This is a genomic window from Rhodococcus sp. AZ1, from assembly GCF_054979605.1.
In genome coordinates this window covers 113746-229088 of the sequence record NZ_JBUEQF010000003.1, presented here as the reverse complement: position 1 = coordinate 229088, position 115343 = coordinate 113746, and the positions used below count along the sequence as shown (strand labels likewise).

The following is a 115343-nucleotide window of genomic DNA, read 5'->3' as shown; positions in this document are numbered from 1 at the left end:
ATCGGTCTGTTTGTCGGCCAGGGCAGACACTCTCGGTTCGACCCCTGCGGTTGTCACCTCTCGACAAGTACTGAACAGTTGTGTAGCTTCCTGAACATGTGTTCAGCCGCGCCCGGGGTCCCCGACGACCGTACGGCTTCAGCGCGTATTCGCGACGCCGCCATCGCTCGATACGGACGCGACGGCTTCGGAGCGAGCCTGCGGACGATCGCGTCCGACGCCGGGGTCTCGAGCGCTCTGATCGTCCACCACTTCGGCTCGAAGGCGGCGCTGCGAGCGGCGTGCGACGCCCACGTGCTCTCACTCATCGAGGACAGCAAGCTGCGCTCCCTCGGGGCGGAGGCGGGCCCGTCGCTGTTGGAACAGCTGGCCACGGTCGACGGCTACGCCCCGATGACTCGCTACATCCTGCGCACACTGCGAGAGGGCGGCACACTCGCCCGCTCCCTCGTCGAGCGGATGGTCGAGGACACGATCACCACGATGGAGGTGGGCGTGCAGTCGGGCACCATCCGATCGACCCGGGACGCACGAGCTCGCGCCGCAATCCTGGTTCGACTCTCGCTCGGCGCACTGCTGGTGGAGGCCACGCTCGATCCCACCGCCCTCACCGACGATTCTGTCGGATTCCTGCGCCGATACACCGAGCAGTGGACAGCTCCCCTCCTCGAGGTCTACACCTACGGCCTCTTCACCGACACCCGCTTCCTCGACCAACTACCCGATCACCGAGACGAGAGCTCCGGCCGCAAAGGATCGTCATCATGACCTCAGCCCTGACAGTGCGCGGACTGCGCAAGACGTTCGGATCGGCCACCGTCCTGGACGGACTGAATCTCGTTGTCGAAACCGGCACCGTAGCAGGCTTTCTCGGCCCGAACGGGGCCGGGAAGTCGACGACCATACGGGTGCTGCTGGGCATGCTTCGCGCCGACGACGGCGAGGTGGACGTGCTCGGACACGATCCGTGGACCGATTCGGTGGCACTGCACCGACGCCTGGCGTACGTCCCTGGCGACGTGACGCTGTGGCCCTCGCTGACCGGCGGCGAGACCCTCGATCTGTTGGCCCGACTACGCCCGACCACCGACACGAACAGGCGCGCGGAGCTGGTCGAGTTGTTCGAACTCGACGTGCGCAAGAAGGCCCGCACCTACTCCAAGGGCAACCGCCCGCGGGACGACCGTACTGCTCTCGAGTCACATCCTCGCCGAGGTGGAGAAGCTCTGTGACACCGTCACCATCATTCGGGCCGGGCGCACCGTGCAGAGCGGAACACTGGCCGAGATGCGCCACCTCACCCGCACTCGCATCGACGTCAGCACCACCGAGCCGATCGAGTCCCTCGCGGGCGCGGCGGGCGTACACAACCTCGATCGGACCGGCGAGGCGGATGGGTCCGACGGCCACCACGCCACCTTCGACGTCGATCCTGCGCACCTGGACAACGTGATTCGGCTGCTCGGTGGCCTCGGTGTACGGTCGCTCACCAGCAGCCCACCGTCACTCGAGGATCTGTTCCTGCGCGAGTACTCGGACACGACGCCATGATCGCGGACATCGGAGTTCGAGAGCGAACCGAGGCAGCGCAGCCGGGGCATTCCCTCACCGGCACAACCCCTCTCACGCTGCTCGCCCTTCGCGCCGACCGCATCAGGCTGGCCGTGTGGATCGGCTCGATCACCCTGTACCTCCTCAGTGCGAACTCGGCTGTGAGCCGCGTGTACGCCACCGCGGCCGACCGCCAGACGCGTGCGCAGCTGATCTCCTCCCCCACCGCCGCATTTCTCGCGGGCCCGGGCTACGGGATCGAGAACTACACGCCCGGCGCGATGTTCGCCAACGAGCAGACCCTGTATCTGATGGTCGCGATGATCATCCTGACCATCTCCCTTGTGGTGCGACACACCCGCGCCGACGAGGAGTCCGGCCGCGCCGAACTGGTGCGAAGCTCCCCGGTGGGACGACACGCATCGCTGACCGCCGCCCTGCTCGTCGCTGCTGTCGCGAACGGTGCGTTCGTGATCGCAGGAACCGCCGCCCTGAGCTCATTCGGACTACCGGTCGGCGACAGCGCGATCGTGACGTCGGGGATCGCGCTATCGGCCATGACGTTCGGCAGTGTCGCTGCGGTCACCGCGCAGCTGACCGAACATGCGCGCACTGCAACGGGATCGGCGCTGGGCGTGGTGGTGGCGCTGTACGCACTACGCGCCCTCGGCGACACCGAACGCCGCGGCGGCAGTGCCCTGTCGTGGATCTCGCCTTTGGCGTGGACGCAGCAGAGCAAGCCGTTCGTCGACCCCAGGCTGTGGCCGCTGGCCCTCTACCCGCTGGTTGCGGTGCCGACGATCGCCCTGGCCTTCGTCGTCGAGGGTCGCCGGGACTTCGCTGCCGGAGTTCTGGCGGTACGCCCGGGACCGGCCACCGCACCGCGGTGGTTGTCCTCTCCCCTGGCTCTCGCCTGGCGCCTCGAACGCGCCTCGGTTCTCGGCTGGGGAATCGGAACAGCGGCGGCCGCAGCGGCATTCGGCGGAGTGATCGGGGCGGCCACCGATGCTCTGGGCTCACAGTCCTCGTTGACGGATCTGCTGAAGAACCGCACCGGGACGCTCACCGAGACCCTGGTCTCGACCATCATGCTCGTGATCGCTCTGGCCGTTGCCGGGTTCGCGGTCTCCTCGATCGGACGGGCACGAATCGAAGAGGCCACCGGACGAGCAGAGGTGCTTCTGGTCAGCGGGGTCTCCCGTATGCGGTGGCTGCTGTCGACTGCCGCGGTGACCCTGGCGGCAACGACAGGCATGCTCGTGGCCGCGGGGCTGGCTCTGGGTCTGACATCCACCGGATCGACCGGTCTCGCCGTGACCGATGTGCTCGGCCTGGCAGTGTCCTACCTACCCGCGATGGCGGTTTTCATCGGAATCGGCCTGCTGCTGTACGGGTTTCGATCCGACGCCGCGCGCTGGGCGTTCGTCCCGGTGGTCTACGCCGCCGTGGTGGGCATAGTCGGGGTGCTGCTGCAGGTGCCGCAGTGGGCGCGCGACCTCTCCCCCCTGACACACATACCCGCCCTCGGCCAACTCACCTGGACCCCGCTCGTCGTGTGCACGGTCATCGGCGTCGCCGCGGGCTCTCTCGGCGTGCTGGCCTACCGCCGCCGCGACGCAGGTTGAACCGCGCCTGCCGACCAACGCCTGCCGACCAACAGCAACGGGCCCCGGTCGCCGAAGCAGCCGGGGCCCGTTGTGGCGGATCAGGTTACGTCAGGACGCGGTGACCTCGAGGGTGAACTTCGCGGTCACGTCCGGGTGCAGCGCCACGGTGACGGCGTGCTTGCCGGTGCTCTTGATGTGCGCCTTGGGCAGGTCGATGCTGCGCTTGTCGAGGACCGGTCCCCCGGCCTTCTTCACAGCAGCTGCAACGTCGGCTGCGGTGACCGAGCCGAAGAGCTTGCCCGAATCGCCGGCGGTGCGGACCTGCAGGGACACGGACTCGAGCCCCTCGATGGCCTGCTTGAGCTCGTTGGCGTGCTCGAGACCGCGCACCGCACGAACCTCCTGCGCACGACGGATGCCCTCGACCTGCTTCTGGGCTCCGCGGGTGGCCACGATGGCCAGGCCGCGGGGCAGCAGGAAGTTGCGGCCGTAGCCGTCCTTGACCTCCACGGTGTCGCCGGGCGCACCGAGGTTGTCGACGTCAGCGGTGAGAATGAGCTTCATGGTGATCTCTCCTTCTCTCAGCGACCGGCGGTCGCGTAGGGGAGCAGAGCAACCTCGCGCGAGTTCTTGACGGCGATGGCGATGTCACGCTGGTGCTGGACGCAGTTGCCGGTGACCCGGCGCGCGCGGATCTTGCCGCGATCGCTGACGTACTTGCGCAGCAGCGTCGTGTCCTTGTAGTCGATGGTCGAGTTCTTCTCTTTGCAGAAGGTGCAGACCTTCTTCTTGATGACCTTGTCGCGCAACGGCGGTTTGGGCATGGTGGTTCTCCGTTAGTTTCGATGTTCGTTCGTGTACTGGGGTGACGATCAGAACGGGGGTTCGTCGTCCGCGCCGCGCGATCCGCCGAAGGAGCCCGACGCCTGCGGGGCACTGCCCCACGGGTCGTCCCCACCGACACCGGTCGGCCGCGAGCCGCCGGATCCGCCCGAGGAGCCGTAACCTCCGCCCCCGCCGCCACCGCTGCGGTTGGCCTTGGTGACCTTGGCCGTCGCGTAGCGAAGAGAGGGACCGATCTCATCGACCTCGAGTTCGACCACTGTGCGCTTCTCACCCTCGCGGGTTTCGTAGGAGCGCTGCTTGAGCCGTCCGGTGACCACCACGCGCGATCCGCGTGTGAGGCTCTCGGCCACGTTCTCGGCCGCCTCGCGCCAAATGTTGCAGCGCATGAAGAGGGCCTCGCCGTCCTTCCACTCGTTGGACTGACGATCGAACGTGCGCGGGGTGGATGCGACCGTGAAGTTCGCGACCGCCGCACCGGCCGGGGTGAACCGCAGCTCGGGATCGGCCGTGAGGTTTCCGACGACCGTGATGAGGGTTTCGCCTGCCATGGTTCCTCTTTCCAGCTACTTGCCGCGGCGCAGAACCTTGGTGCGCAGCACCGACTCGTTGAGTCCGAGCTGACGATCGAGCTCGGACACGGTGGCCGGCTCGGCGCTGAGATCGATGACGGCGTAGATGCCCTCGGCGTGCTTCTCGACCTCGTACGCGAGACGACGCTTGCCCCAGATGTCGACCTTGTCGACCTTGCCGCCGTCCTTGCGAACCACGTTGAGGAAAGTATCGAGCGACGGAGCAACGGTGCGCTCGTCCAGGTTGGGGTCGAGGATGACCATCAATTCGTATTGACGCATGAGACCACATCACCTCCTATGGACTGTGAATCGGTCACGGACTGTCCGTGACAGGAGGGTCGTTGCGTCAGCAACCCGCCAAGGATACAGGTGCACCCCGTGACCTGCGAAATCGTCTCGGAGGGCTCGGGGGCGCGGCGGTCGAACACCCGCGGCCCCTAGGGTGGTGCCATGTCCGGGGCACGCGTGCGGGTGGGTCGCACCGAGGCGACGACCACCGCGGTGGTCACGCTCGTGAGCGCTCTGGCGCTGCTCGCGGGCTACCTCAACAAGGCACGCTGTGTGGGCGCTCCCTTCACACCCGACGGGCGCTCGCTGATCTTCGATCGCATCAAGGATGTCGACGTCTGCTACTCCGACATCCAGTACCTGTGGCTCGGTCGCGGGATCGACCAGCACATCTTCCCGTACCTGACCGGCGGGATCTCGAGCAACGGGGTACTGCTGGGCGGCACGGTGGAGTACCCGGTCCTCACCGGACTGCTCATGTGGATCGGTGCGATCGGCGCCGACAACGACGCGCAGTTCCTGATGTGGTCGGCGATCCTGCTCGCGCCGTTCGGCATTGCGACCGCCGCGATGCTCGCACGGATGGCGGGGTGGTGGGCACTGCTGTGGGCGGGTGGCCCGGCGCTGGTGCTCTACGCCTTCCACAACTGGGAACTGCCCGTGGTGGCCACGGCCGTGGGTGCGATCTACGTGATGACCTGCACACCCTGGCAGCTGCGCACCCGATCCGCCTGTGCCGCAGTATTGCTCGCAGTGGGGTTCTGTCTGAAGATCTACCCCGGCGCCTTCGTGTTACCCCTGGCGCTGTACGTGCTCACCGCGACGAAGGGGCGCTACGACTGGCGTGGTGCGCTGTCGGTGATCGGGCTCGCCGCCGGCACCGTGACAGTGATCAACCTGCCGTTCGCGGTGCTCGGCTACAACGGCTGGGCGGCGTCCTTCGTGTTCCAGCAGTCGCGGCAGGCCGATATCACCACCAACTCGATCTGGTACTGGGGTCTGCGGCGCCTGTACGTGGACGAGCAGGCGTCGAAAGGGCTGCAAGCCCTCCAGGAGATCTCGTTCCAGGATGCCGTCGACATCGCCTCCCCCGCGCTGGTGTTGCTGAGTTTCGCCGCCGCCCTGTGGTTCGGGTGGCGGCGGGCCACCACCGAGGGTGCCTACCCCTGGGTGGCCACCAGCGCCGTCATGCTGTGCGGCTTCCTGCTCTTCCACAAGGTGCACTCACCCCAGTACACGTTGTGGCTGGTGCCGTTCTTCGTCCTGCTCCGGGTGCCGTGGGCACTGGTGGCGGGGTACCTGGTGGCCGATCTGTTCATGGGTATCGGAGTGTTCCGATACTTCGCCGCGCTCGGCGCGGGCGCAGACTCGTCCACCGAGCTGGACGCCGTGCTGGTGGGGGTGTGGGGACGCGCGCTGCTCCTGGCGGTGCTGATGATCGTCTTCGCCCGAGCACACCTGCGTGCACCGCACACCGCGGAGCGAGCACCCACGGAGGGAGTACCCGCATGAACTGGTCCGATCCGATCACCATCACCGGTCGCTTCGTCACCCTCGAGCCGCTGACACGCGATCATGCACACGAATTGCACGCCGCCGCAGATGATCCCGTGATATTCCGGTGGACCGGGCCGGCCGTGGCGTCACTGGAGGACGCCGCGGCGTACATCGACGCCGCCCTCGCCGACTCCACTCGCCGACCTTTTCTGCAGCGCGATTCGTCGACCGGCCGCGCCGTGGGCACCACCTCGTACTACCAGGCGGACACCACCAATCGGAGCCTGGCCATCGGGTACACCTGGCTCTCGCGGGCTGCACAGGGCAGGGCGATCAACCCGGAGTCGAAGTTCCTGCTGCTGCAGCGTGCCTTCGACGACCTCGGTGCGGTGCGCGTGGAGTGGCATACCGATGCGCGCAACAGTCAGTCCCGCGCGGCCATAGCCAAACTGGGCGCGAGCTTCGAGGGCATCCTGCGCAAACATCGGCGACTGGCCGACGGAAGTTGGCGTGACTCAGCACTGTTCGCGATGATCGACGAGCAGTGGCCCGCCGCCCGCGCGAACCTGGCAGCGCGCCTGGACGCCTTCTGACCACCTGCCGGTTTCAGCGGTGCCACTGCGGGTCCCGCACACATGTCACTGCGGGTCCCGCACACATGTCACTGCGGGCACAGCTGCATGTAGGGAAGGCCGGGCAGGGCCTTGCTCCACTCCGCGGGGGTGAGGGCACTACCGCGCCGGGCGCAGATCTGCTGGGCCACACGGTCGGGATCGAGCGTCCACACGTACACCGATTTCGAGGCCCCACCGGCCACGAGGTGCCCGTCACCCGCTAAGAACTGCGCGTCGTTGATGCGGGCTCCCGTGGCACTGAGCGTCACGCCCTGGCGCGGCGACCGTGGATCAGCGATGTCCCACAGCGACACACTGTCCACCGAGGTGCCCAGGGCGAGCATCGACCCCGAGCGGGAGAACGCAACAGAGTTCACCGCGGCCGGGCCCGCCACCGTCGACAGCTGTCGGGGCGCCGAGTGGTCGGTGACGTCGAAGATCTGCGCGGTGGCATCGGTCGAACCGATGGCCAGGCGCGAGCCGTCGGGGGAGAACCCGACCGACGACGTACCCGCCGCCAGTCCGGTGATGGTGGTGATGCGCCGGGCTGCAGTCGGTTCCGTGGTGTCCCACAACTCGACCGAGTTCGCCGACGTACCGACGGCGAGCACCTCGGCCACCGGACTGTAGGCGATGACGGACGGCAATCCGGCGACGGTGAACGATCCCAGCCGCACCGGTGCCGGGCCCACGCTGTAGAGCGCCATCTCGGGCGCATCCTGCTGCGAGAGCGCCACCATCGAGTTGTCCCGGGCGATGGCGATCCCACCGATGAGCAGGGGCAACGCCGCCGGGACCTGCGCCAGTACGCGGGGAGAAAGCCGAGATGTGCTGTCCCACAGCACGAAACCCCCACCGGCGGTTCCCGCTGCGAGGACGGTGCCGTCCAGGGAGACCGTGGCCGCCCCGTCGAGCCGATCACCGGGTGGCGCAACCAGGGCGGACGGGCCCATCCGCGGCGCCGCCGGGTCGGTGAGATCCCACACCCGAGCGCCGTCGCCGCGTGATCCGGTGGCGCCGAGAACGTAGGTGCCCGAGGCGTCGGTGGGAACGTTGAACACGGTGTCCGTGGGCCCGTCGAGAACCGGACCTCGCATCGGCCATCGATGCACCGTGCCGTCCTCGTCCGCGGTCACCAATTCGCCTCCATCGGAGGTGAACTCGGCGGTGGACACCAGCGCCGGACCGGGCAGCACCGAGAGCGGGCGCGCCGACGCGGCGTCGAACAGCCGGGTGGAGTTGTCGCTGGACACCCCTGCCAGGACCGCCCCGTCGGGGGAGAACACGACGTCGTTGACGTAGCTGGTGTACCCGGTGGCAGACGGGAGGTCGAGCAGTGTTCCGTCCGGTTGCACGGTCCACCTGGCGATCTCGCGCGCGGCGGTTCCGACGGCCAGTGCACGCGAGTCCGGTGAGAACGCCGCTCCGAAGTAGTTGTAGGTCGAGCCGTCCGAGGCCCGGTCCACCACCGGCACCTCCAGCCGCGCGGTGTCCCACATCCGTAGAGTCCGACCGCGACCGGCACCGAGCAACCACCGCCCGTCCGGGCTCACCGCCACGGCCACCGGTCCGGCGCCGGGTACCTCGAGGCCCGGTAGCGCCGCGAGAGAGACACCCGTGACGGACCATCGTGCGATCCGCCCGTCCGAGGTGCCGCCCACCAGCACCGCGCCGTCGGGGGAGAAGGCCAGGCTGCCCACCGGATCCGGCACCGCTGCACCGACTTTCGGTGCCGCCGGATCGGAGACGTCCACCACCACCACACCACCGGAGCCACCGACGGCCACTCGGCGGCCCGTGGAATCGACCACCAGGGCCGTCACGGACGAGCCGCCCGGCGCGGCGAACTCTGCGCTCGCAGCCACCTCGCCGCCGCGATGGACCTCCACCACACCGGTGGACCGTCCGACCACGATCACCCCGTCTGCCGTCGGGGCCGCCACCGTCCCGCCGGCCGGTCCCAGCATGCGCCAGGGTGTACGTACCCCGGAGGAATCGACGAGCGTGGACACCGCCTCCGGCGTGGCGCCCGCCCGATAGGCGGCCAGGGCCAGTTGGGTGGACAGGGCCGGATCGCGGGGTCGTGCGATCAACGCCGCCGAGACGATCTGACGCGACTGAGCCTGCATGCGCGCAACGTCGGCGGACTCCCGCTCGCCGACTGCCTGCCCGCGGGCGAACACGGCCGTGGCAGCGAGCACGAGCGAGACCACCGTGGCCGCGGCGAGTGCTGCCACCAGGCGGCGACGCGTCCGCACCCGCCGGCGATCGGCATCCTGGCGGGCACGCTCGTGAGCACCACTGGCCTCGACATATCGGCGCTCGACATCGTTGAGATCCAGCGCGCGCTCCCCGACGTCGATGCGCTCGCGCAGGAATGCCAATCGTGTGGCTCCGAGCAGCAGGGATTCGTCCTGGTCCTCCGCTGCCCACGTGGCTGCGGCACGGGTGAGATTGCGGTGCGCGGCGAACCACTCCCGATCATCGTCGATCCAGGCCCGCAGTCGCGGCCATGCCGTCAGCAGGGCCTCGTGCGCCACCCTCGCCGACCCGTCGTCGATGGTCAGCAGACGTGCATCGGCGAACTTGCGCAGTACCCCGAGATCTCCGGAAGCCAACTCCGGCAACGGCATCGGACGCCGGGTCACCGTATCGCCGTCGACGGACACCAACCGCAGCAGAGCTCGGCGCGCCGCGGTGCGCTCGGTGTCGGCGAGCTCGGTGTACACCCGCTCAGCGCTCTGCTGCACGGCACCACCGATGCGACCGGTGTCCAGGTAGTCCCGGGCGGTGAGCGTGCGCTTGTGCGCGCGTTCCCAGGTACCGAGCAGCGCGTGCGAGAGCAACGGCAGCACGCCCTGCTCGGCAACGGTGGACCCGGGCGGGAGCAGGTCCGCCAACAGCACCTCCACCAGATCGTCGGCCACCTCGACACCGGCCTTGCGGGCCGGGGCCACGATGATCTCGCGCATCTGCTCGACACCGAGCGGACCCACCACCACCGGTCCTGCGGTCAGTGGTCCCAGCAGGACGGGCTCGGCGAGCGCGACCCCGTAGAAGTCGGCTCGCATCCCGATCACCGTGGTCGCCGCCGCCGTCGCGGCGAGCTCGGTCAGATACCGCGCCCGGCGTTCCGCGGGGAAATCCGCGCCCCACAACTCCTCCGCCTGATCGACCACCAGCACCGCATCGGCCGCCACGCTCGGAAGTGGATCCGACGGCGTACAGAGCGTCACCGCCGTCGGCGGGTCCTGGGTGGCCATCGTCGCTGCCAGACCCGCGGCCAGAAGCGAGGACTTGCCCGATCCCGACGCCCCGGTGACCACCACGATTCCCGACGTCGCCTGCACGCGCTCGACGAGTTCGGCGACCAACTCGGCGCGGCCGAAGAACCACTCGGCGTCGTCGAACCCGAATGCATCGAGGCCCTTGTAGGGCGTGTGCGCGGGCATGCGGTCGCTCGAGCGCACGCGCATCACCGCGTCCCACCACTGCTGAATCAGCTCAGGATCGTTCACCCCGCACGCGGCGAGGACGGCCCGGAACTGCGGGGCGTTCTGCGGCGTCGGCAGGAAGTCACCCTTGAACCAGGCGCCGAACGTCGAAACGGGCGCTCCGGACATATCGGAAATACTGCGAAGCGACTTCCCCGACGCCTCCCGCACGTGTGCGAGGGCGTGGGCGAACTCCGATCGCGTGGTGATGGACGACGGATCAGACCTATAACCCGGTTTCATCGCACGACCATAACCGCAGATCACGGTATGTGCGCGCCGATCGAGTTCGTCCGACTTTCACTGCGCCGGTGGTGGTGGGGACTGCGCCCCTTCAAGATCGGAAACCATGAGCATCCACGCACTGGAAAGGCCCACCGTCATCGAATCCTTCACACCGCGGCCCGCCCTCAGCGAACGCGAGATCGAAGTGATGCTGGCGTGGTTCGCCGCCGAGTCCAAGGGCACTGCCGCCGCGCGCCTGTTCATCTCGATCGGCACCATCAACACCCACCTCAGCCGCATCCGAGCGAAGTACGCGGCCGTGGGCCGGGCCGCGCCGACCAAGACCGCACTGTTCGTACGAGCCCTGCAGGACGGCTACACCACACTCGATCAGTGGTGAGCGGGTTCGCTACAACTCGGCCGGTTCCTGCTGGTCCTGCCCGGCCAGTCGCCGATTGCGTCGCACGCTGGAGACGAACGCCAATCCGATGAGCACCACGCCCACCAGACCGGTGACGACGTCGTTGATGTGCACGCCGATCGAGACCAGCAGGATCACCGACAGAGCGCCGATCGCCCAGTGCGCTCCGTGCTCGAGGTACACGTACTCCGACAGCGTGCCCTTGCGCACCAGGTAGACCGTCAACGACCGCACGAACATCGCACCGATGAACCCCAGGCCCAGCGCGATGATGATCGGATCGCTCGTGATGGCGAACGCACCGATGACCCCGTCGAAACTGAACGACGCGTCGAGCACCTCGAGGTAGAGGAACAGGAAGAACCCGGCCTTACCGGTGGCCTTCACCAACTCCGACGGCCCGTCCGAGCTGGTGGAGGACGACCCGTCCGAGCTGGACTCGTCGTCCCCGACGTGGAAGAAGTTGCCCAACCCGTCGACCGCGATGTAGGTGACCAGGCCCAACACCCCGGAGACCATCACGGTGCCCACCCTGTCCTCGGGCGCGAGCAACTCGGCGGTGAGCACCAGCAACACCCCGGAGACGACCACCGACAGCATGTCCAACTTGCCGGCCTTCGCCAGGGGACGCTCGATGATCGACAACCACGTGTGCTCACGTTCGGTGAAGATGAAGTTCAGGAACAGCATCAGCAGGAACATGCCGCCGAACGCCGCGATCTGCGGATGCGCGTCGGTGATCAGGGTCTCGTAGCTCGGGCGCCCGTCGGGGAAGAAGGCGGCGCCGTCGGCCGGCGGATTCAGCGCCAGTCGCATCGCCTCGACGGGTCCGAGACCCGACGCGAAATACACGATGAGCAGGGGGAACAGCAGCCGCATCCCGACCACCGCGATCAGGATGCCGACGGTGAGAAAGATCTTCTGCCAGAACTCGCTCATCCGCTGCAGGACGGTGGCGTTGATGACGGCGTTGTCGAACGACAGCGAGATCTCGAGGATGCCGAGGATCACCACAAGGGCCATCGCCTGCGGACCGCCGTAGATCAGGGCGACCAGAATAGCGACGAGGGTGACAGCTACCGACCAACCGAACACACGCACGACCACGGCGGTGGCCTCTCTCTCGGGCATACCCACCGGCTCGGTCCTGCATCGGACGAGCAGTGGCTCGGAACAGTTCAGGGGCGGCCCCGGACGGGACCGCCCCCTACTGTGTCAGAGAACGTCCAGCGAGTCAGAAGAGCTGCCGGACGCCGAAAGGTGTGTCAGACGTTGACCCCGAAGTCGCGGGCGATGCCGGCCAGGCCCGACGCGTATCCCTGACCCACCGCGCGGAACTTCCACTCGGCACCGTTGCGGTACAGCTCGCCGAACACCATGGCTGTCTCGGTGGAGGCGTCCTCACTGAGGTCGTAGCGGGCGAGTTCCGTGCCGTTCGACTTGTCGACCACGCGGATGTAGGCGTTGCGGACCTGACCGAACGACTGGGAACGGGTCTCGGCGTCGTAGATCGAGACGGGGAAGTTGATGGTGTCGATGTTCGGCGGCACAGCCGTGAGATTCACGTTGATGACCTCGTCGTCGCCGTCGCCCTCACCGGTGGTGTTGTCGCCGGTGTGCTCGATGGACCCGTCGGGGGACTTGAGGTTGTTGAAGAAGACGAAGTGCTGGTCGCTGATCACCTTCTTGTCCGCCCCCAACGCGATGGCGCTGGCGTCGAGGTCGAAATCCGTACCGGTGGTGGTGCGGATGTCCCAGCCGAGGCCCACCGATACAGCGGTGAGGTTCGGTGCTGCCTTGGTGAGCGAGACGTTTCCGCCCTTGCTGAGGCTGACGCCCATGAGATGAGGTCCTTTCGATCGGATGTGTCCGCTATCGGTCATACAGCAAACGACCACCACGGCGCGCCGGTTCCCCGCGAACTACCATCGCTGACGTGAGGCAACCCTGGCCGGGCAGGTTTTCCCGCGCGAGCGAGCGGGACGAGGCGGTTCGCGCTGCCCGCGATGCGGCGGTGGCTGCGTTCCTGGACATGGACTCGCGCCAGTCGGCCGCCTCCTCCGGCGTCTCGGCTGTCACTGCCCTGCACCCCGAGCGGAACCTGCGGACGCAGTGGGAGGCGGTGGAGACCGAGTGTTTCACCGCGGCCGGGGCGTATCTCGATGCCACCGATCGCTTCGAGGCGGAGAACTCCGAGGCGGCCCACGTGGCGTTCACGCACGTCTACGACCAACTGGTGCAGGCCAGCCGAGCCGTCGACGAGTTCTACGTGGCTCACCGAGCCGATCTCGACGACGCTCTCGCGGCGGTGGGAGCGGTGCCCCGAATTGCCGAGCAGGCTCGCTCGCAGGCCCGCTCGGCGCTGGCGACCCTCTCCGACGACCCCGTGCATCGCTACCGGTCGGTGATCTCGGCGGCCGACCGTCTGCGCGCGGACCTGCATGATCTGGCCTCGGCGGAGGCAGACCGGAACCCCGTCCGCACACGGGATGTGGCCGCACGGGTGCGCGAGCACACCACGGCCCTGACCACCGCACTGAGCGAGGCGCCCGCCAAGGCCGGTGACGCCGCCCGCGCGCTGGCATCGGTGCGCACCCGCCTGCAGGCCGTCGGTACGCGCGCGGAGAGGATCGGACCGGCGTACTCGGCGCTGCTTCGCGAGTTCGTCGCGGCGAGTTCGGCCGATCTGACCGCGGCGCGAACGGACGTCACCGACCACATGGCGCGCGCCGAGAGCGCCATCGCTGCTGCCACCCGCGACCGCGACACCGATCCCGAGGCGGCACTCGAGGCGATCGCCGCGGCGCGAGAGCATCTCAGCGCCGCCGAGCGACGGATCGCCGACGTCACCGGCCGACTCGAGCGCCTGCGGGGCACACGTGACGATCCCGGAGCCGCGGAGGCCGCCGTGCGGTTCGCGCTGCGTGACGCCCAGCTTCTCGCCGTCACGCGCGGATTGGTGAACGAGTGGGGATCGGTGCTCGATGCCCAGGCCGATCGCATCGCGCGGGCCCATGCAAAGCTCGACACACCTCGACCGGACTACTGGGCCTACCTCCAGGAGATAGATTCGATCACCGAGTTCATCGCGGGCGTCGTCTCGCGGATGCGCGGCCGACACGGCGCCTGACTCCCCGCTCGGGACACACGCCGACCACCCGCCGAGAAAGGCAGCCGTGCACCATTTCCGACAACTGGACGTCCAGACACGTACCCACCTCTTCGCGCGGGAGCCGGCGACGATCGAGGCGGACGGCGACCTGACCGTGCTGGCCATGTCGCTCGGCGCCACGCTGTACATCCCCGCGATGCGGGAAGACCTACCGGGAACCGTTCGGCGCCGCGCCGCCGAGGGCGTGGTGTCGATGGTGATCGACCTCGAGGACGCCGTGGCCGATCAGGACCGGGATGCCGCCCGGGTGCGCGTGGCCGGCGCGCTCGACGCGTTGGCCACCGATCCTCCTGCGGTCTCCCTGTTCGTCCGCGTGCGCACCGACGACGACATCGAGTTCGTGTGCCGCGCCGTCACCTCCGGTCTCGCCGTGCTCGACGGGTTCGTTCTGCCGAAGTTCCGGTCCGTGAACGGTGCATCGCTGCTGACCCACGTGCGGGACCTCGCCGCCGAATACGGGCGACGGCTCCTGGTGATGCCCGTGCTCGAATCGCGGGAGGTGCTCTACCGGGAGTCCCGCGACGCCGAACTGCTGGCGATCGGCCGCATCCTGGCAGGTCACCGTGACCGTGTGCTGGCCGTACGCATCGGCGCCACCGACCTGTGCGGTGCCTTCGGGATCCGCCGCGACCGGGACCTGACCATCTACGACGTCCGGGTGGTCGCCGACACCATCGGCTCGATCGTCAACCACCTCGCCCGCGCCGACGGGTCGGGGTTCATCGTGACCGGGCCCGTGTGGGAGTACTTCGCCGACCATGAGCGCATGTTCCGGCCGATGCTGCGCCAGACGCCGTTCGAGGACCTCGAGGCCGTGACGTTCCGCCAGCAGTTGGTCAGCCGGGACCTCGACGGGCTGCTGCGCGAGGTCGCCCTCGACCGTGCGAACGGTCTGCACGGCAAGACCGTCATCCATCCCTCACACGTTCCGGCCGTGCACGCACTGCAGGTGGTGACCGCCGAGGAGTACGCCGATGCGTGCGCGATCGCCGAGTCGGCCGACTCGAGCGGGGTGATGGCGTCCGGGTACAGCAACAAGATGAACGAGGTGGGTCCGCACCGCGCGTGGGCGCGGCTGACGATGGCTCGCGCCGAGGTGTTCGGGGTCACGCGCGAGGGCGTGTCGTTCGTGGACGTGATGCAAGCTCTGGCCCGCCGATGAGCAACTTCCTCACCGACGACTGGGGTGTCCGGCTCGAGCACGTCTCCTCGCCCGTGGGACGACGCCTCGAGGACCTGGTGCACCCCGGCCTGCGCAAGAACCCCAAGCGTGCGCACCTACTGGTCTCGACCGTGCTGGGCAAGCACATTCCCGTGCCGCCCTCGCGGGTGCTGGACGCCGGCGGGCTGCTGGCAACGCTGTGCGCCGACGTCCTCGACGACTCCGAGGCGGTGGTGGTGCTCGGATTCGCCGAGACGGCAACCGGTCTCGGACACACCGTGGCGTACTCGCTCGGCGCACGTGCCTATCTGCACTCGACGCGCCGGAACGTGCCGGGGGTCGAGGTGTTCGCGCAGTTCCAGGAGGGACACTCGCACGCGACCGATCATCGCCTGCTCCCCGTCGGTACCGACGTGCTGAGGGACGACCTTCCGCTGATCCTGGTGGACGACGAACTGTCCACCGGTGCAACGGCTCTGCGCACGATAGAGGCCCTGCACGCGATCGTCCCTCGCTCGCGGTACGTGCTGGCCTCCCTGGTCGATCTCCGGGAGCAGGCCCACCTCGCCGAGTCCGACACGGTGGCCCGCAGACTCGGCGCGCGCATCGACAGCGTCTGCCTCGCGAGCGGTCGCGTCGTGCTTCCCGCAGACCTTGCCGCCACCGTCGCCGCCCTGCCCGAGCCCGCCCCTCTCCAGTCGGCCGACGCGCCCGGCACGGTGCAGCGCATCGATATCGAGTGGCCCGCAGGGATACCGGACGGTGGGCGCCACCTGATCCTCGGAAGCGAATCCCGCGAGTACGATCTCGCGATCACCGCGGCAGCCGATGTCCTCGCACCTCGTCTGGAACCGCACCGGCCCGTGGTGGTGATCGGACACGAGGAGCTGATGTACCTGCCGCTGCGCATCGCGCGGCTGCTCGAGGCCACCGGGCGCGAGACGGTGTTCCAGACCAGCACCAGGTCGCCGGCTCACGTCATCGATCGCCCCGGCTATCCGCTGCGCCGCGGATTCACCTTCGCCGCAGCCGAAGTCGACGAGCACGGTTCCCGACATCTGTACAACGCGCAGTTCGCCGATCCGCGCCTCGACCCGCGTTACGTCGTGATCGCGGACTCCGCCGCCGACACCGATGCCCTCTTCGGCGGGCTCGTGCGGGCACTGGCCGGCACCGGAGCGGACGTCACCGTGGCCATCGTTCCCGCCACCGATCCCCTCGCGCTCGCCGCCGCCCGGGGTGTGCGGTGACACCCCCCGCCCTTCGCGGACCGCAGTTCGGCTCGTATGCCCCCGACGAGGTCGGCTGGCTGCTGACCGATCTCTCGCACGTTGCGCTCGAAGCCCCGACCGCTCAGCGCGAGAGCGACATTCAATCTGGCAGAGCGGCCTACTACGAGTCGTTGCCGGTGGAGTACCAGCCCGACGCCCGGTACCGGGAGTTGTTCGAGACGGTCCTGGCCGGGTCGGCGCGACGGCTGGCCGTCGCAGCTGCTGTGGTGACCGATCTGCTCCTCGCCGAGCGGCCGATGCCGCTGGTGCTGGTCTCCCTGGCCCGCGCCGGAACGCCGGTGGGAATCCTGATGCGCCGATGGGCTGCGCACCGTCACGAGCTCACGCTGCCGCACTACGCGGTCTCCATCGTCCGGGGCGGAGGCATCGACCCGGTGGCGCTCGAGTACCTGGCCGAGCACCATGATCCGTCGTCGGTGGTGTTCGTCGACGGATGGACGGGTAAGGGGGCCATCGCCCGCGAACTCGCCGCCGCACTGGAGCAGACGGAACTGGGGCGCCGCTTCGACCCGTCCCTGGCGGTGCTCGCCGACCCCGGTTCGTGCGTGTCCACGTTCGGCACACGAGAGGACTTCCTCATCGCCTCCGCATGCCTGAACTCCACTGTGTCCGGGCTGGTTTCGCGAACGGTCTACAGCGATGCACTGATCGGCCCGGGCCAGTTCCACGGCGCCAAGTTCTACTCGGAGCTGGCCGCGGACGACGTCTCGCAGCACCTGCTCGACAGCGTTACCGCCCATTTCGGCACCATCGGGGACGAGGTGACCACGCAGACCGCGCGCATCCGGTCGAGCGATCGCACCCCGACATGGGCGGGTTGGGCCTCGGTCGAGAAGGTTCGACGCGATTACGGGATCTCGAGCATCAACCTGGTGAAACCGGGGGTGGGGGAGACCACCCGGGTGCTGCTGCGGCGGGTCCCCTGGCGGGTGCTGGTTCGGGACGCCGAGCATCCTGATCACGCCCACATTCGATTGCTCGCAGCCGCGCGCGGGGTCCCCGTGGACGTGGTTGCCGATCTCGCGTACTCCTGCATGGGCCTGGTGAGGGAACTGCCGTGATCGTCACAGACCTCGACCGCACGCTCATCTTCTCCGAGGCGGCGGCCCGCACGGCGTCGGGCGAACTGGTGTGCGTCGAGCACCTCGACGGCGCCGAACTGTCGTACATGACACGCCGTGCGGCGCAGCTGCTCGCCCTGCTGACCTCGACCGTCACCGTGGTGCCCACCACCACCCGGACTGTCGAGCAGTACTCGCGGATCGCCCTTCCCGGCGGGCCGTACCGATACGCGATAACCACCAACGGTGGCGCGATACTCGTCGACGGTGTGCCGGATCCACTCTGGCGGGCCCGTGTCGATGCCGAGGTCCGCGCGACGTCGGCTCCGCTGGCGGAAGTACTGGCCGAGATGAATTCCCGTTCGGACCCGTCGTGGGTACTGAAGACGCGCACTGCGGACAACCTGTTCTGCTACCTGGTCGTCGACCCGGCGATGCAGCCGGAAGAATTCTTTCAAGAATGGTCATTATGGTGTGCCGAAAAGGGTTGGGGCGTTTCACAACAAGGGCGCAAGATCTACACGATGCCGATAAATGTGTGCAAGAGCACTGCGGCCGCCGAAGTACGAATGCGCCTCGAGCGCGAAGGGGTCGTTCGACCGACCGACACCCTGCTTGCCGCGGGCGACGGCGCTCTCGATGCGGCCCTGCTCAGAATGGCCGACGAGGCGATCCGACCCGCTCACGGCGAGCTTCACGAGTCGAGGTGGACCACCCCCGGTCTGGTGATCACGTCCACGGCAGGGGCGGCCGCGGGAGAGTCGATCGTGCAATGGATGATCGACCGGACTGCCGGCACCGATCACTTTCCTAGTAATATCGGAACTCGCTCATAACGGTGATGGGGGTCTCGACGGAGCTGATTACCACCGAACCCGCGGTGGCGATCATCCTCAGCAACAATTGGTGAAAGACCCGTGACCGATTCAGAGACTTCCCGCCCCCCGGCGGCGGCCGACACGTCGGCGTCGGACGGGTCGGACGCGCAGGGCAGGGCGGGGACCTGGCTGCTGATCGAAACCCTCGGCCTGGCCGACGGCATCGACCCGACCGTGGTGGCCGACGGCAGCCGCAAACGCAACTTCGCGAGCCCCGGCCGCAGCACCCGATCACGCGTCGTGCAGAACGCGCTCCGTGAACTCGTCTCTGCCGTCGTGGTCGGCGCCGAGCGCGTCGAATCCACCGTCGTCGATCGCGGCACGACCACCACGCTGGTGGGCGAGCCGGTGCTCTCCGCCCGGGGCGACGTGCTCGGCGTGGCCGCATGGATCGGGCCTGCGGGAACCACTCCGACCGAGCGGGACGTGGTGGGCTCGTTCGAATGGAACGCGGTCACGCGCACCACAGAGCACGGTCCCGGCCTCGAATCGAAGATCCTCGGGATCACCGAGACCACCGACCGGCGCACCCTTCCGGAGATCTGGAAGTACTTCACCGAGTTCGACTACCACGACGAGTACACCGCCTTCGTCCACCAGGTCGAGACCGGTGACATCGACAGCGGCCAGGAGTTCGCCGCGGAGATCTCGCTCGTCGGGGAGGACGGCGGCCCGCGACGGGTGCACATGACCGTCCGCTCGCGCATCTCCGGTGACGACCGCCGCGTGGTGGGCCTGGTGCACTGCATCGCCGACGCCGAGCGTCCGCCGTCCGCCTTCGCCCGCGAATTCGCCCGTACCGCGGCGACCCTCGCCGTCGATTCCGGCGACGGCCTCGGCCACCTTCTCCTGCGCACCGGGCTCGTGCTCGAGTGGTTGCGCATTCCGGCGGCACCGTTCGATCGCTGGGCCACCGAGATCCCGCAGTTGCATCCCACCAGCGCCACCGAGTTCGACTCGGCACTGGCCGAACTCGGACGCGGGGCGGTGCCGTCGATCGACCTGGTGATCTACCTGCGGTTCGCGGGCGACGACGACTGGCTGCCCGCGCACGTCACCGTCACCGCCGTCGGACACCCCGGAACGACCGGGCCGATCGTCTCCCAGGGACTGATCCAGGTGCGTGCGTCGTACGGGATCCTGGCGTGGTGATGTCAGGGTCGGTGTAGCACCCACACCTGCGACACCCCGGTCTGGCCGCGCGTGACGATGGCTGCCGACTCTGTGCGCTCGAGGGTGTAGCCGTTGCGGCGGGCGACGCCCGCACTCCGGACATTGGCTGCGTCGCAATGAATTTCGACGCTGCCGATGCCGTCCAGCTCGAGTGCGATCTCCGTCAACGCCCGCACCGCTGCGGTCACGAGGCCACGGCCCTGCGCGGCCTCGTCGATCCAATATCCGATCTCCGTCACCGCGGTCCGCTCCGGTGGACGCCGCAGACCGACCTTGCCGACGACGGTCTCGTCGAGGCAGATCAGGTAGTCGAACTCCTCGCCCGTCTCCCAGCGCACCGCGGCGATGGTGATGCGGTCGAGTTGGACCTGTGGCGACGCCGCCGACTCCACGGCCCACGGCATGAACTCGGCAAGACGGTCGAGATTGGCGGCGACGAGTTCGGCGACGATCGGCGCGTCCGCCCGGTTCTCGCGACGCAACACCACGGGGTCGCCGATCACGGTGTCGGGAGGGGCGCTGACCATGCTGACCATTGTGCCTGCATCGGACACGTACGCTGGGTACCACCAACCTCACCGGCGAGCGAAGGACGTGGACGAGTTGTCGGCAGCCCTGACCAAAGGCCAGAACGGACCCATCGAGGCGCCGGAGGTGCTGGTCGATCTCGAACTGCCCGCCCCCGCGGACATCTCCGCCCTGCTCGTCACGGCGTCCGGGAAGGTGCGGACGGACGCCGACTTCGTCTTCTTCAACCAGCCCTCCGGGCCCGGAGTTCGGCTCGTGCCCAACGCGGCCGGCCCGTCGCGCGTCGCAGTCGCCACCGCGCAGGTGCCCTCGGACATCGAGCAGATTCGCATCGTGATCACCCTCGACGACGCCTCTTCGAACTTCGGGCGCTTCCCGGCGCCCACAGCCCACGTTCTCGATCCCGCGGGTACCCGCCTGTTCTCGTACACGGTCGACGGTCTGAGCAACGAGTCGGTGGTGATCGCGCTCGAGATCTATCGCCGCCAGGGTGCGTGGAAGGTCCGCGCCGTGGGGCAGGGTTACGCAGGCGGTTTCGCAGCGCTCGTGCGTGATCACGGGGTGTCCGTCGACGACACCCCCGCGCCCGTCCCTCCCGCGCCTGTTCCCCCTGCACCCGTCCCCCCTGCACCCGCCGCGCCCCCACCGGCTCCGGCACCCACCCCGCCTGCCTACACCCCGCCCGCGTACACCCCGCCCGCGTACACCCCACCTGCCGCACCCGCGGCTCCGGCCGAGGTCAGCCTCACCAAGGCGCGACGGGTCGATCTGTCCAAGGGTCAGAAGGTCACCCTCCGGAAGGAAGGCGGGGTCGCTCTGAGCCGGATACGCATGGGCCTAGGGTGGGACCCGATCAAGCAGGGCGCATTCGGGCGACGCACCGCCGACGTCGATCTGGACGCATCGGCCATCATGTTCGCCGGGGAGCGGCACGCCGACGTCGTGTACTACGGGCAGCTGAACTCGAAGGACGGGTCGATTCACCACGAGGGCGACAACCTCACCGGTGAGGGCGACGGCGACGACGAGGTGATCAACATCGACCTCACGCGCATCCACCCACAGGTGACATCGGTGATCCTGACGGTGACGTCGTACCGCGGACAGACCTTCGAGCAGGTGGACAACGCCTTCACACGGCTTGTCGACCTGACCACCGGCGCCGAGTTGGCTCGCTTCACCCTGCAGGGAGGTATGCCGTTCACCGGTCTGGTGATGGCCAAGCTCTACCGGTCGGGCAGCGACTGGAAACTCCAGGCTGTCGGTGAGGGCATCAACGCCAAGCACGCCGGCGAGGCGCTACCGCAGCTCGGCCGCTTTCTCGTGTCCTGACCCCACGGGGGCCTGAGTCGGAGGTCGCAGCCACGACGGGCGTGAGCCCCCGCGGTCGGGTGCACCATCGAAGATGCCACCCGACGGGTCGTCGGCCCCATCGGCGCGAACCAGATCTTCTCCGGGAACGTAGATCTGGCGAAGGATCAACGCGCACAACGCGATCACAGCCAGATCACGCACGACGACCGTTGCGGTGAACCACTGCTCGGGCAGGCCCTTGTTGGACACGCCGAGGTAGTACATCATTCGCGGTACCCACACCAGGGCGTCGATCGTCATCCACGCCAGCAGGATTCGTCGATGTGGCAGAGCGAGCACCGCGAGAGGAACCAGCCACAGCGAGTACTGCGGACTCCACACCTTGTTGGTGAGCAGGAATCCGGCCACCACCAGGAAGCACAGCGACGCAAGGCGGGGGCGGCGCGGAGCCGTCAGTGCCACATAGGCCACCGCAACGCACACCAGCGCGAAGAGCACCACCGTCACCGCATTGAGCACCGACGGCTTCTCACCCGCGGCGAGAACCCCGTCGAATCCCGGCCATCCGGTGAAGGAGGTGATGACGTTGTAGATCGAGTCCGGATCGGCGCCGCGAACGGAGTTGAGTCGGAAGAACTCTCGCCAACCTCGCGGGAACAGCAGAGCGATGGGGGCGTTGACCACCACCCAGGTCGCCGCCGCCGTGGCCGTCGCTGTCACCCATTCACGCCAGCGTCCCGTTCGCCACGCCAACACTGCCATCGGTCCCAGGAGGAACAGAGGATAGAGCTTGGCCGCACCGCCGAGCCCCAGCAGAACGCCGGAGAGTACCGGCCGCCGCCGAGCCCACGCGAGCAGGCCGGTCATACCCAATGCCGTTGCCAGAGCGTCGAAATTGGTGAACACGTGCACGATCACCAAGGGGGAGCACGCCGCGATCGCGGTGTCCCACACGCGACGACCGGACAGTCGGTAGGTGGCCCAGATCGTGACCAGCCATGCAAGCGCCAGACCGAAGGCAACGATGTTGAAGTAGAGGACCACCGACAAGGCCTGCGGCAGAATAGGAATGGACCTCCAGAGCGTGGTCGTGGCCGCCGCTGCGTACTGGTACAGCCCCGTCAGGACCGGGTACTCCATGTACCGCTGGTTGGGGCTGTCGGGTGGCAGGGCGTCCTCGAGAGGTTCCTTGTACGGGAACGCCCCCTGATCGAGGTGCTCGGCACCGTACAGCGGAACCGTGTCCGAGTAACACATGGCGACGTACTGGCGGCTACCGCTCCAGTCCAGTCCCAGTTCACCGTTCGGCCCGAACGGTGCCTGCTGGATACACGCGGCCTTGCCGAACCAGCCGAACGACAAGAAGATCACCGCGAACAACAACGTCACGCGCAGCGGCGTGAAGAACCGCTGACGACCGACGAGCGCATGGCGACCCACCGGGCCGCCGATCACGGTCGAGAGCTCCGCGACCATCGGGTCGGTGAGGCTGGGCCGGTCACGCCCGCGCAGCGATCGTGCATCGGACGCGATCACACCGGGCCCGATGACAGACCCGGACGCCACCGACGCCGTCCCGCTCGGCCGGTCGTCGAGTTCCGCCACTGCCCGCTACCCGCCGGGCGGAGGCGCGGGGGCGGGCGCCAGGCCCGGCACCGGGATGGTGATGCCGGGCAGGATCTCCACCTGCGACGGAACGATCACCTGGGCGGGAGGAGGGGCCTGCGTGGGCGGCGGTGCCGACGGCGTCGGGGTTGCCGAGGGGGTGGCAGCCGGGGGAGCGGAGTAGGTGGGGAGCCCGGCCTGCCCGCCGATGGCCGTCGGCTTGGGGAAGCTCTCCTTCGGCGTGCCGTCGAGCGCACCGTCCATCGTCTTCTTCCAGATGTCCGATGGCAGACCCGATCCGTAGATGGGCCCACCGTTCTTGTTCTCGAGCGGCAGACCCTGCTCGGTGCCCACCCACACCGCAGTCGACAGCGACGGGGTGTAGCCGACCATCCAGGCGTCCTTGTTGTCGCCGGTGTCGCCGAGCTGGGCGGTGCCGGTCTTGGCCGCCGACTCACGACCGCCGGACAGGTTGTGCCCGTTGGAGTAGCCCGCGATCGGCTTCATGGCGGAGGTGACGTTGTCGGCCACGGCCGCACTCACGGCCTGCGTGCCCGAGTCAGCAGCACGATCGAGCAGCACGACACCGTCGGCGGTGACCACCTTCTGCACGAAGTGCGCCTCGTGATACACCCCGGACGCGGCCAGTGTCGCGTACGCCGAGGCCATGTCGAGAACTCGGGACTGATACTGGCCCAACACGATCCCATTGTTCGGCGGACTGCCGTCGGGTTCGACGAGTGTCGGGCCGATACCGTCGACCGTCTTCGGGATACCCAACTTGTGCGCCATGTCCGCGATCGCCTGCGGACCACCGTTGAGGTCGAGTTCGAGACGGTAGAAGCTGGTGTTCAGCGATCGCTTGAGCGCTTCGGCGATGGTGCACGTCCCGCAGGACTCGCCCTCGACATTGCTGATTCGGATGCCGTTGACCGTCAGGGTCGAACTGTCGTAGGTCTTCGACAGCGGGATGCCCTGCTCGAGTGCCGCAGCCAATGCGATGACCTTGAACGACGAGCCCGTCTGCAGGCCGGCGTTGGCGAAGTCGAAACCGCGTCCGTCGGCGCCGCCGTAGTAGGCGCGCACCGCGCCGGTCCGCGGATCCACCGATACCGCGGCCGTGCGCAGTTCGGTCGGCTGCCCGTCGAGGGTGCTCTGCGCCGCGTCGACCGCGGCCTGCTGCGCTTTCGGATCGATCGTGGTGGTGATCTGCAGGCCGGCGGTGTTCAGGTCCTGCTCGCTGATCCCCGATGCCTGCAGCTCCCGAAGAACCTGCGTCTTGATCAGCCCGTTGGGACCGGCGTCGGAGCTGTCGCCGGTGTCGACCTGCGCGAGCGGCACCCACTTGGGGTACTGCATCGCCGCGCGCTGGGTCTGATCGAGCTTGCCCATCGACACCATTCCGTCGAGAACGTAGTTCCAACGGCTCTGCGCGCCGACGGGGTTGTTCTCCGGATCCAGACCCGAGGGCTGCTGGATGGTCGCGGCCAGCACCGCACCCTCCTCGGTGGTCAGCTGGTCGACCGGCTTGCCGAAATACGCCTTCGACGCCGCGGCGATCCCGTACGCCCCGCGGCCGAAGTAGATGGTGTTGAGATAGGCGGCGAGAATGTCGTCCTTGCTCCACTGGCGCGCCATCTTCGACGAGATCACCAGTTCACGCATCTTGCGGGTGAGGGTGCGCTCCGACCCGACCAGTGCGTTCTTGACGTACTGCTGCGTGATCGTCGAGCCACCGCCCGCGCTGTCACGTCCCAGGATGTTGTCACGAGCAGCACGAGCGAACCCGGACACCGAGAAGCCCGGGTTGCTGTAGAAGTCGCGGTCCTCGGCCGAGAGCACCGCGTTGCGCACCTGCTCGGGAATCTGGTCGATGGTCACGTCCGTGCGATTGCCCTCGGGCGGGACCACCGTGCCCAACACCGACGTCCCGTCGGCGGCGTAGATCGTGGCAACCTGGTTGGTCTTGATGTCCCCGGGGCGCGGCACATCCACCAGGATGTAAGCGACCATGAAGGCCAGGACCGGCACCACCAGACCGAGCGCGACCAGGGTGTAGATCGTGCGACGGACGATCCGCCACCGGCTTCGCTTCTTCTTCACCGTTCCGGACTCGGACGACCTGGTGGGCTTCGAGGCGTTCGTGCCGTCTCCTCCGATCGGGGGCCGGGGCGGTTCGTCGCCACCACCGCCCTGGTAGGGCCTTTCGGTGCCGCCCGGGTAGGGCTTTTCGGTGCCGCCCGGGTAGGGCTTCTCGGTGCTGTAGGCGAGGGGCGCAGACCCGCGTGGGGGACCCGGGCGCCGCGCCTGCGGGACGTACGCGGTGGACCCGGCGCCGGCGGCCCGGTCGTATGGGCTGCGCGGGGGCTGAGCTGAGCGCGGGGGAATCCCGGTGCGCGGGGGCTGTTGCGGCTGGCGTCGGGGAGCCGGAGCGCCGGACGGCCGCGCACCCGGCGCCGGCGGAGGTCCGGGAATGCGCGGCGGGGGCGTCGATCGCGACGGATCGGGCCGATACGCGGGCCGAAAGGGCTCGTGCGGGCCGGCACCGCGACCGGCATCGCGTCGGGCGCGGGGTCTGCCCTGGTCACCAGGACCGTCGTACGGGGAACTCACTCGGCTCTCTCCACACCATTTCTGCGCCGGCCCGTCACGTCGCTGCGCAGGCTCGCCATCACTGCCTGGCCGTCCGACGTTGGGTGCGCCGCGCTCGTTTGGGCGCGGGCACCGCCCCTGTCACGTACGACTGCACCAGGTGGTTCCACCGGCACGAACGGCACACCTCGACCACGTGCACCGAGAACTCCTCCTGCGTAGAGGCCAGGCGCACCAACTCCTCGGCAGTGCGCGCCGAACCGGACACCGGGCCGAGCTTCTCACCGAACACCCACGACACCAGCGTCAACTGCTCCTTGCGGCAGATCGGGCACGCCGCCGTCGACGGGCGACCATGGAACTTCGCGGCGCGGAGCAGGTAGGAATCGGCATCGCACACCTGCGCGAGAGCAGTTCGTCCCGAATACACCTCGGACAGCAGCGACCTGCGCTGAAGCGCATAGTCCACCACCTGCCGCTGTAACCGCACGAGACCAGAGTACGTGCGCCTGCCCGCCCCTGCCCCGCGGTGCCCTTCTTCCCCCGCCCGGACCCGACTCTGTTCGCCGGTGCGTCTGTACCCAATGTGACATTCGGTCACTCCTGGTGACCAACTGTCACATTGGGTACGCCGGATCTCCGCGATCGCGAGCGGGGTGAGCGATGCCATATATCGCGCCGATACAAGTGGGGGCTATAGTTTGCGATGCATCATCGGGTGCGGACAGCGAGGGGAGGGGACGGAATGCTCGAACTTGCCGTTCTCGGGCTACTTCTCGACTCACCCATGCACGGCTACGAGCTGCGCAAACGGCTGACGGGGCTACTCGGGGCCTTTCGCGCGTTCTCCTACGGTTCGCTCTATCCGACCCTGCGACGCATGCAGGCGGACAACCTGATCGTGGAGAGCACTCCGGACGGAAGTCTCAAGCGCCGGGCACGACGGGTCTATCAGCTCACCCCGACCGGGCGCGCCCGGTTCGCGGAGTTGGTGGCCGACACCGGTCCGCAGAACTACACCGATGACGGGTTCGGCGTACACCTGGCCTTCTTCGGACGCACCCCCGCCGAGGCGCGGATGCGGATTCTCGAAGGCAGAAGGCGTCAGGTCGAGGAGCGCCGCGAAGGGCTCCGAGACGCCGTCGGCCGAGCAAGTGGGTCGTTGGACAGATACACACGCGGTTTGCACCAACTCGGCCTCGAGTCGAGTGAACGCGAGGTGCGGTGGCTCAACGAGTTGATCGCTGCCGAGGCATTGGCGATCAATTCGGAGAGTCGTCCGCCCACACACTCTGTCGAGAACTCGACAGTCACATCAGTCGAGAGCGCTGTGACAAGCCGAGACAGCTCGACAACCAACCGAAGAGAAGGAGAACCCGACCATGAGTGACAACAGCACTGCGGTGCGCGTGGCCATTGTGGGTGTGGGTAACTGCGCGTCATCCCTCGTACAGGGTGTGCAGTACTACAAGGACGCCGACGAGAACGCCACCGTTCCCGGCCTGATGCACGTGAGGTTCGGCCGCTACCACGTTCGCGACGTGCAGTTCGTCGCCGCATTCGACGTGGACGCCAAGAAGGTCGGGTTCGACCTCTCCGAGGCCATCTTCGCGAGCGAGAACAACACGATCAAGATCGCCGACGTCCCCCCGTCGTCGGTCACCGTTCAGCGCGGGCCCACCCTCGACGGCATCGGCAAGTACTACGCCGAGACCATCGAGGTCTCGGACGCCGAGCCGGTCGACGTGGCGCAGGCACTGCGGGACGCGAAGGTCGACGTCCTGGTGTCGTACCTGCCGGTGGGCTCGGAGGAGGCCGACAAGTTCTACGCCCAGGCGTGCATCGACGCCGGAGTGGCCTTCGTCAACGCACTTCCGGTGTTCATCGCTTCCGACCCGGTGTGGGCCGAGAAGTTCCGCGCCGCGGGCGTCCCGATCGTCGGTGACGACATCAAGAGCCAGGTCGGCGCCACCATCACCCACCGTGTGATGGCCAAGCTGTTCGAGGATCGCGGCGTACAGCTCGATCGCACCATGCAGCTCAACGTGGGCGGCAACATGGACTTCAAGAACATGCTCGAGCGCGAGCGCCTCGAGTCGAAGAAGATCTCCAAGACCCAGGCCGTGACCTCGAACCTGAAGAAGGAGTTCGCCGCCAACGACGTGCACATCGGCCCGTCCGACCACGTGGGCTGGCTCGACGACCGCAAGTGGGCGTACGTGCGACTCGAGGGTCGTGCATTCGGTGACGTCCCCCTGAACCTCGAGTACAAGCTCGAGGTGTGGGATTCGCCGAACTCGGCCGGCATCATCATCGACGCCGTGCGCGCGGCCAAGATCGCCAAGGATCGCGGCATCGGCGGACCGGTCATCCCGGCGTCGGCGTACCTGATGAAGAGCCCGCCCGAGCAGCTCGCCGACGACATTGCGCGTACGCAGCTCGAGGAGTTCATCATCGGCGCCGAGTGAGCTGCGGCGACCGATTCACGGCACTGTGCAGTGCCTGATGCAGTCCTGAAGGGGGCACACCCGCTCGTCGGGTGTGCCCCTTCCTGCACCCAAGCCTCTCGCACAGACGTTCGAAGTTCTCTGTCGGTGGTCGGTCGTAGGGTGGCGCCCATGAACTCGGAGAAGATGTTGACCCGTATCGGGGGGCTGCTACGGCAGGCGGAGTCGACGGATAATCCCCACGAGGCAGCGGCGTTCATGGAGGCCGCGCAGCGATTGGCCACCGCATCGGCGATCGACTTGGCGGTCGCCCGATCGCATACCGCGTCGCGCGAGAAACGGGTCACTCCCGTACAGCGGGTGGTGCACATCGGGGAGGCCCGGAAGAAGGGCCTGCGCACCTTCGTCCATCTGTTCCTGGCGATCGCGCGGGCCAACGACGTCCAGTGCGACGTCACGCGTACGTCCACGCAGGTGTTCGCGTACGGCTTCGAGTCCGACCTCGACACGGTCGAGGCCCTGTACTCGAGCCTGATCGTGCAGATGGTGCGAGCGTCGGACCTCTACATCCGATCGGGTGCCTACAAGTCCGGCACAGTGCAACGACTGGTGGTGCGGCGACGCTACGGGATCGATCACCGCATGGTCGAGGAGAAGCCCCTCGCCGCCGTCACCGCTCGGCTCGAGTTCCAGTCGGCCTTCGCCGCGCGAATCGGCGAGCGACTGGCTGCGGCACGAGCGAGCGCCCGGGCCGAGGCGGAGGCAGCTGCACCGGAGGCAGGCACAGCGCTGGTGTTGCGCAACAAGGAAATCGAGATATCGGACTTCTATCGTTCGACGTCGACGGCACGCGGCACGTGGCGCGGGACGGCCACCGCCGGGTTCTCCTCGGACGCCCGCAGCGCCGGGGACGCCGCCGGGCGGCGGGCACGACTGGCATCGGCAACCGAACTCGGAGGGGTCCGTGGTCAGCTGGAGTGACCGCCGGTGACCGCCGCACGGGACGGTCAGCGGTCACGGGTGTACGAGGCAGAGTTGCTGGTGCGCACCATGTTCGATCGAGCCGATCAGCGCGGTCTGCGCACCGTGACCCTGCACGGGTCGCAGGTGACCCTGCCGGTGGAGCGCCGGTTCGCCTCGGTCGAGTCGGTGCAGAGCTACATCGACGCGCTGGCGGCACTGAACTGGGTGCGGGCCAGGTGGCCGCGCGCGGCAGTCCCGGTGACGGTACGCGAACGCCGGGGGAACGCCGCAGCGCACTACGACCGAGCTGCCGCCGCCATCGCCGTCCCCCTCCACGTGCGAGGAGCAGCGTGGGCACTGCGCGAGATGGTGATCCTGCACGAGTACGCCCACCACCTGCAGGCCGAGGAGGGGGCGGCGGCGCACGACGGGGCGTTCGTCGATCGTCACCTCGAGCTGGTGGACGGGGTGATCGGGCCCGAGGCCGCCTTCGTTCTGCGGGCAACGTACGTCGACCATGGGGTCGACATCGCACCGTGACCCGAAGCTCCCGCTCTCCACCCGGCCCCGTTCGCCAACGACACAGCAAGGACGGACAGGGAGATCAGCGCGACGAGTGGGGCGATGACCACCCAGGGTGCACGTTCGACCGACGCCACCCCATCGGCGAGAATCAGACCCCATTCCGGAGCTGGAGGTTGCGGACCGAGCCCAAGAAAGCCCAGTGCAGCCAACGCCAACGCGATCCCGGGTAGCCGCATCGCGGCGTGTCGGGCAATGGTGGGAACGATGGCCGGTAGGACCGTACCGAACATGATCCGCATACGACCGGCACCGAGTGTCGGCATGACGGCGACGTAAGGGCGTAGGCGCACCTCCTCGACCAGAGCCGAGGCATGCGCAGCGAGCGGAGCCCACGAGACCAGCATCACCGCGACGGCAGCACCAGCTGCACTCGGACCGATCACCGCCGCCACCACGATTCCGGTCAGAACGGTCGGCGCCGCGTTACCGATCTCGACCGCGCCGCGGGAAAGGTTCGGAACCAGCCCTACCAACAGCCCGATCGCCAGGCAGGCGAGAGTCACGGCCACTGCTGTTCCGATGGACGACACCGCACCGTGGGCAACCCGTGCCAGGAGATCGCGACCCACGGCGTCGGTGCCGAACGGATGCGCCACCGATGGCGCGGCGAACTTCTCCCGGCCGGTCGTCGACGGGTCCCGCACGATGCCCGACCCGATCACGGCCAGCAGTACCGAGGCCGCGACCGCCGGGGTCACGAAACGGTGGCGGGTCGGACGGAACACCGCCGTGGGTATCGGCATCGACCCGGCTCGCGCAGCGGCGCCGAGCAGGAGCCGACGAGCGATCTCCGCCAGAGATCCGGCAAGTACGCTCACCCCCAACAGGAGCAGGATGCTGATCTGGAGCGCGGGGATGTCCTGCGCCGACGCACTGTTCAACGTCGCTCGACCGAGTCCGGGTATGGCGAACACCTTCTCGACCGCGACGGCGCCGCCGGTGATCCCCACCATGACCAGTGCGATCTGGGAGGTCAGGCTCGCCGACGCCCGCCGCAGCACCGCGGCAACGATGCGGCGCCGAGAGAAACCCGCAGTGCTCCACGTGGTCACCCAGTCCTCCGTGAACGTCACTGCAACCGCGTCGGCGAAGAGCCGACCAAGGAGACCGCCGGCCGGGATGCCCATCGCGAGTGCGGGCAACACCGCGTTCGTAGGACCTCCCCACCCGAAGGCGGGGAAGGACAACCAGACCGCACCGACCACCACGAGCGTGGATGCGAGCAGAAACTCCGGAAGTGTGGTCAGTGCGGCGGCCACCGCACCACCGGTCCGCCGCGGAACCCCCCTGACACCAGCCCTGATGCTGGGCAGCACCAGCGCTGCTGCCACGGCCACCGCCACCAGGAGAGCGAATGCCATCAGCGTCAGGGAGACACCGAGCGCGGCGAGCGCCTCAGGGAGAACGGGCCGGCCGGTGTTCCATGAGGTCCCCGGATCCCCGGTGATCAATCGCGAGAACCAGCGTCCGAACACCGCCACGGGACCGCCATCGAGTCCGAGATCACGCCGTATCGCCTGCAGAGCCTCCGGCGTCGCCTCCTGCTCGGCCGATCGCGCTCGAAGGATGCTCAGGGCGGGGTCACGCTGGGAGATCCACGGCAACATGCCGATCAGCGCCACCACGGCGGCACCAGAGACGACTCGGGACGCCAGGGTGATCGCGTTGTGCGATCTCACCGCGCCGCGGCTGCGGGGTTCACCTGGCGGCCGTCTGCCCGGTCACCAGCAGACGCTCTCGCGGGTCCCGGGCGGCGTCGGTGACGCCGGACTCGCCCTGCAGAACTCGCTCGTGCAGCAGGGGAACCACGACATCTCGGTCGAGGATCATCTTCTCTGCCTGCAGGATCGCAGCACGTCGACCTTCCCCTGCCTCGGCCTGCGACGCCGCCGAGATCTGAGCGTCCACGGCCGGATCGCAGAACTGCGCGATGTTGAACCCCCCGGCGCAGCTGAAGTCCGAGTTCAGGTAGGCCACGGGATCACCGGAGTCGAGAACCGTTGCGCGCGAGAGAATAAACGCGTCGAACTTGCCGGCGAGAGCATCGGCCTCGATGAACTGGTACTCGCGCACCACCTGCTCGACCTGGAAACCCTTGGCCTCTAGCTCCTGTTGGAGCAGCGTCGCAACCTCTGGCAGCTCCGGTCGGTCGGTGAAGGTCGCCAGCGTGATCTTCCTGCCCGCCGGGTTGCCGGCCGGTGCCGGGGTGCGGGCCGGCCGGTTCGACGACCACGGGATGGCAGGACCCAGCAGCCCTTTCGCGACGTCGGCGCGGCCCTCGTAGACCTGATCCACCAGGCGCTGCGGATCGGCGGCCTCGCGCGCGGCGGCGCGCATCGTGGGATCTGTGAACACACCCGTCCGATTGTTGAGGTACAGGGTGTTCGTCCGGGGCATCTGCACCTCGTGCAGCAGCGACGGGTCGACCACCGCCGCCTGCGAGACCGGCACCGCCTCGACGATGTTGGCGTCGCCGTTGCGCAGCGCGGCCGCGCGCGCGGTCCCGTCGGGAACGAAATCCACATCGATTCCGGAGGCGACGGCCTTGGTGCCCCAGTAGTTCTCGTTGCGGTCGAGCTTTGCGGAGGTGGAGCCGTCGACCGACGTGAGGGTGAACGGTCCGGTGCCGTTGCGCACCGGGTCCACCGGCGTGGACGCATATGCGCGCGGTGCGAGAATCGACAGCTGCGGACTGGACAACCGTTGGGGTACCAGTGGATCGGGCTTATCGGTGGCGATCGTCACGGTATTCGGGTCGGTGGCGGTCACCGTGAGTTTCACGCCGTCGAGGATGCGCGGCTTCGGCGAGGCGGCGGAGGCGGCGTCCAGAGCGGTGACCACCGACTGCGCGTCGAACGCACTGCCGTCCTGAAATGTCACCCCTGTGCGGAGGTCGAACGTCCATGTGGTGGGACCGGTGCGAGTCCACGACGTCGCCAAGCTCGGTTGCGCATCACCATCGGCGTTCAACGTCACCAGTGTTTCGGCGGCCGACCAGCGCGAGAGCTTGAACGCATCGTCGCTGAACGGCGACAGTGCCGACCTCGGCGGCAGCAACATCGCTACCTTCACGCGCCCGTCGGAGGCCGTCGACGACGTCGACCCGGACGAGAAACACCCGGTCAGGACCAGGGCGGGGACGGCAGCGACCGCGATGGCGCGCAGCACCTTCCAGCGTGAGGTTGCCGCAGGGTGGACGATCATCGAGCTCCTTCGATAGAGGGCAGGCGGGGGACGGCAGCGAGTAGGGCCCGTGTGTACTCGGACACCGGATCCTGGAGAATGGCTGTGGTGGAACCGGTTTCGACGACACGGCCGTTCTTCATGACGACGAGGCGATCGGCGACCCGGGCGGCCACGGCAAGATCGTGGGTCACCACCACGAGTCCGGCTCCCGTGCGCTGGGTCAGGTCGCTCAGCACGTCGAGGACCTGATCCCGGATGTCGAGATCGAGACCGGTGACCGGTTCGTCGGCCAGCACGATGGACGGCTCGCAGGCGATGACACGGGCGATGGCCACTCGCTGGCTCTCCCCACCGGAGAGCCGACGGGGGCGGGCGTCGAAGTAGCTGTCGTCCAGCCCGACCGCACGAATGGCGTCGGCTGCCCGGGTGCGGTGGTCGGCCTCGATTTCGAGGTAGCGCAGCGGCGCCGACACCAGGTCCATCACTGATCGCCGCGGATCGAGGCACGTGGCCGGGTCCTGAGCGACGTATTGCACGCGCCGCCGGAACCACCGCAGCGAACGCGCCGGCCCCGGAGCGATCTCACGGTCGTCGAGGGTGATCCGTCCGGCCGTCGGGCGATCCAGCGCGAGGAGCAGACGCAGCAGGGTTGTCTTACCCGATCCGGACTCTCCCACTATCGCGGTGCACGCACCCTGCGGGAGGTCGAGATCGACGCCGTTCAGCGCAAAGGTTCGGCCCCGGTCGAAAGTTCGGGTGAGTCCGCGCGCGTACAGTCCTGTCGCTTTCACAGGTGCTCGAGAGCAGCTTCACTGCGGCGGGCACGCGCGACAAGAGACTGCGCGACGGCGGACCGCGGACGCTCGAGGATCTGAGCGGTGGATCCGTTCTCGACCACCCGGCCCTTCTCGAGCACGATCAGGCGTGAACAGAGCGTCGCGGCGACGGGCAGGTCGTGGGTGATGAGCAGCACGGACCGGTCGGTGGCGGCGTCGAGGGCTGCGAGCACCTCGGCCTGGGTGATCACGTCGAGAGCTGTGGTGGGTTCGTCGGCGATGAGCAGGTGCGACGGTGACGCGAGCGCGAGCGCAATACAGACCCTCTGTCGTTGGCCGCCCGAGAGCTCCATGGGGAACGCGCGCATGATGCGCTCGGGGTCGTCGAACCCGACCTTCCGGAGCACCTTGGTCGGATCGCCTGCACGAAGATGCATCTGCTTGCGCACCCGCATCATCGGATTCAGCGCCGTGGCCGAGGATTGGAAGACCATCGCCAGCCGGTCGGGGGCGGATCTGCGCGGAGCAGCAATGGCCGTGACGTCCCGACCGTCCACGGTGATGGAACCCGCAACGATGGAGGCGTCCGACGGAAGGCATCCCACGATGGCCTTGGCGATCATCGACTTCCCGGAGCCGGATGGTCCGATCAGGCCCACTCGTTCACCCGCCTCGATGACCAGTGACACGTCGCGGACAACCGTGGCCCCGCAGGCCCGGATCTGCAGACCGTCCACCCGCACGACAGCAGGTCGGAAGGGCTCGCCCACAGGACTCCAGTCAGTATGAAAACGGTTGTCACTTCCAGCAAATAGTATCGGCGGCGTGGTGCCGCAACAAATCGGGGCGCACGCATGCGTAGGCGCAGAGGCGGTTGCCGACACCGGCCGGCCGGAGTGTGGATCATGGGACACGGGCCGGTTCCGGCCCGCTGGTGCCGTCATCGGACCTCCCGACACGAGGTCCGATGACGCAGCCGACGACAACAGGAGGTCCGGTGTCACACCCACTACGAGTAGGCGTTCAACTCCAACCCCAGCACGCACCCGACTACGGGCTGATCCGCGACGCAGTTCTGCGCGCAGAAGATGCCGGGGTGGACATCGTGTTCAACTGGGATCACTTCTATCCGCTCTACGGAGACCTCGACGGCCCGCACTTCGAGTGCTGGACCATGCTGGGCGCCTGGGCGGAGCAGACGTCGAACGTCGAGATCGGCGCCCTGGTCACCGGCGGCGGGTACCGCAATCCCGACCTGCTCGCCGACATGGCGCGCACGGTCGACCACATCAGTGGCGGCCGGTTGATCCTCGGTATCGGCGCGGGGTGGAACCAGAAGGACTACGACAACTTCGGATACGAGTTCGGCACTCCCGGTTCGCGCCTGGCTCTGCTCAAGGAGTACCTGCCCCGCATCGTCAACCGCCTGAAGGTGGGCAATCCCGCACCGACGCGTGACATCCCGATCCTCATCGGCGGCGGTGGTGAGAAGAAGACCCTGCGCATGGTCGCCGAACACGCGCACATTTGGCACAGCTTCGCCGACCTCGAGCAACTGGGCCACAAGTCCGCGATCCTTGCCGAGCACGGTGAGGCGGTCGGTCGTGACGTCTCGGCCATCGCACGGTCGGTTGCATGGCCGGGGGAGGAAACGGCACAGCAGTTCGTCGACGCCGGGGCCAGCCTGTTCACCGTCGGCGTGAACGGGCCGGACTACGACCTGACCGAAACCAAACAGGCCATAGCCTGGGTGGCCGCGCGGCGCTGACCTCGTTCTGCACGGGATCGGGGCAGGTTGCAAATCTCCTCGAGCGAAACCCGTGCACTTCGCCGGGCTGGGTGGGCGGCTCGGACCACCTTTAGTGTCACTTCCCATGGCTACTGTTCGTCCGTCCCCGAGGCCGTCGGGGCGCACCGTCGCGGCCGTGCTGTTGGCGCTGGTTCTCACCGCGACTCTCGCTGCGTGCGGGTCGTCCGGTGGGGGCGGCGCACCCGCCGCGGCCGGCGATCAGTGCGCGCCGCGCGGTGTGAACTCGGCCTCGGCTGCACCCACCAACCTCGACTCCTCCGGAGTGGCCGCGGCGGAAGCCCGGTACACCACCGCCGACGCACCACCGGTGTCGAGCATCGACGTGACGCGGCTGAACCTGATCACGCCGGGTGTGCTGTCGGTGGGCACCCTCTCCGATGCGCCCCCCAGCATCTGCATCGACTCCACCGGCAAGTTCACCGGCTTCGACAACGAGTTGCTCGGCGCCGTGGCGGCCAAGCTGGGTCTACGAATCCAGTTCTCGGGCACCGAGTTCTCGGGGCTGCTCGCGCAGGTGGCGGGGAAGCGCTTCGACGTCGGCTCGTCGTCGATCACCAGCACCGACGCCAGGCGACAGTTGGTGGGCTTCACCAACGGGTACGACTTCGGGTACTTCGCCCTCGTCGCCAAGACGGATGGACCGATCACCAGATTCGAGGATCTCAAACCCGGCACCCGAATCGGCGTGGTGCAGGGCACCGTGCAGGACGACTACGTGGTGAACACCCTCAAACTCCAGCCGGTGAAGTTCCCCGACTACAACACCGCGTACGCAAACCTGAAGACCGGTCAGATCGACGCCTGGGTGGCGCCGTCGCAACAGGCGAACGGGTTGATCGCACCCGCAGACGGCACCTCGATCGTGCAGAACACGTTCAGCCTCAACAACTTCGTGGGGTGGGCCGTGGCGAAGGACAATCAGCCGCTCATCGACGCCCTCAACGCCGGGCTGGACGCGATCATTGCCGACGGCACATGGGCCCGGCTCTACTCGGACTGGGTGCCACGCGAAGTTCCCGCCGGATTCAAGCCCGGCAGTAGGGCATCGGCGCAACCGCAGTTGCCGGACTTCGCCGCCATCGCGGCCAAGAACTCCGCCACCGCGCCCGCTGCGACGGCCACGGCGCCGAAGTCGACTCTGGCGCAACTGAAGGATACGTTCTTCGACTGGTCGCTCTACACCAAGGCGTTCCCCGATCTGCTGCGGACCGGACTACCGAACACGCTGATCCTGGCGCTGGCGTCGGGTGTGCTGGGCACCGCGCTGGGTATGGTTCTCGCCCTGGCCGGGCTGTCGCGCTCGCGGTGGCTGCGCTGGCCGGCACGGGTGTACACCGACATCTTCCGAGGTCTGCCCGCCGTGGTGATCATCCTCGTCATCGGTCTCGGTGTGGGCCCGGTGGTCAAGGACCTCACCGGCGGCAATCCGTACTGGCTGGGAGTCGGTGCGCTCTCGCTGCTCGCCGCGGCGTACGTCGGCGAGATCTTCCGATCCGGCATCCAGAGCGTGGAGAGCGGACAACTGGAAGCCTCTCGTGCACTGGGCTTCTCGTATCGCAGCTCGATGCGCCTGGTGGTGGTCCCACAGGGTGTGCGACGGGTGCTGCCTGCGCTGATGAACCAGTTCATCTCGCTGATCAAGGACTCGTCATTGATCTACTTCCTGGGCCTGTTGGCAACGCAACGCGAGCTCTTCGCCGTAGGCCGCGACCTCAACGCCCAGACCGGCAACCTCTCGCCCCTGGTAGCGGCCGGCCTGTTCTACCTGGCGCTGACCGTGCCGCTGACCCACCTCGTCAACTACATCGACTCGCGACTGAGAACCGGACGCACACCCGAGATGGTGGAACTGCCCGTCGTCGCCGAAAGAAGCTGACCGCCATGACCATTGCCACAGCCGTCTCCCTCGTCGGCCGCGATCTACACCTGAGTTTCGGCGCGAACCGCGTGCTGCGCGGCGTGGACATCGACGTCGACGCCGGCACCACCACCACGGTGATCGGGCCGTCCGGCTCGGGCAAGTCCACGCTGCTGCGGGTGCTCAACCGGCTGCACGAACCCGAGAGGGGCGACATCCTGCTCGACGGGCGATCGGTGCTGCGCGACGACCCCGACGCACTGCGTCAACGCATCGGCATGGTGTTCCAGCAGTTCAACCTGTTCCCGCACAAGAGTGTGCTCGACAACGTGGCGCTGGGACCGTGGAAGCTCAAGGGGCTGAGCCGGGACGAGGCCAACGAGGTGGCGCGCGCACAGCTCGAGTCGGTGGGCCTGGCGGCGAAAGCGCAGTCGCGGCCCGGCAACCTCTCCGGCGGACAGCAGCAGCGGGTGGCCATCGCGCGGGCGCTGGCAATGAGCCCGCAGGTGATGTTCTTCGACGAGGCCACCAGCGCGCTGGACCCCGAACTGGTCAAGGGCATCCTCGCGCTGATGACCGACCTCGCGACCGGGGGGATGACCATGGTCGTGGTCACCCACGAGATGTCCTTCGCCCGCTCGGTGTCCGACCGCGTGGTGTTCATGGACCACGGGCAGGTGGTCGAATCCGGGGCGCCGACACAGCTGTTCGACGCCCCGGCCACCGAACGCCTGCAACAGTTCTTGTCGCAGGTGCTCTGACGGGTCCCCTGGTTCTCGGCTCGAGTGTTCGATCGCCGTTCACTTTTGGTTTCCTTTACTTGCATACGGTTGTTTCTCGTGAAACAAGTTCCCCTCGCCCACGTGCACGATGGTCGTTCCTCACGTTCGGCTCTCACCTGTCGCTACAAGTGCGGTGACGCCTGCTCCGGCACGATCGCGAACACCTCGACCGGGGAGTACTTCGGCGACATAGTCGCCCGCGCGGTCAGCAGGCGAGGGGTCCTCAAGGGCACGGCCATGACGGTGCTGGCCGTGGGCGTCGGCAGCGCGCTGGCCGGCTGCTCGACATCACCGAGCAGCCCCGCCACCGTGACCACCGGCGGTACCACGGCACCGGCTGCCGGCACCGGATGGCAGTTCACCGCCGTGGCCCCGAACACCGAGGACGCCGTGGTGATCCCCGAGGGCTACAGCCAGGACATCGTGATCCGCTGGGGAGATCCTGTGGTGGACGGCGCCCCGGCCTTCGACTTCGCCAACCAGACCGGCGCGGCGCAGGCCAAGCAGTTCGGATTCAACAACGACTTCGCCGGGCTGCTCCCCATCGACGGCTCCAGCACCGACTTCCTGCTCGTGGTCAACCACGAGTACACCACCGAGTCGTCACTCTTCACCGGCTACGACGCCGAGAACCCCACCCGTACCCATTTCGAGGTGGCACTGAATGCACACGGGATCTCGGTGGTGCAGGTTCGCGCCGACGGTGGGCGGCTCAAACCCGTGATGGGCAAGTACAACCGCCGCATCACCGGCGCATCGGAGTTCCTCGTCACCGGCCCCGCCGCCGGATCCGCGTTGCTGAAGACCACCGCCGACCCGTCGGGAACCAAGGTTCTGGGCACCCTCAACAACTGCTCCGGGGGCATCACACCGTGGGGCACGATGCTCTCCGGCGAGGAGAACATCAACGGCTACTTCGGCAACGCCGACGCCGTCACCGACACCACCACCAAGGCGCGCCTGAGCCGGTACGGCTTCAAGGACGGTGCGAGCGAGCGTAAGTGGGAGCGGTTCGATTCCCGCTTCAACCTCGCCGACGAGCCCAACGAGGCCAATCGCTTCGGCTGGGTGGTCGAGGTGAACCCGTGGGACGCCAGCGCTGCGCCGATCAAGCACACTGCGCTCGGGCGGTTCAAGCACGAGGCCGCCACCATCTACGTCACCGACGCCGGCACCATTGTTGCCTACAGCGGCGACGACGAACAGTTCGACTACATGTACAAGTTCGTCTCGACCCGAAAGATGATGTCGGGCAACGGCAACGCCGCCCTGCGCCACAACCTCACACTCCTGGACGCCGGCACCCTCTACGTGGCCAAGCTCACCGGGGATGCACCCGAGCAGATCGACGGCTCCGGCAAGCTCCCCACCTCGGGAACCTTCGCCGGGCGCGGAGAGTGGATCCCGCTGCTGCGCACCGAGGAGTCCGGGCAGGGCGTCTCCCTGGTCGACGGCATGAGCGCCGAGGAAGTGGCCGTGTTCACCCGCGTCGCCGCGGACAAGGTGGGCGCCACCAAGATGGACCGGCCCGAAGACTTCGAACCCAACCCGGTGACCGGCAAGGTGTACGTGGCCCTGACCAACAACAGCAAGCGCGGCACCGACGGCAAGGCCGCTGCCGACACCGCCAACCCGCGCAACACCAACAAGAACGGACAGATCCTCGAGCTGAACGACGACCACGCCGGCACCACGTTCACGTGGTCGCTGCTGCTGGTCGCCGGCGATCCCGCCGCCGCCGACACCTACTTCGGCGGCTACGACAAGACCAAGGTCAGCCCCATCTCCTGCCCCGACAACCTCGCCTTCGACCCGCAGGGCAACCTGTGGATCTCCACCGACGGCAACGCCCTGAAGTCCAACGACGGACTGTTCAAGGTCACCCTCGACGGGCCCGAGCGCGGCAACACCCAGCAGTTCCTCACCGTTCCCAAGGGCGCCGAGACCTGCGGGCCGATCATCACCGACAAGCGGATCCTGGTGTGCGTCCAGCACCCCGGTGAGGTGGACGACGCGAGTGCCGACTCGCCCAAGTCCAACTGGCCCGACGGCGGAACCTCGCAGCCGCGCCCGTCGGTGGTCGCGGTGTGGAAGGCGTGAACCGCCGGTCTCACCCCAGCCAGTCCAGCACCGACGCCGCCGTCCACGACTGCTGCATGCTGCCCAGCGGCTCCCCGGTGAACGGCTCGTAGTATTCGGCGAAGCTGCCGTCCGCGGCCTGCCTCAGACCCTCCTCGCGCAGCATCGACGACCGCTCGGTCCAGCCGCGGCGAGCGAAGGCCCACGAGAACAGCCACGTCATCACCGGCCACACCGGTCCGCGCCAGTACTCGCGTGAGCGGAAGTCGCGGGCGATGGGGGAGGTGGACGGGGGAAGTTTGTACTTGAAGTCGGGGTGACCGCAGAACCTGGGTCCCTCGAACAGTCGCAGCAGGGAGCGCTCGGTCTCGCGCAGGAGTCCGCCCGAGAGCAGCGGGGCGAACATGGCCAGGGTGCGGGTGGCGATCCACCGCTCGGCCCGCACGTCGAAGTCGCGGGCCACGCCCGAGCGTTCCTCGGTGGTGGCCACGACGCCGCTGCGGAACCGGTCGGCCCACGAGCGTAGCTCCCGCACGTCGGAGTGCGGCTTGGAATGCTCCTCACCGATGTCGGCGAGCACGTCGCACGCCACCGAGAAGACGGCGGACACGAACACGTCCTCCACCGCGAAGCTCATAGTCGAGAACAGCGTCACGTCGTCGTAGCCCACGGACTTCATCTCCTCGAGCAACCACAGATAGCGGTCGTACTCGATGTTGCTGGGGCGCTGCGAGGAGTCGGTGACGATCGCGGTGTCCTCCCGCACGTACGGCGGCACCACCCCCGGAACCACGTTGGCGTACGCCGAATCCCAGCGCGGCGAGTTGTCCATACCGGACTCCCACCCGTGGTAGATCGTGATGCGCCCGCGCTCGCGCTGATCGCGGGCGGTGGCCAGCCAGCGGTGCCAGCGCACCAGGTCGGGCCAGCGGCGATCCAGGAACTCCCCGGCCACACCGCGCGTGGTGCGGCCCCGGCGCAGGGCGTGATCGAGAATCCGCTGCACGGCGATCGCGTGGACGGGCGGTTGGGTGATGCCCGAAGTCTGCACACCCGTCGGCGCCGCGGCGGCCAGATCCTGCACCGCCCACCGCGCCGGGCCCGGGAAGTACCCGTCGACGCCGTTGGCGAAGACGATGTGCGGGATCATCCCGTTCTTCCACTGCGCGGAGAGCAGGGTGTCGAGTTCGACCACCGCGCGCTCGACGCTCAGCGGCGCCAACCCCACCGCCACGAACGCCGCGTCCCAGCTCCACATGTGCGGGTACAGACGGGGCGCGGCGCTGGTCATGGTGCCCAGGTCGTTGCCGCGCAGCAGGTACGCGGCGCGGGCCGAGAGTTGGGTGGGGGTGAAGCCGTAGGCGCTCATCGCCTGCCATTGTGCGACGGGTGCGCCCGTTGCGCTGACCGGTGGGCCCGGATCGGGTGCATTCGACGCCCGTGCAGGGCACTTTCTGCACCGAATTCCGACTACCGTCGTCGGCATGACCGCTCGCCCCACCGCTCTGATCACCGGCGCGAGCCGCGGCCTCGGTGCGGCCGTCGCCCGCGCCCTCGCCCCGACGCACCACCTGCTGCTCGGCGGGCGCTCGGCCGAGTCGCTGGCCGGTGTTCTGACGGAACTTCCCGGCTCGACACCGGTCGTCGCGGAACTCACCGACATCGACTCCCTACGCGCCGCCGTCGCGGGGATCGACTCCCTCGACGTGCTGGTGCACAACGCGGGGGTAGCCGAACTCGGCACGATCGAGAGCAGCACACCGGAGCAGTGGCGCAACACCTTCGAGGTCAACGTGGTGGCCGTCGTGGAACTGACACGACTACTCCTGCCCGCCCTGCGCGCAGCGAACGGTCATGTGGTGCTGATCAATTCGGGGGCCGGACTCGACACCAAACCCGGCTGGGGTGCGTACGCGGCGAGCAAGTTCGCGCTTCGTGCGTTCGGTGACGCGCTGCGCGGTGAGGAGCCGTCCCTGCGGGTGACCTCGGTGCACCCCGGCAGGATCGACACCGACATGCAGCGAGCCGTCGTCGAGCACGAGGGTGGGGTGTACGACGGTTCGCGGTTCCTGGCAGCCGACACCGTGGCCGCCGCCGTCCGCGCGGCCATCGACACCCCGCGCGATGCGCACCCCACGCAGATCGTGCTTCGCCCGAACGGCTCTTGACTTCGAGCGCACTCGAAGTCCTAGCCTCGAGACGTGGACGATGAGCACGAACGACTGACCGTCGCGGGGATGACCGCAGCCACCGGCGTGTCCGGGCACACGCTGCGGTACTACGAACGGGAGGGACTGATCCGGCCGATTTCGCGCACCTCGGGTAACCAGCGCCGCTACTCGTCGGCGGATATCGAGTGGGTCGCCTTCCTGCTCCGCCTTCGCGAGACCGGGATGCCCATTTCCGCTATGCGGAAGTACGCCCACCTGCGCGAACAGGGGCCGAGCACCACCGAACAACGACTGCGCATGCTCGACGAGCACCGAGCGGTGCTGCGCGCGAACATTGCGCGACTGAGGGCGCACGAGGCGGCGCTCACCGAGAAGACCGCAATCTACCGCGACCACCTGGTGTCGCGGGCAACTCCAGTGAACGGATGACGGCATGACCGAGACACCGAACGCCACCACACGAGCGGAGCGGTTCGACCGCGGAATGGCCGTCCTGAACGCCGTGGACGGATCCGCTGGTACCGCGGTTATCGCGGCGCTGGAGGGAATTTCGCCCGAGCTGGGACACCAGGTCGTCTCGTGGGCGTTCGGGGAGATCTACTCGCGCCCCGGCCTCGCACCGCGCGATCGACAGTTGGTGACCCTCGGAATGCTCACCGCACTCGGCGGGTGCGAGGCGCAGCTCGAGGTACACATCAACGCCGCGCTGAACGTCGGGCTCACCCCTGAGCAGATTGTCGAGGCACTCCTGCATTCGGCGGTGTACTGCGGATTCCCGCGCGCCCTCAATGCGACGTTCGTGGCCAGGAATGTCTTCATCGAACGAAATCTGCTCGCTGGATGAGTGGTGGGCTGCGGGGTGGGCTCAGAGGACGACGTTGACCATCCGCCCCGGCACGACGATGACCTTCTTCGCCTCCCCGCCACCGAGCAGCGCGACGATCTTCTCGTCCGCGAGGGCTACCGCCTGCACGTCCTCCCGGGAGGCGTCCGCGGGCACCGTGATGCGGCTGCGTACCTTCCCGTTGACCTGGATCGGGTAGTCGACGGTGTCGTCGACCAACCACGCCGGATCGGCGGACGGGAACGGGCCATGCGCGAGGGACTCGCTGTGCCCCAACCGATTCCACATCTCCTCGGCCAGGTGCGGGGCGAGCGGGGCCAGCATGAGCACCAACGGCTCCACGGCGGCGCGCGGAGCACCGTTCGGGTAGAGCTTGGTGAGCAGGTTCGTCAGCTCGATCAGCTTGGCCCCGGCCGTATTGTCGCGCAGCGCAGTGTAATCGGCGTCCACGCCCTCGATGGTGCGGTTCAGCACGCGCAGTGTCTCGTCGGTGGGCGTGTCGTCGGTGACGCGGACATCGCCGGTTTCCTCGTCCACCACCAGCCGCCACACCCGCTGGAGGAAGCGCTGCGCCCCGATGACGTCCTTGGTGGCCCACGGACGTGAGGTGTCGAGCGGACCCATCGACATCTCGTACATGCGCAGCGTGTCCGCACCGTACTGATCGAAGATCTCGTCGGGAAAGACCGAGTTCTTCAGGCTCTTGCCCATCTTCCCGTACTCGCGGCTCACCTCGGCGTCGCCGTGGAAGTACCGTCCGTCCCGCTCGATCACCTCGTCCGCCGGGACGTACACCCCGCGCGCGTCGGTGAACGCGTACGCCTGGATGTAGCCCTGGTTGTACAGACGGCGATACGGCTCGCGGGAGCTGACGTGACCGAGGTCGAAGAGCACCTTGTGCCAGAAGCGCGCATAGAGCAGATGCAGCACAGCGTGTTCCACGCCTCCCACGTACAGGTCCAGCCCGCCCGGATCGTTCTCGCCGTGGATCTCCGGGCGCGGACCCATCCAGTACTTCTCGTTCTCCGGGTCGCACATCGCCTCGGAGTTGGTCGGGTCGATGTAGCGCAACTGATACCAGGAGCTACCTGCCCACTGCGGCATCACGTTGGTATCGCGCGTGTAGGTCTGCAGGCCGTCGCCGAGATCGAGCTCGACGGTGACCCAGTCGGTTGCCTTGGCCAGTGGGGGAGAGGGTTCGGTGCTCGCGTCGTCCGGGTCGAAGGAGACCGGCACGTAGTCCTCGACCTCCGGAAGTTCCACGGGCAACATCGATTCGGGCAGCGGGTGCGCAGCCCCGTCGGCGGAGTACACCACGGGGAACGGCTCACCCCAGTACCGCTGACGAGCGAACAGCCAGTCCCGCAACTTGTACTGAACGGTGCCCTCACCGTCCCCGGAGGCCTCGAGGCGCGCGATGACGGCGGCCTTCGCCTCCTCCACCGACAGCCCGTCCAGGAACTGCGAGTTCACCAGCTCGCCGGCGCCGACGTACGCGGCCTCGGTGACATCACCGCCCGAGATCACCTCGCGCACAGGCAGCCCGAACGCGGCTGCGAACTCCCAGTCGCGCTGGTCGTGACCGGGAACGGCCATGATCGCGCCGGTTCCGTACCCGGTGAGCACGTAGTCGGCAATGAAGATCGGCACGTGCTCACCGTTGACGGGATTCACCGCATACGCCCCGGTGAAGGCCCCGGTCTTCTCCCGGTTCTCCTGGCGCTCGAGATCGGACTTGGCGGCGATGCTCGCCAGGTAGGCCGTGACGGCATCGCGCGGGGACGCCGCGCCGAGGGTCCAGCGCGGGTCGACGTCGTCGGGCCAGACCGACGCCACGATCTCGTCCAGAGCCGAATGTTCAGGCGCGAGAACGACGTACGTGGCGCCGAACAGGGTGTCGGGGCGGGTGGTGAAGACGTCGATGCCCGCTGCGTTGTCCACCGCGAATCGCACCCGGGCGCCACGCGAACGCCCGATCCAGTTGCGCTGCATGGTCTTGACCTTCTCCGGCCAGTCCAGCACGTCCAGGTCGTCGAGCAGACGGTCGGAGTATGCCGTGATCCGCATCATCCACTGCTGCAGGTTCTTCCGGAACACCGGGAAGTTGCCGCGGTCACTACGCCCGTCGGCGGTGACCTCCTCGTTGGCCAGCACCGTCCCCAACCCGGGGCACCAGTTCACCAGCGAGTTGGTCCGGTAGACGAGGCGGTAGGAATCGAGCACCGCTTCCCGCTCGGTCGCGGACAGCTCCGACCACACGCGTCCCCCATCGAGAGACCTTGCACCGGAGGCGAATTCGGCCTCGAGCTCGGAAATCGGGCGGGCCCGATCGGCCTCGCCGTCGTACCAGGCGCCGTAGATCTGCAGGAAGATCCACTGCGTCCACCGGTAGAAGTCCACGTCGGTGGTGGCCACGCTGCGCCGCATGTCGTGCCCGAGACCCAACCGACCCAACTGCCGACGCATGTTCGCGATGTTGGCCTCGGTGGTGGTGCGCGGGTGCGTGCCCGTCTGCACCGCGTACTGCTCGGCGGGCAGGCCGAATGCGTCGTAGCCCAGCGTGTGCAGGACGTTGCGCCCACGCATGCGGTGGTAGCGAGCGAAGACGTCGGTGGCGATGTAGCCGAGCGGATGACCGACGTGCAGCCCCGTGCCCGACGGGTACGGGAACATGTCCTGAACGAACAGCTTGTCCGGCGCGCACCGATCGGCAAGATCCCCGACCGGATTGGGGGCGTTGAAGGTGCCCTCGGCGGCCCACCGCTGCTGCCACGCCGCCTCGATGGTTCCGGCGAGCTCAGCGGTGTACCGGTGGGCCGGGCCGGATTCGGGAGCGGAAGTCTGATCGGTCACCCGACCAGCCTAAAGCCCGCCCCGCGATGTCCGGCGACCACCTGCGTCGGCGTATTCTCGCGTGCGTGATCGTTGCCGTCGTCCTGTTCGCCGTGGCCGCCCTTCTCGCTGTCATCGCGACCTTCGCCGTGCTGCGACGGCTTCCCCGCAACCGGTTCGTCGGCGTGCGCACACGGATGTCGCTGCAGTCGGACGACGCGTTCGCCCTTGCCAACCAGGTGGCCGCACCCAGCCTGTTCGCATCCGCGCTGGCGTTGGCAGCGGCAGGTGCGGCCGTTCTGGTGATCGACGGATGGCCGGGAGCCGCTCTCGCCGTCGGGCTGGTGGTGTTCGGCTTCGGTATGGCTGTGATGGGCGGATCCCTGGGTGCGCGGGCGGCCGCCACGATGCCCGCCACCGAGGACTGCGGACAGGCCTGCATCTCGTGCACCCTCAAGGACGCCTGCAGCCGAGCATGAACCTGCTCGCACGCGCCCGCGTGCTCCGCATCGACGGTTTCGTCCTCGCCATCGCCGCCGCTGCGCTCACCGCCAGCGCACTGCCCGTCTCCGGTACCGCAGCACGGGTGTTGAACGTGATCACCACGGTCGGCGTCGGGCTGCTGTTCTTCCTCTACGGCACCCGCCTCTCGCCGCGCGAGGCACTGGCCGGGCTCACCCACTGGCGGCTGCACGCCACCGTCCTGGCATTCACCTACCTGCTGTTCCCCCTGATCGGGCTCGCCCTGGTGGTGCTGCGTCCCGGCGTGCTCGGCCCCGATCTGTACACCGGGGTGCTGTACCTGACCCTCGTTCCCTCGACCGTGCAGTCGTCGATCGCCTTCACCTCGCTGGCCCGCGGCAATGTCGCGGGGGCGGTGGTGAGCGCGTCGGTGTCGAACATCCTGGGCGTGTTCCTCACGCCCCTGCTGGTGATCGCCCTGCTCACCACCTCGGGGGACTCGGGGATCGCACCGTCGGCCATCATCGACGTCGCGCTGCAGCTGCTGGCACCGTTCGTGCTCGGGCAGATCCTGCGGCCGTGGGTGGCACCGTGGCTGGGTCGCCACGCGTCGTCGACCAAGCTCGTCGACCGCGGATCGATTCTGCTCATCGTCTACGCGGCGTTCAGCGAGTCGATGAACGAGGGTGTGTGGTCGACGCTGCCGGTGTGGCGGATCCTCGCCGTCGTCGCCGTGTGCGCACTGATCCTCGCCGTGGTGCTGGCGGTGACCTCTCTGGCGGGGCGGTGGCTGCGCTTCGACAGGGGCGATCGCATCGTCGTGCTGTTCTGCGGATCGAAGAAGAGCCTGGCGTCGGGGCTACCGATGGCGACGGTGCTCTTCGCAGGTCAGCCGATCGGGACGATCGTGTTGCCGCTGCTGATCTTCCACCAGATTCAGCTCATCGTGTGCGCTGTCATCGCCGGCCGGTACGAGCGGCAACCGGGCGGCTAGTTGCGCGCCACATCCACCGGGTGGGTGGCCAGCATCGCCAAGGGCAGCGGCTGACGACGCAGCACCTGCGCCCACAGATCGCGATGCGGCGGCCCCATCACGTCCGACGGCCGGCCGTCGAGCACCATCCAATCCTCACGGCGCAGTTCCCCGTCGAGCTGACCGAGCGACCACCCCGAGTAGCCGGCGTAGATGCGGACCCCGTCCACCAGCGGCGCCACCGTGCGCGGATCGGAGTCGAGGTCGATCATCACCACGCTGCCGCGCACCCGCCGGATACCCCGCGGCAGTTCGCCGCCCACACCGCGACGCAGGGTGGCCAGGCACAGCGCGGAGTCCCGCTTGACCGGACCGCCCACATGCAGGCACGCCGGGGCGACCGCGAGGTCCGACCAGCCCGCGAGAACCGAGCGCACCGGGGTGTCGCTGGGACGGTTGAGCACCACGCCGAGACTGCCCGCCTCGTTGTGCTCGATCATGTAGACGACGGTGCGGCGGAAGGTCGGTTCCACCAGATCCACGGACGAGAGCAGCAGGCTCCCCGGTCGGACATCGCGGTCGGTGAACGCTGTGCGGTCGTCCGGCTCCTCGGTGTATCCCACGGCTCCCATCATGGCATCGACGGGGCCCGAGGGGGCGTTCGCGACACCACAACTCGCCACACTCGCGTCCTCTACGCTGGTCGAATGTCCGTTCTCGCCCGGCTCCGACGTTCGCCGCAGCTGTGGCGTCTGGCCGGGGTGCGGGCGTGCGGACTGCTCGGCGACGGCATGTTCCAGTCCGCCCTCGGCGGGGCCATCCTGTTCTCCCCCGAGCGCGCCACCGATCCCGCCACCATCGCGGGCGGATTCGCGGTGCTGCTGCTGCCGTACTCGGTACTGGGTCCGTTCTTCGGTGCCCTCATCGACCGCTGGGATCGCCGCTCGGTGCTGGTGCGCGCGGGCCTGCTGCGCTCGGCGACCATGGTGCTGGTGGCCGTTCTGCTGGTGACGGGAGCGCCGACCCCGGTGGTCCTGGTCGCCGCGCTGGCCTCGATCGGGGTCAGCCGGTTCGTGTTGGCCTCGATGTCGGCGTCACTGCCACACGTGGTGCCGCAGAGCTGGATGATCGCGAGCAACTCGGCGCTGACCACGGTCGGCTCTGCCGTCACCGCCCTGGGCGCGGGGCTGTCGGTGACCCTGATCGCCGCCGCCGGTGCGGGTGATCGAGCGTCGGCGCTGGCGTGCGTCGCCGGCGGCGTCGCATCGCTGGCGGGGGCGTGGTTGGCGTCGCGCTTCACGCGCGGCCGGCTCGGCCCGGACGCCCCCGGTTCCGGCACCCCGATCCGCGAGGTTCTCCGCGGGTTGTCGTCGGGCCTGGCCGCGGTGCGCGCCAACCCACCGGTACGACGGGCACTGGGCGCGCTGGGTACCCACCGCGTGGTGTTCGGACTCGACACGCTGGTGCTGCTGTTGATCCTTCGCCGCAGCGACGGCTCGTCGTCGGTGGTTCCGGGTGGGTTCGCCGGCTTCGGATTCGCGGTGGGCGTCACGGCGGCCGGGATGCTCGTCGCGGCCGTCGTGGTGCCGTGGGCGGCATCCCGCGTGCCGCGTCACGTTCTGGTGGCGGGCGCGCTGATACTCGCGGTGACCGTGCAGCTGACGTTGATCGTCACACTCGACCCCGACCTGATCGTGCTGGGAGCTCTGCTGCTGGGCGTCGTCGGGCAGACGGTGAAGCTGTGTGCGGACGCGTCCATGCAGCTCGATCTCGACGACGCGCACCGCGGGCGCGTGTTCTCCCTGCAGGACACCCTGTTCAACGTGGCCTTCGTCGGTGCCATCGCCGTCGGCGCCGTACTGGTGGATAACGACGGCAACGGCAGCGCCCTGGTGGTGCTGATCGGAGCGGCGGTGTACGCGCTCGGGTTGGTCAGCGTGCTTCTCGGCCGTCCGGCGAAGCCCACCACCGCAGCAGAGCCGCCTCCGCCTCCTCGCGTTCGAGCGGACCACGATCGAGGCGCAACTCCTTGAGGAACTTCCACGCTCGGCCCACCTGCGGACCGGCAGGGATGTCGAGCAGTTCCATGATCGCGTTGCCGTCGAGATCCGGGCGCACACGAGCGAGGTCCTCACGAGCTTCGATGTCGGCGATGCGCCGCTCGAGATCGTCGTAGGAGGCCTGCAGCGCCGCGGCTCGGCGCTTGTTGCGGGTGGTGCAGTCCGCACGAACCAGCTTGTGCAACCGCGGCAGCAGATCTCCGGCGTCGGTGGCGTACCGGCGCACCGCGGAGTCGGTCCACGCGCCCTGACCGTAGCCGTGGAAGCGCAGGTGCAGGAACACCAGGTGACTGATCTCGTCGATAGCCTTCTTCGGAAACTTCAACGCGCGCAGGCGCTTACGGACCATCTTCGCACCCACCACCTCGTGGTGATGGAAGCTGACCCCGCCGCCGGGCTCGTTGCGTTTGGTCGCAGGTTTGCCGATGTCGTGCAGCAGCGCCGCCCAGCGCAGAATCGGATCGGGATCGCCGTCCTCGAGATCCATCGCCTGCTGGAGCACCGTCAACGAGTGCCGGTAGACGTCCTTGTGCTGGTGATGCTCGTCGATTTCGAGGGACATGGCCGGCACCTCGGGAAGGATGTGCGCCGCCAGAGCGGTGTCGCACAGGACATCGATGGCCTCCACCGCGAAGGGGCCGACGATCAGCTTGTCCAACTCCGCCGTCACACGTTCGACCGTGATCCGCTCGATCTCGTGCGCCATGTCGACCACAGCGCGTGTGACCCGCGGCAGGAGCGTGAAGCCGAGTTGGGAGACGAACCGGGCGGCGCGCAGCATCCGCAGGGGATCGTCTCCGAACGAGTCCTCGGGCGCTCCGGGGGTGTCGAGCACACCCTCGAGCAGAGCATCGAGCCCGCCGAGTGGGTCGACGAACTCCGTCGCCCCCGCCGGTCCCACGCGCACGGCCATGGCGTTGACCGTGAAATCGCGACGCACCAGATCCTCGGCCAGGCTCTCCCCGTACCGAACCACAGGATTGCGGGTGACGCGGTCGTACTGGTCCGCGCGGAAGGTCGTGATCTCGATCTGCTTGCCGCGCAGCATCGCGCTGATGGTGCCGAACTCGATTCCGGTGTCCCACTGGTGCTCCACCACACCGCCCAGCAGAGCCTGCACCACCTCGGGGCGGGCGTCGGTGGTGAAGTCGAGGTCGTCGGCCAGGCGTCCGAGCAGCGCATCGCGCACACTGCCCCCGACGAGGTAGAGCTCGTGGCCGGCGTCGGCGAACACCGAACCCAGAGCCGTCACCACGTCGTCGTGGGCGCGCAGTGCGACGGCCGCCGCCGCCAACAGGCGGTCACGACGACCCGGATCGGTCGGAGTCGACGTGGCCTTCACGTCGCCGAACAATACCGGCGCAGGTCCAACGGTGTTCCCCGGCAGGTCGGGAACCCGAGCGGGAAGAACTACTATCGAGAAGGTGTCCGGAGCCGAGAGAGCGAACAGGAGCCGCCGCGCCGCGCGTCGGCGGCCTCGCACCGGCGACCGACCGACGATGCGCACCGTGCGCGAGACCTCGGCGGGAGGCCTCGTCGTCGACGGACTCGGCGGACCGCCCGAGAAGCAGTGCGCCGCCCTGATCGGCCGGACCGATCGTCGCGGTCGCCTGCTGTGGTCGCTTCCCAAGGGCCACATCGAGTCGGGGGAGACCCCGGAGCAGACCGCGATGCGTGAGGTGGCGGAGGAGACGGGCATCAACGGCACGGTGTTGGCCCCGCTGGGCAGTATCGACTACTGGTTCGTCACCGAGGGCCGACGCGTCCACAAGACCGTGCACCACTACCTGCTGCGATTCCTCGGCGGTGAACTCTCCGACGCCGACATCGAGGTCACCGAGGTTGCGTGGGTTCCGCTCTCCGATCTCCCGGCTCGGTTGGCCTACGCCGACGAGCGACGCCTCGCCGAGCGGGCCGGCGAGATGATCGCGAGCATGGACGGCCGGCCGGGGGGCGCCGCCGAACCACCCGCCCCCGAACCTCCGCGCACTCGATGATCCCCACCACCCGCGCCGCGATCATGGCGCTGGTCGCAGTGCTGACGCTGATGACGATGGGCGGTCCCGCCCTCGCGCAGACGCCGAGCGGCCCGGCCGCCACCTCGTCCCAACCGGCCCGCTTCCTGCAGATCGCCATCGACTCGGTGACCCCGTCCACCGTGGTCGCCTCGAGCGTGCCCACCGTCACCGTCACCGGGACCGTGCGCAACATCGGCGACCGCACGGTCAGCGACATAGCGGTTCGACTACAACGTGCCGACGCTCTGGACACGCCGCAGGGCCTGCGCACCGCCCTGACCCTGGACTCCAACAGCTTCGACACCGTCGGCCAGTTCGTCGACATCGCCGTAACCCTGAACAGGGGCGAGTCGACATCGTTCACGCTGTCGCTGCCGGTGCGCGCGAGCACCGGCCCGTCCCTGAACATCACAGCACCCGGCATCTACCCGATGCTGGTCAACGTCAACGGCCAACCCGACTTCGGTCAGCAGGCCCGACTCGACGACGCTCGGTTCCTGCTGCCGGTTCTGGGAGTTCCGCGCGACGCAACCATCACCGACCCCACCGATCCCGCGGGCCAACCCGTCGTCCCCGCGCCGTCGGTGCCCGTCGCGACGACACTGTTCTGGCCGTTGGCCGATCGTCCGTCGCTGGCAGCCGGGGTGCCCGGTTCGGTGGACGGCAAGGTGCGTCTCGTCGATGACGACCTCGCCGGCTCTCTCTCCCGCGGCGGGCGCCTGGACGGGTTGGTCGGCGCCCTCGAGGCGGCCCTGACGCCCACCGCCGATCCGGACGGCCACCTCGCCGCGAGCGTATGTCTGGCCATCGACCCGGACCTTCTGGTGACGGTGGCGAACATGGCCCGCGGCTACCTCGTGCCCGCGGATCCGGCCGACCCCAACGGACCCACACGCGACGGCAGCGGACAGGCGGCGGCTAGCGCGTGGCTCGATCGGGTGCGGGCACTGGCGAAGAGCCTGTGTGTGACCGGCGTGCCCTTCGCACAGACCGACCTCTCGGCCGTCGCGACCATCGCCGATCCCCTGCTGACCGCGAGCGCACTGGATTCCCCGGCCGACGTGGTCGACGCGATCCTCGGTGTGAGCTCACGCCGCGACCTGGTGATGCCGGAGTCCGGCGCGATCGACGACCGCACGGCGGACCTGCTGCGTGGCCGACCGATTCCCACAACCGCCGTCGTCGCGGCGAACGCGGTCACCGACGCCACCGACCGCACGGTGGTCGGTCTGCCCGGGCGTACCGACCCCGCCGCGAACCCCCTGCGCGCGGTGCTGGTGGACCCGTACGTCGCCGCTGCGCTCGCCGCCGTGGGTTCGGACCCGCAAACGCCCTCTTTCACCCCGCGCGAGCAGGTGTACGACCTGGCCGACGACTCCCGCACCGCCCGACTTCAGGACGCCCTCGGCGCTCTGAGCTGGGCCGCGGTCACCGACACGGCCGCAACCAGTCGCGCGCTAGTGATCACGCCCCCGCAGACGTGGACCGCCGACGCCACCGAGGCAACCGCCGTCCTCTCCGCGGTGGCCACCCTGCTGCGTGCCCGCCTGGCCGTCCCACAGCCGGTGGCGGCGCTTCTCGCGCGCGCGCCCGACGCGCTGCCCGCGCCGTCGGTGAACCCGCTCTACCCGGCGGCCGCCGTCGACGACGCCGGCCCCGAGTCGCTCGCCACCGACGCTGCCCGAATGGCTCGCCGTATCGACTCGCTGATGTCGGCGTTGGTGGACGATCCGCAGAGTCAGCTGACCGCGCGACGCTTCACCAACCCCCTGCGCGAGGATCTGCTGCGCGCGATGACCACCGCCGGGCGGCGCGGAGCGGGTCTGGCCGCCGCCAACAGCGCCGCGACGTCGCGCATGGACGACACTCGCAGCGGACTCGACGACATCGTCGCCGCTGTCTCGGTGGTCGCGCCCGGCGGGGTGTTCACCCTGGCATCGGAGCAGAGTCCGCTGATCCTGGTGGCGCGCAACGACCTCCCGATCGGCATCAATGTGCGGCTCGCGGTGAACGCGCCCGCCGCGATGGAGGTCTCCGACATCGGGCCCACCGTGCTCCCCGCCCGCGGATCCCGGTCCCTGCAGGTCCCGGCCACGGTGAAGGACTCGGAGAAAATGGTCGTCACATTCGCCCTCACCACCGCCGATGGCACATCATTGGGGCAGCCGACATCGGTGAACGTGCGCTCGAATGCGTACGGTCGAGTGCTGGCGATCATCACTGCCGCGGCTGCGACACTGCTGTTGCTGCTGGCGGGTCGGCGGTTGTGGCACCGCTTCCGTGGGCAACCCGATCGCGCGGACGAGACATGAGAGTGCGCGGACCAGGCGCACGAGACTGGTAGGGAACGGACATGACGGAGGTACCGCGCGACGGGCGTCTCGGTGGCGCCGCGTCTGCTCCGTGGGAGCGTCGTCCCCGCGCCGAGCCCGCGCGCATCCCGCCCCGCGGTCCGGTGCGTATCCCGCCCGGTGGCCACCCGCCGGTGCGCCCCGCGCACCTCACCCCCAACCCGGGGCCCCCGCGCACACCGCCGTCACCCCTGCCACCGCCGCCCCTGCCACCCGCCCGGACCTCGGGTCCACCCACAGCCCGGCCACCTGTCGACAAGCCGGAGAGTGCGGCCGGGGACACGCAGTCCAACTCGCGCCTGCTCGCAGCCACCGGCTCGATCGCCCTGGCCACGCTGATCTCGCGTATCACCGGCTTCATGAAGCAGGCTCTGCTGCTCATCGTGCTCGGTCCGCTCGTGGCCAGCGCGTACACCGTCGCCGCGATCGTCCCCAACATGATCGCCGAGTTCGTCCTCGGCGCCGTGCTCACCGCCATCGTGGTGCCTGTCCTCGTGCGCGCCGAGGCCGAGGACCCCGACCGCGGTCAGGCCTTCGTCCGGCGCCTCTTCACCGCGGCCATGACCACACTCGTCGTCGCCGCGACGCTCGCCACCGCCGCGGCCCCTCTGCTGGCGTCGCTGTTCATCTCCGAGGACGGCAAGGGCAACGTGGGCCTGACCACCGCGCTGCTGTTCCTGCTGCTGCCGGCGATCCTGTTCTACGGCCTGTCGGCGCTGTTCACCGCCATCCTCAACACCCGGCAGAACTTCAAGCCGGGTGCGTGGGCGCCGGTGGTGAACAACATGGTGGTGCTGGTGGTTCTGCTGATCTACCTGCTGATGCCCGGCGAGATCTCGCTCGACCCGACGCGCATGAGCGACCCGAAACTGCTGGTGCTGGGCCTGGGCGTGACCGCCGGTGTGGTGGCGCAGGTGCTCACCCTGGTACCCGCCCTGCGCCGCAACAAGATCGATCTTCGGCCCCTGTGGGGTCTCGACGCCCGGCTCAAGTCGTTCGGCGCCATGGCCGTCGCGATCGTGCTGTACGTACTCATCAGCCAGGCCGGCATGGTGGTGGCGACGCGCATCTCCTCGCACGCCGACGAAGCCGGTCCCGCCATCTACAACAACGCCTGGCTGCTGTTGCAGCTGCCGTACGGCGTCCTCGGTGTCACCGTTCTCACCGCGATCATGCCGCGTCTGAGCCGCAACGCCGCTGCGGGCGATACCCCCGCCGTCATCGACGACCTGTCCATCGCAACCCGAATGACCATGCTGGCGCTGATCCCGGTGATCGGATTCCTCACCGTGGCCGGACCGGCGGTCGGGCAGGCGCTCTACGGCTACGGGAACTTCGGCGGCGACGCGGGGCGTCTCGGTGAGGCGGTCAGCTACTCCGCGTTCACACTCATCCCGTACTCGCTGGTGCTGATCCACCTGCGGGTTTTCTACGCACGGGAGCAGGCCTGGACCCCCACCTGGATCGTCCTCGGCATCACCACGGTCAAGATCGCCCTGTCCACCCTCGCGCCGGTTCTCGCCACCAGCGACAAGCAGGTGGTGCTGCTGCTGGGTGTGGCCAACGGGCTCGGATACACCACCGGCGCCATCATCGGATGGATCCTGCTGCGTCGATCCCTGGCCAACCTTCGGCTCACCGGTGTCACCCGCACCGTCACCGTCGTCGGCGCCGCGACGGCGGTGGGCGCGGCGGCGCTGTTCGCCGTCGACCATCTGCTGGGATTGCAGAACCTCAGCGACCGGTTCGGGGGCATCGGCTCGATTCTGCGGGTGGCGTTCAGCGGGACGTTCATGATGCTGATCGTCGCCGTGATCCTCTACCGGGCGAGGATCCCCGAAATGGTGGCCATCGCGGCGGGCCTGACCCGCCGGATCCGCCGCCAGCCGCACCCGGAGTTGGACACACCGAGTGTGCGTGAGCACGAACCAGACAGTATGTTCGAGCGAACCGACTTCATTCCCGTCATCAGAATGGGGCCCGTCCCGACGGTGCCACCACAGCCGTCATTCGGCTCTGTTGCACCTCGCGGCGCCGCCCTGACGTACCCTAGGGACCGTCGGGGGCCCCTGACGGGGCACGATCGGCACAGCTGGCCTGCGGACGACGCCGTCACGACGGTCATTCCGACGTACACGGGGCAGCGCGCCAACGACATTGCTGAAGGAGACGAAGTGGCCGACGAGAAGGTGCCCGGTGTGCGCACCCCGGCTGGTGGAGCCACCACCGACATCCGTCGTGGTGTGTTGCCCGCCGCTTCCTCGATCCCGTCACCCGCGACGTCGGCGACCTCCCGAGTAACAGCACCGGCGGCCCCCGAGTCCACAGCACCCGGCACCAACAAGACCGACGACGCCAAGGCCGACGACGCCGAGACCGACGACAGCACGATCGAGAACGGCAAGGCCGAGAGCACACAGTCGGGTACCGGCGAGGCCGACGCCCCGGAGAGCAAGAGCGCGGTCGCCGACGCATCCGAGGCCGCCACCGACGCCGACACGGCCGCGAGCGAGACAACCGAGGCCACCGCTACCTCCACCGCTGACGCCGTTGCGGCCGACAGTGCAGAGTCGGACACCTCCGCGACCGACAGCGCCGAGGCCGACGCAACCGAGACCGACGCAACCAAGACCGACGCCACCGAAACCGAGGACACCACCGAGACCGAGGACACCACGTCGTCGACGGACACTCCCGATGCACCGGTAGCCGACGCGGAGACCGCCGGGGCGCCGGCGAGCACGGCAGACGATGCCCCCGCCGCGACGGCCCCCGGAGTCGACAGCGCGACCCCGGCACCGCCCGTCGGCGCCGCAGGATCTGCGGCACCCACGGCACCGGTGCGCGGCCCGGCACCCGAGCCCGCGCCCATCGTGCGCGGCCCGAAGCTCATCCCCGGGGCCTCGGTCGCGGGTGGTCGCTACCGCCTGCTCGCACCGCACGGTGGAGCCAGGGGGCTGAAGTTCTGGCAGGCCCACGACGTCAAGCTCGACCGCGAGGTGGCGCTGACGTTCGTCGATTCCGAACAGCGCGCGCCCGCCGAGTCTGCCGGTGATTCCGACGGTCCCCAGGCCGTGCTCTCACGAACACTGCGGCTCGGGCGGATCAACTCCCCTGGACTCGCACGTGTGCTGGACGTGGTCCGTGGCAGTTCGGGCGGAATCGTCGTGGCGGAGTGGACCCGCGGACGCTCGCTGCGAGAGATGGCCGACACCGTGCCCTCACCGCTGGGCGCGGCCAGCGCGATCAAGACCCTCGCGGCCGCCGCCGAAGCAGCCCACCGTAGTGGCGGTGCCCTCTCGATCGATCATCCCGATCGCGTGCGCATCAGCGTCAAGGGTGACGCCGTCCTGGCATTCCCGGGGACGCTCGGTGACGCCGACCCCGGCTCGGATGTACGCGGGCTGGGGGCGATGCTGTACGCCCTCATCACCGCCAGGTGGCCACTCATCGAGGCGCCGGGCTCGTCCGTACCACTGCCCACCAGCGTCGGCGCGATGCCCGTGGCCGACCGAACCGGGACGGGTGCACCGGTCGAACCTCGCTCGATCCGCCCGGACGTCCCGTTCGAGATCTCGGCCGTCGCCGTGCGAGCCCTCGAGGCCAACAGTGGGATCCGGACTGCCGCAACCGTCCAACACATCCTCGGACAGGCCGCAGTGGTCAACGAGAAGACCGAGATGATTCCGGCGTTGCGGCTGGGCCAGCGCGCACCCGGATCCACCGGCCACGCGATGGCCGAACCAGACGGGCCTCTCGGTGGCCGGTCCAACACGATGCTCGCAGCAATGATCGGACTGGGCGTGCTGCTGGTGGCCGTCCTCGGTCTCGTCGGCTGGTTGGTGGCCAACTTCTTCGCCGGCGACAGCACCGATGCACCGCTGGACAAGCAGCCCATCGGCTTGACCACGCCCGTCACCACGCCCGCCGACCCAGGATCGCCGGCCCCGGCCCCACCGGCGCCCGTCGCAGCCGCAGTGTCCTCGATCCAGGTGTACTCCCCGCAGGGGACTGCGGACGATCCCGGCGGCGCTGCGAACGTGCTGGACAACAACCCCGCAACGCTGTGGAACAGCGACCAGTACACCCAGCCGTTCCCGGCCCTGAAGAACGGGCTGGGCCTTCTCGCCAAGCTTCCCGCGCCGACCACCCTGACCTCGGTGTCGATCGACAGCCCGTCGCCCGGCACCGTGGTCGAGATTCGTGCCGCAACCACCGATGCACCCACCCTCGATCAGACGCAGGTGATCGGACGCGGCACCCTGGGCGCCGGTGTGACGCGCATCGCCGTCACACCCGATGGGCCGGTCGACCACGTTCTGGTGTGGATCACCGACCTCTCGACGGCCAGTGGGGCGAACCAGTCGTCCATCGCGGATCTGACTCTCAACACGAACTGATCGCAGGCTTTACGGACCGACATCCCGGTCATGGCGGGGTAAACAGACCGAACATCGGTTAATATCGGCCATGCGCACTATTCGGGGGGTCGCGCAAGCAGATGCCACCGACGGCGACCTGCTCGCGGCGCACATTGCGGGGGACAAAGCCGCGTTCGGCATACTCGTTCGCCGACATCAGGATCATCTGTGGGCAACCGCCCGCCGGGCAAGTTACTCTCCGGAAGACGCCGCTGACGCGTTGCAGGACGCATTGCTGTCGGCGCATCGCACAGCCGCCACGTTCCGCTCGGATTCGGCCGTACGCAGTTGGCTCCACCGCATCGTGGTCAATGCGTGCCTGGACCGGATTCGCCGGAACAAGGCGCGCCCCACGCAACCGATGATCGAGACCGATCACGAACCGCCAGTGCTTCGCCGTGACACCGAGGAGGTCGAGATGCGACTCGTCGTTACCCGCGCGCTGTTCACGCTGCCGCCCGAGCAACGCGCCGCAGTGGTCGCCGTGGACATGGAGGGCTATTCGGTGTCCGACGCTGCCGAAGCTCTCGGTGTCCCCGTGGGAACCATCAAGAGCCGGTGTGCGCGCGGCCGGCAGAAGCTGGCGCTCGAATTGGACGCGATGCGCGATCCGGGGAACCGAATGTGACGTCGGTGCGTCCAACTGTATGAGGAGCCGTATCGAACTGCGGTGCCTTCAATTTTGTGACGTGACGGCGAGGAGGTAACGAGGGTGGACCCCGACGATCGTTCCCCATCCTCCGACGGGCCGTACAGCCCCCCGTTCGAGCCGTACAGCCCCCCGTTCGAGTCGTACAGCCCCCCGTTCGAGTCGTACGGGCCCCCGTTCGATAGAGACTTCCTCGCCGATCTGCACGCCGACGCGGTCGACCCGTCCGTCTCGGCGAAGGTGTGGCCCCTGGTGCGGGCAGACGCGGACGCTGCCGCGTACATAGCCACGCTCGACAACGTGGTGGCCGCCCTCGCCGCAGAGCGTGATGCCGAGGAGCCGACACCGGACTGGGTCAGCGATCGACTCGACGCAATGCTTCTGGAACTGTCCACGGGTGGGTCGGACGAACCTTTCGCCACCGACGATGAACCGGTACGCCTGTTCGACCGGCGCCGCCGTGCTCGCGGGGTGCTGTTGGCGGCCGCGGCAGCCGCCGTGGTGGCCACCCTCGGTGCCGCGGTGTTCACCGCGACCACACGCTCCACCGATGACTCGGTGGTCGCCGGACCCGTCACCACAACCGTCGGGACACCGTCGGGCACCACTGCCTCACAGCCCAGCACTGCCTCACAGCCCACCACCACAGTCGGTCCTGTACCGCAACAACCCGCCAACCCCGTGCCGCCACCACCGCCGCCCTCACCCGAGAACATCGACGTATCGATGATCACCGCAGCACTCGGCAAGCCACCGGTGGGGCCGCTGGCAGATCCGCTGACCCTCCAGCGTTGCTTCCGCGCTCTCGGCTTCAACCAGTTCGCTCGTGTGCTCGGGACCGCACCCATCGAGATCCGCGGTCGCTCCGCCACCCTGCTGGTCACACCCGGCCGCCGCTCACCGATCGTCACGGCATTCGCGCTGGGGCCGCGGTGCGGCATCAACGGCGAAACGGACCTGATCTCTCGAGTCGACCTCGGCTGACGCACTCGGCGAGCACCGGGGAACACACGTCCCTGTTCTAGTGTTGTGCGCACTGACAGGCCGACCCCGGCCTCTCGCTCATGGAAGGCGAAGATGACGTCACCCGACATCCGCAACCTGATCATCGTCGGCTCCGGACCGGCCGGCTACACCGCGGCCGTCTACGCCGCGCGGGCCCAGCTCGAGCCCCTCGTCTTCGAAGGCACGTCCTTCGGTGGTGCGCTCATGACCACCACGGAGGTGGAGAACTTCCCGGGCTTCAAGGACGGTATCCAGGGCCCGGACCTGATGGAGCAAATGCGCGAGCAGGCGCTGCGGTTCGGTTCGGACATTCGCACCGAGGACGTCGACGCCATCTCGGTGGACGGCCCGGTCAAGACCGTCACAGTGGGCGCGACCACCTACAGCGCTCGCGCGATCATCCTCGCGATGGGTGCCGCAGCGCGGTACCTCGGTGTGCCGGGCGAGGAGCGCCTGCTCGGACGCGGCGTCAGCGCGTGCGCAACGTGCGACGGCTTCTTCTTCCGCGATCAGGACATTGCTGTGATCGGCGGTGGCGACTCGGCGATGGAGGAGGCGACCTTCCTCACACGATTCGCACGATCGGTCACCATCGTGCACCGTCGCGACGAGTTCCGTGCCTCGCGCATCATGCTCGAGCGGGCACGCGCGAACGAGAAGATCACGTTCGTCACCAATACCGAGGTCCTGGAGGTGCAGGGCGAGAACTCGGTGGACGGGCTGCGCGTGCGCAACTCCGTCACCGGTGACGAGTCGGTACTGCCCGTGACCGGTGTGTTCGTCGCGATCGGTCACGATCCGCGCAGCGCCCTGGTCGCCGGCCAGGTGGAGCTGGACGACGGCGGGTACGTGGTGGTCGCATCGCCGTCCTCCGCCACGTCGGTTCCGGGCGTGTTCGCCGCCGGCGACCTCGTGGACCACACCTACCAGCAGGCCATCACCGCCGCCGGGACCGGCTGCACAGCCTCGATCGACGCCGAACGCTGGCTCGCCGAGCATGCCGAAATCGCCAGCGCTGCAGTCTGATTCGGTATCGCCCAGATCGTTGCGCAGCCCCGGGGTCGCGCCCGGACCACTGAACGAATCCACGACAGAAAGAGACAGACATGTCAGAGACCGTCCCCACCGTGAAGATCACCGACTCCTCCTTCGATCAGGATGTGCTCGCCAGCGACAAGCCGATCCTCGTGGACTTCTGGGCCGAGTGGTGCGGGCCCTGCAAGCAGGTCGCCCCGGTCCTGGACGAGATCGCCGTCGAGCACGCTGACAAGCTGGTCATCGGAAAGCTCGACATCGAGGCCAACCCGAAGGCGACGCGCGACTTCAAGGTGATGTCCATCCCCACGATGATCCTGTTCCAGGATGGCAAGCCGGTGAAGCAGATCGTGGGCAAGCAGTCCAAGGCGGCGCTGCTCGCCGAACTGGGCGACGTCCTGGCCTGACACCGAGATCACAACCGCGTACCGGTTGGAATGCCGTGGGCGTAGGGGTCACCACCACGACGCCGGGTCTGCGACAATCGATGCCGAGTACGCCTGGTTGGACGTCGAGGCCGGTCGATCCTGTTCACTACAGGTCGATGGGCATGCTCTTGTCGAAGTGGTACGCGTGTGAGAAAGGTCCGAGGGGATGCAGCGACTCCGTTACGGCGACCGGGGCCCTGCAGTGACGGAGATCCGAGAAACACTTGTGGCTCTGGGATACCTCGAAGCGGCCGCGGGGGAGCCGTGGGATGCAGCGCAAGCGTTCTACGACGCCGATCTCGATCGCGCGGTGCGCGCGTTCCAGCAGCATCGTGGGCTTCTGGTAGACGGTGTCGTCGACGCCGCAACCTACCGATCCATCCGTGAAGCGTCGTACCGGCTCGGTGCCCGCACCCTGATCTACCAGTTGTCGGCGCCACTGTACGGCGACGATGTCGCCATGCTGCAAACGCGGCTGCAGGATCTCGGCTTCTACTCCGGACGCGTCGACGGCTTCTTCGGCCCCCAGACCCACGACGGGCTGACCTCGTTCCAGCGGGAGATCGGGCTGTCCCCGGATGGAATCTGTGGCGCCGAGACCCTCCGCTCCCTCGATCTTCTCGGCGCACGCGTGACCGGCGGTTCACCGCACGCGATCAGCGAGGAGGAACTCGTCCGCAGATCCGGTCCGCAGTTGACCGGTAAACGCATCGTCATCGACCCGGGCCTCGGCGGCGATACTCCGGGAGTTGTGGTGCCGGCCGGCGACGGTTCGATGAGCGAAGAGGCGATCCTGTGGGACCTGGCCAGTCGCCTCGAGGGTCGGATGGCCGCGACGGGCATGGAAACCTACCTATCGCGGGGACGTGGGACCAATCCCACCTCCGCACAGCGTGCCGAGACGGCGAACGCGATCGGCGCGGATCTGATGATCTCGCTGCGATGCGCCAAGCTGGCCAACAATGGCGCCCACGGCGTGGCGAGCTTCCACTTCGGCAACTCGCACGGCTCGACGTCGATGATCGGGCAGGTGCTCACCGGTTACGTCCAGCGTGAGATCGTCGCGCGAACGCCGTTGCAGGACTGTCGCAGTCACGGTCGAACGTGGGACCTACTGCGCATGACGAACATGCCCGCCATCCAGATCGATGTGGGTTACCTCTCCAACGCGAACGATGTTGCCGTGCTGACCGATCCACGTGCCCGAGATGTGATCGCCGAGGCGATCCTCGTGGCCGTGAAGCGGCTCTACCTGCTGGGGCAGGACGATCAGCCGACAGGCACCTTCACCTTCGCCGAGCTGCTCGCCGAGGAGCTCGCCGCAGCGGAGCGAGCCTGACCCGCCGATTCTTATGTCCGGCCCACCCGCCGGGTCAGCGGACGCCCACGGGCACTCGGGGATCAGTACCGACCACCGTCAGTTCTGCCGCAGCCAGTAGCCGGTCGAGTGCGGCCTCGACATCTTCCTTCCACCCATGGTCCCGATCGAGCTCGAGCCGCAATCGAGGGAAGCGTGGATGCTCGGCAACCACGGAGAAGCCGTACTCGACGAGGAAGCCCGCGTCGACCATGCATGTTCGAGCGCAACATCCTGACGCAGCGAACGCCTCGCCGACAGCAGAATCCTCGGGGCCACCGTCGTCCGACGGGCGAACCCCGAATGCTTCGAGCGCTCGAACCCCACGGTTGACGAGATCCCGGACGGTGGCAGCGAGCAGAACGGTTCGCACGTCGTCGGACTCAGCCTGCTCCGGTACTCGATCCGCGGGTCGCAGAGAGGTGAGCAGGACGGCATCGGGACTCACCGGCGATGTGGGGAAGCAGTGTGCACGGGGGACGGCTCCGGGCGGTGCGTAGACCGAACAGCCGCGCGAACGACCGTTCTCCACGGCAATCTGTCCACACGGACCCCACTCGAGCATGACCATCGACAGCCATGCTTCCTTCTCGAATTCGGGGTCTGCAACATCCTCGGGCCGATCACCGGCATCGGGATTGATCGTCCAGAACACGCAGCGCCGGTCGTGTGGTGGGAGAGAGTCGAAGCTACCGAGGGTGAGCGTCGATACAAGCGTCGACACGTCGCGTTCCACCCTTCCACCCTCTGAGTCCGACCGGCTGGGTGCGGCCCAAGGGTTCACAATAGGCGATCTCGACCCGATTGGCCCGCGCACCCACTCCGAAGGAGCTTGCGCGGGCACTCCAGTCCAAAGATCCTGCACAGCAATGTTTTTGGGCTTACCGCGAGTACATCGTCACAGTGACGATTCTTCCGCACACCCATACATGGTCGGATTATCGCGATCAGGACTGTTTCTGGCGCTCCATCATCGCGACGATCCGTTCGAGATCATCCACCGACCCGAACTCGACAACGATCTTCCCCTTGCGCTTGCCGAGGGACACCGTGACTCGTGTGTCGAACGACTCCGACAGCCGCTCCGCCACGTCCTGCAGCCCCGGCATCTGTATCGGCTTGCGTTTGGCCGGGGGGGCGGCCGGAGGCCCGTCGCGATCCGCGAGCAGAACCGCCTCCTCCGTGGCTCGCACCGACAAACCCTCGGCGACGATTCGCGCGGCGAGAGCCTCCTGCGCATCCGGTCCTGCCTTCAGCGAAAGCAGTGCCCGCGCATGGCCCGCTGACAACACTCCCGCGGCCACACGTCGTTGGACCGCGATCGGGAGCTTGAGTAACCGGATCATGTTGGTGATCACCGGACGTGATCGACCCAACCGCGCGGCGAGCTCCTCGTGCGTGACCTCGAACTCCTCGAGCAGCTGCTGATAGGCCGCCGCCTCTTCCAGCGGATTGAGCTGTGCGCGATGAATGTTCTCGAGGAGGGCGTCACGGAGCAGTGTGTCGTCCGGGGTCTCTCTGACTATCGCGGGGATGGCCGTCAGACCTGCTTCCTGACTGGCACGCCAGCGACGCTCACCCATCACCAGCTGGTAGCTCTCGGGGCCTGTCTGGCGAACCACGATCGGCTGCATCAGCCCGAACTCACGGATCGAATGCACCAGCTCCGCGAGAGCTTCCTCGTCGAAGACTTGGCGAGGTTGCTTGGGGTTCGGCACGATGCGGTCGGGGGGGATCTCCCGATACACCGCCCCTGCATCGGCCACGAGCGACGGTGTCTGACGGTCCGGCTCACCGCCGATCAGGATGTCGGCAGCAGCGCTACCGAGGCCGGGTGTGCGACCCGACTCCGGTGCCGTAGGAATCAGTGCAGCGAGCCCGCGACCGAGTCCGCCCTTCTTGACCTGAGCCATCTACTTCTCCGACTTTCCAACCAGGACGCTCCGCGCCGCCAGTTCGCGGCCGGCGTCGAGGTAACTCATCGCGCCGCGCGAACCGGGGTCGTACGCCAGGACGGTCATACCGAAACCAGGGGCCTCGGACACCTTCACGCTCCGCGGAATCACCGACTTCAACACCGCATCGCCGAAGTGCGCGCGAACCTCGTCCGCCACCTGGTCGGCGAGCTTGGTGCGGCCGTCGTACATCGTGAGAATCACGGTGGAGACGTGGAGCGCCGGATTCAGATGTGCCTGCACCAGCGAGATGTTGCTCAGCAACTGACTCACCCCTTCCAGTGCGTAGTACTCGCACTGGATCGGGATGAACACCTCGGTCGCAGCGACCATCGCATTGACGGTGAGGAGGCCGAGCGACGGCGGGCAGTCGATGAGGATGAAGTCGATGCCGAGACCCTCCAGCGCCTCCTCGGACAGAGCAGTCTTCAGCCGCCCTTCGCGTGCGACAACGGAGACCAACTCGATTTCGGCGCCGGCAAGATCGATCGTGGCAGGGATGCACAGCAAGCGTTCGCTCTGGGTCGAGGTGGCGATGGCCTCCTTCGCCGTGACCTCGCCGAAGAGCAGCTCGTACGTCGACGGTGTCCCGGAACGGTGCTCCACACCGAGCGCGGTGCTCGCGTTGCCCTGCGGGTCCAGATCGACCACCAGGACCGTCAACCCCTGGAGCGCCAAGGCGGCAGCGATGTTCACCGCTGTGGTGGTCTTTCCAACCCCGCCCTTCTGATTGGCGATGGTCAGCACCCGTCGCTGGGCAAGTTTGGGGAGTGTGACGGTGTCAGGGTGCAAGACCTGACTGGCGCGCTGTGCAGCCGCACCGATCGGGGTGTCGTCGGGCGAGACGGGGGAGTAGCCACCGAAGCTCTCCGTCACTGCTCCGGCGTCGCGATCAGGCGGCTCGGGGGAGCGTGTTTCACGTGAAACAACACCTCCGGGAACGGTCACGGCCTCATCCGGAGCACCCGACATAGTTTTCTCCTTCTCGAACACGAACGGACGCCGAGCACTGAGTCAGGGCGTACGAGGCTGCCTCATAGACCGTGATGCCGCAGAACGAACTGCAGAACGCTGACCGCGCGCCGACCTCTCTGCACGGACCACGATAGTCGGTGCAGGCACCAGATCCACCCCGCACCGACGGACCTCAAGACCGGTACCACCGATCTTCTCCACTGCCGCGCGATCTCGCTCGATCTCGTCCCGAGCGGACTCGCCCTTGAGGGCCAGCATCAGCCCACCGATCCGCACGAGCGGCAACGACCAACCCGCCAGTTTTGCCAGAGGAGCAACAGCACGGGAGGTGACGACGTCTACGCCACCGATGTCGCGGACCACCCGTTCGTCCTCCGCGCGCCCACGCACCACGACGACGTCCAGTCCGATAGAGGAACTGAACTCCGTCAGGTACGTACTCCGCCGAAGGAGCGGCTCCAACAGGATGACGCGAAGGTCGGGGCGTGCAATAGCCAAGGGGATCCCCGGTAGGCCGGCGCCGCTACCCACATCGAGCACGGAGGCACCCTCAGGGATCAGCTCCGAGATCAGCGCGCTGTTCACGATGTGCCGGCCCCACAGCCGAGGGACCTCTCGTGGACCGATCAATCCACGCTCCACGCCATCGCCTGCGAGCGACCGTCGATAGGCACGGGCAAGAGAGAGGCGATCACCGAACAGAATCGCCGCGACCGACGGCTCGCGCTCGTCATCGAGGTCGTCGACAGATCCGTCATGTTTCACGTGAAACGGTGTCCTTTCACTCCTGCAGACGAATGACAGCCATGTGATTCCGAGTGCGAATGCAAGAGGCCCCCGGTGAACCGGGGGCCCCTGATGGCGCTGATGACGCCGTCTCGCTGCTATGCCATCACACCTTGACGACGACCACTCGACGATTCGGCTCCGCGCCCTCGGACTCGCTCGTCACACCCTCCACCGACGCCACCGCATCGTGAACGATCTTGCGCTCGAACGGCGTCATCGGAGTCAGCTCCTCTCGCCCACCGTTCTCCGCGACGCGGGCCGCTGCGGCAGCCCCGAGCCGACTCAACTCCGCTCGCCGTCCTGCTCGCCAACCTGCCACGTCGAGCATCAACCGACTCCGCTCACCGGTGGACTGCTGAACCGCCAGACGCGTGAGCTCCTGCAGCGCATCGAGCACTTCGCCCTTGCGACCGACCAGCTTGCTCAGATCGGTTCCGCCGTCGATGCTCACCACCGCTCGGTCACCTTCGACGTCGAGATCGATATCGCCGTCGAAATCCAGAACGTCGAGGAACTGCTCGAGGTAGTCGCCCGCGATCTCACCTTCCTCGACGAGGTCGTCATCCGCTTCGGGCCCCTCGATCGCCAAGTCCGGGTCGTTGCGAGAATCCTCGACGGCGGTCGAGTCGTCCTTCGGTGTCGAGCTCGTGTGGTCGGCATCCACAGTCACGGTGCTACTCACTTCCGTTTCGATCGTTGGAGGATAGGTCTGGGGGAGAGGCGCTACTTGCGCCTCTGCCTGTTCTTGCTGCCGCCGGAGCGCGCCTGCCCGCGCTTGGGTCCACTCGGTGGTTGACGCTTACTCGATGTCCGGGCCACGCCGTTGGACCCACTGCCATTCGATGCGCTGCCGTTGGCCGCGCTGCCGTTGGCCGCGCTGCCACGCCCACCGGTCCCATCGGCGTTGCCGTCGGTGGTCTTGGCCATGGGAATCGGCTTGGCACCGGGCGCCGGCTTCTTGCGTGCAGCGTCCGGACGCACACCAGGCTTGGGAGCGTTCTCCGCGCGACGCTCGAGCGCCAACGCCTTCTTCTGCTCCTCCTCCTTGTCGATCCGACCGAACACCAGATGCTGCTGTCCGTATGTCCACACGTTGTTGCTCACCCAGTACAACAAGATGGCGATCGGCAGGAACGGCCCACCGACGAGAACACCGAGTGGGAAGACGTACAGCGCGAGCTTGTTCATGATGGCCGACTGAGGGTTGGCCAAGGCCGCCTCGGTCTGACGGGCGACCGATGCGCGTGAATTCAGGTGAGTGGCAATACTCGCGATGATCATCAACGGAACCGAGACCCCGACCACGGCCCACAGCGACGGCACGCCGAGCCCCTTGACCGCGTTCGCGTAGGCGTCGAGCTGAGCGGTGGGCATCGTGATGTTGGCGGAGATGGGCGCACCGAACAGTCGCGCGTCGAGGAACGAGTTCACATCGTTGACGTCGAAGATGTAGTTCGGGATCGTGCGGTTGGTGACGGGGTCGATACCGAGCTGACCAACCCCGGTGCCGGTGCGGTTGAACGAGCGCAGAACGTGGAACAGGCCGATGAACACCGGCGCCTGCGCCAAGACCGGCAGACACCCCATGATCGGGTTGAACCCGTGTTCCTTCTGCAGCTTCTGCATCTCCACCGCGAGTTTCTGACGGTCCTTGCCGTACTTCTTCTGCAGGGCCTTGATCTGAGGTTGGAGCTCCTGCATGGTCCGGGTGGTACGGACCTGCTTGACGAATGGCTTGTAGAGAATCAGTCGCAGGGTGAAGACGAGGAAGACCACCGACAATGCCCATGCGAACCCGCTGTCGGCACCGAGCACGTAACCGAAGGCCTTGTGCCAGAACCACAGGATCGCCGACACCGGGTAATAGATGAAGTCGAGCACGGCTTGGGGTACTCCTCTGTTGGTCTCACCTTCCGGGGAAGGTGTACTGCAGGTCGCTGGTCGGGGGAGTGCACCCCGCGGTCAACGGTGACGGACGTGTTCCGGAACCGGGTCGTATCCTCCAGGGTGCCAGGGAGCACACTTGAGCAGGCGGACGATCGCCAAAATCGACCCCTTGACAGCTCCGTGGGAACGCAGGGCCTCGACCGCGTACTCGCTGCATGTCGGCATGAAACGGCATGTCGGCAGCCGAAGTGGGGAGATGTACGTGCGGTAGAGATCGATGAGGAATATCAGCGTTCTCGCCGGCAGCGTGATGATCGCGTTCACCGCTGCGTCACCACTGCCAACTTGGTCAAAGCCGACACGACCTGTCGCCGCAGATCCGCCGACGATGCCGTGGCCGCTGATGGCAGGGCTCGTAGGACGATATCGACGTCGGACCGGGCGTCGGGGACCACCTCGGCTCCTATATGGCGAAGCCGGCGGGCTACTCGATGTCGAGTCACCGCCGGACCTACCGTCTTGCCGACCACCAAACCGATTCGGGTCCTCCCCGGCGAGTCCACGAGCATCTCGTCGTCTCGCATGAAAACGTGCACCACGATGTCCGACCGACCGGAGCGCCGACCTCGTCGGACTGCGTGTGCGAAGTCCGACGAACGCCGGAGACGGTGCGGTTCTGACAGCACACGCGTCTCCCGGGCGTTCTCGAGAATCGGACGATCAGGCCGTGAGGGTCGCGCGGCCCTTGCTGCGGCGGGCGGAGACGATCGCACGACCGGCCCGCGTTCGCATCCGCAGGCGGAAACCGTGCACGCGCGCACGCCGCCGATTGTTCGGCTGGAAAGTCCGCTTGCCCTTGGCCACGGTGGTACTCCTCGATCGACGGGCGCCGGTCGAGCGCCACTGCGTACTAGCGGGTCGCGAACTCGATGACCGAGTCCGAGTCTATGGTCAACGGTGCTGAGCTACTGCTCGCCCACGAACCGCGACGGCGTGAACGGGATCTACAGGACACCTGGTGACCGTTCGAGGGTACTGACCGACGCTGACAGGGTCAAACCAGTACCGCCGTGACGCCGTCGATGCCCATCGTTACTCGAACGAACCCGGCAGTTATCGTGACGTCTCACTATCCCTTGCCGGACCGATGTGGAGTTGTTACCTTCTGGTGGTCGTTCGGCGGTCCGCCCCCCGAACACCGGGTTGCGCGCGGATCCATAGTGATCCAGACCACAGCACGGTGTACCGGTGAGCCGAGCTCGAGTCGAGTTCAGCGGAACCGAGCGGCGTCGGATCGGGGTCACCATAGTTGTCCACACCTGTGGATAATTGTGTGGAAACACAGATCGGTGGCATATTCGATCGGTGCGTACCTCCTCCGAGGGAGCAACGAGGAGGACACCGGATGGACGACGACCAGGACCAGCTGAGCGAGGTCTGGCCCCGCGTGGTTGCCGACCTCACCGACACCGAATCCAAGCACGCACTCTCCCCTCAGAACCGAGCCTGGTTGGGGCTGGTCCGACCGCTGACCTTCACCCAGGGATTCGTCCTCGTCTCGGTTCCGTCGGCCATGGCGCAGGGTGTGGTCGAGAAGCTCCGGGAACCGATTCTCGAAGCGCTCGAACGTCACCTCGGCCAGACCGTGGACCAACTCGGAGTTCGTCTGGCCTTCCCCGACGAACCGGCACCCGAGACGCCCCGCTCGTTCGAAGAACCCACACCCCCGCCGGACGCGAGTTACCGCGATCGCGGTCTCGGTGACGACGACGAGGTCGACGACGACGGTGACGCTATACGCAGCGTGAAGCAGTCGTGGCCGTCGTCGTACACCGAGAAGGTCTCGCCGCAGAGCACCTCTCTCAACAGCAAGTACACCTTCGACACGTTCGTCACCGGAGCGTCCAATCGCTTCGCGCACGCCGCCGCGCTCGCGATCGCCGAGGCGCCGGCTCGGGCGTACAACCCGCTGTTCATCTGGGGAGCGTCCGGGCTCGGCAAGACCCATCTACTGCACGCCGCCGGCCACTACGCCCAGAAGCTCTTCCCCGGTATGCGCGTGAAGTACGTCTCCACCGAGGAGTTCACGAACGACTTCATCAACAGCCTCCGTGACGACCGCAGAGTTGCGTTCAAGCGCCGCTACCGCGAGACCGATGTACTTCTCGTCGACGACATCCAGTTCATCGAAGGCAAGGAAGGTATCCAGGAGGAGTTCTTCCACACCTTCAACACCCTGCACAATCAGAACAAGCAGATCGTCATCTCCTCGGACCGCCCACCCAAACAGCTCGCAACACTCGAGGAGCGCCTGCGAACACGGTTCGAGTGGGGACTGATCACCGACGTCCAACCCCCCGAGCTCGAGACGCGTATCGCCATCCTGAGCAAGAAGGCACGGCTGGACGACCTGAAGGTGCCCGACGACGTCCTCGAACTGATCGCCAGCCGCATCGAGCGCAACATTCGCGAGTTGGAGGGCGCGCTGATCCGTGTGAGTGCGTTCGCATCCCTGAACGGACAGGAACTGGAGCGTTCACTGGCCGAGGTGGTCCTGCGGGACCTGGTGCCCGAGAGCGGCGCGCTCGAGATCAGTGCGGCGACCATCATGGCGGTCACCGCCGAATACATGGACACCACCATCGAGGAGCTCCGCGGGCCCGGCAAGACCCGCGCGCTGGCACAGGCTCGTCAGATCGCCATGTACCTGTGCCGCGAGCTGACCGACCTGTCCCTGCCCAAGATTGGGCAGACATTCGACCGTGATCACACGACAGTGATGTACGCGGACAAGAAGATTCGCAAAGAGATGACCGAGCGCCACAAGGTGTTCGAGCAGGTGCAGGAGCTCACGGCCCGCATCAAACAGCGTTCGAAGCCCTGACGGCGGGACCGGCGAGCGTCATCCGACCGAAGTACCCACACCTGTGGACAACGTTGGGGAGCAATGCCTTAACCCGGGGACAGCCTTGGGACCGCCGCACACACGACGTGTTCTGTACACAGACCGTCCCCGGGATCGCACCCATCCGTACACCTGTGATCCACATCTCGCCACGCCGTGCGACCAGGCACCATTACCACCTGTCCCCACTGTCCCCGGGACCTATTACTACTGCTGTTTCTTTCATCGACAACTCTCTTTCAAAAGCAGCCCCCGGGGACTGCCCGGGTGAGCCTGGCCGTAGTCGATCGCACGGACTGCCGGTCCACTACGCTCAGCACCACACGGGGCGCACCCCGCACCGACCGATCGAGAGGACCCACCGGGCGATGGAGCTGGGCACCGTGAAGTTCCGACTGGCACGTGAGGATTTCGCCGACTCCGTCGCGTGGGTCGCCCGATCGCTCCCGTCACGTCCTGCCGTCCCGGTTCTCGGTGGAGTTCTGCTCTCGGTGGACGACAACGGCTTGACCGTCTCGGGTTTCGACTACGAGGTCTCCGCTCAGGTGCGCGTTCCCGCCGAGGTCGTGGGCGGCGGCCAGGTGCTGGTCTCGGGCAAACTCCTCGCGGACATCACTCGCGCGCTTCCCAACAAGCCGGTCGACGTCGGTGTCGAGGGCACCAAGGTGCACATCACGTGCGGCAGCGCCAAGTTCTCGTTGCCGACGATGCCCGTCGAGGACTACCCGGCACTGCCGGAGCTGCCCCAGACCACGGGCACCATCCCGGGCGGGGTGTTCGCCGAGGCCATCGCACAGGTGGCCGTCGCAGCCGGACGCGACGACACATTGCCGATGCTGACCGGTATCCGCATGGAGATCGAGCGTGGTTCGGTGGTCCTCGCCGCCACCGACCGATTCCGGCTCGCCGTTCGTGAGCTCGACTGGTCCCCGTCCGGAGACGGCCCGAATGCCGCCGTCCTCATCCCGGCCAAGACGCTGTCCGAGGCCGCGAAGACCATCGGTGGCGATCAGAGTGCGCCGGTGGAGCTGGCACTGGGGTCCGGATCGCATATCGGTACCGACGGACTGCTCGGCATCATGGGCGACGGCCGCCGCACCACCACCCGACTGCTGGACGCAGAGTTCCCGAAGTTCCGCCAGCTGCTGCCCACCGAGCACACCGCCGTGGCCGTCGTGCCGATCGCCCCCTTGGTCGATGCCATCAAGCGAGTGGCGCTCCTGGCCGACCGCGGTGCTCAGGTACGGCTGGAGTTCTCCGAGGGCGGGCTCACCCTCTCCGCTGGAGGCGACGACGCCGGCCGCGCCGAAGAGGCACTCGAGGCACGCTTCCAGGGTGAGCCGCTGACCATCGCGTTCAACCCCGGTTACCTGCTGGACGGGCTCAACTCGCTGCACAGTGACAGCGTGTCGTTCGGGTTCACCACACCCAGTCGCCCGGCCGTATTGCGCCCGGCCGGTGAGGAGGATCCTGCCCCCGATGCGTCAGGAACCTTCGCGGCTCCGGATTCCGCGTACACCTACCTGCTGATGCCGGTGCGACTACCGGGCTGACAGCGCTGGTAGCCGCCACCGCTCGTAGACGCCACCGAATGCGAAGGACTGTCGATATGCAACTCGGGTTGATCGGCCTGGGCAAGATGGGCTTCAACATGCGCGAGCGCCTTCGCCGCTCCGGCATCGAGGTGATCGGCTACGACCCGCGACCCGAGGTCACCGATGTGCCGTCCCTGGAGGCTCTCGCGCAGGCCCTGGCCGGTCCGCGGATCGTGTGGGTGATGGTGCCGTCGGGTGAGGTGACCCGCTCCACCGTGGCAGCACTCGCGGACGTTCTCTCGCCGGGTGATCTGGTGATCGACGGCGGCAACTCACGCTTCACCGACGACGGTCCTAATCGTGATCTGTTGGCCGACAAGGGAATCGGGTATATCGATGCGGGTGTATCCGGAGGTGTGTGGGGCCTCGAGAACGGCTACGGGCTCATGGTGGGCGGATCCGACGAGGACGTCACGCGCGCGATGGAGATCTTCGATGCGCTGCGCCCACCCGGTGAGCTCGCCGACGGATTCGTCCACGCCGGCCCGGTCGGCGCCGGTCACTACGCGAAGATGGTGCACAACGGAATCGAATACGGGTTGATGCACGCCTATGCCGAGGGATACGAACTCCTCGCCGCCGAGGACCTCATCACCGACGTCACCGGAGTCGTCCGCGCGTGGACCAAGGGCACGGTGGTGCGGTCCTGGTTGCTCGATCTGCTGGTGAAGGCGCTGCAGGAGGATCCGGATTTCGCGGCGATCTCCGGGTACACGCAAGATTCCGGTGAGGGGCGCTGGACGGTGGAGGAGGCTATTCGGCATTCGGTCCCCGCGCCGGTGATCTCGGCCGCGCTGTTCGCCCGGTTCGCCTCCCGTCAGTCCGACTCGCCGGCGATGAAGGCGGTGTCGGCACTGCGCAACCAGTTCGGCGGCCACGCCGTCGTACGCACCGCGGAGCCCGGTTCCTGAGTGTTCGTACGCCGTGCCACGTTGCGGAACTTCCGATCGTGGGAAGAGCTCACCGTCGAACTCGAGTCCGGTGTCACCGTGTTCGAAGGTCCCAACGGACACGGCAAGACCAACATCGTCGAGGCCGTCGGGTACCTGGCGACACTGTCGTCGCATCGGGTCTCGAGTGACGCGCCGCTGATTCGCAGCGAGACCGACAGTGCACACGTCGGCGCGACCGTGATCAACCGTGGACGCGAACTGAGCGTGGACGTCACGGTGAACTCGGGTAGGGCGAATCGGGCGAGCATCAACGGCGCCGCCACTCGTCGGCCGGCGGACATCCTGGGAATTCTGACCACCGTGACGTTCGCACCCGAGGACCTTGCGCTGGTCCGCGGCGATCCGGGTGAGAGACGCAAGTTCCTCGACGAGCTGGCCACCCTGCGTCGACCGCGCCTGGCCGCGGTGCGCGCGGACTACGACAAGGTGCTCCGGCAGCGGTCGGCTCTGCTGAAGACCGCGGGTGCTGCGCTGCGCCGGGGGTCCGGTTCGGCGTCGGTCCTGGCGACCCTCGATGCCTGGGATGCGCAACTGGCGTCGATCGGTGCACAGTTGCTCGCCGAACGTATCCGTACGGTCCACGCGCTCGCGCCCCACGTGGCTGCGGCGTACGCGCAGATCGCGCCGGCGTCCAGGGCGGTTTCGGTCTTCTATCGGTGCAGTCTCGGGGACTGCCTGCCGGTGGAGTTCGCCGATCCCACTCGCGAACCGGAGCCCGACGACGTGGAGGTGCTGGAAGCGAGTTTTCTGGTGCGGCTGTCGCAGGTGCGTGACCGTGAGCTCGAGCGGGGGGTGTCGCTGGCCGGTCCACATCGCGACGATCTCGATCTGATGCTCGGTGCGGAACCGGCCAAAGGCTTTGCCAGCCATGGTGAATCATGGTCCCTGGCACTCTCGCTCCGGCTGGGGTCCTTCGTGTTGCTGCGCGCCGAGGACACCGACCCGGTGCTGATTCTCGACGACGTCTTCGCCGAACTCGACCGCGCCCGCCGGGAAGCGTTGGCGCAGGTGGCCCTGGGCGCCGAGCAAGTTCTGATCACGGCGGCGGTGGCCGACGACGTCCCTGCTGCCTTGGTCGCCCACCGCTTCGGTGTACGGGCACACGAACTCGGTGCTGGTCGACGTCGGTCGGAACTGATTACATGAGCGACATGACCGAACAGCCCGGGTCCGAGCCGGCTCCTGCCGAGCCGGAGCTGAGGGGATACGACCTCGCCCGCAGAAGCCTCGAGCAGGCGCGCGCGGCCGCGAAAGCAAGGGGTCAGGCCGTCGGGCAAGGTCGATCCTCGCCGGTTCGCGGCACACGGCGGCGCTGGTCGGGGTCCGGCCCGGACGATCGTGACCCGCAGAGTCTCGGTTCACTCACTGCGCGGATGGTCAGGACTCGTCACTGGTCGGACAAGGTCGTCGAGGGCACCGTCCTCGGGCGCTGGGACAGTGTCGTCGGTGCCGACATCGCCGCGCACGCCCATCCGACCGCCCTCACCGACGGAGTTCTGCACATCAGCGCCGAATCGACCGCTTGGGCCACGCAGCTGCGGTTGGTCCAGTCGACCATCATCGCCAAGATCGCGGCGGCCGTCGGCAACGGTGTGGTGACGTCGGTGCGCATCACCGGGCCGCAGGCGCCGAGTTGGCGCAAGGGCGAGCGGCACATCGCCGGTCGTGGCCCGCGCGACACGTACGGCTGAACCTCTCGCACGATCGGGTCGTCGGTGTGTCGGGCCGCTGGGTCATGACGCGCCATGTGAACCGAGAAGCCACCTCTACCCACGCCCGCACTCGGAAACAGTCGCGAAAGTCGCTGTGCGAGGCAATCAGGCACCAGTTCGGGGTGTCAACGTGCACGTGTGCACCCCGCGTACCGGTAGTATGGCGGGGTAGGGGACCGCTCGTCGAGTGAGGCCGAATCGAAAAGGAGAACCACGACATCGTGGCTGCCCAGAAGTCTGGCAAGAACGACTACAACGCGTCGTCGATCACCGTCCTCGAAGGACTGGAAGCGGTACGCAAACGTCCCGGCATGTACATCGGCTCCACCGGTGAGCGCGGGCTGCACCATCTCATCTGGGAGGTGGTCGACAACTCGGTCGACGAGGCGATGGCCGGACACGCCACGACGGTGTCGGTGACCCTGCTCGCCGACGGCGGAGTGCGGGTGGTCGACGACGGGCGCGGCATTCCTGTCGGCATGCACGCCTCGGGAATCCCGACCATCGAGGTGGTCATGACCCAGCTGCACGCCGGCGGCAAGTTCGACTCCGATTCGTACGCCGTCTCCGGCGGCCTGCACGGCGTTGGTATCTCGGTGGTCAACGCCCTCTCGACCAGGCTCGAGGCCGAGATCGACAACGACGGCTACCACTGGTCGCAGACGTACACGCTCGCCGAACCGGGTCCGCTGATCAAGGGCGAACCCACCAAGCGAACCGGTACCTCGATCACCTTCTGGGCCGACCCCACGATCTTCGAGAAGACGGTCTATAACTTCGAGACCGTCGCACGGCGGTTGCAGGAGATGGCGTTCCTGAACAAGGGACTGACCATCGTGCTCACCGACGAGCGGGCCAGCGATGTCGAGCGAGCAGCCGACGAGGCGGCTGAATCGGATGTCGCGACCGCGCCCAAGAGCGCCGACGATGCCGCGACCGACACGCCGCCACGCGTGAAGACCCGCACCTACCACTACCCCGGTGGACTCGAGGACTACGTCCGCTACATCAACAAGAGCCCGTCGAAGACCCCGATCCACCCGTCGGTGCTGGCGTTCACCGCCAAGGGAACCGGCCACGAACTCGAAGTGGCGATGCAGTGGAACAGCACCTACGCGGAATCGGTGCACACCTTCGCCAACACCATCAACACCCACGAGGGCGGCACCCACGAGGAAGGGTTTCGAACGGCCCTGACCACCGTGGTCAAGAAGTACGCCAAGGACAAGAAGTTGGTGAAGGAGAAGGACGGCGAACTCAGCGGCGACGACATTCGCGAGGGGCTCGCTGCCATCGTCAGCGTGCGGGTGGGCGAGCCGCAGTTCGAAGGACAGACCAAGACAAAGCTGGGCAACACCGAGGTCAAGTCGTTCGTGCAGAAGGCGTGCAACGAGCACCTCGCGCACTGGTTCGAGGCCAATCCCGCCGAGGCCAAACTCATCATCGGCAAGGCCGTCTCGTCGATGCTGGCTCGCACCGCCGCTCGTCGCGCGCGAGATCTGGTGCGGCGCAAGACCGCAACGGAAATCGGGGGTCTGCCGGGCAAGTTGGCGGACTGCCGGTCGAACGATCCGAGCAAGTCCGAGATCTACATCGTCGAGGGTGACTCGGCCGGTGGTTCCGCCAAGTCCGGCCGCGATTCGATGTACCAGGCGATCCTTCCGTTGCGCGGCAAGATCATCAACGTCGAGAAGGCGCGCATCGACCGCGTCCTGAAGAACACCGAGGTGCAGTCGATCATCACCGCGTTCGGTACCGGCATTCACGACGAGTTCGACATCTCCAAGCTGCGGTACCACAAGATCGTGCTCATGGCCGACGCCGATGTCGACGGCCAGCACATCTCGACACTGCTGCTGACCTTGCTGTTCCGGTTCATGCGCCCGCTCATCGAGCACGGCTACGTGTACCTGGCCATGCCGCCGCTGTACAAGCTCAAGTGGCAGCGCGGCGCGGAGCCGGAGTTCGCATACTCCGACCGTGAACGCGACGGCCTGATCGAGGCTGGTATCGCCGCCGGCAAGAAGATCAACAAGGACGACGGCATTCAGCGCTACAAGGGTCTCGGCGAGATGAACGCCAAGGAATTGTGGGAGACCACGATGGATCCGAGCGTGCGGGTGCTGCGTCAGGTGACTCTCGACGACGCCGCGGCGGCCGACGAGTTGTTCTCCATCTTGATGGGCGAGGACGTGGAGGCTCGCCGCAGCTTCATCACGCGCAACGCCAAGGATGTCCGTTTCCTCGACGTGTGAGCCGACGCCGTGCCGGGCACGAGCGGTGATCACAAACCAGGTGAACTCAAACCAATTGTCCTGCTGTAGAGAGAGATTCGCGTAGATGACCGACACCACGCTTCCGCCCGCCGGCGGAGACGGACCCGCGTCCGACCGCATCGAGCCGGTCGACATCCAGCAGGAGATGCAGAGCAGCTACATCGACTACGCCATGAGCGTGATCGTCGGGCGCGCTCTGCCCGAGGTTCGCGACGGGCTCAAGCCCGTGCACCGCCGCGTGCTCTATGCCATGTACGACAACGGCTATCGACCCGATCGCGGGTACGTCAAGTCCGCTCGACCGGTCGCCGAGACCATGGGCAACTATCACCCGCACGGTGACACCTCGATCTACGACACCCTGGTTCGCATGGCGCAGCCGTGGTCGTTGCGCTACCCGCTGGTGGACGGGCAGGGCAACTTCGGCTCGCGCGGAAACGACGGCGCTGCCGCGATGCGCTACACCGAGTGCCGGCTCACCCCGCTGGCGATGGAGCTGCTTGCCGACATCGGCGAGGAGACAGTCGATTTCGCGCCGAACTACGACGGCCGCACCCAGGAACCGACGGTGCTGCCCAGCCGTTTCCCGAACCTGCTCGCCAACGGCTCCGGCGGTATCGCCGTCGGTATGGCCACCAACGTTCCCCCGCACAACCTGCGCGAGTTGGCCGAGGCCGTCTACTGGTGCCTCGAGAACTTCGAGGCCAGCGAAGAGGACACCCTCGCCGCATGTATGGAGCGGGTGAAGGGCCCGGATTTCCCCACCAGCGGACTGATCGTGGGCAGCGGGGGCATCGAGGACGCGTACACCACCGGCCGCGGGTCGGTGCGCATGCGCGGCGTCGTCGACATCGAGGAGGGCGAGCGCGGCGGCACCCAGATCGTGGTAACCGAGCTGCCCTACCAGGTCAACCCGGACAACATGATCGCCTCGATCGCCGAGCAGCTCAAGGACGGCAAGATCGCCGGCATCTCCGATATCGAGGATCAGTCCTCGGATCGCGTCGGCATGCGCATCGTGATCAAACTGCGCCGCGACGCGGTGGCGAAGGTGGTGCTCAACAACCTCTACAAGCACAGTCAGCTGCAGACCAGCTTCGGCGTGAACATGCTCTCCATCGTCGACGGGGTGCCGCGCACCCTGCGCCTGGACCAGATGATTCGGCTCTACGTCGACCACCAGCTCGATGTCATCGTCCGCCGGACGCGGTACCGACTGCGCAAGGCCGAGGAGCGCGCCCACATTCTGCGCGGACTGGTCAAGGCGCTCGACGCGCTCGACGAGGTCATCGCGCTGATCCGTCGTTCGGCGGACGTCGAGGTGGCCAAGGCGGGCCTGATCGACCTGCTCGACATCGACGACGTGCAGGCCGACGCGATCCTGGCCATGCAGCTGCGTCGCCTCGCGGCCCTCGAGCGTCAGAAGATCATCGACGAGTTGGCCGCGATCGAACTCGAGATCGCCGACCTGCAGGACATCCTCGCGCGGGAGGAACGTCAGCGCGCCATCGTGCGCGACGAGTTGAAGGAGATCGTCGACAAGCACGGCGACGATCGGCGGACCCGCATCATCGCCTCCGACGGTGATGTCACCGACGAGGACCTCATCGCGCGTGAGCCGGTGGTGGTCACCATCACCGAGACCGGGTATGCCAAGCGCACCAAGACCGACCTGTACCGCTCGCAGAAGCGCGGCGGCAAGGGTGTGCAGGGTGCCGGGCTCAAGCAGGACGACATCGTGAGCAAGTTCTTCGTGTGCTCGACCCACGACTGGATCCTGTTCTTCACCACCAAGGGCCGGGTGTACCGGGCGAAGGCCTACGAGCTGCCCGAGGCCAGCCGTACCGCCCGTGGGCAACACGTGGCGAACCTGCTGGCCTTCCAGCCGGACGAGCGCATCGCCCAGATCATCCAGATCCAGACCTACCAGGACGCCCCGTACCTGGTCTTGGCCACCAAGAGCGGATTGGTGAAGAAGTCCAAGCTCGAGGATTTCGACTCCAACCGTTCGGGCGGCATCGTCGCCATCAACCTGCGTGGTGAGGACGAGCTGGTCGGCGCCGTCCTCTGCACGGCCGACGACGATCTGCTGCTGGTCTCGGCCAAGGGCCAGTCCATCCGCTTCTCCGCCACCGACGAGGTGTTGCGGCCCATGGGCCGGGCCACCTCGGGTGTGCAGGGGATGAGGTTCAACGGCGAGGACGAGCTGCTCTCGCTGAACGTGGTCCGCGAAGGCACGTTCTTGCTGGTCGCGACGTCGGGTGGGTACTCCAAGCGCACCGCCATGGAGGAGTACACCCCTCAGGGGCGCGGTGGTAAGGGAGTCCTGACCATCCAATTCGACCCGCGACGTGGCACCCTTGTCGGTGCGCTCATCGTCGATGACGACGACGAGCTGTACGCGATCACCTCGAGCGGGGGCGTGATCCGCACCGCCGCGAAACAGGTTCGCAAGGCGGGGCGCCAGACCAAGGGCGTGCGGTTGATGAACCTCGGCGATGGCGACACCCTGCTCGCGATCGCACGTAATGCCGACGAGCCGGACGTACCCGCCGGCGACGGTTCCACTGCAGCGAAGGGGTCCTGACGTGAGCTCTCCCAATCCGCCGGCCGATGGTCGGCCCGATGCCCAGCCGGGTGGGGGGACCCCGCCGTGGAAGGACGCCCCCCGCGGGCCGCGCTCGGGGCCGAGCGCGCCGGCACCGCAGAACCAACCGCAGACCAACCTTGCGCAGCGGTCGGGTCGATCGACGATGTACGTGCCACCGGCCGGTGCCGACGAGAGGGTGCGGGCCGCCAGTCGTGAGGAGGCCAAGACCCGCGCCGCGGTGATCGACGGACCCACCCGCAACATCGCCCGCAACGACCTGCCGACCGACATGCCCGACCTGTCGACCGTCCGCCACCCCGGAGTGGACGCCGATGTGGTCGATCGGGCGGCCGCGGTGGCCGCTCCGGTGGTGGTGCCGGCTCCCGCGAGCGGGCCGCTGCGCGCCACGGTTCAGCTGCGCCGCATCGACCCCTGGTCGACGTTCAAGCTCTCGCTGGTGATCTCCGTTGCGCTGTTCTTCGTATGGCTGGTCGCGGTCGGGCTGCTGTACGCGGTTCTGGACGGCATGGGTGTGTGGGACCGTCTCAACGGTGCCTTCACCGACATCGTCGCCAATTCCGGTGACGGCGGTCTGGTCTCTGCCGGTCAGGTGTTCGGATACGCCGCAGGTATCGGCGTGATCAACGTGGTGCTCTTCACGGCCATCGCGACCATCGGGGCCTTCATATACAACCTGTGCTCCGACCTCGTCGGAGGCCTCGAGGTGACCCTCGCCGATCGCGACTGACCGCTGGTCGGGTGGGCGCGGGGGCGTCCCCGAGCGTTTTGGTCATCGCCGGACCGGTGCGGTAATCTCGTGCCTCGGCTCGCCCCACCGAACGGGTGCGATCCGGTACGGGCCTATAGCTCAGGCGGTTAGAGCGCTTCCCTGATAAGGAAGAGGTCGGAGGTTCAAGTCCTCCTAGGCCCACAGCGGTACCCGTCGACCGCGGAGAGGAACTCAGCCACCGATGTTCCGTCTCCCGGCCGCCGCCGCGGTAGTGGTTGTCGTCGCTCTCATCGTGCGGTTCGCCCGCGCGCAGGAATCGACATGGCATCGGCTACCGGAAGACTCGGGGCCTTAGCTCAGTTGGTAGAGCGCTGCCTTTGCAAGGCAGATGTCAGGAGTTCGAATCTCCTAGGCTCCACTCGCAGGTCCGTTCTGTGCTCCCCGCCGATCGATGTCGGCGGACCCGCCGTCACACATTTTCACGAGTGTCCCCGATACTGGTGAGGTGAACAACGGCAGATTCGGTGGGGCGGCGACTGCCATGATCGGATACCTCGCCATCACGTCGGGACTCTTCCTCGCCGGTGCCGTCGCTCTCTTCGTCTCGGGTAGCCCGTCCGCCTGGACCATGCTGTCCGCATCGGCCATCGGCGTGGTCGCCGCGGCGGGGCTGCTGATCGCGCCACGGCCTCTTCCCCGTCGTGTTCTCGGGGTGGTCACCGCTGCTGCGATCATCGCCATCGCACTGGCATTCCACACCAACGACGGGTTCGTGCCCTACCTGCTGTGTATTCAGGCCGCGATGTTCCTGGCGATGCAGATCGGTGCCTACTGGAGCGAGCGAGCCGGCTGGCTGTGGGCGACGGCGCTGACAGCCGCCGCGGTGGGTGCGTCGGTCCTCTCCCCGTACGAGCCGCCCTGGGTGGTCTACATCCTCACCGCGCTGGGCGTGGTGGGTTCGACCGAAACCATCGGCGCCTTCACCCGCCAGGTGCGCTTCTCCGCCACCCACGACCCCCTGACCGGGCTGCTGAACCGCCAAGGACTCGAGGAGCAGGTGGAGAAGGTTCTGCCGGTGTTCGCCTCGCGCGGGTTGCCGGTGAGCATGGCGGTACTCGACCTCGACAACTTCAAGACGATCAACGACAAGTACGGCCACATTGCCGGCGATGTGCTGCTCAGCCGCGTCGCCACCGCGTGGCGGGGCAAGCTGCGACGCGGCGACGTGCTCGGTCGGCTCGGTGGCGACGAGTTCGTGTTGTTCATGCCCGGGACGCGGGAGGACGACGCCGCGGACCTGCTCCGTGAACTGCGTGAATCGCATCCCGCGGAGTGGAGTGTGGGTCTGGTGTGCATGCCGACCGTGCGGCGGTGGGCCGAGCTGTACCGCGCCGCCGACGCCGAGCTGTACCGCGCCAAACGTGCCCGGCCGGGTAAATCCGGTCACGCCCGCACCTGATCGGCCCCGGCCACCTCCTTCGGTCCATGCGCCGCCCCCGTGCGCCTGTGGACAACTTTCCCCGCGGAACGGCGCAGCGGTGATTCACTGACGGCAGGGGGTGATGACGCATGGCAACCGATGCCGCCGTGCTGATCGAGCTGGGTGAGCTGCTGGGGTCGACGGCGTCCGAGTTGGACCGTCTGAGCGCGGCGATCGCCGCGCCCGAGGACTGGTGGGGGTCCGCGGCCGATGCCGCAGCCGATCGAACGACCCGGCTGCGTGCGCGCTACCGCGCTCTGGCGCACGAGTTGGACGAGCTGGCCGCGGTGCTGCTCGCCGCGGCACCCGAGGCCGTCGCCGTCGACTGTGCGGCAGCTCTGGGCCTTCCCGGCGCAGCGCTGGTGCAGTGGCTGGGTTTCGACGAGATGCTCGCTGCCCGGATAGCGCGGGTGCACGTGAGCGACACCTCGGCGGAGCAGACCCTCGCGTGGTGGGAGTGCGCCTCCGATGCCGAGCGGGCTCGGATGCTCGACACCCACCCGGAGGAGCTGGGCAATGTCGACGGGATCCCCGCCGCGGTGCGTGATACCGCCAACCGCCGCGCCCTCGACACCGAACGCGTGCGGCTACGGGCCGAAGCCGAGCGACTACGACACGAATTGGACGCCAACATCTTCGGAGGCACGTTCAGCAACGCCGACGCGGGTCTGGAGCAGACCCTCGCCCGGCTGGCCGACATCGACACTCTCGAAGCGGTAGTCGCTCGCGGCGACCGGCACTTGATCGAGTTCGACAACAGCGCCGGACGGGCGACTCATGCGGCGGTCGCGACCGGGAACATCGATACGGCAGATCGCGTGGCGCTGCTGGTCCCCGGCTTGAGCAGCAGTGTCCACGGGGACCTCGCCGGCATGGACGCGGAGTTCGCGGATGTGATCACCGCGGCCGCCGATCTCAGCGGCGACGAGGTGGCCGGTGTGGTGTGGATGGGCTACGACGCGCCGCAACTGGGATGGGATCTACTCGACCCGTCGCGGTCGGTGGCCAGTGACGTGCCCGCGCACCAGGGCGGCGCCGAGCTCGTCGGACTCCTCGACAGTATCCCGGCGGAGTCGGTGACCCTGATCGGCCACTCCTACGGCTCACTGACCGCCGCGCACGCCCTCGAACTCGGAGCGCACGTGGACGATCTGATCACCATGGGCTCACCGGGGGTGGGGCTCCCGGGGCTGGTCGATCCGTGGGGATGGCTGACACCGGCGATGAACGCAGACCATGTCTCGGTGCTCGAGGCGGCAACCGATCCGGTGGCGGATCTGGGCTGGTTCGGCGGCGATCCGTCGCTCACGCCCCCCGCGGGGCCACCGGTGGAGCAGCTGTCCGCGCAGGATTCGTCCGGCCACAGCGATTACCTCACGCCGGGGACCACCAGCGCTGCCAACGTGGCCGCCGTGATCGCCGGAACCCCGACGGTGCCGCGATCCGGCGGCCCGGACCTCGGTGACGTTCTGCGCGCCACCCTCACCGCGATCTTCTGACCGCGCCCTACGCGTCGGAGTCGCCGGCGGGCTTGGGTGCGGTGGGCTCGGCGGCTGGAGGCTTGGGTGTGGTGACGAGGGTCGGGGGAGTGTCGGCGATGGGCGGCACCTCGCGCCCCCGCAGGTTGCGGAACAGAACTGCGCCCGCCACACCCGCAGCCAGTACGCCCAGCACGATCAGCGGACGCGCCAGGCGCCGGCCCTTGACGGTCTCGGCGACGTTGTGGGCTGCGCTGGTGACGTTGTCGGCGACGGTGTGGGCGGCGCTGGTGACGTTCTCGGCCACATCGTGTGCTGCGGTGGCGACCACCTCGCTCACCCGCGCCGGTCCTGCGGGCGCTGTCGGTGCGAGCGCGGACAGTGCAGGCCCTGTGGATGCAGGCGCAGCGGGAGCGTTCCGTGCTCGGAGAGCCTGAAGCGATTTACGGGCGGCCACGAACGCCGCCCATCCCGGTCCCTTGGTCAGGGCGGGCGCCGTGCTCGCCGCGACACCGAGGATGCTCCGGGCAGCGGACGGCTTCTTCTCATTCACTGGCGTGGTCATGCCGACCACTCTAGGTAACCGGGCCGTGCAACGGTGGCGACACCGGCAGCGGCGCAGGGGCGAGACCGCCCGGCGGGATCCCGGTCGGGCCCACAGGTCGTCGTGGCACGATGGTGCTCGTGACCTCACCTCTGGCAACCACCACCGCGACCCTGCACACCAACAAGGGCGACATCGCGATCGCGCTCTTCGGCAACCACGCTCCGAAGACTGTCGAGAACTTCGTCGGCCTGGCGCAGGGCACCAAGGACTACTCCACCAAGAACGCCTCCGGTACCGACAGCGGGCCCTTCTACGACGGCGCGATCTTCCACCGCGTCATCGCCGGGTTCATGCTCCAGGGCGGCGATCCCACCGGCACCGGCACCGGCGGGCCGGGCTACAAGTTCGGTGACGAGTTCCACCCCGAGCTCACCTTCGACCGGCCGTACCTGCTGGCCATGGCCAATGCCGGCCCCGGCACCAACGGATCGCAGTTCTTCATCACCGTCGGACCCACGCCGCATCTGAACCGCCGCCACACGATCTTCGGTGAGGTGGTCGACCCCGCGTCGCAGAAGGTCGTGGACGCGATCGGTTCCACGCCCACCGCTCGTGGGGACCGCCCTGTCGAGGACGTGGTGATCAACTCGATCACCATCGCGTGACCGCGCCGGGATGGGGTGCGGCTCCGGCCGCGCCGCCACCCGTCTGCGTCCGTCACCGCGACCGGGCAACCTACCTCTCGTGTACTCGCTGTGGGTTGCCCGCCTGCCCGCAGTGCCTGCGGTCTGCGGCGGTGGGTCAGCACTGCGTGGACTGCGTGGCGCGCGCCGCCGCCGCCGCGCCCGTCGCCCGTGGCGTCGCGGGCGCGCCGCTGCCCACCGGCCCGAGCACCCCGGTGGTCACGTTCTCGCTGATCGCGCTGAACGTGGTGTTCTTCGCCATCACCGCCGCGCAGGCGGGGTCGCTCCTGCAGAACCAGCGCAGCGAGCTCTTCCGTGCGTGGGCACTGATCCCGGCGGGGGTGGCCGACGGCGAGTTCGTGCGCATCATCGGTAGCGGGTTCCTGCACTTCGGACCCCTGCACCTGGCCCTGAACATGTACGCGCTGTACGTGGTCGGGCGCGACTGCGAGTTCGTACTGGGCCGTGCGAGGTATCTGAGCATCTACCTCGTGTCGTTGCTCGGCGGGTCGGCGGCGGTGATGGCACTGCAGGACGGAGGTGCCACCGCCGGTGCGTCCGGTGCGGTGTTCGGGCTCATGGGTGCCGAGGCGGTGATCCTGCTCAAGCTGCGCCGCAACCCGTCGCAGGTGTTGGCCGTGATCGGCATCAACGTGGTCATCAGCATCACACTGCCGGGGATCTCATTGTGGGGGCACCTCGGTGGTCTCGCCGCGGGTGCCGTCGCCACCGCCGGACTGCTGTACGCGCCGGGATCGAACGCGCGAAATGCCCGCGTCGTCGGGTGGTTTGCCGTCGCGGCCGTCGCGGTCGCGGCCGTCGTGGTGATCGTCCTGCGGGCCGCCGCGCTGGCGTCCTGACCGGCGGCGCCCGGCTCAGCGTTGCGGGACGAACCCGTGCACGCTGAGAGCGTCGAACACGTCGCGAGGATCGGCGCCGAGATCCCACCGCCCGAGGACGATGAGCTTCTCGACCTCGTCGACGGTCACATCGATCTCGACCATCGGGGTGCGGCGGCCCAGCCGGGCGTAGGGCACCAGGCGAATGCGGTCGATGTCGCTGCGCCTGTAGCGCTGCGGCCCCCGCAGTGAGCCGATCACCAGCACGTCGCCGTCGACGGCGAGGCGAGGTCTGGCCCGCGCGGCGATCCCGGCGAGTGCGGCGGCGGCCAGGCCGGCGAGCCCGATCAGCACGCGACCCGCCGAATCGGACCCTCCCAGGACCGCCGCTCCGAGCAGCACCGCGGCGCCCACGCCGAGCGCGATCACCGCAGGTAGCGGGGTGGCCCAGGCGAGTCGGGGGGACTCATCCACAGGGGTTGTCCACACTGTGCATGAATAACACCGGTGTAAGTCAGCGCCACCGCATGGTCATCACGAGCCCGACCACCAGGAACCCGAACCCGATCAGCAGGTTCCAGGGGCCGAGGTCACCGAGCCACGAGATCTTGTCCTGCGCGAGGTAGTAGACCACCAGGTAGATCAGGCCGGCGAGCATCATCCCGAACATCACCGTCAGGTAGATCGTGCTCGACGGCGCGGCCTTGATCTTCACGGGGGTGCGCGACACGGGGTTCAGGGTGTAGTCGGTCTTCTTGCGAACCTTCGACTTCGGCATGACGTCCTTCGAGTGCGTGTTCCGCTCCGGCCTTACGTGCTGGAGCCCTACTGGACCACCACGCTAGCTCGAGTAGCTGCGGCACTACCCTGTCAGCATGCGGATCCTGGTCGTCGACAACTACGACAGCTTCGTCTACAACCTCGTCCAGTATCTCGGACAACTGGGCACCGAGGTGGACGTGCTGCGCAACGACGACCCCGCAGTGCTCGATGTGGACGCCGTGGCCACCCGGTACGACGGTGTGCTGCTCAGTCCCGGCCCCGGCACGCCGGAGAGCGGCGGCGTGACGATGCCGATGGTGACCGCGTGCGCGACGGCGCGAACTCCGCTGCTCGGCGTGTGTCTGGGGCACCAGGCGATCGGGGCCGTGTTCGGCGCCACCGTCGAGCGTGCACCGGAGCTGCTGCACGGCAAGACCAGCATGGTCCGTCACGACGGGGTGGGGGTGCTGGTCGGCCTGCCGGACCCGTTCCGCGCCACGCGATACCACTCGTTGACCGTGCGCGAGAGCACCATCCCACCCGAGATCGAGGTGATCGCGCGCACCGAGAGCGGCATCGTCATGGCGATGCGCCATCGAACCCTGCCCATCCACGGCGTGCAGTTCCACCCCGAGTCTGTGATGACCGTGGGAGGTCACCGCATGCTCGCCAACTGGCTCGCAGTGTGCGGCCAGGCCACGGACCCGCGGCTGATCGAACGCCTGGAATCGGCGGTGTCGGTCTAGCGTCGTCTGCTCTAGACGCCGAACTTGCTCACGCTGATCTCGATCGGCCCGGTGCGCGGGGTGGCCGCTCCCTGCGGCACCCTCTGATCGATGATCTTCCCGGAGGTCGTCGGATCCAGCGAGGGCACCGTCACCTGAACGAGGTCGGTCGCTGTCCCGGTCCATCCTGCGGCCCGCAGCACGTCCACCGCCTGCACCGGGGTCAAGCCGACCAGAGGCGGCATGGCGAACTGACTGCCGTTGGACACCCGAACGGTGATGGTGTCGCCCTTACCGGCCTGACTGCCGCCGGCCGGGTCGGTGTTGACCACGGCGCCGTTGGTGAGCGGGGAATCGATCTGCTCGACCTTGACCTGGAACCCGGCGCCGGTGAGGTTGCCCTGCGCCACGGCGAGGGACTGACCGGTGACATCGGGCACGCGCACCTGTTCGGGACCGGCGCCGAGGGTGATCTCGACGCTGGATCCCTGGGCCGCCGAGGTGCCGACGGTGGGATCGACCGAGACCACCTTGTCCTTGTCCTCCCGCGCGGAGGGTGCGCGGGCCACTGTCGGCGAGACGGTGAAGCCGGCCGTGGTCAGCGCGGTGGTCGCGTCCTGCTGTGACATGCCGACGACGTTGGGTATCGCCACCTTCTCGGGGCCGCTGGAGACCTCGAGGACCACGGTCGACCCCGGTTCGACGGCGGTGCCCGCAGTGGGTTGGGTCCGCACGGCCATGCCGACGGGGATGGTGGCGTTGGCGGACTGTCGGACGTCGACGGAGACGCCGAGGCCGCTCAACGCGGACTGCGCCTCGGAGATCGATTGTCCCGCCACGTTGGGCAACGTGACCTGTTTGGGAGCGGCGCCGGGGCCCAGCGCGTACAGGAAGGCGCCGACGATGCCGACCACCACCAGCGTGGCCAGCGCGAGCAGCGCGGTGCGCAGTCCGCGGCGTGAGCCACCCTTGCGCTCCTGAGCGGCATGCCGTCGAGCCGCCCGGGTGGGGGCTTCGCGAGCCGGTGCGACGACCGGCCGATACTCCGGACGGGGAGGGTCGGGCTTGCGTGTGACGGTGGTGGTCGCGGCCGCGCCGATGAGGCTGGTGCGGTCGGCTTCGCTGAGCACCATGGGCGCGCTCGGGCGCTGCCCGCCCAACACACGGACGAGGTCGGCGCGCATGTCCGCGGCGGTCTGATAGCGGTTGGCCGGGTTCTTGCTCATGGCGCGCAGGATCACGGCGTCGAGTTCGGCGGGCACGTCGGGGTTGACCGCCGACGGCAGCGGCGGGTCCTCCCGCACGTGCTGATAGGCCACCGCGACCGGTGAGTCACCCGTGAAGGGCGGCTGCCCGGTGAGGATCTCGAAGAGCACGCATCCGAGCGAGTACACGTCCGATCGAGCATCGACCTGCTCGCCGCGCGCCTGCTCGGGCGAGAGGTACTGCGCGGTGCCGATCACCGCGGCCGTCTGCGTCATCGGGCTCGAGCTGTCGGCGATGGCGCGAGCGATGCCGAAGTCCATCACCTTCACCGCGCCCGCACGGTTGATCATGATGTTGGCGGGTTTGACGTCGCGGTGGACGATGCCGTGACGGTGGCTGAAGTCCAGCGCCGCACACACGTCGGCGATGACCTCCATGGCCCGCTTGGGTGCCATCGGACCCTCGTTGCGCACGATGTCGCGCAGGGTGTCGCCATCGACGTACTCCATGACGATGTACGGCAGCGGTCCCGCGTCCGTCTCCGCTTCACCGGTGTCGTACACCGCCACGATGGCCGGGTGGTTCAGGGCCGCGGCGTTCTGGGCCTCGCGGCGAAACCGCAGATAGAACGTGGGATCGCGCGCCAAGTCCTGCCTCAGCACCTTGATGGCCACTTCCCGGCTCAGTCGAACGTCGCGCGCGAGGTGAACCTCGGACATGCCACCGAAACCCAGGATCTCGCCGAGTTCGTAGCGCGAGGAGAGTTCGCGAGGTGTCGTCATGGCCGGCCCCCCGGGGAGTTTCGAAGATTGAACGGGTTGTCCAGTGTCGGGAAGATGAAGCCGCCCCCGCTCGTGGTGGTGGTGGTCGTGGGCTGGGTGGTGGTCGGGGTCGGGGGCTGCGTCGTGGTGGTGGTCGTGGTCGTCGTTGTCGTGGTGGTCGTCGTTGTCGTGGTGGGCACCGTCGTCGTCGGCGGTGCCGTGGTGGTGCGGGTCGTGGTGCGAGTGGTGGTGGTGGGAGCCGGCGGTGGGGTGACCACCGCGGTCGGCGCCGGGGGCGTCGAGCCCGAATCACCGCTGGTTCTCACGTACAGAATTGCCCCTCCGATGACCGCCAGCAACAGCAGCACCCCCGCGCCCCACGCGAGAGCTCTCTGCCCCGACGTCAGACCCGCCCGCGCGGGCTCGTCACGCTCGGTCCCGGTGTGTGCGGGCGACGCGGACGCGTAACCGGCGCCGTATCCGCCGGCGGCGGTCGAGAGCATCCGGGTACTCGACGCCGCAGGTGCGGCGCCGGGGCCCACGTTACCGGGCAGCGGAGGTCGACGCCCCGACGCCACCGCGGCCACGGCGTCGGCGAACTCACCACCGTTGTGATAACGCGCTGCGGGGTCCTTGGTCATCGCGATGGAAATGAGCTCCTGCACGTTCGGCGGCAGGTCGTTCGGCAACGGTGGGGGCGCGTCGCGTACATGCTTCATGGCGACGGTCAGAGCGCCGTCGCCGAGGAACGGGCGGTAGCCGGCGATCGCCTCGTACCCCACCACGCCGAGGGAGTACACATCCGACGCCGACGTGGCGTCCTGCCCCAGCGCCTGTTCGGGGGCGATGTACTGGGCGGTGCCCATCACCATTCCGGTGCGGGTGACGGGTGACGCGTCGACCGCCTTCGCGATCCCGAAGTCGGTGATCTTCACCTGTCCGGTCGGAGTGATCATGATGTTGCCGGGCTTGACGTCGCGGTGGACGATCCCGGCGCTGTGGGCCGCTTGCAACGCGCGACCGGTCTGCTCGAGCATGTCCAGCGAATGGACCAGCGGCAACCGGCCCATCCGTGCGAGCACGGCGTTGAGCGGCTCGCCGATCACCAGTTCCATCACCAGGAACGCCAGTGATTGGCCCGCTCGGTCGCGCACCTCACCGTAGTCGTAGATCCCCGCGATGCCCGGGTGGTTGAGCAGGGCCGTGGTGCGAGCCTCGGCGCGGAAGCGTTCGAGGAACTCCGGATCGTCGGAGAACTCGGGCTTGAGAACCTTGACGGCCACGCGGCGATCGAGGCGGTTGTCGGTGGCCTCCCACACCTGACCCATGCCGCCGGTGGCGATCAGCCGCTGCAGACGGTACCGACCGGCGAGCACGGCGCCGTTGCCGAGCCCACCGGAGTTCGATCCGCCGATTCCGCTGCTCACCTGCTCACCGTCCCTGCAGTCCGGCTGCCAGGACAGCGCGTGCGACGGGGGCTGCCACCGACCCGCCGGTGGCGGCCAGGGCGCGGTCGCCACCGTTCTCGACGATGACGGCGATAGCGATCTTCGGTGCCTGAGCCGGCGCGAACGCGATGTACCACGCGTGCGGGGGTGTGTTGCGCGGGTCGGTGCCGTGCTCGGCGGTGCCGGTCTTCGAGGCGATGGTGACACCGGGAATGCTTCCCGAGCCGGCGGTGTCGGCCTCGGCGCCGATCATCAGCGATGTCAGCGTCGAGGCGACCGACGGCGAGACCGCCTGCCCGAGCGACTGCGGCGCCGTGGTGTCGAGCGTGGACAGATCGGGGCCCTGCACCGAGGCCACCAGGTGCGGCGCCATCCGCACACCCGCGTTGGCGATGGTGGCCGCGATCTCCGCGTTCTGCAGCGGCGTCAGGGCGACGTCGCGTTGCCCGATGCTGCTCTGACCGAGGGCGGCGTCGTCGGGGATGGGACCGACGGTGCTCCCGGCAACCTGCATCGGGATACCGCCCGGATCCGCTCCGATTCCGAACGCCGATGCTGTGGACTTGACGGCGTCGGCGCCGGCTTTGATCCCCAACTCCACGAAGGCCGTGTTGCACGAGCGTGCGAACGCCTCGCGCAGGCTCGCCGTCGGAGCCCCGCCGCAGGCCTGGCCGCCGTAGTTCTCCAGGGTGGTCGAGGTTCCCGGCAGGGTGATGTTGGGCGCTGCGGTCAGCTGGTCGTCGGGAGTGGACCCGGCTGCCAGTGCCGCCGCGGTGACCACCACCTTGAACGTCGAGCCGGGTGGGTAGGTCGCCGAGATCGCGCGGTTGAGCAGTGGGTTGTTCGAGTCGGACTGCAGCGCCTCCCACGCGGCGGTACTGGCGGCCCCGTCGTGGCTCGAGAGGGAGTTGGGGTCGTAACTCGGGGTGCTCGCCATCGCGAGGATGTTGCCGGTGGACGGCTCGATCGCGACCACCGATCCGGTGTATCCCTTGGCGGTGAGTTGGTCGTAGGCAACCTGCTGCATGACCGGGTCGATCGTGGTGACCACGTTGCCCCCGCGCGGATCGCGACCGGAGATCAGGTCGGTGATCCGCTTGCCGAACAGGCGATTGTCCGAGCCGTTGAGCAGTTCGTCCTCGGTGCGCTCGAGACCGCTCGTGGAGTAGAGCATCGAGTAGTAGCCGGTGATGGGCGCATTCGCCAGGGGCGACGACGGGGCCGCCGGGTTGGGCGGGTAGGTGCGCAGGAACTTGTAGCGATCGTTGGTGGGCACGGAGGCGGCGAGGACCTGGCCACCGCTCGAGATCTGACCCCGTTGGCGTGAGTACTCGTCGAGCAGGACCCTCGAATTGCGGGGATCGGTGCGCAGGCTGTCGGCCTTGATCACCTGGACGTAGGTGGCGTTGGCGAGCAGGGCGAGAACCATCACCATGATCGCGAGCGACACGCGGCGCAGCGGTGTGTTCACGCGCGCCTCACCATCTCGGTGGGGGCATCGGCGATGGGCGTGGCGGGGGTGGCCTTACGCGGGGCGGTGACCGGTGCGCGCGTGGCGTGGCTGATCTTGATCAGCAGTGCCACCAGGATGTAGTTCGCGAGCAGCGACGAGCCGCCGTACGACAGGAACGGTGTGGTGAGCCCGGTGAGCGGGATCAGCTTGGTCACACCGCCAACCACGACGAACAACTGCACCGCCACAGTGAACGACAGCCCGGCGGCCAGCAGTTTGCCGAAGCTGTCACGCACCGAGAGCGCGGTCCGCATGCCACGCATGACGAAGATCAGGTACAGCATCAGCACGGCCGCGAGGCCGACCAACCCGAGTTCCTCACCGATGGTCGCGATGATGAAGTCGGTCTTGGCGAACGGCACCTGCGAGGGCCGCCCGCTGCCGAGCCCGGTGCCGAACAACCCGCCGGTGGCCAGACCGAACAGCGACTGCGAGATCTGGTAGCCGGTGTTGCTGTAGTCGGCGAAGGGATCGAGCCAGGTGTCGGTTCGCACGCGAACGTGCGAGAAGAACTGGTACGCGAAGAAGAAGCCGACCATCAGCAGCGTGACGCCGATGACGATCCAGGACGTGCGCTCGGTGGCGACGTAGATCATCACCAGAACGGTGCTGAAGATCAGCAGCGAGGTGCCGAGGTCCTTCTCGAACACCAGGACCCCGATCGAGAGGATCCAGGCCAGAAGGATGGGGCCGAGGTCGCGTGCACGGGGAAAGTCCATGCCCAGCAGCTGCCGCCCAGCGGTGGCGAACAATTCGCGCTTGGCCACCAGAACCGAGGCGAAGAAGATCAGCAGCGCAATCTTGGCGAACTCGCCGGGTTGAATGCTGAACCCGGGCAACCGAATCCAGATCTTCGAACCGTTGACCTCCGACAGCGACGACGGCAGGATCGCCGGCAGCGCCAGGAACACGATGCCCGCCAAACCCAGTGTGTAGCCGTACCGAGCGAGGGTGCGGTAATCGCGCACCACGATCAGTATCGCCACGAACAGCGCGATCCCGAGCGTGGTCCAGAGCACCTGCTGGTTGGCATCCGGTGACGGAGCGGCGTCCCCGAAGTACGACGCCGACTGCTCGTCGGCGAGGTCGAGACGGTGGATCAGCACCAGGCCGAGCCCGTTGAGCAGCGCGACTATCGGCAGCAGCAGCGGGTCGGCGTACGTGGCGAATCGGCGCACCGCCAGGTGCGCGAGCAGGTACAGCGCGAAGAACGCAGCCGCGTACTTGGCCAGGTCCCAGGTGATCTTCTGCTCCTGGCTGGCCTCGACCAGAACCAGCGACAGCGTCACGATCACGGTGGCGGCGGCGAGCAGCCACGCCTCGGTGCCGCGCCGGGTGGTCGGTGGCGGTGCCGGGGCGAAGCCGCCGGCCGGGGTGGGGAACGACGCGCTCATCTCGGTCCCGTCCGGCACGTCACCCCGGGTGTGGGTGCGGGGGTGCTGGTGGTGGGAGCTGCAGCGGTGGTGGGGGCGGGCGGCGGTGGGACGGCTGTGCCCGTAACCGCGGGGGTCGGTGGAACTGCGGGGGTACCCGGGCGCGGCGTGCCGGGCGCCGGGGTCGGTGGCGGCGGCGTGGGTGTGACCGAGGTGCTGGTGGCCGTCTCGCACACCGGGAGCAGATCGCCCGAGGCCAGGCGGGTGAGCTGTTGCCGGGCGTCGTCGACCGAGCCCGACGGTAGCCCGGCACGCACCTGCTCGCGCGCCGACGGCTGCAGGTCGTCGATGCCCAGGACACGGCACCCGGTACCGGTGTCCGTGGGCGCTCGGAACTCGACCGATCGGGCGGAGGTGTCCGCGGAGGCCCCCTCGTCGTCCACGCACGCCACCAGGTTCACCTCGTGCAACGACAAGCCCAACACCGAGCCGGGCAGGCCGCGCATCACCACGACGCGATCACCGTCGGCGACCACGTAGTAGTTGGTCCGCGCCAGGTAGTACCCCACGGCGGCGCCGACGGCCAGGAGTACCACCACGACCAGCCCGATGAGGGTCCAGCGCAGCCTGTGGGATTTCCGCACGGGCTCGGGGGCTGCGGCGAGCGGGCGCTTGGACGGCGTGCGCGGCGGTCGCATCGCCGCGGCTCTGCCGGCAGCGGTGTCGGGCGGTGGGGTGTCCTCCTCGTCGAACGACGCCGCGCCGCCCACGATGGGCGCGGACTGGCCGTAGTCGAGGTCGATCACGTCGGCCACCACGACCGTGACGTTGTCGGGGCCGCCGCTGCGCAGCGCCAACTCGATGAGGCGGTCCGCGGACTCGTCGTTCTCACCGGTGCGCAGGGTGTCGGCGATGGTCTCGGCACTGACCACGTCGGACAGTCCGTCCGAACACAGCAGGTACCGGTCTCCGGCGCGAGCCTCGCGCACGGTGAGGGTGGGCTCGATCTCGTTGCCGGTCAGTGCGCGCATGATCAGGGATCTCTGCGGGTGACTGTGGGCCTGCTCGGGGGTGATGCGGCCCTCGTCGACGAGTGACTGCACGAAGGTGTCGTCGCGGGTGATCTGGGTGAGCTCGCCCTCGCGCAGCAGGTAGGCGCGCGAGTCGCCGATGTGCACGAGCCCGATCTTCTTGCCGTGGAACAGCATGGCCGTGAGCGTGGTACCCATCCCGTCGAGCTCCGGGTCCTCCTCGACCTGCTCGGCGATGGCGGCATTGCCGTCTCGGGTGGCCTCCTCGAGCTTGCCGAGCAGATCGTCCCCGGGCTCGTCGTCGTCGAGATGTGCCAGCGCGGCGATCATCAGTTGCGAGGCGACCTCGCCGGCGGCGTGACCGCCCATCCCGTCGGCAAGGGCGAGTAGACGGGCACCGGCATACACCGAGTCCTCGTTGTTCGCCCGGACGAGGCCGCGGTCGCTGCGGGCTGCGTAGCGCAGGACAAGTGTCACGGGCGCAACTCGATCACAGTCTTGCCCACGCGTACAGGAGTTCCGAGCGGGACGCGCACCGCGGAGGTCACCTTCGCACGGTCGAGGTAGGTGCCGTTGGTCGATCCGAGGTCCTCGACGTACCAGTCGCCTCCACGCGGGGACAGGCGGGCGTGGCGGGTGGAGGCATAGTCGTCGGTGAGGACGAGCGTGGAATCGTCCGCTCGGCCCATGAGAACCGGCTGTGTGCCGAGGGTGATTCGGGTACCCGCCAGGGAGCCGTGCGTGACCAGCAAGTACTTCGCCACCTTCTGTTTGCGCGAGGACCCGGGTACCACCGACTTACGCGACCTGGCGGGCAGCCGTACACCCGACGCGGAGTAGATGTCCGCCCGCAACGTCCGCAGCACGGTCCACACGAACAGCCACAGAACGAGGAGGAACCCGGCTCGGGTGAGCTGCAGAACGAGTCCCTGCATTCGGATGCACCTCCTCTGTCATCGCCGGATGTGATCACGCGGACGCGTTCACTCGCAGAATCATAGGGTGACCCCGGTGTCCGAGGTCACCCTGAGGGGGTGCGAGCCGTCAGACGATGCGAACGAGGATCTCCGAGTGCCCGGCCCGAATGATGTCGCCGTCGGCGAGCTGCCAATCCTGCACGGGCGAGCCGTTGACCGTGGTGCCGTTCGTGGACCCGAGATCGGAGAGCATGGCCACCCGGCCGTCCCATCGGACCTCGATGTGTCGACGCGAGACGCCGGTGTCCGGGAGGCGGAACTGCGCGTCCTGGCCGCGACCGATCACGTTCAGACCTTCGCGTAGCTGGAAGTACCGGCCACTGCCGTCCTCGAGTTGAAGCGTGGCGGTCAGGCCGCGGGGTGCCTCGTAGGTCGGCTCCTGGTAGTCGTAGTCCCCCGCGCCGTAGCCGTCGCCCTTGCCGTAGCTCGGTGGGGCGGCGCGGTAGCCGGCCGCTGCAGCCGGGGCCTCGTACGCCGCGGGCGGGTTGTAGGACGACGGAGGGTCGTAGGTGGGCCGACCGTAGTCGGCGTAGCCGCGCTGCTCGTACGCGGACTGATCGGGCGGGCCCTGCTCGTAGCCGGGCTGTGCGTAACCCTGGTCGTACGCACGGGCGTCGTAGCCACGCTGGTCGTAGGCGGCCTGCTCGTAACCGGGCTGCTCGTACGCCTGCTGGTCGTAGCCTGCTCGGTCGTAGGCGGAGCGGTCGGGCGGGCCCTGCTCGTAGCCGGGCTGGTCGTATCCCGCGCGGTCGTAGCGGGGGTCGTAGGCGCGCTGCTCGTACGCGGGCTGGTCGTAGGCGGATCGGTCGGGCGGGCCCTGCTCGTAGCCCGGCTGTGCGTAGCCGGCCTGCTCGTAACCGGCCTGCTCGTACGCCTGCTGCTCGTACGCGCGGGGGTCGTGACCGCGCTGCTCGGGCGCCTGCTGCTCGTACGCGCGCGGGTCGTAGGCGGGTTGGTCGTACCGGCCGCGGCCACCGACCGGCGGACCGTACGAGCTGCCGTTGCGGTAGCCGTTGTTGCCCTCTGCGGGGCGGGGAGCGCCGCGTCCGGCACCGTTGCTCGCAGCCCCTGGTGCCGCAGCAGGGTGGGGTTCCCGAGCGCCGGGGTATCGGTCGTCGCCGTTGCGCTCGGGGTCGTGGCCTGTGTTCGAAGACATGGAGCGGGCTCCTGGGGTAGGGGGTGGTGCGGGAAGATCGGGACGTGCCGGGTCAGGGCGCCCCACGTCGGGGTCGACGACCCCGCGCGTGCGGAACTGGCCGGTGTGGAGGGTCGGCGATGACTCGAATCGTACCGAGACGTCCCCGTAGGTCTGCCAGCCCATCTCGCGGATATAGCCCTCGAGATAGCGGGCGAAGGCCTTGGTCGTGAGATCCCGATCGGAGGCCAGCTGATCGTGATCGGTGGTGTTGACGACGATCACGTACGAGTTCGGAGCGAGCAGGTGCCCACCGGGCAGTTCCTGAACCCGATCCGAGGCCTCCTGCTGCAGCGCAGCCTCCACCTCACGTGGAACCACACCACCGCCGAACACGCGGGCGAAGGCGTCCCCGACGGTGCTCTGCAGCATGCGCTCGAAGCGTGTCAGTGCACCCACCCGGACCCCTTCCTCGCGTCGGACCGTCACCCGGCCGGGCGTGTCCCGGCCGTTCTCTGCACTCGCATGCTATACGGTCGAGTGTTCTCTCTCGCCGCCGAATGTGGCGCATCGATGGTGCGGCGGCCGTTCGGAGCGGGCGGATTTCGGCTCGTCACGGCGTGCGTGTTAGCCTTCTGCGGTCGCTCGGGCGAGTGGCGGAATGGCAGACGCGCTGGCTTCAGGTGCCAGTGTCCTTTTAGGACGTGGGGGTTCAAGTCCCCCTTCGCCCACCACAGGATGCCGCGGTCGGTGAATCGCGGATCCTCGCAACGATCCGCGCGCAACTCCCCGATCCGCATCCCCCGACCGTGGCGAGACCTGCCCCGACCTCGGTTAGCGTGACCTGATTTATGGTTTGGGGCCCCCGCTGACCTATCGTTTTGGTAGGGCTCGACGCACACCGACGTCGGCCTCGAAGTACATGCGACTCGACACCGTGGCACCGACCGTCCACCACGAGATGGAAGAGACGCACCCGTAAGGCGTGTTCAACGGCGAACCCGCTCTCGCATCGCACCCGTGTCCGCTTGTTCAGCTGCCGATACCGGGTGGGAAACGAACCGTCAGAAGGCAAGGCACATGCGCACTCCCGGTCATCACTACCCGCCGGCCCAGGGTCTCTACGACCCGGTCAACGAGCACGATTCCTGTGGCGTCGCGTTCGTGGTGGACATGCACGGACGCCGCAGTCGCGACATCGTCGAGAAGGCGATCACCGCGCTGATCAACCTCGAGCACCGCGGTGCGGCCGGCGCCGAGCCGAACACCGGTGACGGTGCGGGGATCCTGATACAGGTCCCGGACCGCTTCTACCGCGAGATCGTCGACTTCGAGTTGCCGCCCGAGGGCACGTACGCCACCGGCATCGCTTTCCTCCCGCAAGCCAAGGCCGAGGTGGCCCGCGCGGTCGAGGTCCTCGAGAAGATCGTCGCCGAGGAGGGTCTGGTGGTGTTCGGTTGGCGCGACGTCGCCACCGACGACTCCTCCATCGGCGCGCTGGCCCGAGATGCGATGCCCACCTTCCGCCAGATCTTCATCGGCGCACCCGGCGGTGCGGTGTCCGGCCTCGACCTCGAGCGCCGCGCGTTCGTCGTCCGCAAGCGCGCCGAGCACGAGCTCGGCACCGACGGCCCCGGTCGGGACGCCCCGGGACGGGAGTCGGTGTACTTCCCGTCGCTGTCGGCCACCACCATCGTCTACAAGGGCATGCTGACCACCCCGCAGCTCAAGGGCTTCTTCCTCGACCTGCAGGACGAGCGCGTCGAGAGCGCCCTCGGTCTGGTGCACTCGCGCTTCTCCACCAACACCTTCCCGTCGTGGCCGCTCGCGCACCCGTTCCGCCGCGTCGCCCACAACGGCGAGATCAACACCGTCACGGGCAACGAGAACTGGATGCGTGCCCGCGAGGCCCTGATCGAGGACGGCGTGTTCGGCGAGAACACCCTCGACAAGATCTTCCCGGTCTGCACCAGCGGCGCGAGCGACACCGCGCGCTTCGACGAGGTTCTCGAGTTCCTGCACCTGGGCGGGCGCAGCCTGCCGCACGCGGTGCTGATGATGATCCCCGAGGCCTGGGAGCACAACGAGTCGATGGACCCCGCGCGTCGGGCGTTCTACCGCTACCACGCGACCATCATGGAGCCGTGGGACGGACCGGCCTCGGTGTGCTTCACCGACGGCACCGTGATCGGAGCGGTGCTCGACCGTAACGGTCTGCGCCCGAGTCGACTGTGGGTCACCGAGGACGGCCTGGTGGTCATGGCCTCCGAGGTCGGTGTGCTCGACATCGACCCCGCGACGATCGTGCGCAAGGTGCGGCTGCAACCCGGCCGGATGTTCCTGGTGGACACCGCCAAGGGCCGCATCGTCTCCGACGACGAGATCAAGGACGAACTCGCCGCCGAGCACCCGTACCAGCAGTGGCTCGACGAGGGTCTGATGGAGATCGACGACCTGCCGGACCGCCCGCACGTGCGCATGACCCACGACCGCGTGCTGATCCGCCAGCAGATCTTCGGGTACACCACCGAGGAGCTGAACCTGCTCATCGCGCCGATGGCCAAGACCGGCGCCGAAGCGATCGGATCGATGGGCACCGACACGCCCCTGGCCGTGCTCTCGTCTCGTCCGCGGCTGATCTTCGACTACTTCTCGCAGCTGTTCGCGCAGGTGACCAACCCGCCGCTCGACGCGATCCGCGAGGAGGTCGTCACCAGCCTCGGCGGCAGCATCGGACCCGAGGGCGACGTGCTCGCTCCCGGCCCGGACGCGTGCAAGCAGATCGTGCTGCCCTCGCCGATCCTGCACAACGATCAGCTCGCGAAGCTGGTGCACATCAACGACGACGGGTCCCAGCCGGACCTGCGCTCGGTCGTGGTGCGCGCGCTCTACCCCGTGTCCGAGGGCGGCGAGGGCCTGCGGGCTGCCATCGAGACGGTGCGGGCGCAGGTCTCCGGCGCCATCGAGGGTGGCGCGCGCATCGTGGTGCTCTCCGACCGTGAGTCCAACGAGAAGCTGGCACCCATTCCGTCGCTGCTGCTGGTCTCGGCGATCCACCACCACCTCGTGCGGGAGAAGACTCGCACCAAGGTCGGTCTGATCGTGGAGGCGGGCGACGCTCGCGAGGTGCACCACATGGCCACGCTCGTGGGCTTCGGCGCCGCCGCGGTGAACCCGTACATGGCCTTCGAGACCATCGAGGACATGATCGATCGGGGTTCGCTGACCGGCATCACGTTCGACCAGGCCGTCAAGAACTACATCAAGGCGGCCGGCAAGGGTGTGCTGAAGGTGATGTCGAAGATGGGCATCTCCACCCTCGCCTCGTACACCGGGGCGCAGCTGTTCCAGGTCATCGGGCTCTCGCAGAGCCTGGTCGACGAGTACTTCCGCGGCCTGACCTCGCATCTGGGCGGTATCGACCTCGAGGAGATTGCGGCCGACGTCGCCGCCCGCCACTCCATCGCGTACCTCGACAACCGTCAGGAGCGCGCATTCCGCGAGCTCGAGGTGGGCGGTGAGTACCAGTGGCGCCGCGAGGGCGAGTACCACCTGTTCAACCCGGACACGGTGTTCAAGCTCCAGCACGCCACCCGCACCGGCCAGTACGCGGTGTTCAAGGAGTACACCCGGCTTGTCGACGACCAGTCCGCTCGACTGGCGTCGCTGCGCGGGTTGTTCCGCATCAAGACCGATGGGCGACAGGCGATCCCGATCGAGGAGGTCGAGCCGGCGTCGGAGATCGTCAAGCGCTTCTCCACCGGCGCGATGAGCTACGGCTCGATCTCGGCCGAGGCGCACGAGACGTTGGCCATCGCGATGAACCGCCTCGGCGGTCGCTCGAACTCCGGTGAGGGCGGCGAGGACGTCTCGCGCTTCACCCCCGACGAGAACGGCGACTGGCGGCGCAGTGCCATCAAGCAGGTGGCCTCGGGACGATTCGGCGTGACCTCGAACTACCTGACCAACTGCACCGACATTCAGATCAAGATGGCGCAGGGTGCCAAGCCCGGTGAGGGCGGCCAGCTACCGGCACACAAGGTGTACCCGTGGATCGCCGAGGTTCGGCACTCCACACCCGGCGTCGGGCTGATCTCGCCGCCGCCGCACCACGACATCTACTCCATCGAGGATCTGGCGCAGCTGATCCACGACCTGAAGAACGCCAACCCCGAGGCGCGGATCCACGTCAAGCTCGTCTCCGAGGTGGGAGTCGGAACCGTCGCCGCGGGAGTGTCCAAGGCCCACGCCGACGTGGTGCTGATCTCCGGGCACGATGGCGGCACCGGGGCCACCCCGTTGACGTCGGTCAAGCACGCCGGCGCTCCGTGGGAGCTCGGCCTCGCCGAGACCCAGCAGACGCTGCTGCTCAACGGACTGCGCGACCGCATCGTCGTGCAGGTCGACGGCCAGCTCAAGACCGGTCGCGACGTGATCATCGCGGCGCTGCTCGGTGGCGAGGAGTTCGGGTTCGCCACGGCGCCGCTGGTGGTCTCCGGCTGCATCATGATGCGGGTGTGCCACCTCGACACCTGCCCCGTGGGCGTGGCGACCCAGAATCCGGTGCTGCGCAAGCGGTTCACCGGTCAGCCGGAGTTCGTGGAGAACTTCTTCCTCTTCATCGCCGAGGAGGTGCGCGAGCACCTCGCAGCGCTCGGGTTCCGCTCGCTCACCGAGGCCGTCGGCCAGGTCGGGTTGTTGGACACCAGCGCGGCCAAGGAGCATTTCAAGGCCGCCAAGCTCGACCTCTCGCCCATTCTCGATCAGGTCGACTCGCCGTTCATGAAGCAGGATCTGCACAACACCGGTCGCCAGGAGCACGGACTCGAGAAGGCACTGGACAACCAGCTCATCGAGCAGGCACGGCCCGCGATCGTCGATGGCGATCGGGTGGCGTTCACCTCGCCCATCACCAACGTCAACCGCACGGTCGGCACCATGCTCGGCCACGAGGTCACCAAGGCGTTCGGGGCCGATGGGTTGCCGGACGACACGATCGACATCACCTTCACCGGGTCGGCGGGCAACAGCTTCGGCGCGTTCGTGCCCCGCGGGATGACCCTGCGCCTGCACGGTGATGCCAACGACTTCGTGGGCAAGGGTCTCTCCGGTGGCCGGATCGTGGTTCGTCCGCCGCTGGACGCTCATGCGAGCTTCGTCGCCGAGAACAACATCATCGGCGGCAACGTGATCCTGTTCGGTGCCACCAGCGGTGAGGCCCTCATTCGCGGCGTCGTCGGTGAGCGGTTCTGCGTGCGCAACTCCGGCGCCACCGCGGTGGTCGAAGGCGTGGGCGATCACGGGTGCGAGTACATGACCGGCGGCAAGGTGGTGATCCTCGGAGCCACCGGACGCAACTTCGCGGCCGGGATGTCCGGGGGCGAGGCGTTCGTGCACGACCCGCAGGGCGCGCTGCCGGCGAACCTGAACACCGAGCTGGTCGATCTGGAGGCCCCGACGGCCGCCGAGTACGAGTGGCTGAAGGAGATCGTGACCCGTCATCGCGACGAGACCGGCTCCACCGTGGCCGAGGCGATCCTCGGTGACTGGGATGCGCAGGCGGCGCACATCGTGAAGGTGATGCCGCGCGATTACAAGAAGGTGCTGTTGGCGATCGCCGAGGCCGAACGGTCCGGCGCCGACGTCGACGAAGCGATCATGGAGGCAGCTCGTGGGTGACCCACAGGGATTTCTGAAGAACACCGTCCGGGAGCTCCCGCAGCGTCGCCCCGTCGACCTGCGGCTGATGGACTGGAAAGAGGTCTACCAGGACTTTCCGGCCGATACTCTGCGTACCCAGGCCTCGCGCTGTATGGACTGTGGTATCCCGTTCTGCCACAACGGATGTCCGCTGGGGAACTTGATCCCGGAGTGGAACGATCTGGTGTACCGGGATCGCTGGCGCGAGTCCATCGAGCGCCTGCACGCCACCAACAACTTCCCGGAGTTCACCGGGCGGCTGTGCCCGGCACCGTGCGAGGCCTCGTGCGTGCTCGGCATCAATCAGGACCCGGTGACCATCAAGCAGGTCGAGGTCGAGATCATCGACCGGGCCTTCGACGAGGGCTGGGTTCAGCCGGTGTACCCGACGTTCCTCACGGGCAAGAAGGTGGCCGTGGTCGGCTCCGGTCCCGCCGGTCTGGCGGCGGCTCAACAGCTCACGCGTGCCGGCCACACCGTGACGGTGTTCGAGCGGGCCGACCGTATCGGTGGCCTGCTTCGCTACGGCATCCCCGAGTTCAAGATGGAGAAGCGCCACATCGACCGCCGTCTGGCCCAGATGGAGGCCGAGGGCACCATCTTCCGGGCCGGAGTGAACGTCGGCGTCGACATCACGGCCGACGAGCTGCGCGAGGAGTTCGACGCGATCGTGCTCGCCGGCGGCGCGACCATCGCCCGGGACCTGCCGATCGAGGGCCGCGAGTACTGGGGCATCCATCAGGCCATGGAGTTCCTGCCGCTGGCCAATCGGGTGCAGCTCGGCGACGAGATCGTCGACGCCGACGGGCAGCCGCCCATCTCGGCCAAGGGCAAGCGCGTGGTCATCATCGGTGGCGGTGACACCGGCGCCGACTGCCTGGGTACCTCGCACCGTCAGGGTGCGGCGAGCGTGCACCAGTTCGAGATCATGCCGCGCCCGCCGGAGACCCGCGCAGATTCCACCCCGTGGCCGCTGTACCCGCTGCAGTACCGGGTGTCCTCCGCGCACGAGGAGGGTGGCGAGCGTGTCTTCTCGGTCAACACCGAGCGTTTCACGGGCAAGGACGGTCAGGTCACCGGGCTCGACGCGCACGAGGTCGAGTTCAAGGACGGTCGCTTCGTCAAGGTCGAGGGCTCGGACTTCCACCTGGAGGCGGACCTGGTCCTGCTGGCGATGGGCTTCACCGGACCGGACAGGTCGGGGCTTCTCGACGAACTTGGGGTCAACCTCACAGAACGCGGCAACGTCGGTCGTACCGATCAGTGGAACACCAACGTCGACGGCGTCTTCGTCGCAGGTGACATGGGTCGTGGGCAGTCGCTGATCGTGTGGGCGATCGCCGAGGGGCGCTCCGCTGCGGCCGCCGTCGACACCTACCTGGAGGGCCGGACTGCCCTCCCGTCGCCGATCGTTCCGACTCAGGCGCCCCAGCGGTAACAGCCGTCACCCGGGCACGCTCGGGTGCTGACATACTCGGGGCGCACGTTCGGGGTCGGGGCCGATCGCGCCCGCGGTGCCTGCTGCGGTCACGAGAATTGCCACACCGCCCATCGTCACGACGCTCACGGGAGCACTTTTCAGATGCCGACGACTTTTCGCCGACTCACCGCCCTTCTGACCGCCGCCGCAGCCGCCACCGTCTCGGTGGCCGTCCTGACCGCCGCACCCGCCGCGGCGGACGACTGCCCGTCGATGTACGTCGTCGCCATCCCCGGCACCTGGGAGACGGGGGTCGGCGAGGCGCCCAAGCGCAACATGCTCTCCTCGATGGTCTCGCGGCTGCAGGCCAACGGCGTCGAGACCGAGTTCGTCAACTACCCCGCCACAGCCTTCCCCTGGGAGGGTGAGGTGTACGGCCAGTCCGAGCGCCAGGCCGTACTCAACGCCGGCGGCATGCTGCGGGCCGTCGCCGATCGCTGCCCGGGTACCCGGTTCGGCATCGTCGGCTACAGCCAGGGCGCCGACGCGGCGGGTGATCTGGCCGCGTCCATCGGCACCGGCCGCGGCATCATCCCGCCCGATCGCGTGGCGGCCGTCGGTCTGATCTCCGACCCCAAGCGCGCCGAGAGCGACGCGCTGGTCGGGCCCCCGGTCAGCGGAGCCGGTATCGGCGGATCGCGCCCCGGCGGCTTCGGCTGGGTCAGCCCGGTCACCCGCACCATCTGCGCCGTGGGCGACCTCTACTGCTCGACGCCCCGCACGGACTTCGTCGCGCGCCTGGCCGGCTTCGTGGCCATGACGTCGAACCCCACACCCGACGTGCTCGAGCGCGCCCAGATCGAGGCGGGCGCTCTGCTCAACGACATCTTCTCCGCCGGGGGCCTGGGAGCCCTGCTCGGTCAGACCACCGACCAGGCGAACCGTGACCGGGTCAGGCAGCTGCAGCAGTTCTACTCCTCGCAGGTACACACCGACTACAACTCCTACGCGGTCGACCGCAACGGAACGTCGGCCACGTCGTGGATGGCCGGGTATTTCCTCGGCGCACGGTAGGTAGGACGGGCCCGGTAGATCACCGGTCCCGTACAAGGACATCGGAGAGGATGCACCACGTGAGCGATCTGCATGTCGTGGCCACCATTGCCGTCAAGCCCGGCGCCGAGGACGAGGTGCGCGAGGCGTTGACCGTCCTCACGCAGGAGACCCGCAAGGAGGAGGGCAACATCTCCTACGACCTCTACCAGTCGCAGGCTGCGCCCGGCACGTTCGTCACCGTGGAGGTGTGGACCGATCAGGGCGCGCTCGACGCCCACATGCGAAGCCCCCACGTGCAGGCCGCTCTCGGTGGTCTCGGGGACAAGCTCGCCGGGGCGCCCGCGATCCATCCCCTCACCGCCATCGTCTGACCGCGCAGCAGGTCGCCGCGGGTCTGCTCGGGTCAGGTCAGCCCAGCGGCGATGGCATCGAGCCCCACGCGAACCTCGTCGAAGCTCGTGCTGAGCGGGCTCGGACCGATGCGCAGACCGTGCGGAGCGCGGAAGTCGGGGAGCACACCCTGCTCCCACAGCCGCGGAACCACGTCGCGGAACGACGGGTGGTCCACCGTGACGTGGCCGCCGCGTCGTGCGGAATTCGCGGGCGAGGCCAACTCCACGCCGAGGGGCGCCAGCCGCTGCTCGACCATGTCCACGACGAACTCGGTGAGCGCAACGGATTTCGCGCGGACGGCCGGCATGCCCACCGACTCGATCACGCCGAGGGTGTCGGCGACGGCGAGCATCGACAGGATCGGCGGTGTTCCGCTGATCACCCGTCGAATACCCTCGGCTGGAACGTAACCCGGCCCCATCTCGAAGGGGTCCGATCGGCCGAGCCAACCCTGGATCGGGTGCTCGAACTGCCCCAGGTGACGCTGTGCCACGTACGCGAAAGCCGGTGAGCCCGGCCCCCCGCACAGGTACTTGTAGGTGCACCCGACGGCGAGGTCGACGCCCCACCGGTCCAGCTGCAGCTCCACCGACCCCACCGAATGCGAGAGATCGAGCAGCACCAGCGCTCCCGCCCGGTGCGCGCAGTCGATGATCGACGGCGCATCGAGCATGAACCCGGATCGGTAGGCCACGTGCGAGAGCACCACCAGGGCGGTTCGATCGTTGACCACATCACGAACCTGATCGGCGGTGACCCCGGCTCGAACATCGGAGGTGATCCATCGCAGCGTGACATCGCGTTCGGCCGCAATGGATTCGAGAATGTAGCGATCGGTGGGGAAGTTGTCGGTGTCCAGCACGATCTCGGTGCGGCCGCCACGCAGGCCCAGCGCCCCGCGGCTGAGCTTGTACAGAAGGACCGTCGTCGAGTCCCCGATGCTCACCTGGCCCGGCTCGGCCCCCAGCGTCGCCGCCCCGATCCGGTTCCCGAGTTCGAGCGGCAGGTCCAACCACCCGGATTCATCACCGGTCCCGTCCGTACCCGCACCTGCATCCCCGCCCGCAGTCCAGCCTCGGATCAGGCCGTGCGCCCAGGCTCCGCGGACGAACCCCTCGATGCGGTCCGCCGCCGCGGCCAGGGGTCTGCCGAGAGAGTTGCCGTCGAGGTAGGACACCACACCCTCGGCCGGCAGGAACAGATCGCGGCAGTGCGCGAGCGGATCTGCCACGTCGAGGGCGAGGGCGCGTTCTCGGAAATCGGTCACGGCGGTCGGGTGCAGGAGGTCAGGCGAATCGGGAGTCGTAGGCCGAGCTCGGCGGCGGGGGTCGGCGAAGATCGGTGTCGGGCTCGGGATCCGGATCGGGCTGGCCGATCGAGGCGTACACCAGTCCGGCGATACCGAGAATCGCCACCAGTACGGCGACGGCGATCGAGCCCGTCGTGCCGAACCGGGCGACGACGCCGGTGATGCGATCGAGGCCGGCTCCTGTCCAGCCGACCGGGGTGAAGGACGCGATCGCCCCGAACACCGAGCTGCCGGGTGTCACCACGAAGGCGATCCCCACGACGACCAGCTGCCCGAGAAGTGCGACCACGTTGACGATCCGACCGACCACGCCGCCGAAGACCACCTGAACCACGGCCGCGACGGCCAGTGCCGCCGCGGTGGCCAGGGCCGTGAACCCGATGCCGGCGGCGAGGGTGCGCGTCGACAGCTCATGGTTGACGCAGACGAACGCCGCGACGGCCGCGGCGGTGAGCACCAGGGCGGACACTGCTGCGGCCCGTCTCCCGGGTACGTTCCTGCGCATGAGCACGGTCATCGTGCTCACCGCGGCGACGGCGCCCACCGCGATCAGGGCCGCGAGCAGATAGTTGGACGTCGATCCTTCGCCGTCGACGACCACCAGAGTGGACGTGGTGCCGTCGGCGGTGGTGGCGGTGGCCGCACCGGGAGACGACGCCGTGGTCTTCGGCAGGTTGTCGGTGGCGGTGCGGATGTTGGTCTGCAACCCGGCGACGATGCCGCCGACCGGTGTGATGCCGGCCGCAATCTGATCGGTGCCGGTTTTGAGCTGCTTGGCGCCGTCGTCGAGCTGGACCACGGCGTCACGCAGCTGACCCACGCCGTCCACCAGCTGGGTGCCGCCGTTGCCGAGCTGGTCGACACCGGAGACGAAGGTGCTCGACGGGTCGTTGAGCTGGAAGGCGAGCTGCCGGCTTCCGTCGCGGAGCGCGTTGATCTGGGTGACGGTGTTCGGACCCACGGCTTGGGCGTTGAGCGAGTCGATGAGGTCGCGGATCTGTTTGGCAGCATCGAAGGCAATGGGCCCGCCGAGGCCCTGGACGGTGTCGGCCACCGAGGTCAGCTGCGCTGTGACACCGGCCTGCTTGTCGCCGAGTGCCAGCAGCGGGGTGGTGAGCTGATCGACACCGGCACTGATCTGGTTGGCGCCGTCGCCGAGCTGGGTCACCCCGCCACGCAGCTGCACCAGGCCGGTGTTCAGGGCCGTTGCGCCGTCGTAGAGCTGACCGGCGCCGGTGCGGGTCTGGCCGAGGCCGTCGGAGAGCTGCGTGACGCCGCCGGTGAGCTGCGGCGCAGCGGCGGTGAGCTGGCCGAGTCCCCCCGAGAGCAACTGCAGAGGCAGTGCAGCCGAGCTCAGGGCGGTGCGGGTCTTGGCGAGTGGATCGGTTGCCGCGGAACCCGATGCGGCGCCGGGGGTCGTGCCCGGATCGGCAGCGGCCACGGCGGGTACGGGCGGCGGGGCCGCGTCGTTGCCGCCGACGATGGCCACGATGCCCCCGACCACCAGCGGCAGCGCGAGAGCGACGGCGACGAGCACCGGGGAGCGACGAACCGCCGAGCGCAGCGCAGCCGAGCGTCCGGGGGACGCCCGATGCGAGTCGGGGAAGCCGGGAGCAGGGGAGCCGGAGGGGGTGGAACCAGAGAGAGCCATAGTGCCGCACAGGCTATCCTCTGGCGCCTGATCCATGCCGCGTTCCCCGCCGGGAAATGGATCGAAAATGGCGTTCGACCGGCCGTGGACGCCACCGTGAGCAGGGCGATTAAGGACTCGATGAGGTTTCAGCGTGCATAGCGGTCCAGCAGGTCCCAGACGTGCAGCGTCTCGTTGACAGCGGCCACTCGGCGAACCCCGGTCCGCGAGATCAGAACTCGAGTGACCGAGCAGTAGTCGATCGGAAATGTCAGGGGTTGCGGGGTTCGAAGAATGGATTCGAGAACCACGTTGATCACTCCGCCGTGCGCCACGACCACCACCGTGTGCTCCGGTTCCGCCTCGGCGATCACCGAGTCGACCGCCTCGAGTACCCGTGCCCGGAAGGCATCGGCGTCCACCGCCGCCGGGAGGAGGCCGGCTCGAATTCGGGCGAACTCCTCGGGGAACCGGGTGCGGGCCTGCTCGATCGGAACGTAGCCGGAGAAGTCGCGGTCGTACTCGGCGAGCCCGTCGATCACCTCGACCCGGTGGTTGGTGGCGTGTGCGAGCGGCTGGGCGGTCTGGAGGGCACGTTGCTGCGGACTGGACACGATGCGCGCGACGGTGAACGGTGCGAGCGCCCGCGGCACCCGCAGCGCCTGGTCCGCCCCGCGCGCCCCGAGGTCGGGATCGGCGTCGACCGCTGAACTCATCGGCAGCGCGTGGCGAACGAAGGCGATCTGCACGCGGCCAGGCTAGCGGCTCGTCAGGTGAGGGCGACCAGCGCCTCGGTGTCGTCGACAGGGAGCACGCCGTCCACGATCGCAGACACGCAGGCGTTGGTGAGCACGATGCGGCCGCCGTGATTGTCGAGGAACGCGGTGTCGGCGGCGTCGCGGCCCGTGGCGATGCGCACCAGGGACGAGCGCGGGGCCAGCCGCGTGGCGTCCAGCACGTGCCATCCACCGTCGACGTACGCCTCGACCACGGCGTGGAAGTCCATCGGATCGCATCCCGGCGCGTACACCGCGACCAACCGCGCCGGTACCGCGAGCGCGCGGAGCATGGCGATGACGAGGTGGCTGTAGTCGCGGCACACACCTGCCCCGGCGAGGAGGGTGTCGGCGGCGCCGTCGATCGGGTCGCTGCTGCCGCTGACGTAGCTGAGCCGATCGCCCACCCAGCGAGCGACATCGGCGATCAGGAGCGCGTCGGTCGCTCGATCGGCGAATTCGGCGGCGGCGAAGGCGAAGAACTTGTCCGACTCGGCGTACCGGCTCGGTCGCAGATACGCGCACAGGTCGTAGTCGGTGACGGGTGCGGGGAACGCGGACCCCTCGACGGTGGCCGAGTACGACACCTGCAGCACCCCGGGCCCGCACACCACGCGATGGATTCGGTTGCCGTGTTCACCACTGATCTCGTGGACGTCGAGCACCTGGCCGTCGAGAATCACCGTCAGCTGCTCGACCACCACCGCGCCCGGGTGCGGCGCGACGGCCACCTGAACGTCCAGTGTGGTCGCCTCGAGAACTTCGACGTCCAGCAGCGCTGACACCAGACGTCTCATGGACGCGATGATGCCAGTGTTCGTTCGGTGCCGCCGCTCGAGCGTGCCGGGCTCGACGGGCCCGCCGCGTCCCGCTAGTGCCCGCGCGGCTTCGCGATCGGGAAGGCGAGCGTCTCGCGGATGCTGGCACCGGTGATCAGCATGACGACGCGGTCGACGCCGATGCCCAGGCCACCGGTGGGCGGCATCGCGTGCTCGAGGGCCACGAGGAAGTCCTCGTCGAGCTCCATGGCCTCGAGGTCGCCGCCCGCCGCCAGCGCCGACTGCTCGGTCAGCCGCGCACGCTGATCGACGGGGTCGGTGAGTTCGCTGTACGCCGTACCCAACTCGACACCCCACGCCACCAGATCCCACTTCTCGGTCACGCCCGCCACATGACGATGCGGGCGGGTGAGCGGGGACATCGAGGTGGGGAAGTCGATGTAGAACGTGGGGAACTCCGTCTGGCCTTCGACGAGGTCCTCGTACATCTGCTGCGCAATGTGCCCGGCGTCCCAGGTGGAGTCGAACTCCACGCCGGCGCGACGGGCGAGCGCGCGCACCTCGTCGAGTTCGGTGGCGGGGGTGATCAGGGCACCGATCTTCTCGCTGACCGCGCCGTGCATCGTCTTCACCGGCCACTCGCCGGTGATGTCGATCTCGACCATCGACCCGTCCGGACCCGGTCGCAGGATGATCTCGCGCCCGTGGGCCGCCACTGCCGCGCGTTGAATCAGGTGCCGGCAGAGCACCATCTGGTCGAGATAGTCGGTGTGGGCCTGGTAGCTCTCCAGGATCGTGAACTCGGGGTTGTGCTTGAAGTCCGCGCCCTCGTTGCGGAACACGCGCCCGATTTCGAACACCTTCTCCATCCCCGCCACGCACAGTCGCTTGAGGTACAGCTCGGGAGCGATACGGAGGTACAGATCGAGGTTGTAGGCGTTGATGTGGGTCAGGAACGGTGCCGCGTTGGCCCCGCCGTGCACCTGCTGCAGGATCGGGGTCTCGACCTCCATGAATCCGCGCGCGTCGAAGGTGTCCCGGAACGACTTCACCACGGCACTGCGCTTGACGATCAGGTCCCGCGAGTGTGGGTTGACGGCGATGTCGAGATAGCGACGACGCACCCGCGACTCGGGGTCGGTGAGGCCGCGCCACTTGTCGGGCAGTGGGTGCAGGCTCTTGCCGTTCATCCGCCAACTCGTCGCCAGCAGAGACAGCTCGCCGGTGCGGCTGGCACCGATCGAGCCGGTGATCTCGGCGAGATCGCCGAGATCGAACTCGGCGGTGAAGTGCGCGAGGTCGTCGCCTACCGTGGCGCGGTCGAAGATCACCTGGATGTCGGCGGAGAAGTCGCGCAGGTCCGCGAACACCACACCACCGTGATCGCGGATCCGCATCAGGCGTCCCGCCACCCGCACCACGGTGCCGGCCGGCGATTCGCGCGCGGCCTCGATGTCATGGGTTGGCGGGTAGGCGACGGGATAGGCGTCGACCCCCGCGTCGATCAGTCGTTCCAGCTTCGCCAGGCGCACGCGAACCTGTTCGGGACGACGCGGCCCCGCCGGTTCGGTGACCTCGAAATCGGTGGGCGCGCTGCCGTCGTCGTGCAGGCCGACGGCGGACAGGGCACTGGGGAAGTGCGGCTCCACACCGGTGTGCACCGACGCATCGCGACCGAAGGACGGCCACGTCACGAAGCCCTCGGCGGTGGCGGACGCGAGTGCCACCTTCGGCAGGTCGCGGTTGTCCTCGAAGCACAGGTACCGAGGAACCCACTCGGGGTTGAACTTCAGGTTGGACCGATAGAGAGCCTCGAGTTGCCACCACCGCGAGAAGAACAGCAGCATCGACCGCCACACGCGGGCCACCGGCCCGGCACCGATACGCCCGCCCTCCTCGAAGGCGGACCGGAACACCGCGAAGTTCAGCGACACGCGCGTGACGCCGTAGCGGTCGGCGGTGAGCGCGAGCTCACTGATCATGGTTTCGATGGTGCCGTTGGGCGAACCGGGATCACGCCGCATCAAATCCAGTGACACGCCGGTGCGGCCCCACGGAACCAGCGACAGCAGCCCCACCAGGCGGGTGCGGTCGCCATCGGGTACCAGCGCCTCCACCAGCAGGCAGTCGCCGTCGAGGGGGTCGCCGAGGCGCCCGAGGGCCATGGAGAACCCGCGCTCGGTGTCGGTGTCGCGCCACTGATCGGCGCGATCGATTAGTAGCGGCCATTCGCCGGGATCCACGTCGCGGTGGCGTCTGATCCGCACGCTCACCCCGCGGCCCTTGGCACGGTTCACCGCCTGGCGCACGGGGCGCATGTCGGGGCCGCCGAGGCTGTAGCTGGCCGTCTTGAGAATCGCCTCGTCGCCGAGCTCGAGCACGGACAGCCCGCCCTGCGCGTAGGTGCGTGCGCCCGTCTCGCTCGCACCCATCACCGCCGGCGCCCAGCCGTAGAGACGCGCAAGGTCGATCCACGCATCGACTGCCTGCGGCCAGGCCTGCGGGTGTCCGATGGGGTCGCCGCTGGCGATGCAGACCCCGAGTTCGACGCGATAGGTGATGGCCGCGCGACCGTTGGGTGCGAAGACCACGCCCTTGTCGCGGCGCGTGGCGAAGTAGCCCAGGGAGTCCTCGACCGGCGACGCGCTCAGCAGGCCCCGGATGGCGGACTCGTCGCTGCCGGTGAGGGCGTTGTCGGCCCGCTGACTGCGGAACAGGGTGATCACCGCGGTTATCAGGGCGATGAACGCGAACAGACCGAGTAGGAAGTTCACGAACCCGTGCGGTCGTCCGCTGAACTGCTCGGGGTCCACCGACGCCAGCGCCGTGACCCGGTTGAGCGACCACAGGATCGCCTCGCTGCGCGGCAGCGAGCCGGGGAAGATCAGGATCAGGATCCAGCCGACCACCGTGCCCACGGCCAGCCCGCTCAGCAGCACGCCCAGTGCGCGCCGGGCTGCGCCCTTGCGGACCTTGGTGTAGAACTCGCCGCGCGCAGCCACCAGCAGCGCCAGCAGAGCAAGGTGCGCGATGAGACCGAGCCACGCGCCGAGATCGTCCGGATCGTTGGCCAGCTGCGCAATGTTGAGGATGGCGTAGGCGAGCACGTACACCGTGGCGATCCACCACGCCACCTGCTTGCGGCTGGACAGAGCAGCGGCGACGAGGGCGAGCACGAGCGCGTACGACAGGCTCGTATCGGGAGCACCGATCAGGTAGTTGTCGATGAACTCGCGCGGGATGCGGAGCGCGAAGCGCAGCGCGGGGGAGATCGACCACAGGAGAACGACGACGGCATAGATGCCCAGACCCATCGCGATCCAGTGCGGTACCTCGCGCAGCGCCGGGTAGCGGCGGCCCGTCAGAGCGCCGTGCGCGCGACCCGGTCGAGCGTCACGGGGGCGGCGCAACGACGCCGAGCCGGCCGAGGTGGCCTCGGCCGGCTGTGGTGTCACGCTGGTGTCCTCGTCGATTCGACCGCCCATGTGCTGTCCCTCCCCGGTGACGTATCGAATCAACGATAGTCACCGGGGAAACTGGCGGCTGCTCGGATCGGGAAGGCCCTGCTGTCAGCGGGGCAGGGGCAGCGCAGAGGAGTGCTGGGTCTCGATCTTCCAGACGCCGTCGATCTTCTCGTAGACGAAGGTGAAGCGTGCGCCGACCACGGAGGTCTGGCCCTTCTCGTCGGTGAGGGTGAAGTCGTAGATGCCGCTGTTGCCGACGGTGTCCTCGTCCCAGGCGATCGGGTAGCTCTCGACGATCTTGCCCTGCGGCTTCTTGGGCAGGAAGTCGTTGGCGAAGTAGTCGACGATCTCGGCACGGGTGTCGCGCACCTCGTTGTCGAGCGTCGGCAGCAACAAGCCGTCGGGTGCGTACTCGTCGGCGACCTTCTGGGGATCGCCGGTGGCGAGCGCCGCGTTCCACCGGTCGAAGAGCGCGCTGATCTCCTCCTTGGTGGCGAGCTTGCCGTCGTTCGAGACCGGCGCCACCGAGGTGGTGGGGGCTGCGCTGGAGGCGCCGGTGCTGCTGGTGGTGCCGGTGCTGCAGGCGGTAACCGTTCCGAGTGCGCCCACGACGAGTGCGGCGGCGACGTACTTGGTGTTGCGAGTCATGGTTGGCTCTTTCCTCTGCTTGTCGGGGCGACTGTTTGCCGCCTTCGGTGAGCACAACTATTCCGTTCTGTACTGCAACGTCCGGCCATGGTGAGTGCAGGGACGGGGCAGAGTTTCGGCAAGTTTGTGTAAACGAAGAACAATTGATCGCGCGAGCTCTCAGGGTGCCTGTCTCAGGCAGCGCCCGGCAGGGCGATGTGCACACGCAGCCCACCGCTGGGCGAGGTGCCGAGGTCGACGGTCCCACCGTCACGCTCGATGAGGTTGCGCACGATCGCCAGGCCCAGCCCGCTCCCGGTGCCCGGGGGCCCCGCGCGCCAGAAGCGGTCGAATGCGCGTGCGCGCTGGTCGGCCGTCATCCCCGGGCCCTGATCGTCGATGACGAGGTCGACGCCGGTCGCCGAGCGCGTGATTTCCACGGTGATCGCACCGCCGGTCGGGGAGACGGCGAGAGCATTGTCGACGAGATTGTCGATCACCTGCTCGAGCGACCCGGGTGTCAGCCGCGCGGGCGCCGTACGGGCACCCCGATCGACCCAGGTGACCTCGCGTTGTCGCAGGGCGGGCAGCCACACCTCGCGACGCTCCGCCACCAGATCCGCGACGTCGACGGTCTCGGTGGCCGAGCCGGGCGAATCCGCGCGGGCGAGGGCGAGCAACCCCTCGACCATCCGACTCATCCGGTCGACCTCGCCGTCGATTCGGTTGAGCTGGCGGGTGACCGCGGGGTCGTCGGTGGCGTCGACGACGTTGTCGAGAGACAGTCGGATCGAGGTCAACGGTGTGCGAAGTTGGTGGGAGGCATCGGCCACGAACGCGCGCTGAGACGCCAGAAGCGCACCCGTGGTTGCCGCGCTGG

96 protein-coding genes, 3 tRNA genes and 1 pseudogene (1 of these 100 running past the window's edge) are annotated in these 115343 nt (G+C 68.0%); 55 read left to right on the top strand and 45 right to left on the bottom strand.

Features of this window, described 5'->3' with window-relative positions:
- The first annotated feature begins 96 nt into the window (after window positions 1–96).
- The 3 genes and pseudogenes from ACY48E_RS05505 (at window position 97) to ACY48E_RS05495 (ending at window position 3176) form a co-directional block, all read left to right on the top strand.
- Entirely contained in the window at window positions 97–768 is a 672-nt protein-coding gene (locus ACY48E_RS05505; RefSeq protein WP_462871103.1) for a TetR family transcriptional regulator, read from the top strand.
- Window positions 765–1551: pseudogene (locus ACY48E_RS05500) on the top strand (ABC transporter ATP-binding protein). The gene ACY48E_RS05505 and the pseudogene ACY48E_RS05500 overlap by 4 nt, the downstream one beginning before the upstream one ends.
- Window positions 1548–3176: an ABC transporter permease gene (locus ACY48E_RS05495; protein ID WP_462871102.1), complete on the top strand. Its 1629-nt coding sequence runs from the start codon at window positions 1548–1550 to the stop codon at window positions 3174–3176. Before ACY48E_RS05500 ends, ACY48E_RS05495 begins: the two are co-directional and overlap by 4 nt.
- Before the next feature lie 90 nt (window positions 3177–3266).
- Here ACY48E_RS05495 and rplI read toward each other — a convergent pair whose 3' ends face one another.
- Genes rplI through rpsF form a run of 4 tightly spaced genes read right to left on the bottom strand, consistent with a single transcriptional unit; the run spans window position 3267 to window position 4855 of the window.
- Window positions 3267–3722: a 50S ribosomal protein L9 gene (gene rplI, locus ACY48E_RS05490; RefSeq protein ID WP_462871101.1), complete on the bottom strand. Its 456-nt coding sequence runs from the start codon at window positions 3720–3722 to the stop codon at window positions 3267–3269.
- Window positions 3723–3739: 17 nt separating this feature from the next.
- A complete protein-coding gene (rpsR, locus tag ACY48E_RS05485; RefSeq protein WP_462871100.1) occupies window positions 3740–3982 on the bottom strand; it encodes a 30S ribosomal protein S18 in 243 nt (80 codons plus the stop codon).
- 48 nt (window positions 3983–4030) lie between these two features.
- Window positions 4031–4552 carry a single-stranded DNA-binding protein gene (locus tag ACY48E_RS05480; protein ID WP_462871099.1) on the bottom strand — a complete coding sequence of 174 codons (522 nt, stop codon included), beginning with the start codon at window positions 4550–4552 and terminating at the stop codon, window positions 4031–4033.
- Window positions 4553–4567: 15 nt separating this feature from the next.
- On the bottom strand, window positions 4568–4855 hold the full coding sequence (rpsF, locus tag ACY48E_RS05475) for a 30S ribosomal protein S6 (RefSeq protein WP_462871098.1): 288 nt from the start codon (window positions 4853–4855) through the stop codon (window positions 4568–4570).
- A 171-nt stretch (window positions 4856–5026) separates the two neighbouring features.
- Here rpsF and ACY48E_RS05470 point away from each other — a divergent pair, with 171 nt between their 5' ends.
- Both ACY48E_RS05470 and ACY48E_RS05465 read left to right on the top strand, forming a co-directional pair.
- Window positions 5027–6376, top strand: coding sequence for a glycosyltransferase family 87 protein (locus ACY48E_RS05470; protein ID WP_462871097.1), 1350 nt, complete (start codon window positions 5027–5029; stop codon window positions 6374–6376).
- Window positions 6373–6954 carry a GNAT family N-acetyltransferase gene (locus tag ACY48E_RS05465; RefSeq protein ID WP_462871096.1) on the top strand — a complete coding sequence of 194 codons (582 nt, stop codon included), beginning with the start codon at window positions 6373–6375 and terminating at the stop codon, window positions 6952–6954. The genes ACY48E_RS05470 and ACY48E_RS05465 overlap by 4 nt, the downstream gene beginning before the upstream one ends.
- A 68-nt stretch (window positions 6955–7022) precedes the next feature.
- Here the strand turns inward: ACY48E_RS05465 and ACY48E_RS05460 are convergent, their stop codons facing one another.
- A complete protein-coding gene (locus ACY48E_RS05460; protein WP_462871095.1) occupies window positions 7023–10712 on the bottom strand; it encodes an nSTAND1 domain-containing NTPase in 3690 nt (1229 codons plus the stop codon).
- 106 nt (window positions 10713–10818) lie between these two features.
- Here ACY48E_RS05460 and ACY48E_RS05455 point away from each other — a divergent pair, with 106 nt between their 5' ends.
- Complete coding sequence (locus ACY48E_RS05455) at window positions 10819–11094, top strand: LuxR C-terminal-related transcriptional regulator (RefSeq protein WP_462871094.1); 276 nt, start codon at window positions 10819–10821, stop codon at window positions 11092–11094.
- A gap of 9 nt (window positions 11095–11103) precedes the next feature.
- Here ACY48E_RS05455 and ACY48E_RS05450 read toward each other — a convergent pair whose 3' ends face one another.
- On the bottom strand, window positions 11104–12222 hold the full coding sequence (locus tag ACY48E_RS05450; protein WP_462871231.1) for a DUF475 domain-containing protein: 1119 nt from the start codon (window positions 12220–12222) through the stop codon (window positions 11104–11106).
- Between the two features lie 158 nt (window positions 12223–12380).
- Window positions 12381–12956, bottom strand: coding sequence for a TerD family protein (locus ACY48E_RS05445; RefSeq protein WP_462871093.1), 576 nt, complete (start codon window positions 12954–12956; stop codon window positions 12381–12383).
- A 95-nt stretch (window positions 12957–13051) separates the two neighbouring features.
- Between ACY48E_RS05445 and ACY48E_RS05440 the strand changes: the two genes are divergently transcribed.
- From ACY48E_RS05440 to ACY48E_RS05415, 6 genes are all read left to right on the top strand, one after another.
- Window positions 13052–14245: a serine/threonine-protein kinase gene (locus tag ACY48E_RS05440; RefSeq protein WP_462871092.1), complete on the top strand. Its 1194-nt coding sequence runs from the start codon at window positions 13052–13054 to the stop codon at window positions 14243–14245.
- A 46-nt stretch (window positions 14246–14291) separates the two neighbouring features.
- Window positions 14292–15449, top strand: coding sequence for an HpcH/HpaI aldolase/citrate lyase family protein (locus ACY48E_RS05435; protein WP_462871091.1), 1158 nt, complete (start codon window positions 14292–14294; stop codon window positions 15447–15449).
- Complete coding sequence (locus ACY48E_RS05430) at window positions 15446–16699, top strand: phosphoribosyltransferase family protein (protein WP_462871090.1); 1254 nt, start codon at window positions 15446–15448, stop codon at window positions 16697–16699. Before ACY48E_RS05435 ends, ACY48E_RS05430 begins: the two co-directional genes overlap by 4 nt.
- Window positions 16696–17802: a cysteine protease StiP family protein gene (locus ACY48E_RS05425; protein ID WP_462871089.1), complete on the top strand. Its 1107-nt coding sequence runs from the start codon at window positions 16696–16698 to the stop codon at window positions 17800–17802. Before ACY48E_RS05430 ends, ACY48E_RS05425 begins: the two co-directional genes overlap by 4 nt.
- Complete coding sequence (locus ACY48E_RS05420) at window positions 17799–18638, top strand: HAD family hydrolase (protein WP_462871088.1); 840 nt, start codon at window positions 17799–17801, stop codon at window positions 18636–18638. The genes ACY48E_RS05425 and ACY48E_RS05420 overlap by 4 nt, the downstream gene beginning before the upstream one ends.
- Window positions 18639–18719: 81 nt before the next feature.
- Window positions 18720–19832 carry a GAF domain-containing protein gene (locus tag ACY48E_RS05415; RefSeq protein WP_462871087.1) on the top strand — a complete coding sequence of 371 codons (1113 nt, stop codon included), beginning with the start codon at window positions 18720–18722 and terminating at the stop codon, window positions 19830–19832.
- Window positions 19833–19834: 2 nt separating this feature from the next.
- Here the strand turns inward: ACY48E_RS05415 and ACY48E_RS05410 are convergent, their stop codons facing one another.
- Window positions 19835–20380 (bottom strand): GNAT family N-acetyltransferase, encoded by a 546-nt coding sequence (locus ACY48E_RS05410; protein WP_462871086.1) that lies wholly within the window; start codon window positions 20378–20380, stop codon window positions 19835–19837.
- Between the two features lie 76 nt (window positions 20381–20456).
- On the opposite strand from ACY48E_RS05410, the gene ACY48E_RS05405 reads away from it, so the two are divergent.
- Entirely contained in the window at window positions 20457–21713 is a 1257-nt protein-coding gene (locus ACY48E_RS05405) for a TerD family protein (RefSeq protein WP_462871230.1), read from the top strand.
- On the opposite strand, the gene ACY48E_RS05400 is transcribed toward ACY48E_RS05405, so the two are convergent.
- From ACY48E_RS05400 to ACY48E_RS05390, 3 genes are all read right to left on the bottom strand, one after another.
- Window positions 21681–23171: a glycosyltransferase family 87 protein gene (locus tag ACY48E_RS05400; protein WP_462871229.1), complete on the bottom strand. Its 1491-nt coding sequence runs from the start codon at window positions 23169–23171 to the stop codon at window positions 21681–21683. The two genes, ACY48E_RS05405 and ACY48E_RS05400, sit on opposite strands and share 33 nt — an antisense overlap.
- 135 nt (window positions 23172–23306) lie before the next feature.
- On the bottom strand, window positions 23307–25460 hold the full coding sequence (locus tag ACY48E_RS05395) for a transglycosylase domain-containing protein (protein ID WP_462871228.1): 2154 nt from the start codon (window positions 25458–25460) through the stop codon (window positions 23307–23309).
- A 511-nt stretch (window positions 25461–25971) separates the two neighbouring features.
- On the bottom strand, window positions 25972–26382 hold the full coding sequence (locus ACY48E_RS05390; protein WP_462871085.1) for a DUF5318 family protein: 411 nt from the start codon (window positions 26380–26382) through the stop codon (window positions 25972–25974).
- A gap of 255 nt (window positions 26383–26637) precedes the next feature.
- Between ACY48E_RS05390 and ACY48E_RS05385 the strand changes: the two genes are divergently transcribed.
- The 4 genes from ACY48E_RS05385 to ACY48E_RS05370 all read left to right on the top strand — a co-directional run bounded on the left by ACY48E_RS05385 (window position 26638) and on the right by ACY48E_RS05370 (window position 29842).
- The gene (locus ACY48E_RS05385; RefSeq protein WP_462871084.1) at window positions 26638–27282 is read left to right on the top strand and encodes a PadR family transcriptional regulator; all 645 of its coding nucleotides are present in this window, start codon (window positions 26638–26640) and stop codon (window positions 27280–27282) included.
- Entirely contained in the window at window positions 27275–28360 is a 1086-nt protein-coding gene (locus ACY48E_RS05380; protein WP_462871083.1) for an inositol-3-phosphate synthase, read from the top strand. Before ACY48E_RS05385 ends, ACY48E_RS05380 begins: the two co-directional genes overlap by 8 nt.
- Window positions 28361–28510: 150 nt before the next feature.
- On the top strand, window positions 28511–29320 hold the full coding sequence (locus ACY48E_RS05375; RefSeq protein ID WP_462871082.1) for a DUF2786 domain-containing protein: 810 nt from the start codon (window positions 28511–28513) through the stop codon (window positions 29318–29320).
- 6 nt (window positions 29321–29326) lie between these two features.
- Window positions 29327–29842: a TIGR04338 family metallohydrolase gene (locus tag ACY48E_RS05370; protein WP_462871081.1), complete on the top strand. Its 516-nt coding sequence runs from the start codon at window positions 29327–29329 to the stop codon at window positions 29840–29842.
- Here the strand turns inward: ACY48E_RS05370 and ACY48E_RS05365 are convergent.
- From ACY48E_RS05365 to ACY48E_RS05350, 4 genes are read right to left on the bottom strand one after another with little or no spacing between them, the layout of a single operon-like run.
- Window positions 29749–31566 carry an ABC transporter permease subunit gene (locus ACY48E_RS05365; RefSeq protein ID WP_462871080.1) on the bottom strand — a complete coding sequence of 606 codons (1818 nt, stop codon included), beginning with the start codon at window positions 31564–31566 and terminating at the stop codon, window positions 29749–29751. The two genes, ACY48E_RS05370 and ACY48E_RS05365, sit on opposite strands and share 94 nt — an antisense overlap.
- 19 nt (window positions 31567–31585) lie before the next feature.
- Window positions 31586–33091, bottom strand: a complete 1506-nt coding sequence (locus tag ACY48E_RS05360) for an ABC transporter substrate-binding protein (RefSeq protein ID WP_462871079.1) — start codon at window positions 33089–33091, stop codon at window positions 31586–31588.
- Window positions 33088–33864 (bottom strand): ABC transporter ATP-binding protein, encoded by a 777-nt coding sequence (locus ACY48E_RS05355; protein ID WP_462871078.1) that lies wholly within the window; start codon window positions 33862–33864, stop codon window positions 33088–33090. The genes ACY48E_RS05360 and ACY48E_RS05355 overlap by 4 nt, the downstream gene beginning before the upstream one ends.
- Complete coding sequence (locus tag ACY48E_RS05350) at window positions 33861–34619, bottom strand: ATP-binding cassette domain-containing protein (protein ID WP_462871077.1); 759 nt, start codon at window positions 34617–34619, stop codon at window positions 33861–33863. The genes ACY48E_RS05355 and ACY48E_RS05350 overlap by 4 nt, the downstream gene beginning before the upstream one ends.
- 227 nt (window positions 34620–34846) lie before the next feature.
- On the opposite strand from ACY48E_RS05350, the gene ACY48E_RS05345 reads away from it, so the two are divergent.
- The 4 genes from ACY48E_RS05345 (at window position 34847) to ACY48E_RS05330 (ending at window position 40399) form a co-directional block, all read left to right on the top strand.
- Window positions 34847–35617 carry an LLM class F420-dependent oxidoreductase gene (locus tag ACY48E_RS05345; protein ID WP_462871076.1) on the top strand — a complete coding sequence of 257 codons (771 nt, stop codon included), beginning with the start codon at window positions 34847–34849 and terminating at the stop codon, window positions 35615–35617.
- 106 nt (window positions 35618–35723) lie between these two features.
- Window positions 35724–37535, top strand: coding sequence for an ABC transporter substrate-binding protein/permease (locus ACY48E_RS05340; RefSeq protein ID WP_462871075.1), 1812 nt, complete (start codon window positions 35724–35726; stop codon window positions 37533–37535).
- A gap of 5 nt (window positions 37536–37540) precedes the next feature.
- The gene (locus ACY48E_RS05335; RefSeq protein WP_462871074.1) at window positions 37541–38278 is read left to right on the top strand and encodes an amino acid ABC transporter ATP-binding protein; all 738 of its coding nucleotides are present in this window, start codon (window positions 37541–37543) and stop codon (window positions 38276–38278) included.
- A 78-nt stretch (window positions 38279–38356) separates the two neighbouring features.
- Entirely contained in the window at window positions 38357–40399 is a 2043-nt protein-coding gene (locus ACY48E_RS05330; RefSeq protein ID WP_462871073.1) for a PhoX family protein, read from the top strand.
- Window positions 40400–40409: 10 nt separating this feature from the next.
- On the opposite strand, the gene ggh is transcribed toward ACY48E_RS05330, so the two are convergent.
- The gene (gene ggh, locus ACY48E_RS05325; RefSeq protein ID WP_462871072.1) at window positions 40410–41747 is read right to left on the bottom strand and encodes a glucosylglycerate hydrolase; all 1338 of its coding nucleotides are present in this window, start codon (window positions 41745–41747) and stop codon (window positions 40410–40412) included.
- Between the two features lie 115 nt (window positions 41748–41862).
- Between ggh and ACY48E_RS05320 the strand changes: the two genes are divergently transcribed.
- From ACY48E_RS05320 to ACY48E_RS05310, 3 genes are read left to right on the top strand one after another with little or no spacing between them, the layout of a single operon-like run.
- Window positions 41863–42546, top strand: a complete 684-nt coding sequence (locus ACY48E_RS05320; RefSeq protein ID WP_462871071.1) for an SDR family oxidoreductase — start codon at window positions 41863–41865, stop codon at window positions 42544–42546.
- 33 nt (window positions 42547–42579) lie between these two features.
- A complete protein-coding gene (locus tag ACY48E_RS05315) occupies window positions 42580–42978 on the top strand; it encodes a MerR family transcriptional regulator (protein ID WP_462871070.1) in 399 nt (132 codons plus the stop codon).
- 4 nt (window positions 42979–42982) lie between these two features.
- On the top strand, window positions 42983–43393 hold the full coding sequence (locus ACY48E_RS05310) for a carboxymuconolactone decarboxylase family protein (RefSeq protein WP_462871069.1): 411 nt from the start codon (window positions 42983–42985) through the stop codon (window positions 43391–43393).
- A gap of 21 nt (window positions 43394–43414) precedes the next feature.
- Here the strand turns inward: ACY48E_RS05310 and leuS are convergent, their stop codons facing one another.
- On the bottom strand, window positions 43415–46246 hold the full coding sequence (gene leuS / locus ACY48E_RS05305; protein WP_462871068.1) for a leucine--tRNA ligase: 2832 nt from the start codon (window positions 46244–46246) through the stop codon (window positions 43415–43417).
- A gap of 65 nt (window positions 46247–46311) precedes the next feature.
- Here leuS and ACY48E_RS05300 point away from each other — a divergent pair, with 65 nt between their 5' ends.
- Window positions 46312–46704, top strand: coding sequence for an SdpI family protein (locus ACY48E_RS05300; protein WP_462871067.1), 393 nt, complete (start codon window positions 46312–46314; stop codon window positions 46702–46704).
- A complete protein-coding gene (locus ACY48E_RS05295) occupies window positions 46701–47681 on the top strand; it encodes a bile acid:sodium symporter family protein (protein WP_462871066.1) in 981 nt (326 codons plus the stop codon). Before ACY48E_RS05300 ends, ACY48E_RS05295 begins: the two co-directional genes overlap by 4 nt.
- Here the strand turns inward: ACY48E_RS05295 and ACY48E_RS05290 are convergent.
- Complete coding sequence (locus ACY48E_RS05290) at window positions 47678–48283, bottom strand: YqgE/AlgH family protein (protein WP_462871065.1); 606 nt, start codon at window positions 48281–48283, stop codon at window positions 47678–47680. The two genes, ACY48E_RS05295 and ACY48E_RS05290, sit on opposite strands and share 4 nt — an antisense overlap.
- Window positions 48284–48367: 84 nt before the next feature.
- Here ACY48E_RS05290 and ACY48E_RS05285 point away from each other — a divergent pair, with 84 nt between their 5' ends.
- Window positions 48368–49693 carry an MFS transporter gene (locus tag ACY48E_RS05285; RefSeq protein ID WP_462871064.1) on the top strand — a complete coding sequence of 442 codons (1326 nt, stop codon included), beginning with the start codon at window positions 48368–48370 and terminating at the stop codon, window positions 49691–49693.
- Here the strand turns inward: ACY48E_RS05285 and ACY48E_RS05280 are convergent.
- A complete protein-coding gene (locus tag ACY48E_RS05280) occupies window positions 49593–51062 on the bottom strand; it encodes a CCA tRNA nucleotidyltransferase (RefSeq protein WP_462871063.1) in 1470 nt (489 codons plus the stop codon). The two genes, ACY48E_RS05285 and ACY48E_RS05280, sit on opposite strands and share 101 nt — an antisense overlap.
- Window positions 51063–51144: 82 nt before the next feature.
- On the opposite strand from ACY48E_RS05280, the gene ACY48E_RS05275 reads away from it, so the two are divergent.
- The 8 genes from ACY48E_RS05275 to ACY48E_RS05240 all read left to right on the top strand — a co-directional run bounded on the left by ACY48E_RS05275 (window position 51145) and on the right by ACY48E_RS05240 (window position 62966).
- On the top strand, window positions 51145–51717 hold the full coding sequence (locus ACY48E_RS05275; protein ID WP_462871062.1) for an NUDIX hydrolase: 573 nt from the start codon (window positions 51145–51147) through the stop codon (window positions 51715–51717).
- Window positions 51714–54050 carry a DUF6049 family protein gene (locus ACY48E_RS05270; protein WP_462871061.1) on the top strand — a complete coding sequence of 779 codons (2337 nt, stop codon included), beginning with the start codon at window positions 51714–51716 and terminating at the stop codon, window positions 54048–54050. Before ACY48E_RS05275 ends, ACY48E_RS05270 begins: the two co-directional genes overlap by 4 nt.
- A gap of 41 nt (window positions 54051–54091) precedes the next feature.
- Window positions 54092–58489 (top strand): lipid II flippase MurJ, encoded by a 4398-nt coding sequence (locus ACY48E_RS05265; protein WP_462871060.1) that lies wholly within the window; start codon window positions 54092–54094, stop codon window positions 58487–58489.
- A gap of 70 nt (window positions 58490–58559) precedes the next feature.
- On the top strand, window positions 58560–59138 hold the full coding sequence (gene sigM, locus ACY48E_RS05260; protein WP_462871059.1) for an RNA polymerase sigma factor SigM: 579 nt from the start codon (window positions 58560–58562) through the stop codon (window positions 59136–59138).
- An 84-nt stretch (window positions 59139–59222) separates the two neighbouring features.
- Entirely contained in the window at window positions 59223–60143 is a 921-nt protein-coding gene (locus ACY48E_RS05255) for a hypothetical protein (RefSeq protein WP_462871058.1), read from the top strand.
- A 93-nt stretch (window positions 60144–60236) separates the two neighbouring features.
- Window positions 60237–61190: a thioredoxin-disulfide reductase gene (gene trxB / locus ACY48E_RS05250; RefSeq protein WP_462871056.1), complete on the top strand. Its 954-nt coding sequence runs from the start codon at window positions 60237–60239 to the stop codon at window positions 61188–61190.
- An 80-nt stretch (window positions 61191–61270) separates the two neighbouring features.
- Window positions 61271–61606, top strand: coding sequence for a thioredoxin (trxA, locus tag ACY48E_RS05245; RefSeq protein ID WP_462871055.1), 336 nt, complete (start codon window positions 61271–61273; stop codon window positions 61604–61606).
- A 187-nt stretch (window positions 61607–61793) separates the two neighbouring features.
- A complete protein-coding gene (locus tag ACY48E_RS05240) occupies window positions 61794–62966 on the top strand; it encodes an N-acetylmuramoyl-L-alanine amidase (RefSeq protein WP_462871054.1) in 1173 nt (390 codons plus the stop codon).
- A 34-nt stretch (window positions 62967–63000) separates the two neighbouring features.
- Here the strand turns inward: ACY48E_RS05240 and ACY48E_RS05235 are convergent, their stop codons facing one another.
- From ACY48E_RS05235 to rpmH, 9 genes are all read right to left on the bottom strand, one after another.
- Window positions 63001–63708 (bottom strand): GNAT family N-acetyltransferase, encoded by a 708-nt coding sequence (locus ACY48E_RS05235; protein WP_462871227.1) that lies wholly within the window; start codon window positions 63706–63708, stop codon window positions 63001–63003.
- A gap of 223 nt (window positions 63709–63931) precedes the next feature.
- The gene (locus ACY48E_RS05230; RefSeq protein ID WP_462871052.1) at window positions 63932–64897 is read right to left on the bottom strand and encodes a ParB/RepB/Spo0J family partition protein; all 966 of its coding nucleotides are present in this window, start codon (window positions 64895–64897) and stop codon (window positions 63932–63934) included.
- Window positions 64898–65911 carry a ParA family protein gene (locus ACY48E_RS05225; RefSeq protein WP_462871051.1) on the bottom strand — a complete coding sequence of 338 codons (1014 nt, stop codon included), beginning with the start codon at window positions 65909–65911 and terminating at the stop codon, window positions 64898–64900.
- Between the two features lie 42 nt (window positions 65912–65953).
- On the bottom strand, window positions 65954–66679 hold the full coding sequence (gene rsmG, locus ACY48E_RS05220; RefSeq protein ID WP_462871049.1) for a 16S rRNA (guanine(527)-N(7))-methyltransferase RsmG: 726 nt from the start codon (window positions 66677–66679) through the stop codon (window positions 65954–65956).
- A gap of 127 nt (window positions 66680–66806) precedes the next feature.
- Window positions 66807–67292, bottom strand: coding sequence for a Jag family protein (locus ACY48E_RS05215; protein WP_462871226.1), 486 nt, complete (start codon window positions 67290–67292; stop codon window positions 66807–66809).
- Between the two features lie 134 nt (window positions 67293–67426).
- Window positions 67427–68584, bottom strand: coding sequence for a membrane protein insertase YidC (gene yidC / locus ACY48E_RS05210; RefSeq protein ID WP_462871047.1), 1158 nt, complete (start codon window positions 68582–68584; stop codon window positions 67427–67429).
- A gap of 81 nt (window positions 68585–68665) precedes the next feature.
- Window positions 68666–68914, bottom strand: coding sequence for a membrane protein insertion efficiency factor YidD (gene yidD / locus ACY48E_RS05205; RefSeq protein ID WP_462871046.1), 249 nt, complete (start codon window positions 68912–68914; stop codon window positions 68666–68668).
- A complete protein-coding gene (gene rnpA, locus ACY48E_RS05200; protein WP_462871045.1) occupies window positions 68911–69276 on the bottom strand; it encodes a ribonuclease P protein component in 366 nt (121 codons plus the stop codon). Before rnpA ends, yidD begins: the two co-directional genes overlap by 4 nt.
- Window positions 69277–69310: 34 nt before the next feature.
- Complete coding sequence (gene rpmH, locus ACY48E_RS05195; protein ID WP_462871043.1) at window positions 69311–69454, bottom strand: 50S ribosomal protein L34; 144 nt, start codon at window positions 69452–69454, stop codon at window positions 69311–69313.
- A gap of 541 nt (window positions 69455–69995) precedes the next feature.
- Here rpmH and dnaA point away from each other — a divergent pair.
- From dnaA to ACY48E_RS05135, 12 genes are all read left to right on the top strand, one after another.
- Window positions 69996–71474: a chromosomal replication initiator protein DnaA gene (gene dnaA / locus ACY48E_RS05190; protein WP_462871041.1), complete on the top strand. Its 1479-nt coding sequence runs from the start codon at window positions 69996–69998 to the stop codon at window positions 71472–71474.
- 389 nt (window positions 71475–71863) lie between these two features.
- Complete coding sequence (gene dnaN, locus ACY48E_RS05185; protein ID WP_462871039.1) at window positions 71864–73048, top strand: DNA polymerase III subunit beta; 1185 nt, start codon at window positions 71864–71866, stop codon at window positions 73046–73048.
- 5 nt (window positions 73049–73053) lie between these two features.
- Window positions 73054–74001, top strand: a complete 948-nt coding sequence (gene gnd, locus ACY48E_RS05180) for a phosphogluconate dehydrogenase (NAD(+)-dependent, decarboxylating) (RefSeq protein ID WP_462871225.1) — start codon at window positions 73054–73056, stop codon at window positions 73999–74001.
- The gene (gene recF, locus ACY48E_RS05175) at window positions 74002–75189 is read left to right on the top strand and encodes a DNA replication/repair protein RecF (protein WP_462871038.1); all 1188 of its coding nucleotides are present in this window, start codon (window positions 74002–74004) and stop codon (window positions 75187–75189) included.
- Window positions 75186–75734 (top strand): DUF721 family protein, encoded by a 549-nt coding sequence (locus ACY48E_RS05170; protein WP_462871037.1) that lies wholly within the window; start codon window positions 75186–75188, stop codon window positions 75732–75734. Before recF ends, ACY48E_RS05170 begins: the two co-directional genes overlap by 4 nt.
- Window positions 75735–75976: 242 nt before the next feature.
- Window positions 75977–78010 (top strand): DNA topoisomerase (ATP-hydrolyzing) subunit B, encoded by a 2034-nt coding sequence (gene gyrB, locus ACY48E_RS05165; protein WP_462871036.1) that lies wholly within the window; start codon window positions 75977–75979, stop codon window positions 78008–78010.
- 85 nt (window positions 78011–78095) lie between these two features.
- Window positions 78096–80618 carry a DNA gyrase subunit A gene (gene gyrA, locus ACY48E_RS05160; protein ID WP_462871034.1) on the top strand — a complete coding sequence of 841 codons (2523 nt, stop codon included), beginning with the start codon at window positions 78096–78098 and terminating at the stop codon, window positions 80616–80618.
- Window position 80619: 1 nt separating this feature from the next.
- On the top strand, window positions 80620–81369 hold the full coding sequence (locus ACY48E_RS05155) for a DUF3566 domain-containing protein (protein WP_462871032.1): 750 nt from the start codon (window positions 80620–80622) through the stop codon (window positions 81367–81369).
- Between the two features lie 109 nt (window positions 81370–81478).
- Window positions 81479–81552: transfer RNA gene (locus ACY48E_RS05150), tRNA-Ile, on the top strand.
- Window positions 81553–81696: 144 nt separating this feature from the next.
- A tRNA-Ala gene (locus tag ACY48E_RS05145) sits at window positions 81697–81769 on the top strand.
- Between the two features lie 87 nt (window positions 81770–81856).
- Entirely contained in the window at window positions 81857–82810 is a 954-nt protein-coding gene (locus ACY48E_RS05140; RefSeq protein WP_462871031.1) for a GGDEF domain-containing protein, read from the top strand.
- 110 nt (window positions 82811–82920) lie between these two features.
- Window positions 82921–84330, top strand: coding sequence for an alpha/beta hydrolase (locus ACY48E_RS05135; RefSeq protein WP_462871030.1), 1410 nt, complete (start codon window positions 82921–82923; stop codon window positions 84328–84330).
- A 7-nt stretch (window positions 84331–84337) separates the two neighbouring features.
- Here the strand turns inward: ACY48E_RS05135 and ACY48E_RS05130 are convergent, their stop codons facing one another.
- On the bottom strand, window positions 84338–84874 hold the full coding sequence (locus ACY48E_RS05130; protein ID WP_462871029.1) for a hypothetical protein: 537 nt from the start codon (window positions 84872–84874) through the stop codon (window positions 84338–84340).
- Window positions 84875–84984: 110 nt separating this feature from the next.
- Here ACY48E_RS05130 and ACY48E_RS05125 point away from each other — a divergent pair, with 110 nt between their 5' ends.
- Both ACY48E_RS05125 and ACY48E_RS05120 read left to right on the top strand, forming a co-directional pair.
- A complete protein-coding gene (locus ACY48E_RS05125; protein WP_462871028.1) occupies window positions 84985–85521 on the top strand; it encodes a peptidylprolyl isomerase in 537 nt (178 codons plus the stop codon).
- On the top strand, window positions 85518–86399 hold the full coding sequence (locus ACY48E_RS05120; RefSeq protein WP_462871027.1) for a rhomboid family intramembrane serine protease: 882 nt from the start codon (window positions 85518–85520) through the stop codon (window positions 86397–86399). The genes ACY48E_RS05125 and ACY48E_RS05120 overlap by 4 nt, the downstream gene beginning before the upstream one ends.
- Window positions 86400–86414: 15 nt before the next feature.
- Here the strand turns inward: ACY48E_RS05120 and ACY48E_RS05115 are convergent, their stop codons facing one another.
- Both ACY48E_RS05115 and crgA read right to left on the bottom strand, forming a co-directional pair.
- Window positions 86415–86852, bottom strand: coding sequence for a PH domain-containing protein (locus ACY48E_RS05115; RefSeq protein ID WP_462871025.1), 438 nt, complete (start codon window positions 86850–86852; stop codon window positions 86415–86417).
- A 40-nt stretch (window positions 86853–86892) separates the two neighbouring features.
- Window positions 86893–87156, bottom strand: a complete 264-nt coding sequence (gene crgA / locus ACY48E_RS05110; protein ID WP_462871023.1) for a cell division protein CrgA — start codon at window positions 87154–87156, stop codon at window positions 86893–86895.
- Between the two features lie 97 nt (window positions 87157–87253).
- On the opposite strand from crgA, the gene ACY48E_RS05105 reads away from it, so the two are divergent.
- Complete coding sequence (locus ACY48E_RS05105; RefSeq protein WP_462871021.1) at window positions 87254–87886, top strand: aminodeoxychorismate/anthranilate synthase component II; 633 nt, start codon at window positions 87254–87256, stop codon at window positions 87884–87886.
- Between the two features lie 11 nt (window positions 87887–87897).
- On the opposite strand, the gene pknB is transcribed toward ACY48E_RS05105, so the two are convergent.
- The 7 genes from pknB to ACY48E_RS05070 form a co-directional block, all read right to left on the bottom strand.
- Entirely contained in the window at window positions 87898–89853 is a 1956-nt protein-coding gene (pknB, locus tag ACY48E_RS05100; RefSeq protein ID WP_462871020.1) for a Stk1 family PASTA domain-containing Ser/Thr kinase, read from the bottom strand.
- Entirely contained in the window at window positions 89850–91259 is a 1410-nt protein-coding gene (locus ACY48E_RS05095; protein ID WP_462871018.1) for a protein kinase domain-containing protein, read from the bottom strand. Before ACY48E_RS05095 ends, pknB begins: the two co-directional genes overlap by 4 nt.
- A 4-nt stretch (window positions 91260–91263) precedes the next feature.
- A complete protein-coding gene (locus tag ACY48E_RS05090) occupies window positions 91264–92751 on the bottom strand; it encodes a peptidoglycan D,D-transpeptidase FtsI family protein (RefSeq protein ID WP_462871016.1) in 1488 nt (495 codons plus the stop codon).
- A complete protein-coding gene (locus tag ACY48E_RS05085) occupies window positions 92748–94187 on the bottom strand; it encodes an FtsW/RodA/SpoVE family cell cycle protein (RefSeq protein WP_462871224.1) in 1440 nt (479 codons plus the stop codon). Before ACY48E_RS05085 ends, ACY48E_RS05090 begins: the two co-directional genes overlap by 4 nt.
- Window positions 94184–95674 (bottom strand): PP2C family protein-serine/threonine phosphatase, encoded by a 1491-nt coding sequence (locus ACY48E_RS05080; protein ID WP_462871014.1) that lies wholly within the window; start codon window positions 95672–95674, stop codon window positions 94184–94186. The genes ACY48E_RS05085 and ACY48E_RS05080 overlap by 4 nt, the downstream gene beginning before the upstream one ends.
- Window positions 95671–96132, bottom strand: coding sequence for an FHA domain-containing protein FhaB/FipA (locus ACY48E_RS05075; protein ID WP_462871011.1), 462 nt, complete (start codon window positions 96130–96132; stop codon window positions 95671–95673). The genes ACY48E_RS05080 and ACY48E_RS05075 overlap by 4 nt, the downstream gene beginning before the upstream one ends.
- 109 nt (window positions 96133–96241) lie before the next feature.
- Entirely contained in the window at window positions 96242–97768 is a 1527-nt protein-coding gene (locus ACY48E_RS05070) for a DUF3662 and FHA domain-containing protein (RefSeq protein ID WP_462871010.1), read from the bottom strand.
- Between the two features lie 188 nt (window positions 97769–97956).
- Here ACY48E_RS05070 and ACY48E_RS05065 point away from each other — a divergent pair.
- The 5 genes from ACY48E_RS05065 (at window position 97957) to ACY48E_RS05045 (ending at window position 105856) form a co-directional block, all read left to right on the top strand.
- A tRNA-Leu gene (locus ACY48E_RS05065) sits at window positions 97957–98043 on the top strand.
- A 346-nt stretch (window positions 98044–98389) separates the two neighbouring features.
- Window positions 98390–102988 carry a glutamate synthase large subunit gene (gltB, locus tag ACY48E_RS05060; RefSeq protein ID WP_462871009.1) on the top strand — a complete coding sequence of 1533 codons (4599 nt, stop codon included), beginning with the start codon at window positions 98390–98392 and terminating at the stop codon, window positions 102986–102988.
- Entirely contained in the window at window positions 102981–104447 is a 1467-nt protein-coding gene (locus ACY48E_RS05055; protein ID WP_462871008.1) for a glutamate synthase subunit beta, read from the top strand. The genes gltB and ACY48E_RS05055 overlap by 8 nt, the downstream gene beginning before the upstream one ends.
- A 144-nt stretch (window positions 104448–104591) precedes the next feature.
- Window positions 104592–105503 (top strand): cutinase family protein, encoded by a 912-nt coding sequence (locus ACY48E_RS05050; RefSeq protein ID WP_462871007.1) that lies wholly within the window; start codon window positions 104592–104594, stop codon window positions 105501–105503.
- A gap of 59 nt (window positions 105504–105562) precedes the next feature.
- Window positions 105563–105856 carry a putative quinol monooxygenase gene (locus ACY48E_RS05045; RefSeq protein WP_462871006.1) on the top strand — a complete coding sequence of 98 codons (294 nt, stop codon included), beginning with the start codon at window positions 105563–105565 and terminating at the stop codon, window positions 105854–105856.
- 32 nt (window positions 105857–105888) lie between these two features.
- On the opposite strand, the gene ACY48E_RS05040 is transcribed toward ACY48E_RS05045, so the two are convergent.
- The 7 genes from ACY48E_RS05040 to ACY48E_RS05010 form a co-directional block, all read right to left on the bottom strand.
- Window positions 105889–107145: a kynureninase gene (locus ACY48E_RS05040; protein WP_462871005.1), complete on the bottom strand. Its 1257-nt coding sequence runs from the start codon at window positions 107143–107145 to the stop codon at window positions 105889–105891.
- 19 nt (window positions 107146–107164) lie between these two features.
- The gene (locus tag ACY48E_RS05035; RefSeq protein ID WP_462871004.1) at window positions 107165–108838 is read right to left on the bottom strand and encodes a phage infection protein; all 1674 of its coding nucleotides are present in this window, start codon (window positions 108836–108838) and stop codon (window positions 107165–107167) included.
- A 128-nt stretch (window positions 108839–108966) separates the two neighbouring features.
- Window positions 108967–109566: a histidine phosphatase family protein gene (locus ACY48E_RS05030; RefSeq protein ID WP_462871003.1), complete on the bottom strand. Its 600-nt coding sequence runs from the start codon at window positions 109564–109566 to the stop codon at window positions 108967–108969.
- 20 nt (window positions 109567–109586) lie between these two features.
- Window positions 109587–110390, bottom strand: coding sequence for a transglutaminase-like domain-containing protein (locus ACY48E_RS05025; RefSeq protein ID WP_462871002.1), 804 nt, complete (start codon window positions 110388–110390; stop codon window positions 109587–109589).
- 74 nt (window positions 110391–110464) lie between these two features.
- On the bottom strand, window positions 110465–113857 hold the full coding sequence (lysX, locus tag ACY48E_RS05020) for a bifunctional lysylphosphatidylglycerol synthetase/lysine--tRNA ligase LysX (RefSeq protein WP_462871001.1): 3393 nt from the start codon (window positions 113855–113857) through the stop codon (window positions 110465–110467).
- A gap of 84 nt (window positions 113858–113941) precedes the next feature.
- Window positions 113942–114484 carry an SgcJ/EcaC family oxidoreductase gene (locus ACY48E_RS05015; RefSeq protein WP_462871000.1) on the bottom strand — a complete coding sequence of 181 codons (543 nt, stop codon included), beginning with the start codon at window positions 114482–114484 and terminating at the stop codon, window positions 113942–113944.
- 173 nt (window positions 114485–114657) lie between these two features.
- A protein-coding gene (locus ACY48E_RS05010; RefSeq protein WP_462870999.1) for a sensor histidine kinase crosses the window boundary here: on the bottom strand, window positions 114658–115343 show its 3' portion. Its footprint extends 670 nt past the window's final position; only the last 686 of its 1356 coding nucleotides appear in the window; the start codon falls outside the window, past its right edge — the gene reads right to left on this strand; it ends in the stop codon at window positions 114658–114660.

Bases quoted from the DNA above. Each gene is read 5' to 3' on its own strand.
- ACY48E_RS05170 (WP_462871037.1), top strand. From the start codon at position 75,186: ATGAGCGACATGACCGAACAGCCCGGGTCCGAGCCGGCTCCTGCCGAG.
- ACY48E_RS05050 (WP_462871007.1), top strand. From the start codon at position 104,592: ATGCCGACGACTTTTCGCCGACTCACCGCCCTTCTGACCGCCGCCGCA.
- ACY48E_RS05270 (WP_462871061.1), top strand. From the start codon at position 51,714: ATGATCCCCACCACCCGCGCCGCGATCATGGCGCTGGTCGCAGTGCTG.
- ACY48E_RS05380 (WP_462871083.1), top strand. From the start codon at position 27,275: ATGAGTGACAACAGCACTGCGGTGCGCGTGGCCATTGTGGGTGTGGGT.
- ACY48E_RS05285 (WP_462871064.1), top strand. From the start codon at position 48,368: ATGTCCGTTCTCGCCCGGCTCCGACGTTCGCCGCAGCTGTGGCGTCTG.
- ACY48E_RS05340 (WP_462871075.1), top strand. From the start codon at position 35,724: ATGGCTACTGTTCGTCCGTCCCCGAGGCCGTCGGGGCGCACCGTCGCG.
- ACY48E_RS05265 (WP_462871060.1), top strand. From the start codon at position 54,092: ATGACGGAGGTACCGCGCGACGGGCGTCTCGGTGGCGCCGCGTCTGCT.
- gyrA (WP_462871034.1), top strand. From the start codon at position 78,096: ATGACCGACACCACGCTTCCGCCCGCCGGCGGAGACGGACCCGCGTCC.
- ACY48E_RS05465 (WP_462871096.1), top strand. From the start codon at position 6,373: ATGAACTGGTCCGATCCGATCACCATCACCGGTCGCTTCGTCACCCTC.
- ACY48E_RS05505 (WP_462871103.1), top strand. From the start codon at position 97: ATGTGTTCAGCCGCGCCCGGGGTCCCCGACGACCGTACGGCTTCAGCG.
- ACY48E_RS05470 (WP_462871097.1), top strand. From the start codon at position 5,027: ATGTCCGGGGCACGCGTGCGGGTGGGTCGCACCGAGGCGACGACCACC.
- rpsF (WP_462871098.1), bottom strand. From the start codon at position 4,855: ATGCGTCAATACGAATTGATGGTCATCCTCGACCCCAACCTGGACGAG.
- crgA (WP_462871023.1), bottom strand. From the start codon at position 87,156: ATGCCGAAGTCGAAGGTTCGCAAGAAGACCGACTACACCCTGAACCCC.
- ACY48E_RS05105 (WP_462871021.1), top strand. From the start codon at position 87,254: ATGCGGATCCTGGTCGTCGACAACTACGACAGCTTCGTCTACAACCTC.
- gltB (WP_462871009.1), top strand. From the start codon at position 98,390: ATGCGCACTCCCGGTCATCACTACCCGCCGGCCCAGGGTCTCTACGAC.
- ACY48E_RS05025 (WP_462871002.1), bottom strand. From the start codon at position 110,390: ATGAGACGTCTGGTGTCAGCGCTGCTGGACGTCGAAGTTCTCGAGGCG.
- ACY48E_RS05230 (WP_462871052.1), bottom strand. From the start codon at position 64,897: ATGGCTCAGGTCAAGAAGGGCGGACTCGGTCGCGGGCTCGCTGCACTG.
- ACY48E_RS05400 (WP_462871229.1), bottom strand. From the start codon at position 23,171: ATGGTCGCGGAGCTCTCGACCGTGATCGGCGGCCCGGTGGGTCGCCAT.
- ACY48E_RS05085 (WP_462871224.1), bottom strand. From the start codon at position 94,187: ATGAGCGCGTCGTTCCCCACCCCGGCCGGCGGCTTCGCCCCGGCACCG.
- ACY48E_RS05460 (WP_462871095.1), bottom strand. From the start codon at position 10,712: ATGAAACCGGGTTATAGGTCTGATCCGTCGTCCATCACCACGCGATCG.
- ACY48E_RS05295 (WP_462871066.1), top strand. From the start codon at position 46,701: ATGAACCTGCTCGCACGCGCCCGCGTGCTCCGCATCGACGGTTTCGTC.
- ACY48E_RS05455 (WP_462871094.1), top strand. From the start codon at position 10,819: ATGAGCATCCACGCACTGGAAAGGCCCACCGTCATCGAATCCTTCACA.
- rplI (WP_462871101.1), bottom strand. From the start codon at position 3,722: ATGAAGCTCATTCTCACCGCTGACGTCGACAACCTCGGTGCGCCCGGC.
- ACY48E_RS05035 (WP_462871004.1), bottom strand. From the start codon at position 108,838: ATGGCTCTCTCTGGTTCCACCCCCTCCGGCTCCCCTGCTCCCGGCTTC.
- ACY48E_RS05360 (WP_462871079.1), bottom strand. From the start codon at position 33,091: ATGATCGTCCACCCTGCGGCAACCTCACGCTGGAAGGTGCTGCGCGCC.
- trxA (WP_462871055.1), top strand. From the start codon at position 61,271: ATGTCAGAGACCGTCCCCACCGTGAAGATCACCGACTCCTCCTTCGAT.
- ACY48E_RS05480 (WP_462871099.1), bottom strand. From the start codon at position 4,552: ATGGCAGGCGAAACCCTCATCACGGTCGTCGGAAACCTCACGGCCGAT.
- dnaA (WP_462871041.1), top strand. From the start codon at position 69,996: ATGGACGACGACCAGGACCAGCTGAGCGAGGTCTGGCCCCGCGTGGTT.
- ACY48E_RS05130 (WP_462871029.1), bottom strand. From the start codon at position 84,874: ATGACCACGCCAGTGAATGAGAAGAAGCCGTCCGCTGCCCGGAGCATC.
- pknB (WP_462871020.1), bottom strand. From the start codon at position 89,853: ATGACGACACCTCGCGAACTCTCCTCGCGCTACGAACTCGGCGAGATC.
- ACY48E_RS05125 (WP_462871028.1), top strand. From the start codon at position 84,985: ATGGTGCTCGTGACCTCACCTCTGGCAACCACCACCGCGACCCTGCAC.
- ACY48E_RS05240 (WP_462871054.1), top strand. From the start codon at position 61,794: ATGCAGCGACTCCGTTACGGCGACCGGGGCCCTGCAGTGACGGAGATC.
- ACY48E_RS05225 (WP_462871051.1), bottom strand. From the start codon at position 65,911: ATGTCGGGTGCTCCGGATGAGGCCGTGACCGTTCCCGGAGGTGTTGTT.
- ACY48E_RS05310 (WP_462871069.1), top strand. From the start codon at position 42,983: ATGACCGAGACACCGAACGCCACCACACGAGCGGAGCGGTTCGACCGC.
- ACY48E_RS05335 (WP_462871074.1), top strand. From the start codon at position 37,541: ATGACCATTGCCACAGCCGTCTCCCTCGTCGGCCGCGATCTACACCTG.
- ACY48E_RS05135 (WP_462871030.1), top strand. From the start codon at position 82,921: ATGGCAACCGATGCCGCCGTGCTGATCGAGCTGGGTGAGCTGCTGGGG.
- rpsR (WP_462871100.1), bottom strand. From the start codon at position 3,982: ATGCCCAAACCGCCGTTGCGCGACAAGGTCATCAAGAAGAAGGTCTGC.
- sigM (WP_462871059.1), top strand. From the start codon at position 58,560: ATGCGCACTATTCGGGGGGTCGCGCAAGCAGATGCCACCGACGGCGAC.
- dnaN (WP_462871039.1), top strand. From the start codon at position 71,864: ATGGAGCTGGGCACCGTGAAGTTCCGACTGGCACGTGAGGATTTCGCC.
- ACY48E_RS05495 (WP_462871102.1), top strand. From the start codon at position 1,548: ATGATCGCGGACATCGGAGTTCGAGAGCGAACCGAGGCAGCGCAGCCG.
- trxB (WP_462871056.1), top strand. From the start codon at position 60,237: ATGACGTCACCCGACATCCGCAACCTGATCATCGTCGGCTCCGGACCG.
- ACY48E_RS05375 (WP_462871082.1), top strand. From the start codon at position 28,511: ATGAACTCGGAGAAGATGTTGACCCGTATCGGGGGGCTGCTACGGCAG.
- ACY48E_RS05410 (WP_462871086.1), bottom strand. From the start codon at position 20,380: ATGGTCAGCGCCCCTCCCGACACCGTGATCGGCGACCCCGTGGTGTTG.
- ACY48E_RS05385 (WP_462871084.1), top strand. From the start codon at position 26,638: ATGCTCGAACTTGCCGTTCTCGGGCTACTTCTCGACTCACCCATGCAC.
- ACY48E_RS05320 (WP_462871071.1), top strand. From the start codon at position 41,863: ATGACCGCTCGCCCCACCGCTCTGATCACCGGCGCGAGCCGCGGCCTC.
- ACY48E_RS05430 (WP_462871090.1), top strand. From the start codon at position 15,446: ATGAGCAACTTCCTCACCGACGACTGGGGTGTCCGGCTCGAGCACGTC.
- ACY48E_RS05445 (WP_462871093.1), bottom strand. From the start codon at position 12,956: ATGGGCGTCAGCCTCAGCAAGGGCGGAAACGTCTCGCTCACCAAGGCA.
- ggh (WP_462871072.1), bottom strand. From the start codon at position 41,747: ATGAGCGCCTACGGCTTCACCCCCACCCAACTCTCGGCCCGCGCCGCG.
- ACY48E_RS05015 (WP_462871000.1), bottom strand. From the start codon at position 114,484: ATGACTCGCAACACCAAGTACGTCGCCGCCGCACTCGTCGTGGGCGCA.
- lysX (WP_462871001.1), bottom strand. From the start codon at position 113,857: ATGGGCGGTCGAATCGACGAGGACACCAGCGTGACACCACAGCCGGCC.
- ACY48E_RS05075 (WP_462871011.1), bottom strand. From the start codon at position 96,132: ATGCAGGGACTCGTTCTGCAGCTCACCCGAGCCGGGTTCCTCCTCGTT.